Source organism: Bradyrhizobium sp. SSBR45G, assembly GCF_030159255.1.
Taxonomy (GTDB): Bacteria; Pseudomonadota; Alphaproteobacteria; order Rhizobiales; family Xanthobacteraceae; genus Bradyrhizobium.
In genome coordinates, this window is record NZ_BSCT01000011.1 from 56,747 (window position 1) to 172,089 (window position 115,343).

Here is a 115,343-nt window from a genome sequence, read left to right on the forward strand (position 1 = left end):
GCGGCGGCGCTCAAACTTTGGGCATGCGCCGCCGCTGCGGGTCGGGCTTAATCGCAGCCGATCGCCTGATACGCGGGATGAGAAAGGAGGTGTGCATGCGCAGACTGGTGCCGGCCGCTCTCATGATCGGCGCGTTGGCCTCCGCAACCGCCGCGTTGGCCATCGACAACGGCCAGTTCGACAACGTTCCGCCCGACATCCGCGCCTGGTTCAAGAGCGTGATCGCACCGAACGGCGTCCCCTGCTGCGACGTCTCCGACGGCCATCGGACCAGCTACGACGTGCGGGACGGCACCTATTGGGTGCCGATCGAGGGACGCTGGATGGCGGTGCCGGAACGCGCCATCATCCGCGACCGCGGCAATCCGGTCGGCGAGGCCGTGGTGTGGTACGTCCATCACCGCGGCGACATCATCATCAGCTGCTTCGTGCCCGCCGATGCCGTATGACACGAGCCTCGTGAGGTCGGCCCCTGGTCCCAGGCCATGACAGCTGTGCTGAGCGACGACAAATCGCGCGCGGTGATGCGCTGGCTGATGGCAGCGTTCTATGCGGTTGCGGGGATCGCTCATCTGCTCGTCCCCGATCCTTTCCTGCGCATCACACCGTCCTTCGTCCCGTTCGCCCCGCAGGTCATTCTGCTCACCGGCCTGTGCGAGCTCGCCGGCTCAGTCGCGCTGGTGACGAAGCCCATGCGCCGCTGGGCGGGGATCGGGCTTGCGGCCTATGCCGTCTGCGTCTGGCCCGCGAATTTCAAGCATGCGATCGACGCGATCGACCTGCCTGTTCTCGGCAGCAGCTGGCTGTACCATGGACCGCGCCTGGCGTTTCAGCCCGTGCTTGTCTGGTGGGCGCTCTACAGCGCCGGACTCATCGACTGGCCCTGGCTTCGGAAGGCCTAGCCATGCCGCGGCCCGACACCAGAATGTCAGCCGAATCCGTGGTCGCGAACCGTCGTTCGTCGTATGACGTCGAAGGACGCTCTCGAGGAGGACAACCATGACCGACTCTTCCTCAACCGATCTCGATGCGATCTATCCGAAGCCGAATGCGCGCGTGATTGCCAAGGTCCGCCCCGCGCTCGACGTTCACAGCCGGAAGTTCATCGCGATGTCGCCGTTCTGCGTCATGGCGACGTCAGGCCGGGACGGCAGCGTCGATGCCTCGCCGCGTGGCGGTCATCCGGGGTTCGTCCACATCGACGGCGATCACCGGCTGCTGCTGCCGGACCGCCCCGGCAACAACAGGCTCGACAGTCTCCGCAACGTGTCGGACGGCTCGGCGCTGGTGCAGCTGATCTTCTTCGTGCCGGGCATCAACGAGAGCTTGCGCGTCGGCGGCACGGCATCGCTGTCCACCGATCCCGACCTGCTCGCGCGCATGGAGGAGTTCGGCAAGCCGCCGCGCGTCGTGATCAGCATCGGCGTGCAGGAGGTCTATTTTCATTGCGGCAAGGCGATCATGCGGTCGAAACTGTGGTCGCAGGAGGCACAGATGCCACGTTCGGCCATGCCGAGCATCGGTGAGATCATTCACGATCAGACCAGTCTCGGCGCGCCCGAGCCCCAGGATGTCACCGACGCGCGCTGGCGCGAGCAGCTCTGAGAATGCCAACCATTCGCACAACGCCGTCAGCTTGGAGTCATCTTCGATCGTCCATTGCTCAACCCGCTCGACTCCGCGAGCACGCGTTTTGATGCAGGTCAGTCGTCGTGGAAGCGGCAAGAGCTAGCTATTGATGTGCCCGTTGGAAGCTGAAAGCGATCTCATCCGATGCCCGCGCCCTCCCATGCTGCCCGTCATTGGTCGCCTCGCCGCTTGGTGAGTGCGCTACTCCTTGCGGCCCTGTGCGCGCCGCCCTGTGCGGCGTCCGCCGATGATGTGAAGCTTACGCCGGCCCAGGCGCAGAACCTCGGTATCCGCATCACGCACCCGATCTCGAGCCGTAACGACCGGACGCTGCCCTATCCCGCGCAGATCGTGATTCCGACGCCGCAATTGTGGGTCGTCAGCGCTCCCGTTTCCGGCATGGTCACCAATCTGGCCGTGGCGAGGGGCGACCGCGTGACGGCCGGCCAGCCGCTGCTGACGCTGGAGAGTCCGAGCTACGTGTCGCTGCAGCGCGAGTATCTGCATGCCCTCGCACAGGAGGTGCTGGCCGTCCAGCAGCTGAAGCGCAACGCGGACCTGTTCGAGGGCAAGGCGATCCCACAGCGCGTGCTGGAATCGAGCCAGGCCGAGGCGCGCCAGGCCAGCATCGTGGTCGCCGAGCGGCGGCAGATGCTGCATCTCAGCGGCCTCTCCGACGAGGCCATCGCGCGCCTGACCAACGAGGCCGCCATCAGCGCGACGCTGACCGTCAACGCGCCACAGGCGGCCTCCGTCGTCGATATCGTGGTGTCGCCGGGCCAGCGGATGGAACAGGCGGCCCCGCTGGTGAAGCTCGCACGGCTGTCGCAGCTGTGGGCGGAGATCGCGATTCCGGCCACCGAGATCGGCGGCATCAAGACCGGCGCGCGCGTCGACATCGACGGCTACGCGACGCCGGGTCACGTCATCCTGGTGTCCGAGACCACCGACGCCGCGACCCAGACGATCCTCGTGCGCGCCGAGATCCCTAACAATGGCGAATTGCATTCCGGGCAGACCGCAGCCGCGCGCATCGGCTTCATCTCCGCGGGCGAGAGCGCCTGGGAGATTCCGTACAGCGGCCTCGTCCGGCGCGGCGAGCAGGCCTCGATCTTCGTCGCGATCGAGGGCGGCTTCCGTCAGGTCGCGGTGACGCTGCTCGCGGAGGACCAGGACCACGTCGTGGTGTCCGGCCCTGTCTCCGACAAGGACGAGGTCGCGATCGGCGGCATCTCGGCGCTGCGCGGCATTCTCTCGCGGGTGGGCCAGTGATGCTACAGCGACTGGTCGCCTTCGCGCTGTCGCAGCGGCTGTTCGTCGTGCTCGGCGTGCTGCTGCTGATCGGCGCGGCCGCCGTCTTCCTGCCGAGCCTGCCGATCGACGCCTTTCCAGACGTCTCGCCAGTCCAGGTCAAGATCATCATGAAGGCGCCCGGCCTCACGCCCGAGGAGGTCGAGCAGCGCATCACCGTGCCGATCGAGCTGGAGCTGCTCGGTCTTCCGAACAAGAAGATCCTGCGCTCCACCACCAAATATGCGCTCGCCGACATCACCGTCGATTTCGAGGACGGCACCGATATCTACTGGGCACGCAACCAGGTCTCGGAGCGGCTGTCCAACCTCTCGCGCGACTTTCCCGACGGCGTGAGCGGCGGGCTGGCGCCGATCACGAGCCCGCTCGGCGAGATGTTCATGTTCACGATCGACAGCCCCGAGCTGTCGCTCGCCGAGCGCCGCAGCCTGCTCGACTGGGTGATCCGCCCGGCGCTGCGCACCGTGCCGGGCGTGGCCGATGTCAATGCGCTCGGCGGTCATGTCCGCGCCTTCGAGATCGTTCCGCGCAACGATGCACTGGCCGCCCGCGGCATCTCCTATGAGCTGTTTCGCAAGGCGATCGAGGCCAACAGCCGCAATGACGGCGCCGGCCGCGTCAACCAGGGCGAGGACAGCGCCCTGGTGCGGATCGAGGGCAGCATCCGCGGCATCGACGACATCAAGGCCATCGTCGTCGAGACCCGCGACGGCGTCCCCATCCGGGTCAGCGACGTGGCAAGGGTGAGAATCGGCGCGCTGACCCGCTATGGCGCGGTCACGGCCGACGGCAAGGGCGAGACGGTCGAGGGGCTCGTGCTCGGCCTGCGCGGCGCCAATGCCGGTCAGCTGGTGCGCGACGTGCGCACACGGTTGGACGAATTGAAGCCCTCTTTGCCCGGCAGCGTCACCCTCAACGTGTTCTACGATCGCAGCCGGCTGGTGAATCGCGCCGTCGGCACCGTCGTGCGGGCACTCGGCGAGGCCACGGTGCTCGTCGTGGTGCTCCTGCTGCTGTTCCTCGGCAACTGGCGCGCCTCGCTGGTCATCGCGCTCAGCCTGCCGCTGGCGATCGTGATGGCGCTGCTGGTGATGCGCGCCGTCGGCATGTCGGCCAACCTGATGAGCCTCGGCGGACTGGCGATCGCGATCGGCATGCTGATCGATGCGCTCGTGGTCGTGGTCGAGAACATCGTCGGCAATCTCGGCAAGCATGATTTCACCAGGACGACGCCCCTGATCCACATCGTGTTCCGGTCGGTCTGCGAGGTGCTGCAGCCGGTCGCCTCCGGTGTGCTGATCATCATCATCGTCTTCGTGCCGCTCCTGACGCTCCAGGGATTGGAGGGCAAGCTCTTCATTCCGGTTGCACTCGCCATCATCTTTGCGCTGGCCGCCTCGCTGCTGCTGGCGCTGACCGTGATTCCGGTGGCGACGTCGTTCGCCCTCAAATCCGCTTCCCACGAGGATCCGCTGCTGATCCGCGCCGCGCAGCGTCTCTACGCACCCGCGCTCGCCTGGGCGCTCGGAAACGAGCGCAAGGTCATGTTCGCCGCCGTCCTGAGCCTGATCGCAGCCGGCTATGGCTACACCCAGCTCGGCAAGACGTTCATGCCGACGATGGACGAAGGCGACATCATCGTGAGCGTCGAGACGCTTCCCTCCGTCAATCTCGCCGAATCCCTCGCCATCAATGCGCGGCTGCAGGCCGCCTTGATAAAGGTGCCGGATGTCGCGGGCATCATCGCGCGCACCGGCTCGGACGAGTTGGGTCTCGATCCCATGGGTCCCAACCAGACCGATACGTTTCTGGTGCTCAAGCCGCTGGATCAGCGGCAGAGCAAAAATCGCGACGTCCTGCTGCAGAAGCTGCGCGACGTGCTGACCGACTTTCCCGGCATCTCGCTGAGCTTCACCCAACCCATCGACATGCGCGTGCAGGAGATGATCAGCGGCGTTCGCGGCGACGTCGCCGTGAAGATCTTCGGCCCCGATATCGCGACGCTCAACGATGTCGCTGCAAAGCTGTCGGCGATTCTGTCGAGCGTCGAGGGCTCCGAGGACGTCTACACGACGCTGAACGAGGGCGCACAATACTACACGGTCACGGTCAACCGGCTGGAAGCAGGCCGCCTCGGTCTCACCGTCGATTCCGTTGCGGCCTCGTTGCGGACCCAGATCGAAGGCCGGACGATCGGTACCGCACTCGAGAACGGACGACGGACGCCGATCCTGGTGCGGGGCAGCGAGACCACGCGCGAAGCGCCGACCCTGCTCGCGATGCTGCCGCTGACGCTCGCGGCCGGACAGCACGTGGCCTTGTCGCAGATCGCCCGCATTCAGCGCGTCGACGGCCCGGTCAAGATCGACCGGGAGGACGGCAACCGCATGAGCGTGGTGCGCAGCAATGTCCGCGGCCGCGACATGGTGGGCTTCGTTCAGGCGGCCCAGCAGAAGGTCGCGGCCGAGCTGCCGCTGCCGGCCGGCTATCGGCTGACCTGGGGCGGACAGTTCGAGAACCAGCAGCGCGCGGCCGCGCGCCTCTCGGTCGTCGTGCCGGTCGCCATCGGTCTCATCTTCGTGCTGCTGTTCACCACGTTCGGCTCCGTCCGCCAGGCCCTGCTGGTGCTCGTCAACATTCCCTTTGCGTTGATCGGCGGTGTGTTCGCGCTGGTCTCGACCGGCGAATATCTGTCGGTCCCGGCTTCCGTCGGCTTCATCGCCCTGCTCGGCATCGCGGTCCTCAACGGCGTCGTGCTGGTGTCGCATTTCAACCAGCTCCGCGCTCACGGGCTCTCCGAGCAGCGCATCGTCGTCGAGGGCGCCAAGCGCCGGCTGCGTCCGGTGCTGATGACGGCCAGCATCACGGCGCTGGGGCTGATCCCGCTTTTGTTCGCGTCCGGTCCGGGATCGGAGGTCCAGCGTCCCCTGGCCATCGTCGTGATCGGCGGCCTGCTGTCATCCACCCTGCTGACGCTGATCCTGCTGCCGATCCTCTACCGTCGCTATGGCGCGGCTACGAAGGAAGCAACATGACGAGCCCGGCGGCATGCCTGACGCTGATCGCGCCGCGGGCGCTGCGCGAGGAGCTGTTCGACTACATCAGCGAGCAGTCGGATCTGGTCACGGGGTTCACTGCCTCGGACGCCGCCGGATACGGCATGCGCGTTCGGTTGGGCACGGCTGCAGAGCAGGTCAAGGGCCATGCCGACGAAGTCGCGGTCCGGATCGTGCTGCAGGAGGCCGACGTCGAGCGGCTGCTGGAGCGGCTCCGCACAACGTTCACAGGAACAAAACTCGTCTATTGGGTCGTCCCCGTCACGACGTTCGGCATCATCGACTGATCACGGCCGGACGTCCGGGGACTGCTTGGGGCGGTCGAACGGGACGGTCGATTCAAGACCTGCAGCATCAGGCTTGAATCGAGCCGTTCCGACAGAAATGCCGCCCTGGCGCCGGCGTCAGTGCTCGCTCTCGAGCCCGCCGACGTGCTTCTGAGTGTAGAGTTCGAGACCGATACGGCCGATCAGATCGAGCTGGGTTTCGAGGAAGTCGATGTGATGCTCCTCGTCCTTCATCAGTCGCTCGAACAGATCCCGCGACACGTAGTCCTTGACGCCGTGGCAGTAGGTTGCGGCCTCTTGATACAGCGTCCGCGCCGCGATCTCGGCAGCGAGATCGCACTCGATGATCTCCTTGACGTTCTGGCCGATGCGCAAGGGATCGAGCACCTGCATGTTCGGGAAGCCGTCGAGGAACAGGATGCGATCGGTGAACTTGTCGGCGTGCTCCATCTCCTCGATGGATTCCTTGCGCCAGACCTTGGCCATCTCCAGAAGGCCCCAGTTGTTCAACAGGCGATAGTGCAGCCAATATTGGTTGATGGCAGTCAGCTCGCTGCGCAATCCCTTGTTGAGATATTCGATGACCTTGGGGTCGCCCTGCATAGATAAGCTCCGAAAAAGTTAGAGGCCGCAGGCGCTCAATAACAGGTTCGAAGTGCGGAGACGACCCCGTTCATGTGCATTTTTGGGGCGGAAACAGGCGAGATTGGAGGCAAACGCTGTTCAGCAGGCCGCCAGCGCAAACCGGCTTTGCAGGTCATCCTCGACCGCCTGGACGGACGCGTGACCATGGGCATGGGCGTGCTTGCAGCCAGCCTGGCACGCACGCGCGCAGGGGCCCAGCGCCTCGTCGATGATGGTCTTGATGGTGCGCGCGCAGCGACCGCATTCCGCGCTGCAACCGAGGCAGCCGTAGACCTGCTTGGGGCTCCGCGGCAATTCGTCCGCAGATGTCACCGCCTTGCGGATGTCGTGATCACTGATGACGTTGCAGGAACAAACAATCATAAGAAACCGGCCAATCGTCCTTGGTCCGCTATCGATAGTCATCCGCCCCTGCCCGCGCAAAGGGAAAACCGGGCTTTTGAAGCTATTCCAATCTCGTAGCTTGACTAGAACGGATCTAACTACGTGACCTTGCTGCAAATCAAACTGGCCGGCCGACCGGCTCACTCAATCGCCGCCGCCTCCATCGCCACCGCCGCCATCCCCGCCACTGTCGCCTCCGCCGTCGATCGGGTTTCCCATGACGTCGGTTGTGGTATTTGAAAACCAACTCGCGAGATTGAATCCGTGGCTGCCGCTCGAGGAACCGCCAGCGTCGATGCCATTGCCATCTGATGACCAGCGGCGGGCACCCGGCCGGCGGTCATTCAGCACCAGCAACACATAGCTCACGGCTGAGGTCAGCCCGATCGCCACGGCAATGGTCATCGTTGTGATCATGAAACCGGCCCGATTTTTGTGCAACGCAGCATTGAACGCATCCTGCAGATGGGCCGTCCAATGGAGCGCGCCCGTTCATTGATCATTCAAGCGGGATATGGGAACCTGTGGCATCGACCGATGCGCCATCTGCCGACCTGAACTGAGAAAGGTGAGGTCATGAAGAAGACTGTTGCGGCCCTGGCCGCCCTCGCGACCCTCTCGACCGCCGCGCTGGCCCCTGCTCCGGCGGAAGCGCGCAATGGTCGTGTTGCCGCAGGTGTCGCGGCCGGACTGCTCGGCGGCGCGCTCATTGGCGGCGCCATCGCCGCGGGCAGCAATCCCTATTACTACGGTCCCGGCTACTCCTACTCGCCCGGATACGCCTATGGACCCGGCTATTCCTATTATGGTGGGCCGGCCTATGTCTCCGATCCCGGCTACGCCTGCTATTGGCAGCGCCAGCGCTTCTGGGACGGTTATGGCTGGCGGATTCGCCGCGTGCGCGTCTGCGAGTGATCGTTCACCTTCATTAAATCCATGACCTTGCACCGGAATGTCGGATTGGGCGGCTGACCTGGCCAGAAAAAGCCGCTTTTCGGTCGCATGGGGTCTTGGAGGGTTTACGAAGGGTTGACGGATTGTCGTGTTTTCTAAGCGACGCTGACACCCCTTAATCGAGCGTAAAACAATCACCCACCCGGCGCCTCCAGGGGCGCTTCTCCAGGAGATCTTGGAACATGAAGAAGATCCTGACCGCGGTGCTTGCGGTTGCGACAATCGCCGGTTCGCTGAGCGTGACCGCACCGGCCGCAAAGGCCGGCGACGTTGGCGCCGGTGTGGCTGCCGGCCTGATCGGCGGCGCCCTGATCGGCGGCGCGATCGCGTCGAGCCGTCCCGCCTATGGCGGCCCGGTCTATGTCGAAGCCCCCCCGCCGGGCCCGCCGCCGTGCGTGTGGCGCCGTGAGCGCTATTGGGACGGCTATGGCTGGGTGTCCCGCCCGGTTCGCGTCTGCTACTGATCCCGACCACGCATCTCGATGCGGCAAGCCCGGCCTTATGGCCGGGCTTTTTGCTGTCGTCGTGCTCTCGACGGGATCGCCGCCTCAGCGCGCGGCATTGATCGCCTGCAGCACGGCCTCGCTGGGCCAGCAGTCGACCTTCAAGCCAGCCTTCTTCTGGAACACGCCAAGCGCGGCGCGGGTCTGCATGCCGGCCTTGCCGTCCAGCTTGTCGCCGTACAGACCCAGCCGCGTCAGGCCCTTCTGCATCGCCTCGACGTCTTTGCTCCGGAGCTGCCTCGACGCCGACCATGGCGTCGCGAACGAGGCCGGGCTGGTCATGCGGTCCGCAAGGTGACCGACGAACAGCACATAGAGGTCGGAGAAATTGTATTCCTTGATCACGAAGTAGTTCGCCGTCGTCAGGAACGCCGGGCCGTAGATGCCTTCCGGCTGCAGCAGGGAGGCCTGTTGCTGCTGCTCGGCTGCGCTGAGCCGCAGGCCCCGCACCGGGACGAAGCCGGCGCGCAGCCATTCGCCGATCGGCTTCTTGACCTCGGGAACGCCCAGCGCGCAGTCGACATTGGCCGGCGGCTTGACCTCATAGGCCCAGCGCACGCCGCGCTGCCATCCCTTGTTGGCGAGCTGCTGCGCGGCCGAGCCCAGCGCATCCGGCACCGAACGCCAGAGATCGACCTTGCCGTCGCCATCAAGGTCGACACCGTGCTTGTAGTATTCCGACGGCAGGAACTGGGTCAGGCCGACCGCGCCGCCCCAGGACGCCCGAAGGTCGCGGCGCGCCACGACGCCGTCGCTCAGCATCTTCAGCGCCATGATGAACTCGGTGCGGTACTGGTCCTTGCGCCGCCCGACATAGGCCTGCGTCGCCAGCACGCGCAGCGCGTCATAGGGCAGCGCGTAGCGGCCGAAATCGGTCTCACGGCCCCAGATAGCGAGCACGACCGGGCCGGGAACGCCGAAGCGGCGTTCGATCTCGGCGAGCGCTGGACGATATTGCTGGATCAGCTTCTGGCCGTGAGCGGCCAGCCTCGCGATCGAGGCTTCCTTGATGTAGTCGGCCGGCACCTGCACGAACTCGGCCTGGGCGGGGGCGCCTGTTGCAGGACGGCCAGGCAACAGGAGGTCGGGGAGCTTGTAGTCGGGCTCCAGCCCGCGCGTCTCGGTCTCGAACGTTGCGCGGGAGACACCCTGCTCCTTGGCTTCAGGCCAGAGCGAGGCGACGAACTGGGTAAAGGCGGCGTCGGCGGCGACCGCTGGGCCTGCATGACAGAGGACAGTGAACAGGCACACGAAGAGACAATGACGGAGCAGACGCGGCACCGTGTCAGGCATCCTGAAGGCCAAGACGCCGTTCGATATGCTCGATCCTCATGTCCATCCGGTCCAGCCGATTGGACATGCTGGCGTACTGGTTCTCAAGGTTCCCAATCCGCTGCTTCAACTCGCGAATATCATCGCGCACATGGTCGAGAGCGCCGCGGATGTGGCGCAAATGCTCCAGCACGAGGTTCTCGACGTCTGTCATCCCTTGAGCCTAGCACGTCCGGCGATCCATGTGAACGCCGGGTCGATAGCCCCTTTCGCTCAATGTCCCGATGCCTGCTTCGCGTCCTCGATCGCGGCATTCGACAGTTTGTCGACCATGGCAATGCCGATCGCCGACAGGATGAACACCGTGTGGATGATCGTCTGCCACATCACACCGGTCTCGGTGTAGGTCGACTTGCCCGATGAGAGCGCGCCGGCCTCGATGAAGGTGCGCAGCAGATGGATCGAGGAGATGCCGATGATGGCCATCGCCAGCTTGATCTTCAGCACGCTGGCATTGACGTGGCTCAGCCATTCGGGCTCGTCGGGATGGCCCTGCAGGTTGAGCCGCGACACGAAGGTCTCATAGCCGCCCACGATCACCATCACCAGCAGGTTCGAGATCATGACGACGTCGATCAGGCCGAGCACGGCCAGCATGATCTGCTGCTCGGAGAAGTCGAAGGCGTGCGCGAACAGGTGCCAGAGCTCCTTGAGGAACAGCACGACATAGACGCCCTGCGCGATGATCAGCCCGACATAGAGCGGCAGCTGCAGCCAGCGCGAGCCAAAGATCAGCATCGGAATGGGGCGCAGCGCTGCACCCTTCGAGGACAGGGTTGCGTCGGGAGATGACATGATGGGATTCTCGTGACCGGATTCGATTGCGGAACCCACCATCTACGCAATCATGTCGCACATGGAAGCGACAACTGGCCGCAGCCAGGGCGCGGCGCTTTGTCCCGCAAGGGAGACCGCGCCGCGCAAGGCCGCGTCCGTCAGCGCGTCAGCTTCTTGTACTTGACCCGGTGCGGGATCACGCTGTCCTGGCCGAGCCGGCGCATCTTGTCCTTCTCGTAGTCCTGGAAGTTGCCTTCGAACCATTCGACATGGCTGTCGCCCTCGAAAGCTAGCATGTGGGTCGCGATACGATCGAGGAACCAGCGATCATGGCTGATGATGACGGCGCAGCCCGCGAAATCCTCCAGCGCCTCTTCGAGCGCACGCAGCGTGTCGACGTCGAGATCGTTGGTCGGCTCGTCGAGCAGCAGCACGTTGGAGCCGGACTTCAGCATCTTGGCAAGATGGACGCGGTTGCGCTCACCGCCGGAGAGCGCGCCGACCTTCTTCTGCTGATCCGCGCCCTTGAAGTTGAACGACGAGCAGTAGCCGCGCGAGTTCACTTCCTTCTTGCCGAGCAAAATCAGCTCGTTACCGCCGGAGATCTCCTCCCACACGGTCTTGTTGCCGTCCAGCGCATCGCGCGACTGATCGACATAGCCGAGATGCACGGTCTCGCCGACGGTGATGGTGCCGGCGTCCGGCTTCTCCTGGCCGGTGATCATGCGGAACAGCGTGGTCTTGCCGGCGCCGTTCGGACCGATCACGCCGACGATGCCGCCCGGGGGCAGCTTGAAAGTGAGGTTGTCGATCAGCAGGCGATCGCCGAAGCTCTTCGACAGACCTTCGAAATCGACGACGTTCTGCCCCAGGCGCTCGGCGACCGGGATGATGATCTGCGCGGTCTGGGTCTGCTTCTCGCTCGCCTTTTTGAGCAGTTCCTCATAGCGCTGGTAGCGCGCCTTGGACTTGGCCTGGCGGGCCTTCGGCGAGGCCGCGATCCATTCCTGCTCGCGCGACAGCGTGCGCTGATGCGCGGCGTCCTCGCGGCCTTCCTGCTCCAGCCGCTTCTGCTTCTGCTGCAACCAGGACGAATAGTTGCCCTCGTAAGGGATGCCGCGGCCGCGATCGAGCTCCAGGATCCAGCTGGTGACGTTGTCGAGGAAGTAGCGGTCATGGGTGACGATCAGGATCGCGCCGGGATAGTTGCGCAGATGGCCTTCGAGCCAGGACACCGACTCGGCGTCGAGATGGTTGGTCGGCTCGTCCAGCAGCAGCAGCTCGGGCTGGTCGAGCAGCAGCTTGCACAGCGCGACACGGCGGCGTTCGCCGCCGGAGAGCTTGGCAACGTCGGCATCGTCGGGCGGACAGCGCAGCGCATCCATCGCCTGGTCGACCTTGCTGTCGAGATCCCACAGGCCCTGCGCCTCGATCTCGTCCTGCAGCTTGGTCATCTCGTCGGCGGTTTCCTCGGAATAGTTCATCGCCAGTTCGTTGTAGCGATCGAGGATCGCCTTCTGCTTGGCGACGCCGAGCATGACGTTCTCGCGCACCGTGAGCTTGGGATCGAGCTGCGGCTCCTGCTCGAGATAGCCGACGCGGGCGCCCTCGGCGACCCAGGCCTCGCCGGTGTAGTCCCTGTCGAGGCCTGCCATGATCTTGAGCAGGGTCGACTTGCCCGAGCCGTTGACGCCGAGCACGCCGATCTTGGCGTCCGGGTAGAACGACAGATGAATGTTATCGAGCACCTTGCGGGTCGGATAGGTCTTGGACAGACCCTGCATGAAGTAGACGAACTGGCGCGCCATCGCGTGTCCCTCGAAACCTGCCGGAATTTTTCGGAAAATGGTTGCCGCTGATGTAGCGGCGCGGTCACCAAAGGGCAACCGGCGAGCCCGTCCCGGCTGGAACAAATGCCGGGAGAAGCCCGGTCGCGCCGTCCAAGCCCGGTCGGCCCACCTTACGGACGATTACGGATCGCGCACGATGTGTGCGGCCGATCACGACAATTGCAACCATCTTTTAATTAATTCGGCGGGACACTCGGTTTCGGCGCGCAAGAACCGCGCGCCCAAGCGGCGAAAAGCCGAGACGACAACAGCGAGAGCCCGTCATGGCAACCCTCACGTCAGCCTCCCCGTCCGCCGCAGCGGCAGAACGCCCGAATCGATCCGGTCTCCTCGACGAGGTCAGGAGCTTCTGGCGCGAATTCGTCACGCAGGCCTTCAACCCCTACCGGCCGGAACTGCACTACATGCGCGGCCCGGGACCGGCCTGGCGGGCCAAATACGGCAGCGACGCCGCGTTCCGTCTCAGGGCCGACCTCGACTGAACTTGAGGCTGAACTTGGGCCCTGGCCCGCTTGCGCCGCTGGCGCTTTGTGCGCAACGATGACATCCATTCGCTGAAGGCGACCTCGCGCGTCGCCATGGCCGCCCCGAATGGATCCGCCCCATGACGCAGCTGCGCTGTGCAATTCTCGACGACTATTACGACACGGCCCTCTCCCTGGCCGATTGGCCCCGACTGGCCGACAAGGTCGATGTCACGGCCTTCACCCATCCATTCGACGGCGAGGAAGCGGCCGCGAGCGCGCTGGCCGACATGGACATCATCTGCGCGATGCGTGAGCGGACACCGTTCCCACGCGCACTGATCGAACGGCTGCCAAGGCTCAAGCTGCTGATCACTTCCGGGATGCGCAACGCCGCCATCGACACGGAGGCCGCCAAGGCGCGCGGCATCATCGTCTGCGGCACGCAATACGGCCGTGATCCCACGGCGCCGCTGACCATGGGACTGATCCTGGAGCTGACCCGCAGGATCGGACAGGAAAATGCCCGCATGCACGCGGGGGCACCGTGGCAGGCGCTGGGCGGCGTGGAGATCGAGGGCCGGACGCTGGGCGTCATCGGCCTTGGCAAGCTCGGCACCAAGGTCGCAGGGCTCGCCAAGGCGTTCGGGATGAACGTCATCGCCTGGAGCCCCAACCTGACACCGGAGCGCTGCAAGGAAGCGGGCGTCGGCTACGCGACCAAGGACGAGTTGTTCGCGACCGCAGACATCATCACGGTCCATGTCGTGCTCAGCGACCGCTCGCGCGGCCTGGTCGGTGCCGCCGAGCTCGCCCGGATGAAACCGACCGCCTACCTCGTCAATACCTCGCGGGCACCGATCGTGGATGAGCCGGCGCTGCTGCAGGCTCTGCGTGAGAGGCGCATCGCCGGCGCCGGGCTCGACGTGTTTGCCGTCGAGCCGCTGCCGGTCGCGCATCCGCTGCGCGGGCTCGACAACGTCGTACTCACGCCGCATCTCGGCTACGTCACCGAGGAGAGCTTTCGCGCCCATTACGGCCAGATGGTGGACTGCATCGCCGCCTGGCTCGGCGGCGCCGAGTTGCCGCGGCGGCTGGCCTGAACGCAACGGCGGGCAAATCTCCAAAGCAAAACACCCTCCGCAGGGAGGGTGTTTCGCAATCGATCGAAGATGTTCAGCGAATGGTCACCGGCGGCGGCAGTGGCTGCATCGTGGTCGGCTGGCCGCCCGGCACAGTGGCCTGGGCCTGAACCGGAGCCTGCGACGGTGGCGCTGAGCCAGCCGCGGCGGCCATGTTCTTGGCCGAGCCCGGAGGCGCCCCGCCCGGCATCACGACCACGCGGGTGCCGACCTTGACGCGATCGAACAGGTCGGACACGTCGTCATTGAGCATGCCGATGCAGCCGGAAGAGACGAACTTGCCGATCGTCGACGGCTGGTTGGTGCCGTGGATGCGGTACACGGTCGAGCCGAGATACATGGCGCGGGCGCCGAGCGGATTGCCCGGGCCGCCGGCCATGAAGCGCGGCAGATAGGGCTGACGCTCGATCATCTCGCTCGGCGGATACCAGTCCGGCCACTCGGTCTTCTTGGTGATCTTCTGTACGCCGGTCCAGGTGAAGCCTTCGCGGCCGACACGGACGCCGTAGCGCATCGCCCGGCCGTTCCCGAGCACCAGGTAGAGATAGGTGTTGGGCGTGTCGACGACGATCGTTCCCGCCGGCTCCTTGGTGACGAAGTCGACTTCCTGGCGGCGCAGATTGGCTGGGAGCGGCGCCGGCGCAGCGTCCGGCTGCTCTTCCGGCGGCAGCGCGGCGACCGTCATCGGGCGGTCACCTGCGGGGGCCTGCGCGGTGCCCGGCACGGAGGACGCGCCCCCCACGACGCCGGGCGGACGCGGCGCGCCGGCATCGCCACCGGGCGCGGCATTGCCGTAGGTGGTGCCATAAGGCTGCTGCCTCGCGTCGGGGCGATCGGCATAGATCACGGCGGGCGGACCGGCCGGGCGGCCGTAACGCGGATCGTCCGGCGACATCACGGGGCCAGCGCCGTAGACCGGGGCGCCGGTCGGGCGGCCATAGCGCGGATCATCCGGAGACATCACCGGACCGGGCGGCGGCAGCGCAGCCGAGTTGCCCGGCGCATCCTCGTCGTCGAGCGCGTCGAAATCCGGCCCCTGGCCGCGCGGGTCAGCGGGGTAAGGCGTGGCCTGGGGCGAATACGCACCAGGCGCCGTCTGATAGACCTGCTGTGCCTCGGCAAAGGAGGTCGCCGCCACGCCCGCTGCCGCGACCGCGCAAACCGTCAGGATTTGTCTGATCATCATCGCCCTTGCAGTATCCCCAAGCCGCCGATTGGGACCTTTGCGTTGCCAGATGGCCGAAGATAGCGGCGCATTCAAGACAAATCGGGCCAGTGCGGTCCCATTTCGGCAATTTGTGATCATGTCTCCGTCGTTGCACGGAAGTCTCACGCTCCCGAAAAAGTGCAACACAGCCGCCGCAAGCCGCATCAATGCCGCGATTTGCCGAGCGAGCCGGAACGCTTGCGGTATTCTGACTTCAGCCTGATTCGTGATGCGCGGCAGAAGCCGGCTCCGTCGCGAACGCGGCCATTCCCTGTGATCACCGCGTTCCCTAATGGCTCGAAGGTCTCGGCAGTCCCGCTGCCGAGGCGAGAGTTCCCGTCAATGCTTCCCGGCTTTCGTTTTCTGGTCGCCGCGATCGTCTGTTCAATCTCTCTCACCATCTTCGGCATGGGCGCTGCTGCCCTGTTGCGCGCCGCCCATGAGCAGTTCGCCAGCAACTCGTCGTGGCGCTCGACTCAGGCCTCGGGATTCACGACGTTTCTGCCTCCGGCCGAACCGGCGCCGGTTCTGGCCGTGCTGCGGGTCGAGCCGAGTCCGCCCCCGCCGCTGACGCCGCCGGTCGTTGCCGATGTCACCGCGGCCGCGCCCGTCGACCAGCCCAGCGCGCCGCCGGCCGCGGCACCGGCGCCTGAGACGATTGACGCCACGCCGGTCGCCGAGGCGCCTGCATTGCCGACCCCGTCGCTGCCCGCGGAAACGGTCGATACCACCAAGATCCCCGCGCTGCCGAGCATGGTCGCCGTGAGCGATGATCGCGGCGAAAACGCAAAGCTGGAGCGTGGGATTGCGGACCCGGTTGCTGCGGCCATTGCCCCCCTCGACAAGGCGGCCGACAAGCCGACAGTGGACACCCCTTCGAGCGCTGCCGCGAGCCCCACCATGTCGCCAGCCCCGAGCGCAACGATCGTGGCCGCCGCGCCGCCGCCCGCCCCTCAAATCCTGGCCAGCGCAGATCCGACGATGGCGACGGCGACGCCGCCGTCATCCCCCCCGGCGCCTTCGGCAGCCGTGCTCGATCCCATCGCCGCCAAGCTCGCGGCCCTGGCTGAACAGCCGCTCCATCAGGACCGGCCCGCCGCCAGCGAGCATCGCGCCTCGGTGAAGGTGGCGAGCGTGCAGCTGCGCCGGAGCGTCCTGAAGAAGCGTCAGGCTCGCGAGAAGCAGCTCGCGGCGAAGCGCGCGAAGCAGCGGCGCTACGCACAGCGGGCGCGGGCCGCACGCCAGGCTGCGAGCGAGCAACAGCAACCGCAGGCCTTCCCCGATCCATTCGGACAGCAGCCATTTGGTCAGCCCCAGGCCGTGGGCCAGCAGGCGGCCGGGCCGCGCACGCGGTAGGAGAAGGCGCGGATCAGGCCGGCCCGGTCGCAACCGGCGGGCCGTTCTCGACACCCCATTCCGACCAGGAGCCGTCATAGAGCGCGGTGTCGCGGGTGCCGAGGCGATACAGCGCCAGCGTCAAGACGGCCGCCGATACGCCGGAGCCGCAGGAGGTCACGATCGGCTTCGCGAGATCAACTCCGGCCGCGCTGAATGCCTTGCGCAGATCCTCGAGCGGCTTCATCACGCCGGTCGCGGCGTCGAACAGCTCCGCATAAGGCAGATTGCGGCTGCCGGGAATGTGGCCGGACCGCAGGCCGGGCCTGGGCTCGGCCACCTCGCCTGCGAAACGCGGCGCCTGGCGGGCATCGATCACCTGCTCGGCGCCGCCAACGAGATTGGCAACCATCTGCTCGATCTTGCGCACCCGCGCGGCGTCGAATCGCGCGCTGAAGCTGCCTGGCGCCGGCGTCACCTGGCCGCTGTCGACCGGGCGTCCCTCGGCGATCCACTTCTTCAGACCACCGTCAAGAACGCGCACGTCGGCGTGGCCGAACGACAGGAACATCCACCACGCGCGCGGGGCTGCGATCCAGCCACCGGAATCATAGACCACCACCGTATCGCCGTTGCTGACGCCGAGCCGGCCTGCATCGCGGCCGAACTGCTCCGCGCTCGGATACATGTGCGGCAGCGGGTTGGAGTGGTCCGAGACCTCATCGACATCGAAAAACGCTGCGCCGGGAATGTGCGCCTTGAGATAGTCGTCCTTCGGCAGCGGCAGCACGCCGGGCATCTTGAAGGTCGCGTCGAGCACCCTGACCTTGGGATCGCCGAGATGAGCGGCGAGCCAGTCGGTGGAGACGAGCGGGTCGTCAGCGTTGGTCATCTGCGAAAACTCCAAGCATCACATTCAGGCGTCATCGCCGGACCTGATCCGGCGATCCACCTTGTCGAAGCGATGGACACGCGGGTCAAGCCCGCCTGTGACGAACAAGTCTCAATCCTTCTTCTTCGGCGCCCACGCCTCGACCGGGCCGCCGGCCTCGCGCCACGCCGCGAAGCCGCCGCCGATATGGGCCACCGGCTTCAGGCCCATGTCCTGCGCGGTCTTGGCCGCCAGCGCCGAGCGCAGGCCGCCGGCGCAGTGGAAGATGAAGGTCTTGTCCTGCTGAAAGACCGGCTTGGCGTAAGGGCTCTGCGGATCGATCCAGAACTCCAGCATGCCGCGGGTGCAGGAGAACGCGCCGGGGATCCTGCCCTCGCGCTCGATCTCGCGCGGATCGCGGATATCTACGATCACGACGTCGTCACGCTTGGCCGCCTCGATCGCGTCGGCCGCGGACAGCGTCTCGATTTCGGCATTGGCCTCGTCGATCAGCGCCTTGATGCCGCGGGTGATGGTCTGGGGCATGTCCTCGTCCTCGGTGTCGTTGTGCGGTCATTCCGGGGCAGCTTGCAGACCCAGCGAAAGGACGCGCGCGCCTTACCTCACCAGCTCCTTCATCGCCGCTTCCAGCCCCTCGATCGTGATCGGATACATGCGCTCGGAGAAGATGCGGCGGATCAGGGTGGTGGACTCGGAATAATCCCAGTGCTTCTGCGCCACCGGATTGAGCCACACCGCATGCGGATAGGTGCGGATGACGCGGTCGAGCCAGACCGATCCCGGCTCCTCGTTGACGTGCTCGACCGAGCCGCCGGGCACCATGATCTCGTAAGGCGACATCGAGGCGTCACCGACGAACACGACCTTGTAGTCGTGCGGATATTTGTGCAGCACGTCCCAGGTCGGCGTGCGGTCGGAAAAGCGCCGCTTGTTCTGCTTCCACACGCCCTCATAGAGGCAGTTGTGGAAGTAGAAATATTCCATGTGCTTGAATTCGCTTTTCGCGGCGGAGAATAGCTCCTCGACCTGGGCGACATGGGAATCCATCGAGCCGCCGATGTCGAAGAACACCAGCACCTTCACCGCATTGCGTCGCTCGGGCCGCATGTGGACGTCGAGATAGCCGTGGTTCGCGGTCTCGCGGATGGTGGTGTCGAGATCGAGTTCGTCAGGCGCGCCGGTACGGGCGAATTTGCGCAGGCGGCGCAGCGCCACCTTGATGTTGCGGATGCCGAGCTCGACATTGCCGTCGAGATCCTTGAACTCGCGGCGGTCCCACACCTTCACGGCGCGATTGTTGCGGTTCTTGTCCTGGCCGATCCGGACGCCTTCCGGGTTATAGCCATAGGCGCCGAACGGCGAGGTGCCGGCCGTGCCGATCCATTTGCTGCCACCCTGATGTCGCCCCTTCTGCTCCTCCAGGCGCTTCTTCAAGGTCTCCATGAGCTTGTCCCAGCCCATGGCCTCGATCTCTTTCTTTTCCTCCTCCGTGAGGTATTTCTCGGCCAGCTTCTTCAGCCATTCCTCGGGGATCTCGGCCTTCTCCATCGCGTCGAGTAGGTTCTCCAGCCCCTTGAACACGGTGCCAAACACCCGATCGAACTTGTCGAGATTGCGCTCGTCCTTCACCAGCGCCGTCCGCGACAGATAGTAGAAGTTCTCGACCGAATGCTCGGCGAGATCGGCGTCAACGGCCTCCATCAGCGTGAGATATTCACGTAAGGAGACCGGGACCTGCGCGTCGCGCAGTGCTGTGAAGAATTGCAGGAACATGCCCATTAGATCGCGCGGCCGGGAGGGCGCGTCAAGGGCCGCGCCCCGCGCGGCGGCCTGGACCGGCCGGCTTTTTGCTCTACAATCCCCGGGAACAACAGTGGAATGGGGGCTTTCATGGGTATCATTGCGGCACTGATCATCGGCGCGATCGCCGGATGGCTGGCCGGGCTGATCGTGCGCGGCGCCGGTTTTGGCCTGATCGGCAACATGGTCATTGGCATCATCGGCGCGCTGGTCGCGAGCTACGTGCTGCCGGCGCTGCACATTGCGCTCGCCAGCGGCACCTTAGGGGCCATCCTGGACGCCACGGTCGGCGCCGTCATCGTGCTCGTGATCCTTTCGCTGATCCGGCGCGCTTGATTATTTCTCCTTCCAATGGCAGCCATCATATCAAAGCCGCAACGGCCATTGCCGCTGCGTAGCCACTCAACACAAGTTCGACCGACAAGCGAGGCGCGATGAAATTTACCGGCACCCAGGACTACGTCGCCACCGACGACCTCAAAGTGGCCGTCAACGCGGCGATCGTGCTCGAGCGCCCGCTGCTGGTGAAGGGCGAGCCCGGCACCGGCAAGACCGTGCTGGCCGAAGAAGTCGCGAAAGCTGTCAACGCGCCGCTGCTTACCTGGCACATCAAGTCGACCACCAAGGCGCAGCAGGGCCTCTATGAATACGACGCCGTGTCGCGGCTGCGCGACAGCCAGCTCGGCGACAGCAGGGTCTCCGACATCAAGAACTACATCAAGCGCGGCAAGCTGTGGGAGGCCTTCACCGCGCCGCAGCGCCCGGTGCTGCTGATCGACGAGATCGACAAGGCCGACATCGAATTCCCGAACGACCTCCTGCTGGAGCTCGACCGGATGGAATTCCACGTCTACGAGACCAACGAGACCATCAAGGCCGCGCTGCGTCCGATCGTCATCATCACCTCCAACAACGAGAAGGAACTGCCGGATGCCTTCCTGCGCCGCTGCTTCTTCCACTACATCAAGTTCCCCGATGCCGACACGATGGGCCGCATCGTCGACGTCCACTTCCCGAACATCAAGAAGCGGATGGTCGAGGAGGCGCTGCGCATCTTCTTCGAGGTCCGCGACGTGCCCGGCCTGAAGAAGAAGCCCTCGACCTCGGAGCTGCTCGATTGGCTCAAGCTGCTGCTCAACGAGGACATCGGCCCCGAGCAGTTGCGCGAGCGCGATCCGCGCAAACTGATTCCGCCGCTGCATGGCGCGCTCTTGAAGAACGAGCAGGACGTGCACCTGTTCGAGCGGCTCGCCTTCCTCAGCCGGCGAGAAGTGTGAGTCCTCAGCCTCTCGTCTGGCGGGACTAGGCCGCGGGCGAGTCATTGTCTCGCCCCGGTCTCGACCATGCGTCCGAGCACGCCGATGATGCCTTCGACCGCGATCGGCTTCTCGCAGCGGAGGATGTTCGAGAACCGCCCGGGAATGATGGATTCGTCGTAGCCCGTGGTGAAGACGAAGGGGACGCCGCGTTCGATCAGCAGGTCAGCCACCGGGAACGCCATCTCGCCGCGCAGATTGACGTCGAGCACGGCGCCCTCGATCAGCCCCTCGCGCTCGATCAGCACGAGGGCATCCGCAACGGTTCCGACCGGTCCCAGAACCGTTGCGCCGGCCTCGCCGAGTTCGCAGCGCAGCTCATCGGCCAGCATGTATTCGTCCTCGATGATGAGGATATGACGATCACGCAGCGGGCGTTCAGGCATGGCCCTCGAGCTCCAGTGTGGCGAGTGAAACGGGGATCGAAATCGTGCAGCTGACACCGCCGGGGGCGAACTTATAGGAGGTCCTGGCGCTGAGCTGATAGGGCAAGGCCAGCTCGATCAGCTCGCGTCCCTGCCCCGTGCCGCCGGGCACGACGCCGGGAGGCGGCATGTCGACGCCGCTCTCGCGCCATTCGATGTGCAGCCAGGGTCTCTGGCCCGCGCCGGCGCGCTCGAGCGACCAGACCACTGCGAGCCGGCCCGAGGGCTGCGCCAGCGCGCCATATTTCACGGCGTTGGTGGCGAGCTCATGGATTGCCATTGCAAGCATCTGCACGGTCGACGACCGCAGCCTCACCCCCGCTGGACCGCCGAGCCTGACGCGCTCGGACGTTCCGGCAACCGCGGACAGTTCGCTGCGGATCAGATCGTCGAACGTGACCCGGTCGTGCTCCTTGAGGCGCGACAGCAGGCCCTGCACACGCGACAGCGTATCGAGCCGGTCACGAAAGCGGGCGCGGAAGTCGGTGAGATCGGCGCTCGCGCGGGCCGTCTTGTCGGCCATCGAACGAACGACGCCCAACAGGTTGCGGGTGCGATGCTGCAGCTCGGCCACCAGCACCGTCTGCCGCTCCTCCCACTCGCGCCGCTCGGTGACGTCGATCATCGCGCCCGTCATGCGGGTCGCCCGCCCGGCCTCGTCGTAGAAGAAGCGGCCGCGGCCATACAGCCAGCGCACGCTGCGATTAGGATGGATGACGCGAAACTCGCGCGCATAGTCCTCGCGCAGATCCATCGCCCGCCGCAGCGCCGCCTCGGTTTCGGCCCGGTCCTCTGGGTGAAGACGCGCCGTCCAGGCTTCGTAGCTCGGGGCCACTTCTCCAACGTCATAGCCTTCCATGCGGAAATGCTCGTCCGACCAATAGACCTCGCCGGTTGTGACGTTCCAGTCCCATAGACCCAGCCGCCCGACCTCGACCGCGCTGCGCAGCCGCTCCTCGCTCTTGCGCAATGCCTGTTCAGCCAGCTTCTGCTCGGTGATGTCGCGCGCTGCGCCGAACCATTCGAGGACGGTGCCATCGCCAGCCAGCATGGGAACGGCGCGCGAATGCGCCCAGCCAAGCGTGCCGTCGACCCTGATGACGCGGTGCTCCAACTCGAACACGCTCTTCGCCGCAATGGCCCTGCTGACGGCCGCCAGCACCTGCGGCTGGTCGTCGGGAGGGACGTACTTCGTTAGCCAGCGCTGGCTCGGGGTCATCGTATCAGCGATGAAATCCTTGCCCTGGAGATAGCGCATCTCGCTCCAGTCCGGGCTCATGCAATAGACGACGTCGAAGCTCGCGGTCACGAAGGCGCGGAAACGCTCCTCGCTGGCGCGCAGACGCTCCATCGCGTCGGCGCCCTGCAGGACGTCGGCCCGGGGCTCGAGCATCTGCGTGTCCGCGCGGACGGCGTCCGAATGCTCATTCACTCGCTGCCCCTTTTTTTGCATCGTATCGTCAAACGTAAGGTTGCGCCAAGCACCGCGACTTCCTTGTCGACAAGCGGCTTCGGTGGAACCGGCGGCAGTCTCGAAGTTCCATATTGCGGGAAATCATCCACAGCCGATCCTGAACACGGGACAAACGGGCAGGAATGCTCGACGCGACGGCCTCGGCTTGTTAAGCGGCCGGCTCTGCGACAGGCGCGTATGAGTCGGGGCACATGACGGTTGCAATCGAGATGGGGCAGACGGCGGCGGGATCGCCTGCGGCCCTGGACCTCGAAGAACTCCTGGCGACCCGCCTCCTCGTGCAGGGCAATTCCGGCTCCGGCAAATCGCATCTGCTGCGCCGGCTGCTGGAGCAGAGCGCGCCCTGGGTGCAGCAGACGATCATCGATCCCGAGGGCGATTTCGTCACCTTGGCGGAGCGATTCGGCCATCTCGTCATCGCGGCCGAGGACCACACCGAGCGCGCACTGCAGGTCGCCGGCGAGCGGGCGCGGATCCATCGCGTCTCCACGGTGCTCAACCTCGAGGGCCTCGACGCCGAGAACCAGATGCGGCGCGCGGCCGCCTTCCTCAACGGCCTGTTCGAAATCTCGCGCGACCACTGGTATCCGATGCTGGTCGTGGTCGACGAAGCCCAGCTGTTCGCTCCCGCCGTGGCCGGCGAAGTGTCCGACGAGGCGCGCAAGGCCTCGCTCGGTGCGATGACCAACCTGATGTGCCGCGGCCGCAAACGCGGGCTGGCGGGGGTGATCGCGACGCAGCGGCTGGCGAAGCTTGCCAAGAACGTCGCGGCCGAGGCCTCGAACTTTCTCATGGGCCGCACCTTCCTCGACATCGACATGGCCCGCGCCGCCGACCTGCTCGGCATGGAGCGACGCCAGGCCGAGGCGTTTCGCGACCTCGAGCGCGGCCAGTTCATGGCGCTCGGACCGGCGCTGTCGCGCCGGCCGCTCGGCTTGCGCATCGGCCCGACCGACACCAAGCCGCGCAATGCGACGCCGCGGCTGACGCCGCTGCCGGAGGCCTCGCTCGAGGACGCCCGCGCGGTGATCCTCGCCGCGCCGCCGCCCGAGACCACCGCGCGGCCGCAGCGCAAGCCGCAGCCCGAGCTGCTCGACCAGCTGATCGCGGCGAAATCCGCCGCGCTCGAGCTGCGCCCCGAGCCGCCGCCTCCGGAGGTCAGCGAGGAGGAACTCGCCGAGCGCCGCGCCCGCGTCGAGCGGGTGCTGCGCGCGGTGCTGGCCGAGCCCGACGCCGGCTTCCGCGCCGTCGGCGTGCTCTACCAGGAGTTCGTCGTCCGCTGCCGCATCGAGGGGCTCGGCACGGCCGTACCCGATCTCAACGACTTCCGCCGCATGCTGACCCGCGCCCGCGCCGGCCTCGGCGGCGACGCAGCCTCCGACGACGCCGGCTGGCAGGACGTCAGCTTGCGCGCCTCGCTGCTGCCGGAGGACATGCAGGGCGTGTTCATGATGATCGCCCGCGCCGCCAAGGATGGCCGTCCCTGCCCGAGCGATGCCGCCATCGCCCGCGCCTATGGCTCGCATTCGCTGCGCCGGGCGCAGCGGCTGCTGACCTATATCGAGGACCAGGGGCTGATCGTCTGCCAGCTCGACGGCACCGGGCGACGCATCATCACCCTGGTCGAGCTCGCCTGGGCCACCGCCCCCGGCGATCCCAATGCGGATGACACGTCGAACGAACAAGGTCTCGTTGCATCCTCGTCGTAAGGATGCGCCCGGATCGCTCCGGACGCATCGTGTTTTTGTCCGCGATCAGGTCGCGGCAATCCTGCCCATCGCCGGATCGCTGATGCTCGGCCGGCCGTTCTCGACATGGCCTGCGAACTGCCAGTTGAAGCCGGCATCGGTATCAGCGGTCACGGCGAGGTCGTACCAGCCGTGGGTCTGCTGCAGACGGGCCTGTGTCTCCAGCCGCTGGCCACGCTGCAGGCGATGCCGCTCGCTGCGTCCCGTATAGTTGTCGGTCAGCGTCACGATGCAGGTCGCACCCTTGTTGGTCAGCGCGATCGCGAGGCTGCGCGTGTCGTCGCCGCCGTCCCAATCGCAGACGTGGACGGTATCGACGTCGATCAGCGCGGCTGTCGTGGCGACGCCGCCCTTGAAGTGGCGGAAGAAGCCGTTCGGCCCGTACACCGACAGATCATACTGGCCGGCGCTGGCGGCGAGGTCCCACACGCCGGTCAGCGACTTGCCGGCCTCGACCGTGTAGCTCCACGGGCCGGTCGCGGTGTTGCCGGAGCGAACGTGGAAGCAGACGCCGGCCCGGCCAGGATTCACGAAGCGGATCGAGAACGTCTTCTGCGCCGCGTCGGCATCGCCATCGACCCGGAGATCGTAGGGCAGCGCGCGCGCCGGACGGATGCCCGGCTCCTGCGGCGGCAGGACCTGCTTGGCCGGCGGCACCGGGTGATAGTCGTCGAAGCGGGCGCCGGAGGTGATGTCCGCCACCGGCGGCTTGTAGCCGACCGTGCTCGGGAGCGGCGCCATGCCTTCGTTGGGCGATGCAAAGTTGAACGCCGAGGTGAGATCGCCGCACACCGCGCGCCGCCACGCCGGGATGTTGGTCTCGAACAGATCGGGCGCCTTGTGATGGAAGCGCCGCTCGATGAAGCGGATCACCGAGGTGTGGTCGAAGACCTCAGAGCAGACGTAGCCGCCGCGCGACCATGGCGACACCACCATCATCGGCACGCGCACGCCGAGCCCATAGGGACCGGCGAGATGATTCGCGTCACCGGCGAACAAATCGGTGCTGACATCGACGGTCGACTGTCCCCAAGACTGCGACATCGCCGGATACGGACCGACGACGTGATCGAAGAAGCCGCCGCCCTCGTCGTAGTTGATGAGCAGCGCCGTCTTGCTCCACAGCTCCGGATTCGACGTCAGGATGTCGAGCACCTTGGAGATGTACCAGGCGCCTGGCCCCGGCAGCCAGTTCGGATGCTCGCTGAACGCTTCCGGAGCTGCGATCCACGACACCTGCGGCAGCGTGCCGTTGCGGACGTCGTTGCGCAGCCCGTCGAACAGGTTCTCGAATGTGCCGCCATTGGCGATGTTGCTGCCGCGCAGCGCCTTTTCATACAGCGGGCTGCCGGCTTGCGCATTCTGGTACTGGTGAAAGTACAGCAGCGAGTTGTCGCCGTAATTGCCGATCCAGGGATTTTCGGTCCACCCCCAGAAGCCGGCCGCGGTCAGTCCGACGCCGATGTCCTGATAGACCTTCCAGGAGATGCCGGCCTTCTCCAGCCGCTCCGGGAACGTGGTCCAATCGTAGCCGGCCTCGGCATTGGTGATGACCGGGCCGCCGTTCTTGCCGTCATTGCCGTCCCAGCCGGTCCACAGATAATAGCGGTTGGGATCGGTCGGTCCCATCACCGAGCAGAAATACTGATCGCACACCGTGAACGCATCAGCCAGCGCGTAGTGCCAGGGCAGATCCTGCCGGTTCATGCAGGTCATCGTCGTGGTGCCCTTGTTGGCGATCCACTTGTCGTAATGGCCGTTGTTCCAGGCCTTCTGGCCATCGTTCCAGCCATGGGCTACGTCCTCGACATAGACCGAGCCGGCATTGTCGACGCGGAACGGCATCACCGAGCCCGTGCCGCTCGGCTGCTGCCATACCGGATTGCCGTTCGGCAGCTTGACGGCGCGCGGATCGTTGAAGCCGCGCACGCCGCGCATGGCGCCGAAATAATGATCGAAGGCGCGGTTCTCCTGCATCAGCACCACGATGTGCTTGACGTCCTCGATGCTGCCGTGGCGGTTGAACGCCGGAATCGCATGCGCGCGCTCGATGCTCTGGCCCAGCGCCGCAGTGGCCGCCGAGGCTCCGAGCAGCCGCAGGAACTCGCGCCGGTTGTGCGCGATCGGGTTCGACATCTCGTTCACTCCCCTGGTGATGACGATGTCGAGCGGCTTAGGTGGCAGCGTTAACAGCCGCGTGACCGGGCGGTTAAGGATGTGTGGCAAGGCTTTGACAACGGTCCTGGGAGCGGCCTTCGCTGGAAGAGCCATGGCCCTTGCGCCAGGGGCGAAAAGCTGAATGATCCTTTTGTTTTGAGGCGACGAGAGGCCGGGCTGGCCCCGGGGTCGGTGCGTTGCGTTGTTGAGGATGGTTTGCAAATGCCGACGTTGACGGTGCAAGCGGCGGGCCTGCCGGAGACGCCGGGTTGGTTCTGGCTGTATGCCGTGTCCAACGCACTCATCGCCTGCGCCTTCTTCACGATCTCCGCCGTCATCGCTCTGTACCTGTGGCGACGCTGGAGGGACGTCATGTTCCGCGGCGCCCTGGCCGCCCTCGGGGTCTTCGTGGCGCTGTTCGGCCTCACGCGTCTGCTCTCGATCCTCGATCCCGGGCTTTTGGACGCCAGGACGGAGAGCCTCGTCTATGCCCTGCTCGCCTTGATCTCGGTCGTGGTCATCGCGGCCATGATCAGGATGCTGCGCCAGATCCTGGTGCTGCCGACCCGGATCGTGCTGCAGAAGGCGTATGCGCAGCTCGAGGAGGAAATCCGGCAGCGCCGCGCCGCCGAGGCCATGGTCCAGCGATTCCAGGAGATCGAGGCCAACGAGGCGCAGGTCCGCCAGGCGCAGAAGATGGAGGCGATCGGGCAGTTGACCGGCGGCGTCGCGCACGACTTCAACAACATCCTGACCGTCATCACCGGGACGATCGAGATCCTCGCCGACGCGGTCAAGGACAAGCCGCAGCTCGCCGGCATCGCCAGCATGATCAGCGCCGCCGCCGAGCGCGGCGCCGACCTGACGCGGCACCTGCTCGCCTTCTCCCGCCGCCAGCCGCTGCAGCCGCGCGCGACCGACGTCAATGCTCTCGTCGTCGACGCCGGCCGCCTGCTGCGCCCGACGCTCGGCGAGCAGATCGAGATCGAATCGATGCTCGCTTACGACAGCGCGCCGGCGCTGATCGATCCGAGCCAGCTCTCGACCGCAATCCTCAATTTGGCACTCAACGCGCGCGATGCGATGCCCGACGGCGGCAAGCTCACGCTGGAGACCAAGAACGTCACGCTCGACGAGGACTATGCGCGGCTCAACCGCGAGGCCAAGCCGGGCAACTATGTCATGATCGCGGTGAGCGACACCGGCCAAGGCATTGCAGCCCAGTTGATCGACAAGGTGTTCGAGCCGTTCTTCACCACCAAGGACGTCGGCAAGGGCTCGGGCCTCGGGCTCAGCATGGTCTACGGCTTCGTCAAGCAGTCCAATGGCCACGTCAAGATCTACAGCGAGGAAGGCCACGGCACGACCGTGAAGCTCTATCTGCCGCGGGCCGCGAGCGCGCCGCAGCTGCCGGCCGCCGAGACCAGCCGCCCGGCCGTGGCGCGGGGCGACGAGACCATCCTGATCGTCGAGGACGATGCGCTGGTGCGCGACTACGTCGTCGCCCAGGTCCGCCGGCTCGGCTATCGCACCCTTGCCGCGAGCAATGCCGCCGAGGGCCTCGCACTGATCGACAGCCCCGAGCGCATCGACCTGCTGTTCACCGACGTCATCATCCCCGGCGGCAAGAACGGCCGCCAGCTCGCCATCGAGGCCGAGAAGCGCCGCCCCGGGCTGAAGGTGCTCTATACGTCGGGCTACACGGAGAACGCGATCGTGCATCACGGCCGTCTCGATGCCGACGTTCTGCTGCTCGCCAAGCCGTATGTCAGCGCGGATCTCGCGCGCATGATCCGGACCGCGCTGGAGGCGTGAGGCGGGCTGCGGCGCTCCGTGATTTGCCACGATGCGCGCCCCATTCTCACTGTCGTCCCGGCCTTGAGCCGGGACCCATACGCCGCGGCGGATGTGGCCGGGCGAGATGGATCGGCCATCGTGCCCCACACTGCTCCCTGGGGTTATGGGTCCCGGCTCAAGGCCGGGACGACACCGGAGGGTTCGGCTCGCACCTTCCATCCCGCCGCTCGATACAAATCATCGCCTTCCCGCGGCACATCGTGCCCGAGTGATACAGCGATCATGTCCCTCCTGAATCACGAGAGGGCGCGGGGAAGGCCGGGAGCCTGCCGCCCCCATGGCCCGCCTGCAGAAGAAAAATGCAGGCGGCAGTCACCACAGGTTCGGCCAGAACATCCCGGCCTTCCCCGCGCGATGGTGCTACGGTGTCCTTCGTGCTCTCCCTGGGGATCGGCGTTCTTGCCCCCATCGCCCGCGCGAGCCGTCACAGCTTCACTCGCGAACTTGACCTCAGCGTCGAGAGGCCAGGACCACACGACTTCGCCGTCCGCAACGCCTGCGCTCGTCTGGCACAGCCGTCACGTCCATCGCAGCCCGCCTCCACGTTCGTGACGACGCGTACGTCCCTCTGCACGAGGCGGGTTGCGCAGAGATAAGCACGAATTCCGAAAAACAGCAAGATCATTCTTTTTGCACGCAGAGGCACCGGTGACGCCCCGGCGCGCGAGCGGTGTCACCCCGCGAGGCGCTGCGGCTCCTCGGCGCCGTCGGGCCTGTATTCGAGGATGTCGCCCGGCTGGCAGCGCAGCACGTCGCAGATCTTCTCCAGCGTATCGAAGCGGACGCCGCGCACCTTGCCCGACTTCAGCAGCGAGACGTTCTGCTCGGTGATGCCGATGCGCTCGGCGAGCTCCCTGGAGCGCATCTTGCGCCGGGCCAGCATGATGTCGAGATTGACGATGATCGGCATGGGTCAAACGATCTTCTCAAACGATCTTCTCAAACGAACTTCTCAAACGATCCTGGCGTGGTCGTCGGCGAGCTCGGCTGCGGCCTTGAAGATCAGCGCGAGCGCGGTGACGAACAGGGAGAACAGGATGCGCAGCAGATCGCCGGGCACAATGGTCTGAAAGGTCAGCAAGGTCGAGAGCGGCAGCTGCACGTGGCTCGTCAGCACGAACAGGCCGATTTTCCGCACCATGACGTCGGCTGCGACCGCGGCCAGCCCGCTGACACCGACGCGACGCATCCAGATCGCCGCATCAGCCGCGAAGATCCGCCCCTGCAAATAGGTGCCGAACAGGCGCCAGATGCAAAAACCGACCGCGAGATCGGGAATCCAGACCACCAAGGTCAGAGCCAGAAACCATTCGACCTGCGTCGCCGACAGGCCGGACATGTCGGTCTTCAACGCGTAGCCGAGCGGGCCGATCAGGCCGGCGGGATCGATCGGCAGCCAACGCCACAGGAATGAACCAGGGACCCATACGCTCCAAACCGCCGCAGCGAGCTGGATCGACCGGCACAACCACTTGATCCGGCTGCGCAGCGCCGTCTGCGCAGCAGGGACGTCGTCGAAGGCGGCCTCCGCCGACATCGCGCTCATTGTGGGCTCCCGGTCACAGACCCGCGCCGAACGCGGCCGGCACGCTAGGCTTGCTTTACATTTTTATCGTAAAACGATAAGTTAATCCCGTCAATGAAGGAGCCACAGTTTGCACCAGCGCGCAAAAAAGCCACCAGCGCGGCGCAAGTTGCTACCTTCCGGCCTCGTGAGCGATGTCCTGCGTGAATCCATGTCGAAGCGTCCCATCACGGAGCCCGCTGCGGTGACCGACTGCAGCTTTCGTGGCCCCCGAACGGCGTACACGCCCTCGCCCCGCATGCGGTCCCGCACGATGAGCCACGCTGCGCTCGCCCTGTGTGTCATGCTGGCCGCCGGCGCGATGATGCCGTCGCCCGCCGCCGCGCAGAGCTTCACCTACAACACGCGCCCGCCGAAGGCGCCGTCGCCGCGCGTCGCCAACGACAACCAGATGCTGGTCCAGGCGACCACCGTCGAATACGACACCAACAATTCGCGCGTGTCGGCGGTCGGCAACGTGCAACTGTTCTACAACGGCACCTCGGTCGAGGCCGACCGGGTGATCTACGACCAGAAGACCAAGCGGCTGCATGCGGAAGGCAACATCCGCATGACCGATGCCGACGGCAAGATCACCTATGCCAACAGCCTCGACCTGGCGGACGACTATCGCGACGGCTTCGTCGATTCGCTGCGGGTCGAGACCGAGGACCAGACGCGGATGGCGGCAACCCGCGCCGACCGTTCCAAGGGCAACACCACGGTGTTCGAGAACGGCGTCTACACCGCCTGCGCGCCGTGCCGGGACGATCCGAAGAAGCCGCCGCTGTGGCAGGTCAAGGGTGCGCGCATCATCCACGACCAGACCGAGAAGATGCTGTATTTCGAGAACGCCCAGCTCGAAATGTTCGGCGTCCCGCTCGCCTACATCCCGTATTTCTCGACGCCCGATCCGACGGTCAAGCGCAAGAGCGGCTTCCTGATGCCGGGCTTCAGCCAGGCGACCGGCTACGGCGTCGGCGTCGACATTCCCTACTACTGGGCGATCGACGGGAGTTACGACGCGACCTTCACGCCGCGCCTCACCTCCAAACAGGGCGTGCTGCTGCAGACCGAGTTCCGCCAGCGCCTGGACGGTGGCAGCTATCAGGTGCGCCTGTACGGCATCGACCAGCTCGATCGCAACGCCTTCGCCGGCCAGCCCGGCGATCGCGAGCTCCGCGGCGGCATCGATACCAAGGGCCAGTTCGCGCTGTCGGACAAATGGACGTTCGGCTGGGACGGCGTCCTGCTGTCCGACTACACGTTCCTGTCGGACTACCGGCTCGCCCAGTACCGCGATCCGTACAACGCGTTCATGACCCTGCCGACGGAGGCGATCTCGCAGCTGTATCTGACCGGGGTCGGCAGCCGCAGCTTCTTCGACCTCCGGGCGATGCACTATCTGAGCTTCTCGGGCAACCAGCAGACGGTGCCGGTCGTCTATCCGGTGCTCGATTATTCGAACGTGCTCGACACCGCCGTGCTCGGCGGCGAGTTCAGCTATAAGACGAATTTCGTCAATCTGAGCCGCGAGCAGGCGGCGTTCGATCCGATCACCACGACGGCCAGCACCACCGGCCTGTGCACCGCCCTGTCGGCCGATCCGGCGGCGCGTCTGCCGGCGCAGTGCCTGCTGCGCGCCACACCCGGCACCTACACGCGCCTGAGTGCGCAAGCGGAGTGGCGGCGCTCATACACCGATCCCCTGGGCCAGATCTGGACGCCGTTCGCGATCCTGCGTGCGGACGCGATCAACGCCAACGTGACGGCGCAGCCCGGCGTCGGCAACTTCCTGCCGACCGGCGACACCCAGGCGCTGCGGCTGATGCCCACCCTGGGCCTCGAATATCGCTACCCGTTCATCAACGTGCAGTCGTGGGGAACGACGACAATCGAACCGATCGCGCAGGTCATGGTGCGGCCGAACGAGGCCTCGGCCGGCCGGCTGCCGAACGAGGACGCCCAGAGCCTGGTGTTCGACGCCAGCAACCTGTTCAGCGTCGACAAGTTCTCCGGCTATGGCCGCGTCGAGGGCGGCGGCCGCGCCAATGTCGGCGTCCAGGCGAGCACGCAGTTCGACCGCGGCGGTACCGTCAGCGGGCTGTTCGGCCAGTCCACCCAGCTGTTCGGGCTGAACTCGTACGGCGTGCAGGACAGCAACAACACCGGCATCGGCTCCGGCCTCGACAAGACCGTCTCCGACTACGTGACGCGGGTAGATTACTCGCCGAACCGCACCTATACGCTCAGCATGCGCAGCCGGCTCGATCAGCAGAGCCTCAACGTCCAGCGCTTCGAAGCCGAGGGCAAGGTCAATTTCGACCGCTGGTCTGCCGCGCTGACCTACGGCAACTACGCCGCCCAGCCGGCGATCGGATATCTCGACCGGCGCGAGGGCCTGCTCGGCAACGGCTCGGTCAAGGTGGCGCAGAACTGGGTGGTGTCCGGCGGCGCGCGGTGGGATCTGGTGGCCAACAAGATGAACCAGTATCTCGTCGGCGCCGGCTATGTCGACGATTGCTTCACCCTGGCCGCGAGCTACGTCACCTCGTCCAACTACGCGGTTGCGGGTGCCGCGCCGCAGATCAACCAGACGGTCATGCTGACCCTGGGGCTGCGCACCATCGGCAACGTCTCGCTGCCCGTGCCGGTCAATTAGCGATCTCGGTGCCGCGTCGCATCCCACGCGACCGGCAGATTGAGCAGGCCGCGGAAGGCCCAGCCACCGATGCGGACCGGCGAGTCTTGCCGGAGCCGCAGACCCTGCAGCCGGGCGAACAGCGTCGGCAGCGCGACGTCGGCGATCATCGCGCGCGACGCCCAGGCGCCGGCGCAGAAATGCGGGCCGGCGCCGAAGGCGATGCTCTTTCCGACGTCGCGGCGGATGTCGAAGCGGTCGGGATCGGGGAAGTGGCTCTCGTCGCGATTGGCCGAGCCGAACATCAGGAACACCCGCTCCTCCGGCTCGAAGGCGACATCGCGGATGCTCCAGGGTTTTGCGATGCGCCGCGGCGACATGCCGATCGGCGAGATCCAGCGCGCATATTCCTCGAACACCTGCAGCCAGCGCACCTCGCCATTCATGGCGACGGCGAGTTGCTCCGGATGCGTCAGCAGCGCCCACACCGTGCCGGCGATCGCGTCGCGCGGCTCGTTCTGGCCGCCTGAAATGGCGAGCTTGATGTTGGCGCGGATGCTCTCCATCGGCATGCCCGAAGCGAGCATGACGCCGAGCAGGCTCTGATTGGGGGTCTTCTCCAGCACCGGCAGCATGTCGTCGATCGCGGCATCGATGCCCGATGTGGCGGCGTTGCAGCGCGCCTCGACCGCGGGGTCACCAGTGTAGTTGGCGATGCCGTCGATCATCGCCTGCGACCACGCGTTCATGTCCTCGAAGCGCATGCTGGTGAGGCCGGTGATCAGCTTCAGGCACTCGGCCGAGAACGGCAGCGCGAAGTCGCGGACGAGATCGACCTCGGCCGTGGGATCGAGCGCGTCGATCAGCCGGTCGGCATGGGACTGGAACTGCGCCAGCCAATTCAACCGCACGGCCCGCGGCGACACCGCGGGCGCGATCGCCTGACGCTCGGCCAGATGCGCCGCGCCGTCCTTGCGCATCATGTTGTGGCCCATCAGCCGGTTCATCAGCCCCTGCGGCTGATGCGAGCTGAACACCTCGATCTGCTTCTCGGACACGAAGATGTCGTCGCGCCGGCACAGCAAGGTGCTGCCGAGCTGCGGCACGAAGGCGATCGGCGCCTCTTTCCGCATCTGCGCCAGCGCCGGATAGGGATCGGCCCAGAACGCGGCCGTGTCGATGTCGAAATGCGGTGCGGTGCTCACGTCTGCTCCTCCCGAACGGGAGCGCAGCATAGGCCGGAGATGCCGAGACCGTCTGTCCCGGTGATGGGTGACAGACGGGATGCCGGCATCAGTTCAGCGGCTGCGGCGCCGTCATCAGCCGCAAGGCAATCGCGAAAAGCTCGTTCTGCGAGGCGATGCCGAGCTTCTCATAGGCGCGCTTGCGATAGGTGAACACGGAGTTCAAGGCAATGCCGAGATCGCCCGCGATCGCCTCCGAGCTGAAGCCTTCGAGGATGCGGCGGCAGACGTCCTTCTCGCGCGCGGTCAGCACCGACAGCGGGCCGCCGGCTGCGAACAGCACTGCGAGCTTGTCGGCCGGATCGATCGCCGCGCCACGCTCCTGGCCATGGCGCGCGACGATGGCGCCGATCAGCGGCGCCGCAGCCGTGATGCGCTGCCGCTCGTCCGGCGCAAAGCCGCCTTGAGCGGCCGTGCGATAGAAGTTCACATAGGTGCAGTGATCGCCGACCCAGATCGCGGTGGCCGCCTTGTCGACGATCGCCGAATCCTCGAAGAACAGCTTGCGATAGCCCTTCGGATACATGCGGCGCGCGAAGTTCGGCAGCAGGATGGGTCGCGCCTCCGCGCGCTGGCGGAAGATCATGTCCCGGTTCGGATCGGCGCTGTAAAAATGCTCCGAATAGGCGGCGCCGAGGTCAGGCCCGATCGCGATGTTGCCGGCGCTGAGCAGGCAGCGCGCCGAGCGCTGGCTTTCGAAGGTGAACACCATGCAATGGCCGACATCGGCGACCGTGCGTAACGTGTCGATCAGAACGTCGGGAAACGATGGCCGGCCGATAGCCAGCACCAAGGCGCTCACGGCGCCCGACGCATCGACACCGGGCCCGATGGCCGCCATGGTGGTCCTCCCCGGATGTTCTGTTTGTTCGAGCCTAGCAGCAACCCGCCCGGCCTGGAAGCGCCGCACGGCGTCACCAACCACGGGGACAGACGGGCGGCCGCGGCGCGGCTAACCTCCGCGGGTCGAAGTTCGGCCAGCCATGTGCCGGACACGCTGAATGGGGAGGAACCGCGATGAGAGCCGCGCTCACTGCGCTCGGGATGGCTGCCATGCTGGCGCTGGGCACGGCCGCCCAGGCCGACATCAAGGTCGGTATCGTGGTGTCGGCGACCGGGCCGGGCTCGGCGCTCGGGCAGCCGCAGATCAAGGCGGTCGCCGCGCTGCCGAAGGAGATCGGCGGCGAGAAGATCGTCTACATCGCGCTTGATGACGAATCCGACAGCGTCAAGGGGCTGCAGAATGCGCGACGCCTCGTCATCCAGGACGGCGTCGACGTCATCATCGGCTCGTCGCTGACGCCGGTGACCATGCCGATGCTCGACGTCGCGCTGGAAAGCCGGACGCCGCTGCTGTCGCTGGCGGCGTCGACCGCGATCGTGCAGCCGATGGACGACAAGCGCAAATGGGCGTTCAAGGTGGTGCCCAATGACGACATCATGGCCGCGGCGATGCTCAAATACATCTCCAAGACGGGCGTGAAGACGCTCGGCTTCATCGGCGTCTCCGACGGCTATGGCGAGGGCTACTATCAGGAGGTGACGAAGCTGGCGCCGAAACTTGGCATCACCGTCACCACCCACGAGGTCTATGCGCGCGGCGACACCAGCGTCACCGGCCAGGCGCTGAAGGTGATCGCGACCAATCCGGATGCGGTGTTCATCGCCTCGGCCGGCACGCCGGCGGTGCTGCCGCAGCAGGCGCTGCGCGAGCGCGGCTATGCCGGCAAGATCTTCCAGACTCATGGCGTGGCGACGCAGGAGTTCATCAAGCTCGGCAAGGAGAATGTCGAGGGCGCCATCTTCGCCGGCGAGGCCTTCTCGATCGCCGACGATCTCGCGCCCGAGGATCCATTCCGCCGCGCCAACGATGCCTTCGTGTCGGCCTACCAGGCCGCCAATGGCGACAAGCCGAACATTTTTGCCGCGCATCTCTGGGACACGGTGACGCTATTGAGAGGCGCGATCCCCGGCGCGCTGAAGGCGGCCAAGCCCGGCACGCCGGAGTTTCGCGCCGCGCTGCGCGACGAACTCGAGCGCGGCAAGGACGTCTATCTCAACAACGGCCTCTCCACCATGAGCCCGACCGACCACAACGGCTACGACGAGCGCTCGGCGTTTTTGATCAAGGTCGAGGGCGGGAGATTCCGGCTGGTGAAGTAGTCAGGCTCTTGATCGGAAGTGCAGCCGCTGTCTGCCACACCGGCGGTGAGCTCCCCTCCCCCTTGCGGGGAGGGGTCGGGGGTGGGGGTCCACGAATCCGACTTTCAATGATGTGCGATCGCGTGCGCGCGAGACATTCAACTCCTCGATGGACGACTCGATGCCCAAGCACCAAATCAAATCTGCCAAGCGCCGGTTTACAACTTAGGTCAGCGCCCGGAGACCCTCACCCCCGACCCCTCCCCGCAAGGGGGAGGGGAGCTCACCGTCAACGCGGCGGGAGCTCGACTCCAAAGGACTTAGTGTTGGGACGTCCCCCGCCCTACGCCGACAGGCTCTCCGCTACTGCCGCCTTGCCCAGGATCATATCTGCCGCCTTGTCGCCGATCATCAGCGTCGCCGCGTTGAGGTTCGCCGAGATCATGCGCGGCATGATCGAGGCGTCGGCGACGCGCAGGCCTTGCAGGCCGTGGACGCGGAGCTGATCGTCGACCGTGGCCCAGGTGGACTCCGCCGGGCCCATGCGGCATGAGCAGCCGGGGTGGAAGGTGGTCGTGGCGCGTTGGACCGCGGCGGCCAGCAACTCGTCGTCGCTGTTCACCTTGGGACCGGGGAAGTCCTCATAGGCATAGTATGGCGCGAGCGGGGCCGACGCCAGCAGGCGCCGCGCCAGCTTCATGCCGGCGACGATGACGCGGCGGTCGAGCTCGGCGGTGAGATAGTTGGTCTGGATCAGCGGCTGATCGAACGGATCAGCGGAGCGGATGCGGACATAGCCGCGGCTCTCCGGGCGCTGCTGCCACGAGGCCACCGTCATGCCCGGCTGGTCCTCGAGCTGGCCCTGCACGCCCTCCTTGTAGCTCGCCGGCGTGAAGGTGAGCTGCAGGTCGGAGCTCTCGGCGGTCTCGCCGGAATGCCAGAAGCAGTACACCATGGTCGGCGACAGCGACAGGATGCCCTTCCGTGTCACCGCCCATTTCAGCGCTTCGCCCCACAGATTGAGGCCGCGCGCGAGCTCGTTGATGGTCTTGATGTTCTTGACGCGCGCCACGGTGCGCGGCGCGTAATGGTCCTGCAGGCCCTCGCCGACGCTGGGCAGCGCGTGGCGCACCTCGATGCCGTGCTCCTGCAACAGCGCGGGCGCGCCGATGCCGGAGAGCTGCAGCAGCTGCGGCGAGTTGTAGGTGCCGCCCGACAGGATGACTTCCTTGCGCGCGCGCACCTCGACCGGCACGCCGCCGCGCCCGCCGCGATGATAACGCACGCCGACCGCGCGCTTGCCGTCGAACACGACACCGGTGGCATGCGCATGGGTGCGCACCTCGACGTTCGGCCGATTGGCGGCCGGGCGCAGGAACGCGGTCGCCGCCGAGACGCGGCGGCCCTTGTGGATGGTGCGCTGGGCGTAGGACACGCCCTCCTGGATCGCGCCATTGTAGTCGGGATTGCGCGGAATGCCGAGGCTGACTGCGCCCTCCATGAAGGCCTCGCACAGCGTGTCCTGCCACTCCATCGTCGTGACCTGCAGCTTGCCGTCGCGGCCGCGATACTGGTCGTCGCCGGCGCCGATCCGCTTCTCCATGCGCTTGAAGTGCGGCAGCACGTCGGAATAGCTCCAGCCGCGATTGCCCATCTGCGCCCAGGTGTCGAAATCCTGGTGCTGGCCGCGATTGTAGATGTGGCCATTGATCGAGGACGAGCCGCCGAGCGTCTTGCCGCGCGGCGCATAGATGCTGCGCCCATTGGTGTAGGGGCCCGGCTCCTGCTGGTATCCCCAGTTGATGCTCTTCATGTAGAAGGTCTTGATGAAGCCGGCCGGCATATGGATGTAGGGATGCCAGTCGCGCGGACCGGCCTCCAGCACGCAGACCGTGACCGAGGGATCCTCGCTGAGGCGGCTGGCGATCACGCAGCCGGCGGAGCCGGCGCCCACGATCACATAGTCGAAAATATCCATCTCGTCTGTCGTCCCGGTCTCATCATCCTGGCCGCTTCGCGCAGCAAGGGCCCATAGCGCGATCAGCGCGGCTTGTCATTCAATTGGTAGTCGAGATGCGCCCTCACGGTCGGCCATTCCGCCGCGGTGATGCTGTAGACGACGGTATCCCGCAGCGTGCCATTGGGCGCAATCTGGTGGCTGCGCAGAATGCCGTCCTGCTTGGCGCCGAGCCGCTCGATGGCGCGCCGGCTCTGGTGGTTGAAGAAATGGGTGCGGAATTCGACCGCGATGCAGTCCATCGCCTCGAAGGCGTGCGCCAGCAGCAGCCGCTTGCACTGGGTGTTGAGCGCGCTGCGCTGCACCCGCTTCGCATACCAGGTCGAGCCGATCTCGACGCGGCGGTTGGCGGCATCGACGTTCATGTAGGTGGTCATGCCGGCGACCTTGCCGTCGGCGTCGAGCACCGTGAACGGCAGCATGCTCCCCGCGGCGAGCAGGCCGAGCCTGCGCTCGATCTCCCTGGCCATGGTCTCGGGTTTCGGAACTGCCGTGTACCACAGGTTCCACAATTCGCCGTCGCGGACGGCCTCGACCAGCGCGTCGTGATGGTCCGGTGACAGCGGCGCAAGGCTGGCATGCGGGCCACTGAGGGTGACTGGTTCGAGAAAGGGCATCTGACACTCCTTCCCCTCATCCTGAGGAGCAGCGCGCAAGCGCTGCGTCTCGAAGGATGAGGCCGTAACCGGGGCCTCATGGTTCGAGACGCGCCTGCGGCGCTCCTCACCATGAGGAGCAATTGCGAGAACGGTCTACGTTGGTCGTTATCATCCGCGCCGCGTTATGACGATGCCCAGCTGTCCCTACTTGTTCAGAAAATTCAGCGGCAGGCCGGGCCGCGGCCAGTCCATGGCGACCAGCTCGCCCTTCCCCGACAGCGTGATGTAGGCCGTCTTCAGCTCGGGGCCGCCGAAGGCTATGTTCGTCGTGACGCGGTCGCCGGTCGGCACCTGCTCGACCAGCGTGCCATCCGGCGCGATGACGCTGATGCAGCCGGAGACCAGCGTCGCGACGCAGACATTGCCGTTGGCCTCCACCGCCAGCGAATCGAACATCTGGTAGCCGCCGAGGCCTGCAATGGGGCGGCCGCGCTCGCCACGATAGATCACCTCGCGCGGCTTCACCGTGCCCGGCTCGGAGAGATCATAGGCCCACAGGCGTGCGGTCGGCGTCTCCGCGATGTAGACGGTCTTTTCGTCAGGTGACAGGCCGATGCCGTTGGCCGGCAGGATGCCGTGGACGGCCTCGACGATCTCGCCCATGCCGGGCTTGAGGTAATAGAACGCGCCGACATCCATGTCGCGGGCGCGGCGCTTGCCGAGGTCGGAGAACCACAGGCCGCCGTGACGGTCGAACACGAGGTCGTTCGGCCCGCGCAGCGCATGCTCGCCGCAGCGCGTCACGACGGTCTCGACCGCGCCGCTCTGCAGATCGACGCGCTGGATCGAGCCGCCCTGATAATCCTCGGGCTGCGGCCCGGGCATGATCATCTTGCCGGCCGGAATCCAGGAGAAGCCGCCATTGTTGCAGATGTAGATCTTGCCGTCGGGCCCGAGGGCGGCGCCATTGGGACCACCGGGAATCTGCGCCACGATCTCCTTGCGGCCGTCGGGAAACACCCGCGTCAGGCGCTTGCCGCGGATCTCGACCAGCACCACCGAGCCGTCGGGCATCACCACCGGCCCTTCCGGAAATTCCAGATCGGTGGCGAGCACACGCATGTTGGACATCGGACGACCTCCCGCTTGTCACGCCGCACCGCAGCGGCTTGTTGTTATGCTTGAGGTTATCGCAAAGCCGGTACGGCTTGCCAAGCAAGCAGCCGACCGCGGCACCGCAGAGCAGCCCTGCTACGGCAGGCGCCTGCAGCGTCTCGACGCAAGTCGGTGCCGCGCGCGACGTTCAGCGGATCACCGGCAGCCAGATTTCCAAACCGCCATTGCCGGTCACCGGATCGAACCGCTGATCATAGCGCTCGAAGTTCGGCGCGTCGGCGACCGTGCAGCCCGACTGCGGCAGCCAGCGATTCCAGATCGTATGGACTGTGCGGCGGATCGACGAGATGTGGCCGGAGTGGGTGAACACCGCGAAGGTCGCCGCCGGAACCCGCACGCGGCTGAAGGTCCGCGGCAGGTCGGAAAAATCGGTCACCTCCACGCCCGCGATGTAGTCGAAATTGCCGGCATCGTCACCATTGCAGCACACGCCATAGGCCACCACGCCGCGACGCGCCGGAACCTCGTGCACGATCTCGTTGAAGCGCCGCCACAAGGCCGGGATGCCGGCGCCGTTGTCGACGCTGACGCGGTCGCCGAGTCCGGCGACGAGCAGCGGCTCCGACGTGACGAAGCGCGGGGCGGCGAGATCATCGAGCGGAGTCTGGTCCATGAGAATCGGCTCCTGCAGTGCGAGTCCTTCAAGGCGCGCAGCGGCGCGGACCGCTTCCGGCGTGACGCCGAACTGATCACGGAACGCCCGCGTGAACGCTTCGTGAGAGCCGTAGTCCGCCTCCAGCGCCAGACTGAGAATGTCCGGCGCACCGCCGGCCAGGGCACGCGCCGCCTCGCTGAGACGGCGCAGCCGGACATAGCGCATCACCGAGACGCCGGTCGCCGCGGCGAACGCGCGCACGATGTGGAAGCGCGATACGCCGGCGATCGCAGCGATGTCGTCGAGCGACAACGGCGCCGACAGATGGCTCTCGATATACCAGAGCGCCTTCTGTGCCGGGTTGGTGAACACGGACCTCTCCTGACGACGCCCAAGATCATGCGCATTTCGAGCCGCGCAAGCTTGATAATTATTGCTGTCTCTTCGCCCCCTTATTTGCTGGCGGGCTTCGCAGGCGTCGCGTCCTTCGGCGGCGCATCGGCCTTCTTCTTCAGCTCGTCGGCGAGCTTCGCCTGCGATGCCTTCAGCTCATCGATCGCGCCCTGCTGCGAGATCAAGGCGGCCTTCAGCGCCTGGATCTGCCGATTCGCGGCATCGAGCTTCTGCTGCTGATCGAGTGACTGCTTGGTCATCGTCTTCTGCAGGAAATCGATGTTGCTCTGCAGGCATGATGTCCGGCGGTCCATCGCCTTTTCTGCAGTGCAGATCTCGATGCCAGGAATATCCTGCGCACGGACAGAGCTCACACACATTGCGAGCACACTCACGGCAACGAATATTCTCATCACAATTTTCTCATTGGCTTGCCCAACACATGATTTTGCATGGAACTGACGGGGTTTCCTGATTGATACCATACTGAGACCTCAATCGCGCATTGAAGTTCCGGGCTGGGACCCGTTTTTAGGGAGATGGACAGAATGGCTACGCGCGAAAAACGGCTGGCGCAATTCGACGGCAGCGGTGAGCCGCCGCCCGGACAGACGGTCGAGGTGCTGTGCGAAGATCACAGCGGCACCTATCAGCTGCCGTTCCCCTGCTTCTATGTTGACGGCAAATGGCACAACAAGGAATCCGGCGGTGCGCTCGAAGCCACCGTCATCGGCTGGCGCTTCCCGCGCGCGCGCTATGACGAGCGCAGTGGACGCCGTCCGCAGCCGAGCTTCGTTGCCGATCGCGCTTCGTCTTATTGATCACACCGGGCCCTGGGTTCTGCTCAGGGCCGGTCTTGCCGCAGATTTCGTTTCGAACAAATTGATCACACGGCGGGACAGGCGACCGGCAGAATGCCGGCGACAACCCAAATACGGATCTGCCGGCACCAGCACGTCAGACCCCGATCGCCACAGAGACGAATCACCGGGACCACGAAAATCTCGCCGTCGCGAGCGTCGAGAGGAACGATTCGCTACGACGCGGGAATGATCGGTGCTGCACGGCGCGCGCCTCGATGATCGTCGCGGCGGCACAGCGGAGCCTCCGCAGGCATCGTTCACCACCGATGATGCGAGCAGGCCTGTTTCAGTTTGTGACGCCGCAAGCGAGGAGCTTAACCTTCGGAACGCGACTGGAACGAATCGCGCCCGAATCGGCGGCAGCGCCAGGTCCGACGCCTGTTCACGGCTAGATGTGAGCCTCTGGCGGCACGACCCACCAGATCGTGACGGCTCCTCGCGCAGCGGCGCAACGAACCGACATCAAAGCTTAATGGCGGCATCGCCGGCCGTGACTAGGCGCCTGCAGGCGGCAGAATCGTGGCCAGGGCCTCGTCGAGCGCCGACCCAGCAGCCGCCTGTTTCAAAACGCGACGCAGATCATGGACGCGCTTAATATTCGGAACGCGTCTGGAACGAATCGCGGCCGAATCAGCGGCGGCGCAAGGTCCGACGCCTGTTCACGGCTAGATCTCGGCTTCAATCGCCACGACCCACCAGATCATGTCGTCGCTATCACGCCGGGGCCCGTCCGCGGAGATGCAGCCGGGCCCCGGTGGTTAACAGATGCGTCGCGGGATTCGCTGCAGATCAGCTCCAGGGCGTCACCGGCGGCACATTGTCGGTGGCCGGCGGCATCTCGACGGTCTTGAAGTCCGCCGGGCTGACGATCTCCATATATTCCATGTCAGGGGAATAATCGTACAGGTAGTGCGTAATGCCAGGGCGCTGATGCACGACGTCGCCGGCCTTCACCAAGGTCGGCTTGTCCTCGTACATGAAGCGTGCCCAGCCCTTCATCATGATGACGATCTGGAAGTCGCAGTCATGCCGGTGCCAGCCGGTGCCGTCGACCGGCGGACAATCCGGGTTGGCCTTGACGAGATGGCAGATGACCTGGCCGCCGGTGGCGTCGGCGATGCCGAGATCGCGGTAGAGGAAGAAGTCACGCAAGCCACCGCCCTTGTAGTCGGTGTCTTCGGGCTTCACGTGCGAGAACTTGGTCACCACTGCATGCTGGTTCATGACGGCCTCCACCGGTTGATCGCGGCATCGGCAACCCTTGCGGCCCATCGATCGGCCACGCTGGCCACCACGCCCGAAAGCCCATTGTGCTATGCGAAAACCGCGCCATGCCCTGCTCGCAGCGCAAGCATTGCCGGATCGAGCGCCCGGCGCCGATCCGAACTGATTGTTAACAACAGGCTTTTGCTGACGCGATGCATGCGCTCGCAAGATGGCCAAGCGTCCTGCCATGTGCGCCGGATGCGCCCATTCGGCTTCAAATTGGGCAGCATCTGCCCGAGCGATGAGCCGCTTCACGCTCCTTCGGCGACATCGAACGCGGCCATCGGCGCCAGCCGCGGGCCGCGTGACGGCTAGTACTCGACCTCGAGCTCCTCGATCTCCTCGGGCTCGGCCCTGGCCGCCTCGATCCATTGGTGGATTTCCGGCATCGCCATGATCAGGTCGGCATAGGCCTTGAGCTGCGGCTCGAGCTTCACGTCATAGGTCACGAAGCGCGTCACGACAGGCGCATACATGGCGTCCGCCATGCCGCGCTGCTGGCCGAACAAAAACGGGCCGCCCGACTTGTCCAGGCAGTCGCGCCAGATCGCCCAGATGCGGTCGATGTCGGCCTGCGCCCGGGTCCAGACCTTGAATCCTGGGAAATGGCCTTTGAGATTGACCGGCAGCGAGGCCCGCAACGTGGTGAAGCCGGAATGGATTTCGCCTGAAATCGAGCGGCAATGCGCACGCTGGATGCGGTCGGGCGGCAGCAGACCGGCATCAGGAAACACCTCGTTGAGATACTCCCCGATCGCCAGCGTATCCCAGATCGTGGCGCCCTCGTGCCGCAGGCACGGTACCAGGATCGAGGACGACAGCAGCAGGATCTCGGCACGCGCCGACGCGTCGTCCGGACCGACGACCACCTCGTCGAAATCGAGCCCGGCAAACTTGGCGAGCAGCCAGCCGCGCAGCGACCATGACGAGTAATTCTTGCTGCTGATCGTCAACGTCGCTTTGGCCATGTCGCCCTGCCCTCTTGTCGTTTGTCGTTCGGCCGCCATCCGTGCCGGCGTCCCTTACCGGCTCAGGATCAGCTCCGGAGCCGGATACTCCAGTGATTTCACGCAGCAAGCGACATGCCAGTTTTTGAGGCAAGACTCTCCGCCTCTGGCTCCGATATTGCATATGTCAAGTTAGAGTGACGGACGGGACCACATGGCGCTGCTGTACCAAACCTACCAGAATCACATGGACCTGACCGAGCCGTGGCGCCAGGGCGCAGCGGCGGCGCTCCGCTATCTCAATCTGATCCCATCGGGTCTCTCCAGCCGCGCCATGCGCCGGCTGTCGGCGGCGCTCGAGCTGATCTCGCGCTCGGCGCTGACCTATGCCCGCCCGGCCTATGGCATCGACAGCGTGATGGTCGGCAATCGCGAGATCGCGGTCACCGAGGAGGTCACGTTCAAGACGCCGTTCGGCTCGCTGCTGCATTTCAAGAAGGATGGCGCGCCGGATCAGCCCAAGGTGTTGCTGGTTGCGCCGATGTCCGGCCACTTCGCCACGCTGCTGCGCGGCACGGTGAAGACGCTGCTGCAGGACCACGACGTCTACATCACCGACTGGCACAATCCGCGCGACATTCCGCGCAATCATGGCCGCTTCGGACTGGAAGATTACACCGATCATCTGATCACCTTCCTCAGCCAGCTCGGGCCGCGGCCGCACATGGTCGCGATCTGCCAGCCGTCGGTCTCGGCGCTGGCGGCAACCGCCGTGATGTGCGAGGGCAACCACCCGTCACGGCCGGCGACCTTGACCCTGATGGCGGGGCCGATCGATACGCGGGTCCAGCCGACCAAGGTCAACGATTTCGCCAAGAGCAAGCCGATCGACTGGTTCGAGAACAACCTGATCCACTACGTGCCCTTCCAATGCGGCGGCGCGTTCCGCAAGGTGTATCCGGGCTTCGTGCAGCTGACAGCCTTCGTGTCGATGAACCTCGAACGCCACGTCAAGCAGCACATGGATCTCGCCGACCATCTCGCCAAGGGCGAGATCGAGAAGGCCGAAACCATCAAGACCTTCTACGACGAATATTTCGCCGTGATGGATCTGCCGGCGGAGTTCTACATCGAGACCGTCCGTGACGTCTTCCAGGAGCATCTGCTGCCGCAGGGCAAGCTCATGCATCGCGGCAATCCGGTCGATCCCAAGGCTGTCAGGCGCATCGGCCTGATGACCGTCGAAGGCGAGCGCGACGACATCTGCTCGATCGGCCAGACGCTGTCGGCACAGGACATCTGCACCAATGTGCGCGCCTATCGCCGCGTGCATCACATGCAGGCCGGCGTCGGTCACTACGGCGTGTTCAGCGGCAAGAAGTGGAATAACGAAATCTATCCGCTGCTGCGCGACTTCGTGCACGTCAATTCGTGAGCCGGCCGTGGCCGCGCTGCACGCGTTGCAAGGTCGCTGACGGCGTCTCGCCGAACTTGCCGCGATAGGCGCCCGCCATTCGACCGAGATGGCTAAAGCCGAGCTCGAAGGCGAGATCGATGATCCGCGCCTCCGGCGCGGCCGTCATCAGCTGCGCATTCAGCCGGGCCAGCCGGATGTCGAGCAGCATGTCGGAGATCGACATGCCGAAATGCCGGCGGAAGCCGGCCTGCAGCGCACGGATGCCAACCCCGGCGGCGGCGGCAAGCTGCGCCAAATCGAGCGGTTCGGCAGCCTGTGCGGCGAGACGATCGCGGGCGCTGCGCACGGCCTGCGGCAGCGCCTCGCTCCGGCCGGAATAGAGCCTGATCGCCTCCGACAAACCATCGCTCGGCTGCTCGAACAGGATGTCCAGCAGGGTTTCGCGCCAGTTTGCAGCCGCAATGGATGAGAGACGGCGCCCGCCGCCGAGACGTTCGGCAAGGCCCGTGAGCTCGAGCATGTGAGCCCGGAGCCGCGCGCCATGCTGCCCCGACAGCACGACCGCGGGATCAAACTCGATCGGCTGCACCGTTCGACCGGACAACGCCGCGGCGCGCTGCTCGACCAGGCGTCGGTCGAGCAGCAGGATGAGCTGTGCGCAATCGTGCCACACCATGCGCGTCGGCCTCGTCGGCGACAACAAGGAGGCCGCGCCATCCGGAGCGGTTGCGACCTCCCGTCCGCAGGTCTGGACGCTGGCTGTTCCTGCGAAGGGAAGCTGAACGAGGAAGAAGCGATCGAGGCAGCCGGGATCAATGGTGACCACGCCACCATAGGCGACGTAGTTGATCGAGAAGCCGTCGAATGCCGCACAATTATGCAATGCGAGGAAATCCCGCGCAGTATCTGCCTTCGGCTGCAGCCCGTGCGGACAGAAGATGCGGCCTATTTGTTCAGCCGCCTCATCGACATCGTGCGTTGCAACACGGCAAAAGGCCGAGAGCCGCGGCGATGCGGCCTCTTTCCAACTACGACCAGCGGCTGCACCTGCAGTCATGGCTCACATCGTCCGTCGAAATCATTTGAAACCTATAATAATTAGCATCTGGCGTCGAGGGATTCGTTTTCCGGATAGACTCGGCGCCGCGGCGGCTCGATCCTCACCTGCGTGTGCAGCAAGGAGATCCGCCATGACCACACTCGAAAAAGGCATCACGCCCGCCGGCACCGGCTATGCCGGCAAGACCTGGAACATCCTCGGTCAGCTCTACTTCCCCAAAGCCGTCACCGACTCCACCTTCGCGTTCGAGACCAACAGCGAGCCCGGGCAGTTCGTGCCGGTGCACATCCATCCCACCCAGGACGAGTTCATCCTGGTGCAGGAGGGCGTGCTCGACCTCAAGCTCGACGGCGTCTGGGTCAAGGCGCAGGCCGGCGATCTCGTGCGGTTGCCGCGCGGCATTCCGCACGGCTACTTCAACAAATCCGACAAGCCGGCGCGTGCGCTGTTCTGGGTGTCGCCAATGCAGAAGCTGGAAGCGCTGTTCAACATGCTCGACAATCTCGCCGATCCAGCCGAGATCGTGCGGATCTCGGCGCAGCATGAGGTCGACTTCCTGCCGCCCGAAGCCAATGACTGATCGGCGGCACCGTCCGCCGTCGGGCGCACCTCTCATCGCTGCAGTGCGGCGCGCGATGAGCGCGATCAGTTCTGAACGCCCTGCAGCATGAGCAGGTGCATCCCCTGAACGGCTTCTGCTCGGCGGGGCCATCCTCGCCATGATGTGACACTGGCCGCTCCGCCGGCGTCGCATGCTTCGGTCGCGCCGGGCGACCTTCCTCATCGTCAATTTCTTCAGCGAGCTCCAGCAGCGCGGCCGGCGACGGCTGTCCGGACGCGGCTGCGCGCTCGACAACAGGAGGTCCCATGATCACTCGAAAGAACGTCTGCGTGATCGGTGCCGGCGTATCCGGCCTCGCCGCCGCCAAGGCATTCACGGCGCGCGGCCACAACGTCACCATCGTCGAACGCAGCGCCGATCTCGGCGGCGTCTGGGAGCCGGCGCGCTCCTATCCCGACGTGCAGACCCAAAGCCCGAAGGAGCTCTATCGCTACACCGACAAGGCGATGCCCGACAGCTATCCGGAATGGCCGAAGGGGCCGCAGGTCTACGCCTACCTGGCGGACTACGCGAGAAGCCACGACCTCACGCGGCTGATGCGGCTCAACACCACCGTTCTGTCGATGCAGCGGCGCGCGGACGGCAGGCCCGGCTGGACGCTCGATCTCAAGACCGGGGATCTCGCGAGCCGCGAGGAGTTCGATTTCGTGGCCGTGTGCACCGGACAGTTCAACGAGCCGCAGACGCTCTCTCTTCCAGGCGAGGATCAGTTCAAGGCCGCCGGCGGCGAGATCATGCACTCGTCCAAATACAACGACGCCGGCATCGCTCGGGGGCGCAACGTCGTCGTGCTCGGCGGCTCGAAATCGGCGACCGACATCGCGGTCAACGCTGTCCGCGCGGGCGCGCGCTCGGTGACGATCGTGTTTCGCGAGCCGGTGTGGCGCATCCCCTACTTCATCGGCGGCCTGATCAACTTCAAGCACATCCTCTACATCCGCGCCCAGGAGCAGATGTTCGCGAGCTGGGGGATCGGCCCGCTCTCGCGCCTCGCGCATGTTCTGGCCAAGCCGCTGGTTTGGGCGAACTGGCGCGGCCTCGAAAGCCTGCTCAAGGCGCAGCTCAAGCTCGCCAAATGCAAAATGGTGCCGAAGGAGCGGATCGAGGACGGCGTCAACTGCTCGGTGCCGATCGCGACGCCCGACTTCTTCCCGATGGTCGCCGATGGCCGCATCAAGGCGGTGCTCGGCACCTTCGATCACTACGAGCCGAACACGATCGTGGCAAAAGGCGGCGAGCGAATTGCGGCCGATGTCGCGGTGCTGGCGATCGGCTACAAGCTCGGCGTTCCCTTCCTGTCGGAGGCTGACCGCACCAAGCTGGTGGATCCCGACGGGCAATACCGGCTGTACCGGCTGATCGCCAGTCCCGACCTGCCCGACATGGGGTTTGTCGGTTTCAACTCCAGCTTCTGCACCGTGCTCTGCGCCGACATGGCCGCGCATTGGCTGGTCCGTTACGCCGACAAGCAATTGGCGCAGCAGCCGAGCGAGCGCGAGATGCGCGACAACATCGAGATGATGCTCCACTTCAAGCGGGTCGAACGTCCGGCAGCGGGAGTCTATGGCGGACTATGCGTCGCCCCCTATCACTTCAAGCATTTTGACGAGCTGCTGGCCGATATCGGCGCAACGCGAACGAAGCGAAACCCGCTGGCCGAGATGTTCACACCGCCCGATGCCGACGCCTATGGCGACTTCCTGGCGTCGGCGCCGGCCTATCAGGCCGGCTGAGCTGCGGGGGCCGCGATTGCGGTTCGCCGCATTGCAAACACGGCAGCGCCGCAAGCGAGGCTGCCGGCATCGCGATCGCCAACTCTGCATTGACCCGCATCCGGCTCTCGTGCCGGATGCGTGACTGGGCCCAGGCTGGCCTTCGCGGCGCGGCCGGGCTATCCAGGCGCTCTCCAGCCGTCTGCCCCGGAGCCTGCCATGACCTTCCCGATCCGCCTCCGTACCCTCGGCCTCGCCGTCTCGGCCGCCCTTGTCCTGTCCACAGCGGCCCAGGCCGCAGAGATCAACGTGATGATCTCCGGCGGCATGACCGCTGCGTTCAAATCCCTGGTACCGGAGTTCGAGCGGCGCTCTGGCCACAAGGTCACGATTGCCTACGGCCCCTCGATGGGAACGACGACGAATGCGATTCCGATGCGGCTCGAGCGCGGCGAGCCGGCCGACGTCCTGATCATGGTCGGCTATGCGCTGAGTGATCTCACCACCAAGGGCAAGGTGATGCCCGACAGCCATGTCGATCTTGCCAATTCCCCGATCGGCGTCGCCGTGAAATCGGGGACGCCGCATCCCGACATCTCGAACGCCGACGCCGTCAAGCGCATGCTGATCGCCGCCAAGACCATCGCCTATTCGGACAGTGCCAGCGGCGTGTATGTCTCGACCGAGATGTTCGACAAGCTCGGCATCAAGGAGGAGATGAAGGGCAAGGCGCGGATGATCCCGGCCACGCCGGTCGGCGAGATCGTGGCGCAGGGCGAAGCGGAGATCGGCTTCCAGCAGATCAGCGAGCTGAAGCCGGTGCATGGCATCGACATCGTCGGAGCGCTGCCGGCCGGGCTGCAGAAGATCACCGTGTTCTCCGCCGGCATCGCAACGGCTGCGAAGGAGCCGGAGGCCGGCAAGGCGCTGATCAAGTTCCTAACATCACCGGATGCGCGCAAGACGATCGTGGAGAGCGGGCTCGAGCCGATCGTGAAGAAGTCGCCGAACTGATCCGATCGGATCGAAACCAAAACGACGATCTCTCCCCGGCTCTCGGCCTGGGGAGAGTGCCATGAACGCCGTTGCCGGCCAGGCGGAAGCGCTCACTGGGTGAACAACGTCGACTCGCTCAGATTATTGGCGCCATAGGCCTTCTTGAGGAGGCCGTTCGTCTTCGCCTCGGTCATGAACTTGGTGACGAAGGCCAGCGCCTGCGGGCGCTTCTGCGGCACCGCCACCGCCGTGTCGGTCTTCTTGAAGGTCTCGCTCAGCACCTTGGTGCCGGGGATCTGCTTGGCCAGCAGGGTCAATTGATCACGCGCGAGCGCCAGCGCATCGATCTCGCCCGCGCTCAAGAGCGCATAGACTTCCTCATAGGATTTGAAGCCGGTAACGGTCGCCTTCTTGAGGTAGGCCTTTGCGCCCCGCAGCACGGTCGTGTCGTTGATGGCCGCGATCTCGTGTCCGGCCTGGTCGAGTGATGCGATGTTGGCGACGTCGAGACCGGCGCGGATGATGAACGTCGTTTCGACCGAGTCGTACACGGGACCGAACGAGACCTTGGTCTCGCGATCGGCGTCCTTCGGCATGAACGCCACATCCCAGGTGCCCTTGCCGGCCTCATCCGTGATCGCGTTGGAGTTCGGATGTTCGACGAACTCGACGGGGACACCGACCTGGGCGGCCATGGCTTTGCCGAGCTCAACAGGAACGCCCGAGAACCCGCTGTCGGACTTGACGCACCAGAACGCACCACCGGCCGGGCCAACCGCAATGGCGACCCGGAGCTTGCCCGTTGGCGCGATTTCTTCCTTCAAGCCGGCCGCGGATGCAGTGTTGCCGACAACCGTGACTACCGCAGCTGCCAGGGCTGCACCACGCAGCCAGCGCCAGAACGCCATGGCCCTCTCCCATCAAATTGCAAGTTGGATACAAATCGCACCTTGCCGGGAGCACCGTTAAATACAGCTTACCTTGCCTGCGCAAAGCGGAATGCGACGCGCAAAACTTACGCGTCGCAATTACCATTTCGAATAACTCGATACCGAAAACCGATTAAGCTCGCCTTAAACGCAGCGCCGGACCCAGACACCATTGACCAGAACGGTCCGGCACGCCGCGGTCGCGGCAGCCACCGGCGGCCTGCGCACGACGACGGCGCCGGCCGCGCCGGCACAGCCGGCGCGGACGACACCGCGCGCGCAGACCACGGCGTTGGCGTCGGATACCGCGATGAACGGCATCAGAGCGAGGCCGAACAGCCCGCACAAGGTCGAGATAATCATACGTGAGAAAATGCTGCGCATATCGAACTCCCGATGGTGATCATTGATTAGTGAAATATCCACCCTGTCTGAAATTTGCCGCGGTCCCCGCGGCCTGACAACTGTGACAATTTGGGTGGATCGAAAGTTGAGCGCCGACGTGAAGCGATCGATGAGGGCCGCGTCACTAGTTCGCGGCAAACGAGGCGAGCATGCTCTTGCAGGCCGTGGACAGTGAGCCGGCATTGGCGGCGAGGCATTGCGCAACCCGGCCGCCGCCCGGCTCGACGCTGCTGCAGAACGCACGCGCATCGGGCCCGCAGGCGGCCCTGACGATGCGCAACTCCTCCAGGGGCCGCAGCGGACGCAGCACCATGGCGGGAGCGGCCGGAGGACTCGCGGCCGCTGTCGCCGGCACGGCAGCCGTCGTTGCGGGGGTCGATGGCGCGGCGGCCACAGCCGCGCCGTCACCGCTCGCAGCCGCGATCGCCTTGGCGCAGGATGCAGACACCTTCGTCTTGTTCTGCTCCAGGCATTGCAGCGCCGCCGCGCCGCCCGGCGGCACACTGCTGCACACCTTGCGATAGTCGGAGCCGCACGCGCTCCGGATCGCGGCCACCTCCGCTTCGCTCGGCTTGGCGGCCGGCTTTGCCGCGGACGATGCCGGCGGCTTCACCGGCTCAGTCTTGGCGGCGGCCTGCGGCGGCGCAGCAGGCGCCACCGGCTGCGCTGCAGCCTTCGGCGCCTCGACGGCGGGCTTGGGGGCCTCGGCGGCTGCCGGCGGAGCGGGCGCTGCCGGCGGCTTGGCGGCGACCGCCGGCGCGGAAGCCGGCTTGGTCTCAGCCGCGGGCTTTGGGTCCGCCGCAGGCTCGAGCGCCCTCACCGCCGTCTGACAGGACGACGAGAGGCTCGCCATGTTCTTCTGCAGGCACTGGAACGCCGGTGCACCGCCCGGTGGGACGCTCGAACATTTCGACATGTAGTCCGACCGGCAGGCCGACTTGATCGCATTGCGCTGCGCATCGGTCTGCGCCGGCGCCTGCGTTGCGGCGAAGCCGGTCCCGGCAGCCACGAGCAAAAGAGTGCGTAGGTAGCGATTGATCATGGTCGATCCTCAATGATGTTGAATCTCAATCTGTTGTCGCCACGCAGCAAGCCGCGGCGACCGACAAGGGCTTGTCAGTATAAGCGCGAACGATTCAGCGCTCCTGGTCGAGCAAAGCTCATCCAGCAGCGCCTGCGCAGAAATGTCGCGCAGGCTGCGACGCCGGCCCTCGCCTGGCAAGTGGGAATTTTTGGGTGCATCTGCGTAAACCGCAGATTTCTTCATGCCGAACCGGCGCATTCGTGTTCCTCCGCCGCACGATTGTTGTTATTGAGATGCCGTCGTTTTTGTTTGTTGTTCGCTACTGTCATTGTCCCGGTAGTCATTGCATACGGAAAGCGGAATGGTGCCGACCTGCTCACCCCGACAGCCGCGCTCGGGATCCTTGCCGTCGACGTCGTGCTCTGCCCCCTCACGGCGGCACGGATCCGCAGCAATACTCGCCGGGACCACGGCTGTTCTGCTCGCGAGCTGCGAACAGAACAGCTACCAGCCACCGCCTCCACCGAAGGTCGAGGTCGTCCAGCCGCTGCAGCGCGCGGTGACGCGCTATCTGGAAGCCACCGGCAATACCGCGCCGGTGAAGAGCGTCGATCTCGTGGCGCGTGTGCAGGGCTTCCTGCAGTCGATCGACTACAAGGACGGTGACACGGTCAAGGAAGGCGCGACCCTGTTCACAATCGAGCCCGAGACCTATCGGCTGAAGCTCGAGCAGGCGCAGGCCGCCGAGACCGGCGCTCAGGCCTCGTTGAAGCAGGCCGAGGCCGACTACAAGCGGCAGTCCGACCTGGTCGCGCGCCAGGCCGCCTCGCAGGTCGCGCTCGACAATGCGGGCACGACCCGCGACAACGCCCAGGCCAATCTGCAGCAGGCGCAGGTCAACACCAGGATCGCCAAGGTCAACTACGGCTACACCAAAGTCACGGCGCCGTTCGACGGCGTGGTCAGCGCCCACCAGGTCTCGGTCGGCGAACTCGTCGGCGTGGCGTCGCCGACCCAGCTCGCGATGATCGTGGCGCTCGATCCGGTCTACGTCAATTTCACCGTCAACGAGCAGGACGTGCTGCGCATCCGCGCCGAGGCGCGGCGGCGCGGCATGACGTCGTCCGACCTCAAGCAGTTTCCGATCGAGATCGGACTGCAGACCGAGGAGGGCTATCCGCATCAGGGCAAGCTCGACTACGCCGCGCCGACCGTCAACGCGTCGACTGGCACGCTCGCCGTACGCGGGCTCGTGCCGAACAGTGATCATATGCTGCTGCCCGGCTATTTCGCGCGCATCCGCATACCCGTTGACCGCACGGAAGCCGCACTGCTGTTGCCGGACACCGCGCTCGGCAGCGACCAGAGCGGGCGCTACGTGCTGGTTGTCGGCGGCGACAATTTGGTCGAGCAGCGCAAGGTCAAGGTCGGGCCGATCGACGGTGGCCTGCGCGTGATCGACGGCGGCCTGAAAGCGGATGATCGTGTCGTCGTGGCGGGCCTGCTGCGCGCCATCCCCGGGCAGAAGGTCGATCCGCAGCTCAAGACGATCGAGCCGCCAGCGTCCGCCAGCAAATAGGAGCGGATGATGATTTCCAAATTCTTCATCGAGCGGCCCGTCCTCTCCAACGTCATCGCGATCCTGATGATGCTGATCGGTGCGGTCGCGCTGGTCAATCTCGCCATCGCGCAATATCCCGACGTGGTGCCGCCGACCGTCCAGGTGACCACGCGCTATCCCGGCGCCAGCGCCAAGACGGTCATCGACACCGTCGCGCTGCCGATCGAGCAGCAGGTCAACGGCGTCGAGGGCATGCTGTACATGCAGTCCTACAGCGGCGCCGACGGCAGCTATTCGCTGACGGTGACGTTCAAGATCGGTACCGATCTGAACTTCGCGCAGGTGCTGGTGCAGAACCGCGTCTCCAGCGCGCTGGCCCAGCTGCCGCAGGCGGTGCAGAACCAGGGCGTCACGGTGCAGAAGCGCTCGACATCGATCCTGCTGTTCGTGACCCTGACCTCGCCCGACGCCAAATATGACAGCCTGTATCTCAGCAATTTCGCGACGATCAACCTGAAGGATGAGTTGGCGCGGCTGCCGGGCGTCGGCAACGTCACTGTGTTCGGCGCCGGTCAATATTCGATGCGGATCTGGCTTGATCCGAGCAAGCTGCAGGTGCGCAATCTGGTGCCGCAGGACGTCATCCAGGCGATCCAGCAACAGAGCCAGCAGGTCGCCGCCGGACAGATCGGCGCGCCACCGACGCCAGCGGGCCAGGCGTTTCAATACACCTTGAACGTCGCCGGCCGGCTCGACGACACCAGGCAATTCGAGGACATCATCGTCAAGACCGGCAGCAATGGCGAAGTCACCCGCGTCCGCGACGTCGGCTCGGTCGAGCTCGGCGCGCAGACCTATGGCCAAATGTTCTCGCTGAACGGCCAGCCCGCCGTCGGCATCGGCGTGTTCCAGTCGCCAGGCGCGAACGCGCTGGAGGTCGAGCAGGCCGTCGAGAAGAAGATGGCGCAGCTGGCCAAGAGCTTTCCGCAGGGCATCCAATACGACACGCCGTTCGACACCACCAAGTTCGTCAACGCCTCGATCCACGAGGTCTACAAGACCCTGATCGAGGCCGGCGTGCTGGTGCTGGTCGTGATCCTGATCTTCCTGCAGGACTGGCGCGCGATGCTGGTGCCGACCACGACGGTGCCGGTGACGATCATCGGCGCCTTCGCGGCGATGGCGGCGCTCGGCTTCACCATCAACCTGTCGACCCTGTTCGCGATCGTGCTGGCGATCGGCATCGTGGTCGACGACGCCATCGTGGTGGTCGAGGGCGCCGCGCACAACATCGAGCGCGGCATGACCGGCCATGACGCGGCGATCCGCGCCATGGACCAGCTGTTCGCACCGATCGTCGGCATCACCCTGGTGCTGATCGCCGTGTTCCTGCCCGCCGCCTTCCTGCCCGGGCTCACGGGACGCATCTACGCCCAGTTCGCGCTGGTCATCGCCGCGACCGCCCTGCTCTCGGCGGTCAACGCAGCGACCTTGAAGCCGACCCAATGCGCATTGTGGCTGCGGCCGCCGGTGCCACTAGAGCAACGGAACGTCATCTACCGCATCTTCAACAATCTCTACGCACGGCTGGAGCGGCGCTACGCCGCGCTGATCGGCCGGCTCGTCCGGCACAGCACCGCCTCGGTGATGGTCGCGCTTGTCCTGATTGCGGTCGGCGGCTACGGACTGTCGCGGGTGCCGACCGGCTTCCTGCCGATCGAGGATCAGGGCTACCTGATCGCGGCCGTGCAACTGCCCGACGGCGCCGCGCTCGAACGCACCCAGAAGGCGCTCGACAAGGTCGGCGACATCGCCAAGGCCACGCGAGGCGTTGCCCAGGTCATCACCATCGCCGGCATCTCCGCACTCGACAACAGCGCCAGCCTCGCCAATGCCGGCGTCGCCTACATCATCCTCAAGGACTGGGACTCCCGCGGCAAAGGCGAGGATCTGCGCTCGCTGGTCTACGGGCTCAACGACAAGATGGCGGCCGTCATGGAGGCGCGCACATTGGTGCTGCCGCCGCCGCCGATCCAGGGCATCGGCAATGCCGCGGGCTTTGCGATGCAGATCGAGCTGCGCGACGGCAACAGCGACTACGCCAAGCTGCAGGCGATGACATCGGCGGTCGTGGCCGGCGCGCAGAGCCAGAGCGCGCTGCAGCGGGTGTCGTCGCCGTTCCGGGCGATGGTGCCGCAATTCGACGTCGAGATCGACCGCGTCAAGACGCAGACCTTGCACGTCACGACCGACCAGGTGTTCGCGGCGCTGTCGTCCTACCTCGGCGCCTCCTACGTCAACCAGTTCAACAAGTTCGGCCGCGTGTTCCAGGTCTATGTCCAGGCCGATGCGAGTGCCCGGCTGACCGCGCGGCAGATCGAGAGCCTGATGGTGCGCAACCAGAGCGGCGACATGATCCCGCTCGGCACGGTCGCGACGGTCAAGCCCTCGGTCGGGCCGTCGCTGATCAGTCTCTACAACCTCTACCCCTCCGCCACGATCGTCGGCCTGCCGGCGCAGGGCTATTCCTCCGGCCAGTCGCTGAAGCTGATGGAGGAGATCGCGCAAGCGACCTTGCCGCCCGGCGCGGGCTACGAATGGACGGCGATGTCGTATCAGGAGAAGGTGGTCTCCAATCAGATCTATCTCACTTTCGGTCTTGCGCTACTGCTCGTCTACCTCGTGCTCGCCGGCCAGTATGAGAGCTGGTACGCGCCGATCTCGGTCATCCTCGCCGTTCCCTTGTCGTTGCTCGGGCCGATGGCTGTGCTCACCGCGCTCAAGATCGACAACAATCTGTATGTCCAGATCGGGCTGATCCTCCTCATCGCGCTATCTGCCAAGAACGCGATCCTGATCGTCGAGGTCGGGCTCGAGCTGCATGGCCGCGACGGCAGGCCGCTGCTCGAATCCGCGATCGAAGCGGCGCGGTCGCGGTTCCGGCCGATCCTGATGACGTCGTTCGCCTTCATCCTCGGCGTCGTGCCGCTGGTGCTGGCGACCGGCGCTGGCGCCAGCGCGCGCAAGTCGATCGGCATCACCGTGTTCTCCGGCATGCTGGCCTCGACCTGCCTCGCCGTGCTGTTCGTGCCGGCGTTCTTCGTCGTCGTGCAGCGGTTCGAGAATTGGCGCGCGGCACGCAAAGGCAAGGCGATCGTTGCCCAGCCAGCCGAATGATCTACGGGGTCCGTAGCGGGGTCTCCTTCAGTCCGTTGTCGTCATAGGCCTTGCGCAGCAGGCCGTTGCTGGCGGCCTCGGTCATGAACGCGGTGACGAAGGCCAGCGCCTGCGGGTGGCCGAGCGGCACCGCGACTGCCGTCACCGTCTTCTTGAAGGTCTCGTCGAGCACCCGCGTGCCCGGCAGCTTCTTCGCCATCGCATTGAGCTGGTCGCGCGACAGCGCGAAGGCGTCGATCTCACCCCGCTGCAGCAGGCCGAAGATCTCGTCATAGGTCTGATAGCCAGTCACAGTGGCATTCTTCAGATGCGCGATCGCGCCGCGCATGGTCGTGGTGTTGTTGACGGCCGCGATCTTGACGCCGGCCTGATCGAGCGCAGCGAAGCTGGTCACGGTCGAGCCTGCCTTGACAATGTAGGTTGCGTCCGCAACCTCGTAGATCGGGCCAAACGCCATCTTCGCCTCACGCTCGGGATCTCTGGGCAGGAAGGTGACGTCCCAGGTGCCCTTGGCGGCGGCGTCGGTGATCTGGCCGGAGTTCTGGTGCACGACGTAGTCGACGGGCACGCCGAGCTTGTCGGCCATCGCACGGCCGAGATCGACGGGAACGCCGGCATAGCCGCTCTCGGTCCTGATCGACCAGAACGCTCCGCCCGCCGGGCTGATCGCGATTGCGACACGCAGCCTGCCGGTGGGGGCGATCTCGTCCTTCAACTCGGCGGCACTGAGGCCCGATGCTGCGATCATGGTTCCCACGACGGCCAGCGCCGCCGCCCGCAGCCTGCGCCACTGGCCCATCGTCCCCTCCCCGTTGCGTTGGCGGACATCATGGCGCGCACGCCGGCCGATGCAAGGGCGCAGCCGCGCTGCAGAGCAGCACGCCTGCCCGCCGCCGATGTCGTATCACGCCGCGACGACGCAACATGCCTCCTCACTCCGCCGGCGCCTCCCGCAACACGGGCCGCAGCGCCGGCAGCTCCGGCGGCAGGATCAGCGCGGCGATGATCGCGACCAAAGCGAGCGCAGCGAAGGCCTGCAGCATGGTCGCGAAGCCGCCGCGCTCATACAGCCAGGCGACCAGGCCGACCGAGGCGCCGGCCGCGGTGAAGCCGACGAAATAGCGCACCGCGTAAGCGCGCGAGCGCCACTCCTCCGCGGTGTATTTGCCGACCATGGCGTCGTTGACCGTCACCTGCCCGAACGCGCCCATCACGATGCCGATCGACGCCAGGATCAGCGCCCAGTCGCTTGCGTCGGCGGCGAGGTACAGCAGCGGCGCCAGCACCAGCGACAGCGGCAGCGCCACGGCCTTCAGCGTGTGGCGATCCAGCAATCGCCCGATCGTGTACTGCGTCATCGCGCCGAACGCGTAGACGCCCGCGGCGATCACGCCGAGCAGCGCCGGGCTCTGCGTCAGCCCCGCCAGCCGCTCCGCGAACAGCTTCGGCAGCGCCACGGTGATCGCGTTGAACGTGGTGGAGATCGCGATCACCACCAGCACCAGCGCCAGCACCACGCGCCACATCTGGTCGCGCGCGACGCGGGCCTGCGCCGCCGCCTGCTTCGATCCGCGGCGGTCCTCATGCACCACGGCCAGCGCGAACACCACGCCGATGCCGAGCGTGACCACGCCCGGCACGATGAAGGCGAAGCGCCAGCCGAGATATTGCCCGACCACGCCGGTGACCAGCGCCGAGGAGGCGACGCCGAGATTGCCGAACACGCCGTTCAGCCCCATGTCGCGGCCGAGCCGGTCGGCATAGGACACCAGCATCGCCGTCCCCACCGGGTGATAGATCGAGGCGAACAGGCCGATCGACAGCAGCGCCGCGCCGAGCTGCCACGGCGTCTGCACGAAGCCGACCGAGATCATCGACAGGCCGATACCGAGGTAGAAGATCAGCATCATGTGCCGCCGGCTCCAGCGGTCGCCGAGCCAGCCGGTCGCGAGCGAGCCGGCGCCGAAGGCGATGAAGCCCGGCGTGGCATAGGGCAGCAGGTCCGCATAGGCCATGCCGAGCGCCGGCCCCATGATGATGACCGCGGCCGCGAAGATCAGCATCGCATAATGGTCGATGAAGTGGGCGGCGTTGACGAAGCCGATCACGCGGCGGGGGCTGTTCATGAGCACTCCTGGATTCCCGGACAAATCGGTTATACTGGCTTGCCCTGACGAGAAGGCGCCAATGACCATCGTGGACACGCCATTGAAGGCGCTTGGCGCCGACCGCGTGACGGCCGAGCCCGGCGTGCATCTGATCGCGCGCACCTATCACAAGGGCGCCCGGCTCGATCCGCACATGCACCGCGAGTCGCAGCTGATCTACGCCTCCGCCGGCACGATGCAGGTGACGACGCCCCGCGGCCGCTGGCTGGTGCCGCCGGATCGCGCCGTCTGGGTTCCGGCGCGCCACGGCCATGCCATCGACATGCTGGCCGACAGCCAGATGCGCACGCTGTATTTCGAGCTCGACTGGCTGACGCGGGAGACGCGCGGACTTCGGCTCGACCGCGAGTTCGTGGTGCAGGTGTCGCCGCTGCTGCATCAGGCGATCCTGGCGCTGTTCGCAGCCGATCGTGGCGCGGAACGCACCGCGCTGCTGATCCGGCTGGCGCTGCTGGAGCTGCGCCGGGCCGAGGATTCCTCGACCTTCATCCCGCTGCCGCAGGACCCGCGCGCACGCCGCGCGGCCCAGCTCGTCCTCGCCTCTCCCGCGAGCGAGCAGGATCTGGCGACCCTGGCGGGCAAGGTCGGCAGCTCTGCCCGCACTTTGTCGCGGCTGTTTGCCGCGGAAACGCGGCTCAGCTTCAAGGCGTGGTGCCAGCGCGCCCGCATCGCCGCCGCGATCGAGCGGCTGTCCACCGACCGTCAGCTCTCGGTCAAGCAGCTCGCCGCCGATCTCGGCTATGCCAGCGTGCCGGCGTTCTCGCATGCGTTCCGCCAGGTCACCGGCCGGACACCGACGGACTTCGCCGAGCAGACCGTCGCCTGACGCCGGATCACCTTGGGCGCATGCGCGCCGCGACGGCGGCGTTGACGATTTGTTATGGTCGAATGTGGCCACCTTTGCCATAAATCCATGTAACATCGCCACCAATATGCCCCTTCCGGATTCGACTGACAGCAGATGGCCAACGCCTTTTTCACCGACCTGATCACGACGATTTCCGAGCGCGGCCGAACGCTGCTGCGCGGCGGTGGCGCGCCTGTCGACAAGCATGATGCGACGAGTCTGACGGCGCTGTGCGAGGCGCTGGTCTCCGGCGCCGGCGAGGCCTCTGGCACGGCGATGGCCCGCGACGTGCTCGACGGCTATCACGATCTCGATGCCGAGGGCCGCAAGGCGTTCTTCACCGCGCTGGTGCATGATTTCGGACCCGACAAGGCCAGGCTCGCCAAGGCGATCGAGGACTGGCGCGCAGCGCCGTCGGACGAAGGCGCGAGCGCGCTGCATTTCGCCTCCGAGCCGCGGCGGCAGGAGCTGATCCGCCGCCTCAACCGGGCGCCCGGCGGCACGCCCGAGCTGGTCGCGATGCGCACCGACCTCCAGGATCTCCTGAAGGCGAATCCGGAACTCGCAGCGCTCGATCGCGACGTCGTGCATCTCTTGAGTTCGTGGTTCAACAGGGGGTTTCTCGTGCTGCGCAAGATCGACTGGTCGACGCCGGCCAACATCCTTGAGCAGATCATCCGCTACGAGGCGGTGCACGAGATCCATGACTGGGACGATCTGCGCCGCCGCATCGATCCGGTCGACCGCCGCTGCTACGCGTTCTTCCATCCGGCGATGCCCGATGCGCCGCTGATCTTCGTCGAGATCGCGCTGACCGAGACGATCCCCGGCGCGATCGCGCCGCTGCTCGCCGTCGACCGCCCGCCGGTGCCGGCCGACCGCGCCCGCACCGCCGTGTTCTATTCGATCTCCAACACCCAGCGTGGCCTCGGCGGCATCTCGTTCGGCAACTTCCTGATCAAGCAGGTGGTCGAGGAGCTCCGCCGCGAGCTGCCGAAGCTCGACACCTTCGTCACCTTGTCGCCAGTGCCGGGCTTCATGAACTGGTTGAAGTCCACGCCTGACGCGACCGAGGACGATCGCAACGTGCTCAAGCTTCTGAACGAGCCGCGCTGGATCGAAGATGCAACGATCACGGCCGACCTGCGCGCCGTGATCGAGCCGCTCGCCGCGCACTACTTCCTGAAGGCCCGCACGCCCAAGGGCAAGCTGATCGACCCCGTCGCCCGCTTCCATCTCGGCAACGGCGCAAGGCTCGAGCGCATCAACTGGCTCGGCGATCTCTCGTCCAAGGGCCAGCGCGAATCCGCCACCGTGATGGTGAACTACTTGTATCGCCTCGAGGACATCGAGAAGAATCACGAGGCCTACGCCAATGACGGCGAGGTCGTCGCCTCGAGCGCGGTGAAGAAGCTGCTGCGCGGCGAGGGCCGAAGGCTGCTGGATATGAGGTTGTCGTCGTAGGGTTTGCGGCAGACTGCAGCACTGTCTCACATCCACCTCGCGCCGTTGTTGGGGCACACCGCCCACTCCAACTCCGTCATTGCGAGGAGCGAAGCGACGAAGCAATCCAGACTGTCTCCGCAGAAAGATCCTGGATTGCTTCGCTTCGCTCGCAATGACGCCGGTGATGCAGTGTGCGCCCACCACAACCACCGCCGTCATCCCGGCGAACGCCGGGATCCATAACCACAGGCGTCGCTTGGGGCAGGCGCGTCGCTAGACCCCGCCAAGCCACATCCGCCGCGGAGTATGGGTCCCGGATCGGCGCCGCGACGCGCCTGCGCGTCACGGCTTGTCCGGGACGACAGCGGAGCAAAGCGGCCGCGTCGGTGGACGACGTGAGGATGAATCGATTTCACATCTCAAACAGCTGGGGACATGCGGCCGCAACCTCGCGGCGCCTGACGCCCGAGTGCTGAGAACCACGTCACCCTCATCAAAACAGAGGGCGCAGGGAAGACCGGGTGCTGGCCGCAACCCATGGCCCCCGTGCGGGAGAAAGTGCACGGGGCAGGAACCACAGGTACGACCGGTGCATTCCGGTCTTCCCTGCGCGATGGTTGGAACGGTGTCCTTCGTGCTCTCCCCGGGGATCGGCGTTCTTGCCCCCGTCATCCGCGCGTGCCGTCAAGCAACGACCACGAACTTGACCTCAGCGTCGAGAGGCCAGGACCACACGACTTCTCCGTCCGTGCCGACGCCGGTCGTCTACCGACCCCGCCACGGCCACCGCATCCCTGCCCCGACGTTCGTGACGACGCGTACGCCCCTCTGCGAAAAGGACAGGATGCATGCATAATTGCTGATTTTCGGAATTTGTCAAGCGGAAGATTCAGGCCCCGCTTGCGGCGCCTGCCGGGCTTCGGCCCCCGCCGTCACGACGCCTTCTTCGCCTGCACATGCCGGGCAAAGCTGTCGAGAATCGCCTGCCAGCCGCCCTGCTGCTGCTCGACCGAATGGGTCGTTTCCGCATCGAACACCACGCGCACGACGACGCCGTTCGGGCCGGGCTCGAAGTGGACCTCGGCCTTGCGGTCGCCGAAGGCGTATTCGATCAGCTGATGTTCGACGATCTTCGTGTAGGTGCCGGCGAAGTCGAAGCCCATGCTGCCGTCCTTGGCCTCCATCCGCGACGAGAACGCCCCGCCCTCGCGCAGGTCGACCGTGGCCTTGGTCGTATGCCAGTCGTCCGACGCGGCGTTCCATGCCACGATGTCGGCAGGCGTCGTATAGGCGCGCCAGACCTGATCGATCGGGGCTGCGACGGTGGTTTCGACGGTGATCCGCATGGATATTGCTCCTGGCTTGATTGGACGGCTCGCTGCACGTGCAGCAGGTGTGCTCGAAGGACGATGCAGGCTGGCCGGTCCCGACAGTTGGTGAGATACTTTTGCTCCGGTGCTGCTGCAAGGATTGTCGGTGGGAACAGCGATGCGAGCGTCATTCATTGCCGTCGCAGCCCTGGTGGGCGGCGCGCTTGGCGCGGCCATTCTCGGCTACGCAGCGCTGGCGCTCGGCTTCTTCGCCCTCAGTTTCGCGCGAGGCGGCATTCACAACGACTGGAGCATCCTGGCGCTCCTGGGCGTTCTGGTCGGCGTCGGCCTCGGCGGCCTTCTGGGGATATGGGCGGGCGTAGAATTCGCGAAAGTTCTGCTGAGGGGGCCGCAAGATAAGGTCACGAATGAATCAGCCAAGAGAGATGCATGACCCCCTCACAGGAGATATCGAAACGCATTTCCGAGTCGCTCTCCGAGGATGGCTTTCGGCAGCCCTCTCGCGGGATCCATGTCAAATCGTGGAGCGACGCTTGGCGAGGATGGATCGGCATCGACTCTGGACGGTATAGCCTGGGTCCGGTCGTCGGCCTGTTCAACGACGAATTCTTGAAGACCAGCAGCGAAGCGCTGAAACGATTGGGGGCTCCATGGCGATACGGCAAGAGCGGGCCACCACTGATCATGATCAACCTGCAGCAGTTGGCCGAACAGGATGCGGACAGTCGGGAAAGGATTTCGTGGACTTATCGCGGCGAGGCGTTGGAGCCAAGCGTTGCGGACGACATCGTTCACTGCATCCGCACGTGCGGATATCCTTACATCCAGGCGCACACCAACATCGAGGCTCTGTGGCACGCAGCCGTCGAGGAAAAAAGGGCATCCCATGCATTCATCATGTATCTGCCGATTCTCCTGATCAGACTCGGCCGATTGGACGCACTCCGCCAAGTTGTAGACGTCCATCGTGAGCGCCCAGTCAGCGCGGACCTTTCAATCAGCTACAAGCACTACGTCGATGCGCTGCTGTCACTTCATGATGGCGGCCTAACGTGATTATTCATTGCGCTCCGACACATCACATCCCCGGCTTGTCGTCCCCGCGCCGCCAGCGCCTCGATCAGATGCGGCCGGCGCTCGTCGATCCATTCGACGCACTCCTCGGGAATGGCACGAATGCCCTCGTCGACCATCGGCGTCAGCGGACGGGGGACCCACGCGAGGACATAGCTGGTGGTCGGCGCTTGGCGGATCAGACGACGCGGCGTGGAGCGTCGCGCATCCGATAGATGGTGAGCGATCTCCGTGACGCTGCAGAGCTTGGCCACAAGGCCTCCAGCTTTTCGACGATGGGGGTCGTGTAGGCCCAATCCTGCGACCGCACAGCAACTTTCCCTCCTCACCCTGAGGAGCCCACCACAAGCGGGCGTCTCGAAGGGCGAGGCCTAGCTGGGGCCCCATGGTTCGAGACGCGCCGCGAGCGACGACCTTACCTTGAATTGGCAGAGTTGGCGCGTCGCTCCTCACCATGAGGGTGGGGTTCCGAGACAGTCGCTGCAGGTTGGTCATCAGCAACGTGCTCATGGAGAGGGTCGAGAGCCGAGGCGGCACTGCACACCGGACCATGAACACGCCAAGAGGCGCGTTCATGGAGAGGGTTATGCGCAGAGGGAGCGTTGCGCGTCGGCAAGGCGAGCTTTCGGGTGGAGAGGCATGCGCGCGGAAATCGGAGCTTCGCTGTGCCGTCGCATCACCCCATCGCGCCCTGCGGCCGCAACCGCAGCACCGCCGCCGGCAGATTGGCCGTCAGCCACTCCGCAATCACCTTCTGCTTCCGGTGATACGCCAGCCCCACCCCGACCACCCCTACTCCGATCAGCGACAGTGCGAAGGGGAACAGCAGCGAGTCCTTGAAGACGACGTCGGCGAGGTGGCCGAGATACATGGTGATGCCGATGGTGCCGAACACGGCGTAGGCGCGGCGGACGATGAGGACGGCGATCAGCAGCAGGCCGACGTTGAGCAGGCAGTAGATCGCTTTGCCCAGCTCGGTCGCGCCGTCGGTGGCCGTGATGCCGCCCCAGAAGGCCATGAGGCCGAACAGGTGCAGCCAGAAGCCGAGGTCGCGGCGGTCGCTGGTGGTGTCGACGATCCAGGCGAGGCTGAGGATGCCGAGGCCGAACCAGATCGACACCACGCGGCGCATCTCCCAGTCGATGTGGCTGACGTTGAAGATCCAGGGCGTCAGGTCCATCGACATGAACCACAGCGCGACCGAGATGATCGCGACGATGAACGGCACGCGATAGAAGCGCAGCGCGACGCTGCCTGCCGCGATCGTGGCAATCTCCATGAACAGCCAGCTGCCCTTGATCCAGACGTAGAAGTCATGGACCGTGCCGGGCTTGCCGAACTTGCCCCACCAGCCGAGCTCGTCCTGGACGCCGTAGACGGCGAGCGGCGCCATCGAGACGGCGATCGCGATCAGCAGGCCGCCGGGGACGCGGAGGTCACGGCGCCAGAGATGGTTGCCGGCGAGGCCGAACGCCAGGGCATAGGCGAGCGCGCACGCGGTCAGCGCGCGGCCGCCCATCTGCGAGAACGCCACCGTCGAGAACAGGCCCATGGCGCCGATCACGATCAAGGCGCCCGCGTACCAGAGCAGATGCGCGGCATCGAACTTCGCGCGCGGCGCGGCGCCGGATGCGGCGCGCTGGTGGAGATAGGCCAGCAGCCGCTGGAGGTCGTCTGGACCGATGGCGCCGGCCCCGGCGGCGGCGCGGAGGTCGTGGTCGGAATAGGACATGGTGGTCACCCTCTGTGATCCGCGGCGGCGACGGCATGCACAGGCTGATCGCGCGAACGCCTACCGGCGTCACGCGTCGGGAGCGGTGCCGACGGGGCGGATATGGGTGAGTGTAGCTGAATTTGAGCAACGTTCAATAAATAATTTGAGCAACGCTCAATTTTAACCTGGACTGAGCCTAACGTTGCGCTCACGCGAGCGTCCATTCGCTCCGGTGTCGTCCCGGGCAGGCCGTGACGCGCTTAGCGCGGCGCGGACCCGGGACCCATACGCCGCAGCGGATGTGGCTTGGCGAGCTCCAACTGCGAGCCTGCCCCGAACGTCTCCCTGTGGTTATGGATCCCCCGCGTTCGCCGGGATGACGGCGGTGGGTGTGGTGTACCGCGCGCCGCGCCCTCAATCCTTGAAATACGGCTCCACCGGGCCGTGCACCTTGATGGTCAGCGGGTTGCCGTGGCGGTCCTTGGCGGTGCCGGCGGTGACGCGGATCCAGCCTTCGCTGATGCAATATTCTTCGACATTGGTCTTCTCGGCGCCCTTGAAGCGGATGCCGACGTCGCGCGACAGGATCGCCTCGTTGTAATAGGGGCTCTTCGGATCGACCGACAGGCGGTCCGGGAATGCAGGGGTATCGTTGTCGCTCACAGCAGTGCCTCGATCTCTTTGCGCAAAGCCTCGGGCGTGGTGGTCGGCGCATGGCGCGACACCACGTTCCCATCGCGATCGACCAGGAATTTGGTGAAATTCCATTTGATCGCCGAGCCCAGCAGGCCCGTCTTCTCGCCCTTCAGGAACTTGTACAGCGGATGCGCGTCCGCGCCGTTGACGTCGATCTTCGCGAACAGCGGGAAGGTGACATCGTACTTCGTGGAGCAGAACGCGCCGATCTCCTCCGCCGTGCCGGGCTCCTGGGCGCCGAACTGGTTACAGGGAAATCCGAGCACGGCAAAGCCCCGCGACGCGAACTCGCGTTGCAGGGCCTCCAGGCCCCGGTATTGCGGCGTGAACCCGCAGGCACTGGCGGTATTGACGATCAGCAGCACCTGCCCCGCGTACCGCTTCAGCGACACCTCCTCGCCGGTCAGCGAGGTCGCGGCGAAATCGTAGATGCTGGCCATGCTCACTCCCGAACCGGATCGATCGGCGACGGCGGCGTGCCGCCGGCCTCGATCGCCTCGCCGGCGGCGAGGCACAAATCCTCGCGAAACCGCTGGCCGACCAGCTGGACGCCGACGGGCACGCGGCCGACCATGCCGGTCGAGACCACAAGACCCGGCAGGCCGAAGAACGGGATCGCGATCTGCGTCAGTTGGGCGTGCCAGACCTGCTGGAAGGACTCCTCGTCCTTGCGGTCGAGCTGGTCGGCGAACGGCAGCATGCCGGAGACCGGCAGCAGCAGCAGCGGATGCTGCTCCATGAACAGCAGCCACTGCCGGGTCAGCGCGGCGCGGCGCGCCAGCGTCGCCGAGAGGTCGAACGGGTGCACCTTGTCGCGGACGCCGCGCAGGCAGGCGAGCGCGCCGGGATCGCCCTCCTTCTCCGCCGCCGCAAGCTGGGCCTCGTAGCCATCGCCAAGCCACAGCCGCGTCTGCAGCAGCGCGGCCTCCTGCAGCGGCGGCGTGTCGGTGATTTCTTCGACCGTCCAGCCGGCGGCTTCGAGGCGCCTGGCGGCATCGCGCAGCGCGGCGACGACCTCCGGCACCGGGTTCAGGCCATCCGGGTTGACGCACAGCGTGACGCGCTTCGGCAGCTCCGGGCCTTCGAGCGGCACCGGCATCCACCAGACGTCACGGACGTCGCGCGCCGACATCGCGGCGAGCGCGATCCTGACGTCGTTGATGGTGCGGGCGAGCGGGCCCGAGACGGCGCTGATCTGCGGGCCGATCGGGCGCTCGGGGAGACAGGTGTTGAAGGCGGGGATGCGGCCGACCGTCGGGCGCAGGCCGTGGATGCCGCAGGCATAGGCCGGGTAGCGCACGGAGCCGGCGATATCGGTGCCGTGGCCGATATGGCCGATGCCGGCGGCGGTCGCCGCGCCAGCGCCGCCGGAGGAGCCGCCGGGCGTGATGCCGGGGTCGCGCGGGTTCCTGGTATGGCCGTGGATGAGGTTGCTGGTGAACCAGCGATACGACACCGCCGGGGTGTTGGTGCGGCCGAGCAGCACCGCGCCGGCCTTGACGAAGTTGTTCACCACCGGATTGTGCGCCGAGGCGATGGCGTCCTTCTGCAGGTTCAGCCCGTTGGTGGTGGCGAAGCCCGTCTGGTCGACATTGACCTTGATGGTGACGGGCACGCCAGCCAGCGGCCCGGGGTCCTCCCCGCGCGCCAACGCCGCGTCGATCGCGTCCGCCTGCTTGAGCACGTCCTCGGGACGATGGTCGATCACCGCATTGATCGCGGGATTGACCGCATCGAGCCGGCCCAGCGCCGCCTTGGCGGCGTCGCGGGCGGAGACCTGTTTCGACTTGATGAGGGCAGCGAGGTCGGCAGCCGGCAGGCGCCAGAGATCGGTCATGGAGAGCTCCGTGGTGGCACCGCGTTCTTAGCGCGGTGGGCGGCATCGAGAAAGCCGTGCAAAACGAGGTGCCCCATGCAGCGTCGCGTTGCAGCGCGGCATTTGCCTCAGAACCCCACGCGACGCCGATCAATACCCGTCCTGCATCGATCGATCCGGAATCAGGCTTGGTCAAGCTTCACAATCGACTTTAAGACCTGCAGCAAGCAGATCAAAAAAGGAGGAAACCAGATGATCAGATCGGGCACCACCATGGCCGCAACACTCGTCTTCGCCGCGGTCGCGGCAACGCTGGCGCCGCGCGCGGGCCTTGCAGAGACCTACGCCTATGTCGGCAATGCCGACAGCAACGACATCAGCGTTTTTAAGTTCGATGCGGCGACCGGCGACATGACCCCGGTGCAGACCGCGGCCTTCGTCGGCGTCGAGAAGCCGGGCTCGTCGACCCCGCTCGCGGTCAGCCCGGACAAGAAGGTTCTGATCGCCGGCGTGCGCTCGCAGCCGTTCCAGGCGGAGAGCTTCGCGATCGATGCCAAGACCGGCCAGCTCACGCATGCCGGCAACGGCCCGCTCGCCGACAGCATGGCCAACATCGCCTTCGACCGCACCGGCAAGGTGCTGTTCAGCGCCTCCTATGGCGGCAACAAGGTGGCGGTGAATCCGGTCCAGGCCAATGGCGTGGTCGGCGCGCCGGGCCAGGTCATCCCGACCGGGCTGAACGCCCATGCCTTCCTGCCCGCGCCCGACAACCGCTTCGTGTTCGCGACCAATCTCGGCTCCGACCAGGTGCTCGGCTTCGCCTTCGATGCCGCCACGGGCACGCTGACCGCCAAGGACGCGCTGACGGTGAAGACGCCGGAGAAGTCAGGTCCGCGCCACTTCATCTTCCACCCGAACGGCAAGTTCATCTATCTCCTGCACGAGCTCAACGCCGATCTCGCGGTCTACGCCTATGACGCCGACAAGGGCACATGGACCGAGCAGCAGCGCACCACCACCCTGCCCGCAGGATTCAGCGGCAAGCCCTGGGCGGCCGATATTCATGCCACGCCGGATGGCCAGTTCCTGTACGCCTCCGAGCGCGGCTCGCACACGATTGCGGCCTTCAAGGTCGATGCGGCCAGCGGACGCCTGACCCTGATCGGCAGCGTGCCGACCGAGACGCAGCCGCGCGGCTTCAACATCGATCCCACAGGGCGCTATCTCGCCGCCGTGGGCGAGGTGTCGAACGGCATGACGGTGTATCGCATCGATGCGGCCAGCGGCGCGCTGGAGAAGCTGAAGTCCACCACGGTCGGCAAGAAGCCGAACTGGGTGGAGTTCGTCAGCCTGCCGTGAATGGCAGGTTTTGTGGGGCGGCACTGCCGATGCGGCGAGCCGCCCGCCTCTGGCGGGCACCTCAGGATGAGGACGGGAGGCGCAGCGCATTTTCATCAGCGCTGCGCGTGCCTATATACACTGCCATGAACAGCCCTGCCGCTCAGCCCAACCGCCATCCGCTTGCGGTTCAACATCCGGACCTCGACGACGCCGCCATTCGCCGGCTGGTCGAAACCTTCTACGGCCGCGCCCGCGAGGACGATCTGATCGGGCCGATCTTCAACCGCACCGTCGACGACTGGGACGAGCACATCGAACGGATCAGCGATTTCTGGTCGTCGATGTTGCTGAAGACGGGCCGCTATGGCGGGGCGCCGATGCGCCCGCATCTTCTGCTCGGGCTCGAGGGCGCGCATTTCGATCGCTGGCTGCAGCTGCTCGAGGCCACGGCGCGCGATCTGTTCCCCGAGGGGCTCGCCGCGCTCTTCATCGTCCGCGCCCGGCGGATCGCCGACAGTTTCGAGATGGGACTCGCCAGCACGCGGGGCGACATCGTCCGCCCCCGTCATTCGCTCTGACCTGCGCGCCACAGCAGGGCCAACCCAGCGCCGGCGTTCGCCGAGCGGCGCCCCGGCTCAGTGCCGCGTCATCGACTGCGCGTGCATCGTGAAGATCGCCTCCGAGAACGGGAACTCGAGCACGATCTCGCCCTCCTCGTCGGTGACCTCGATGACCGCCGTCATCAGCGCCGCATTGCCACCTTCCGTGCGCAGCAATTCCTTGATCATGTCGCGCGCCACTTCCCAGGCGCGATCAGGGTTGCGCAGCACTTCGCCGTCGGTGTCGGAGACCAGTTCTTCGCCGATCCGTGTGTTGAAGAAATATCTAGGCATCGTCAGTTTCCAATGGGGTCACACGCTGGGATTTGGAAGTCTCGAACGTCTCACAACTGCTTTATCCAACCCGTCTCGCCTGAAGCTATGGGCGGAACAGGACAGCGTTGCGAAGCCATCGATCACGAATCCGTTGTTTTCGCGGCTCAATCCGTCGAAAACTGCAGCAATTCGCGCCTGCGACTTCGCATTGCAATAAGCAGGCCTGAGAAGCTCAAACAAAAAGATTCCACTGGCGAACTTTTCGTAGCACGGTAGTTTAATGGTGAGGACGATAACCGTCCCGTTTCGAAGGAGAGGACAATGGCCTGGAAAGCACCCAAGATTGTTGAAGTGCCGGTTGGCATGGAAATCAACATGTACGCCTGCGCGGCCCGCAAATAATTCGCGGGTGTGACGTCCAGGTCCCGCCCGATCCGGACGTCGAGGCTTGAGGGTGGGCGCCAGCGATCGCGTATGCCAGCCCGTGCGCAGGTCCGATGTCCCACCCTCGTCACCTTCTGACCTGCCGGTCGTCCTGACCGCCGGTCATTCCTGCCGTCGGTAATCGCGTGCGCCATCACAGCTGACTTCCAGGAGACGGCTCATGCTTCGCATCGTCGTCCTGGGCGCCGCCGCGGGCGGTGGAGTTCCGCAGTGGAATTGCGGCTGTGCCGTCTGTCGTGCCGCCCGCACGGATCATCCGGACATCTGCAACAGCCAGGCCTCGGTCGCCGTCAGCGCCGATGGCGCCAACTGGTTCCTGATCAACGCGTCGCCCGACCTGCGGCAGCAGGTTGTCAGCACGCCGCAGCTGCATCCGAAGCCCGGCGCCTTGCGCCACAGTCCGATCGCCGGCGTGATCCTGACCAATGGCGAGATCGATGCGATCACCGGGCTATTGTCGATGCGCGAGAGTTCGCCCTTTTCGATCTACGCCCACCCCAAAGTGCTTGCGATCCTGCGGTCGAACAACATCTTCGATGTGCTGAAGGACGAGACCGTCAAGCGCCTGCCGATCGAGATCGATGCGCCGTTCCGGCCGCAGCTGCAGGACGGCCGGCCTTCGGGCCTGGAGATCACGGCCTTCGCGGTGTCCGGCACCAGCGCCTGGTATCTGCGCGACAAGCAGCATCCCGGTGGCAGCTCGTCGACCGGCGATACGCTGGGGCTGAAGATTACCGATCTCGAAGGCGGCCAATATGGCTACGTCATCGCCGCCTGTGCCGGCGTCGACGACGCCTTGAGAACGAGATTGAAAGGCGCGCCGCTGGTGCTGTTCGACGGCACGGTGTGGCGCGACGACGAGATGATCCAGGCCGGACTCGGCAACAAGACCGGGCAGAGCATGGGACATATCGCGATGTCCGGAGAAAGCGGCGCGATCAAGCGGCTGGCGGACCTCGGGATCGGCAGGAAGATTTTCCTGCACATCAACAACTCCAATCCGGCGTGGCTGCACGCCTCACCCGAGCGGCAAACGTTGGAACGCGAGGGATGGGAAATCCCCGCTGAAGGGATGGAGATCGTACTGTGAGTGAGGTCAATCTGAGCGGAATGACGGCGCTGTCGATCGGACGCGGCGTGACGCTGAACAATGCGAGCGAATTGGAAGCAGCGCTGCGCCATATTGGGGCTACGCGCTATCACAACCACCACCCGTTCCATAAGCTGCTGCACAGCGGAAAGCTGAACAAGGGCCAGGTGCAGGCCTGGGCGCTGAACCGCTACTACTACCAGTCGACGATCCCGCTGAAGGACGCCATGGTGATGACGCGCTTCCGCGATCGCGCCACGCGGCTGGAATGGCGGCATCGCATCGAGGATCATGACGGCGACGTCGGCAGCGAGGGCGGCATCGAGCGCTGGCTGAAGCTGACCGAAGGCCTCGGCCTCGACACGGCTTACGTCGAATCCACCGAAGGCATCCTGCCGGCGACGCGCTTCGCGGTGGAAGCCTATGTGCATTTCTGCCGCGACCGCTCGCCGCTGGAGGCGATCGCGTCGTCATTGACGGAGCTGTTCGCGCCGAGCATTCACGAGGAGCGGATCTCGGGCATGCTCGAGCACTACAATTTCGTCAACAACGACACGATGAGCTACTTCAAGCGCCGTCTCACCCAGGCGCCGCGCGATGCCAATTTCGCCCTGCACTACGTCAAGGAGCACGCCACGACGCCCGAGCAGCGCGCCGCGGTCTGCAACGCGCTGATCTTCAAGACCAACGTGCTGTGGGTGCAGCTCGACGCGCTGTATCACGCGTATGTGGAAGGCCACATCCCGCCCGGCGCGTTCGTGCCGAAGGAGGGATGATGGTGTCCCGTTTGAACCACCGCTCTCGTAGCACGGACGGTGCACTCCCTCCCCCCTTGTGGGGGAGGGTCGGGGTGGGGGGTCCACACGGGAAGTCTTTTCTGGGACCCCCACCCCCGACCCCTCCCCGCAAGGGGGAGGGGAGCCGCACCGCACTTGGCGCGGCCATCCAATTTCACAACTCCACGCGCTAGAGACCCCGCCATGGCCCCGCGTCACATCCAAGTTGCCGAGACCAGCCGCGTGGTGCTGCCGCGGCACACCAAGCTGAAGTTCGACGAGACCCGGCAGGTCTGGGTGATCCTGGCGCCGGAGCGGGTGCTGGCGCCGGATGAGATCGCGGTCGAGGTGCTCAAGCTGTGCGACGGCGCGCGCAGCGTCGCCGGCATCATCGACGAGCTCGCGGTGAAATATGCCGCGCCGCGCGACGTGATCGCGACCGACGTCGTTGCGATGCTGCAGGATCTCGCCGACAAGGGCTTTCTGACCGAGGTTCGGGAGACGACCTCATGACCGAGCTGACCGACACCACGCCGCAGATCGACGCGAATGACGGGCTCGCCGTGCTGGAGCGGCGCGGATCCGTGGCCGAGAGCTACGGCATTCCGCTCGCCGTGCTGCTCGAGCTCACCCATCGCTGCCCGCTGCAATGCCCCTATTGCTCCAACCCGCTGGAGCTCGACCGGTCCGGCCAGGAGCTGACCACCGCCGAGTGGAAGAAGGTGCTCTCGGAGCTCGCCGAGATCGGTGTGCTGCAGGTGCATTTCTCCGGCGGCGAGCCGACCGCGCGCAAGGACATCGTCGAGCTGGTGCAGCACGCCAACGATGTCGGCCTCTACACCAACCTGATCACCTCGGCGGTGCTGCTGACGCGCGAGCGGCTGAAGGAGCTGGCGGATGCCGGGCTCTGTCACGTCCAGATCAGCTTCCAGGGCAACGAGCCTGTCGTGGCCGACCGCGTCGGCGGCTACAAGGGCGGTCATGCCAAGAAGCTCGAGGTCGCCAAATGGACGCGCGAGCTCGACCTGCCGCTGACCGTGAACGCCGTGATGCATCGGCAGAACCTGCATCAGCTGCCGGACATCATTCAGATGGCGGTCGATCTCGATGCCGACCGGCTCGAGGTCGCCAACGTGCAATATTACGGCTGGGCCCTGAAGAACCGCGCCAGCCTGATGCCGACCTATGCGCAACTCGAAGAGACCGATCGCCTCGTCGAGGAGGCGCGCGAGCGGCTGAAGGGCACGCTGACCATCGACTACGTCGTCCCGGACTACTACGCGCTGCGGCCGAAGAAATGCATGGGCGGCTGGGGCCGGCAGTTCTTCAACATCTCGCCCTCGGGCAAGGTCCTGCCCTGCCACGCCGCCGAGAGCATCACCGGGCTCGACTTCATGTCGGTACGCTCGAACAACTCCATCGCCTGGATCTGGCAGAACTCCGAGGCCTTCAACCGCTATCGCGGCACCGGCTGGATGAAGGAGCCATGCAAATCCTGCGAATTCCGCGAGATTGATTTCGGCGGCTGCCGCTGCCAGGCGTTTGCGCTGACCGGCGACGCCGGCAACACCGATCCGGCCTGCACCCTGTCGCCGCTGCACGAGAGCATCTTCAAGCAGGCCGAGCGCGATGCGGCCTCGGGCCAGGACCGCTTCCTGTATCGCAACTTTGCCGGCGGCACGCCGGAGAACGGCACCGATGCCTGACGCCGAAGCCGGCCGCGCCTCCGCGCGCCGCAGCGATCCCTTCGCGCCGCTGACGTCGGAATGGCTCGACGTCTCCGGCGGCCACCAGATCTATGTCGAGAGCTCTGGCCACATCGGCGGCATCCCCGCCGTCTATCTGCATGGCGGCCCCGGCTCCGGTTGCCAGCCGGATCATCGCCGGCTGTTCGATCCCGAGCGCTTCCACGCCGTGCTGTTCGACCAGCGCGGTGCCGGCCGCTCGCGCCCCGCGCGCAGCCGCGACAACAACACCCTGCCCGACCTGATCGCCGACATGGAGGCGATCCGCGAGCGCTTCGGCTTCGAATGCTGGATCGTCGCCGGCGGCTCGTGGGGGGCGACGCTCGCGCTCGCCTATGCGCAGGCGCATCCGACGCGCGTGACGGGCCTGGTGCTCCGCGCAACCTTCCTCGGCACCCGTGCAGAGGTCGAGACCGCGTTCGGCGAAACGCTGGCGCGCTTCCATCCCGCATTGTATCGCGACTTCCTGGACCTGCTGCCGGAGGCCGAGCGGGGCAATCCGTGCGCGTCCTATTTCCGGCGCATCCTCGATCCCGACCCGGCCGTTCACGGCCCCGCGGCGCGCGCCTGGCACGACGTCGAGCGGGCGCTGTCGGAGGTGAAGCCGTCGCGCACCCAGCTCGATCGCCTCGCCATCCGCTCCGGCAGCGCGCTGCCCGCGACGCCGTTCATGGAGGCGCACTATTTCTCCCAGGACAGCTTCATGGCGCCGGACCAGCTGCTGCGGGACGCGACCAGGCTGGCCGGCATTCCCGGCATCATCGTGCAGGGCCGCTACGACCTGCTCTGCCCGCCCCAGACCTCGGCACGGCTGGCGGAGGTGTGGCGCGACGCCGAAATCCGTGTCGTCGAAGCCGCAGGTCACAATCTTTATGACCCCGGCATCCGCGACGCGGTCATGAAAGCCATCTGCGACATGGCGAAGCGCACGACTGCGCCTTAAACAAATGATCGTCTCTCCTCATCCTGGGGAGCCATGCGCAGCATGGCGTCTCGAAGGATGAGGCTCAGACATCCCCGGGCCTCATGGTTCACCAGGCAATGCGAAAGCATTGTCCGGGAGACGCGCCAAGGGGCGCTCCTCACAATGAGGAATTGGCCGCCAAACAAGGACATCTGCAATGCCCATCGCCGGGAAAGGCATGCTTTTGACATCGATGAACATCGATGCCGAGCATGAAGCTGATTTCAACCACTGGTACGACAGCGAGCATCTCGAAGAGCGCGTGGCGATCCCCGGCTTCATCGAGGCGCGACGCTATGTCGCCGAGCAGGGCAGTCCGAAATATCTCTGCCTGTATTCGACCGAGAGCATCGACGTGCTCGACAGCGCAGCCTATCGCGCGCGGCTCGACGCACCGACGGAATGGTCGAAGACGGTCATGGCGCGGTTCAAGAACATGATCCGCAGCGTTGCGCGCATCACGATCTCGAGAGGCTCCGGCCGCGGCGCCGTGCTCGGCATCATCCGCCTGCGTGCGAAGCCGGGACAGGACAAGGCCTTGCGGGACGCACTGCAGATCGAGCTCGACCCGCGCGAGCTCAAGGGCATCATCTCGATGCACCTGCTCGAAGGCGATGCCGATCTCTCCGGCCCTGCTGCCGGCGTCCCCGCGAGCTCACGTGATGCCGACTGGTTCGTCCTGATCGACGGCACCGATAGCCACGCGATTGCCACGCTGATGACGACGCGCTTCGCCGCGATCGACGGGCCATTGGCGACACAGATCTCGGCCGGGATTTACAGGCTGATGTGGGACCTCAGCCGCGCCGACATCGCTGCACATTAGTAGTCCGTCTCTCTCCACCTTCATGGCCGGGCTTGTCCCGGCCATCCACGTCGTTCGGCGTCCTTGGAAAGACGTGGATGCCCGGGCCTTCGCCGCGGCGAAGCGGCTTCGGCCGCGCAGGCGGGACAAGCCCGGGCATGACGACTGAGTGCGTGGCAGCTTGCGTGACCCACAATTTCTGCACTCTCGAGTTCCCGTCGTCGACCCCACATGCCGCATCGCAACACGTGGCAGCACCGCGCCTGCAATGCGGCGGCGCACCACTGTGCATGGACAGCAGCCTTGCAAATTTGCCTTTGTGTGCGCCTTGGAATGGCTCTAGTCTGATAAGACTATTCAATTGAGCCATTCCAAAAACAGAAGGGCGACGAACAGGGCCTGCTCCGGACCACATCCGATCCATTGTAGATCCTGAAAAAACAGTCGCCCTCACGTCAGGAAGGCCGCGCGCTCGTGGTTCACCGCGCGGACAGGGTAGGAATGAGAGCGACTGATATTTCGGCCCCCGACTACTTTCACAAAGTCGTCGATTGCCAATGGGCTTGTCCCGCACACACCCCCGTCCCGGAATACATCCGTCTGATCGCCGAGGGTCGCTACAGCGACGCCTACATGATCAATTGGAAATCGAATGTATTCCCGGGCATCCTCGGACGCACCTGCGATCGTCCCTGTGAGCCCGCGTGCCGACGGGGGCGTGTCGAGGAGAGCCCGGTGGCGATCTGCCGCCTGAAGCGCGTCGCCGCGGACTTCAAGGACGACGTGAGCCAGCGCATGCCGCGCCCCGGCCCGCGCAACGGCTGGCGCATCGCCCTGGTCGGCGGCGGCCCGGCGTCGCTGACCGTCGCGCGCGATCTCGCGCCGCTCGGCTATCACTGCACCGTGTTCGACGGAGATGCGAAGCCCGGCGGCATGGTGCGCTCGCAGATCCCAAAATTCCGCCTGCCCGACAGCGTGATCGACGAGGAGACGGGCTACGTGCTCAGCCTCGGCGTCGAGTTCAAGGCCGGTCATCGCATCGACAGCCTCAAGAAGCTGCTCGCCGAGAACTATGATGCCGTCTTCATCGGCTCCGGCGCGCCGCGCGGGCGCGAGCTGAACATTCCAGGCCGCAAGGAAGCGACCGGCAACATCCATCTCGGCATCGACTGGCTGTCGAGCGTCTCGTTCGGCCACACCGACAAGATCGGCAAGCGCGTGATCGTGCTCGGCGGCGGCAACACCGCGATGGATTGCTGCCGTACCGCGCGACGGCTGGGCGGCGAGGACGTCAAGGTCATCGTGCGCTCCGGCTTCGAGGAGATGAAGGCCTCGCCCTGGGAGAAGGAAGACGCGCTGCATGAGGACATTCCGATCCTCAACTATCTCGTCCCCGTTGCCTTCAATCACGACAATGGCAAGCTGACCGGCGTCACCTTCCAGAAGGTGAAGCCCGAGTATGATGCCGATGGCCAGCGCTCGCTGGTGCCGTCGGGCGAGCCGGACGAGACCTATCCGTGCGACGACGTGCTGGTGGCGGTCGGCCAGGAGAATGCGTTTCCGTGGATCGAGGCCGATTGCGGCGTCGATTTCGACAAGCGGCACATGCCCAAGGTCGATCCGACCACCTTCGCGTCGACCAATCCGAAAGTGTTCTTCGGCGGCGACGCGGCGTTTGGTCCGAAGAACATCATCTGGGCGGTCGCGCAGGGCCATGAAGCGGCGCTGTCGATCCATCGCCTGCTGTCGGGCGAGGACATCACCGAGCGGCCGCTGCCGGAGGTCCACGTCTCCTCGCAGAAGATGGGCATCCACGAATGGAGCTATGACAACGACATCTCGGCGGAGAAGCGCTTCAAGGTGCCACACCGCGACAAGGTCGTGGCGCTGAAGGACATCCGCACCGAGGTCGAGCTCGGCTACGACGTCAAGCTCGCGCTCGGCGAGGCGCATCGCTGCCTGAATTGCGATGTGCAGACGGTGTTCTCCAACACGCTGTGCATCGAATGCGACGCCTGTGCCGACATCTGCCCGATGGACTGCATCACCTTCACCGAGAACGGCGAAGAGGCCGACCTGCGGTCACGGCTGAAGGCGCCGTCTGTTCACCCCGACCAGGACCTCTACGTCTCGTCGGATCTCAAGACCGGACGCGTGATGGTGAAGGACGAGGACGTCTGCCTCCATTGCGGCCTGTGCGCCGAACGCTGCCCCACCGGTGCGTGGGACATGCAGAAGTATTTCATCGAGACGACTCACGCAGGTAACGCATGTCCCAGCAAGCGCCGCTCAGCAGCGTAAACGACTTCGTCGTCCGCTTCGCCAACGTCAACGGCTCGGGCTCGGCCAGCGCCAACGAATTGTTCGCGCGCGCGGTGCTCCGCCACGGCGTGCCGGTGTCCCCGCGCAACATCTTCCCGTCCAACATCCAGGGCCTGCCGACCTGGTACGAGGTGCGCGTCACCGAAGCCGGCCATCTCGGCGCGCGCGGCGGCGGCACCGATCTGATGGTGGCGATGAACCCGCAGACCTGGGACAAGGACGTCGCCGGCATCGTGCCCGGCGGCTATCTGTTCTACGATTCGACCAAGCCGATGCCGTCGACCAAGTTCCGCGACGACATCAACGTCATCGGCGTGCCGCTGACCGCGATTACCAACTCGACTTACACTGATCCGCGCCAGCGCCAGCTGTTCAAGAACATCATCTATCTCGGCGTGCTTTCCGCCCTGCTGGACATGGACCCGAAGCTGATCGAGCAATTGATCGGCGAGCAGTACAAGGGCAAGGAAAAGCTGCTGTCCTCCAACGTCCATGCGCTGCATCTCGGCCGAGACTGGGCGCTGCAGAACCTGAAATGTCCGATCGGACTGCGCATCCGAAAGGCGGACAAGGTCGGCGACCGCATCTTCATCGAAGGCAACAATGCCGCCGCACTCGGCGCCGTCTATGGCGGCGCCACCGTGTGCGCCTGGTACCCGATCACGCCGTCGTCCTCGGTGGCCGAGGCCTTCACCAATCACTGCAAGAAGCTGCGGCACGATAAGGAAACGGGCCAGGCCAAATATGCGATCGTGCAGGCCGAGGACGAGCTTGCCTCGATCGGCATGGTGGTCGGCGCGTCCTGGAACGGCGCCCGCGCCTTCACCACCACGTCCGGCCCTGGCGTCTCGCTGATGACCGAGTTCATCGGTCTGTCGTACTTCGCCGAGATCCCGGCCGTGATCATCAACGTGCAGCGCGCCGGCCCCTCCACGGGCATGCCGACACGCACGCAGCAGTGCGACCTGATCGCCTGCGGCTATGCCTCGCACGGTGATACCAAGCACGTGATGCTCTTCCCCGAGGATCCGGCAGAGGCGTTCGAATTCGCCGCCGCTGCGTTCGATCTCGCCGAGCGGCTGCAGACCACCGTCTTCCTGATGCTCGATCTCGACATCGGCATGAACCAGCGGCTGTGCCGTCCGCTGAAATGGGACGATTCCAGACAATATGACCGCGGCAAGGTGATGACCGCCGAGATGCTGGACGAAGGCCGCGACTTCGGCCGCTACCTCGACGTCGATGGCGACGGCATTCCGTTCCGCACCCTCCCCGGCACCCATCCGACCAAGGGCTCCTACTTCACCCGCGGCACCTCGCGGGACCGCTACGCGCGCTACTCCGAGGAAGGCGCCGTCTATGCCGACAACGTGCAGCGCCTGCTGCGCAAGTTCCAGACCGCGCAGGACATGGTGCCACGTCCCTTGCAGGCCAATGCCGTCAAGCCGACCAAATACGGCGTGATCTATTTCGGCTCGACCGCGCCGGCGATGGACGAGGCGACCGAACTCCTGGAGGCGCGCGGTCATCAGCTCGACCGCCTGCGCATCCGCGCCTTCCCGTTCCACTCGAGCGTGGCGAGCTTCATCGCCGAGCACGACTTCGTCTACGTGGTCGAGCAGAACCGCGACGCCCAGCTGCGCCAGCTGATCGTCACCGAGAACGGCATCGACCCGGTCCGCCTGGTGCCGATCCTGCACTATGACGGCACGCCGATCACGGCGCGCTACATCGCGGACTCCATCGGCACCCATCAGGACCAGATCAAGGTCACCCCGCTCCGCAAGGCCGTGTCATGATGTTGCCCCTACTCTCTCCACCGTCATGCCCGGGCTTGACCCGGGCATCCATCTCTTTCGTCTACTCGGCTACCACGTGGATGGCCGGGTCAAGCCCGGCCATGACGATGGCGGGTGATGCGAGGCGCTCATGACCTACATCGCAAAGCCGAAATTCCAGCATCCCGGCATCAAGAAGAATGCGCTGGGCTACAGCCATCGTGACTACGAGGGCAAGATCTCGACGCTGTGCGCCGGCTGCGGCCACGATTCGATCACGGCCTCGATCATCGAGGCCTGCTTCGAGCTGTCGATCGAGCCGCATCGGGTGGCCAAGATCTCCGGCATCGGCTGCTCGTCGAAGACGCCGGACTACTTCCTCGGGAACTCCCACGGCTTCAACACCGTGCATGGCCGCATGCCGTCGGTGCTGACCGGCGCCAATCTCGCCAACCGCGAGCTGATCTATCTCGGCGTCTCCGGCGACGGCGACTCCGCCTCGATCGGATTCGGCCAGTTCGCGCATGCGATCCGGCGCGGCGTCAACATGACCTACATCGTCGAGAACAACGGCGTCTACGGCCTGACCAAGGGCCAGTTCTCCGCGACCGCCGACCGCGGCTCAAAGTCGAAGAAGGGCGTCACCAACACCGACAATCCGATCGACCTCGTCGGCATCGCGCTGCAGCTGGGTGCAACCTATGTCGCGCGCTCGTTCTCCGGCGACAAGAAGCAGCTGGTGCCGATCATCGAAGGCGCCATCCGGCACAAGGGCGCGGCCTTCATCGACGTGATCAGCCCGTGCATCGCCTTCAACAATCACGCCGGCTCGACCAAGAGCTTCGACTACGTCCGCGAGCACAATGATGCCGTGAACCGGCTGGACGTGCTGACCGGGCGCGATCCGATCGAGATCGACCAGGATCCGGGCACGGTGCAGATCGTCGAGCAGCACGATGGCTCGCGGCTGGCGCTGCGCAAGCTCGACGCCGACTACGATCCGCACGACCGCCTGGGCGCGATGACCTTCCTGCAGAAGCATGCGGCGCAGGGCCAGATCGTGACCGGGCTGCTGTATGTCGATCCGGAGGCCGATGATCTGCACAGCCATCTCAACACGGTGGAGCGGCCGTTGAACCGGCTGGAGGCCGCCGATCTGTGCCCGGGCCAGTCCGTGCTCGACAGGATCAACGCGAGCCTGCGCTAACGGGGCCAAGCTCAGCGAGCGTGGATCGCGCATGGCTGCTGACCGTTCGTGAGGACGATCCTCATGGGCAAATTGCAGCGCCGTCCTCGGTGCCAACCCTCACGGTGAGGAGCGTCGCCCTTGCGACGCGTCTCGAACCGCGAGGCCCGAGCGGCGGCCTCGCCCTTCGAGACGCTCGCTTGCGGCGGGCTCCTCAGGGTGAGGGTGGAGAGCTTTCGCTGTGGCAACAGAGGTAAGTCGGCTGATCAAGTGGCGCAGATCCTTTTCTCACAAGCTGCCGCCCATGATTAACTAGACTGCGCCCGCAATGCGCTTGCCCAGACACGTTCGAGCTGCGCGATGGCTTCCGGCAGCGGCAGCGCCGACAGCGCCTCATCGTCGCCGCTCACCAGCCCGAACTCACGCAGCCTGATCAGGGCCTCGTCGATATTGAACGCGCGGCCCAGCCCGAACATCTGCTGCAACAATTCCTCGACGTGACTGCCCAGTGCGGCGCGGCTGAGCGGCACCGACGCCAGCAGCAGGCCGCCATAGGCCAGCACCGCCTCCTTCCAGTCCTGGTCCTCGGCCTCGCCGATCAGGTAGTTGAAGATGCCGGAATTGTTGTTGACGTTGCGGAAGTAGATGTTGTCGGTGACCTGCTTCTGATGGATCAGCGACTGGCGGTGGAAATTGCCCCATTGCCGCAGGATGAAGGCGCCGAGCGCGAACAGGCCGGACAACGCGGCCAGCGCCTGCTCGGTGTCGTTGTCGTGCACGGTGCCGCTGAGGCCGAGATAGAAGCCGGCGACAATGAACAGCACCGTCAGGGTCGAGGCCAGCTTGAGCAGGATCGGCACCCCGCCGAGCAGCGCCGGCACGCCCAGGGTCAACTGCTCGCGCAGGCCCATGACGACGCGCACGTTCGGCAGCAGCGCCTCGAGGTCGAAGCGCGCGATGTGGCGGAAATATTTGAACAGCACGGCGCCGCCGCGGATCTTGTTGCGGCCGCGCCAGGCGGCGGTCTTGCGCTTCGTCTTCGTCGGCTCGTCAGGCTTGGTCGCGACCATCAGGATGATGTCGTCATAGACCTCCACCTCCTGCGACCGGCGCCGCAGGCCATACAGCATCGGGACCTCGATCGTCTCCTGATGCTGGCCGCGCCGGAACATGCGGACACTGCGATAGTCCGAGATCGGCGCCTTCAGCTTGACGCGCACCAGCGCATGCTCGGCAAAGGCGCGCTCGATCTCGTCATGGCTGATCTCGACGAAATTGGCCTCGCCGAGCACCCGCACGAATTCGTCGGTAAGGTTGCGATAGGCGGCCTCGCTCTCGACTGACGAGCGATGGCGACCGAGGGGGACCTCGGGATCGAAGTCGAAATAGGCATCGCGCAGCCGGTCGAGTTCGTCGAAATATTCGTGGTGAAGGATGGCGCCGAGCATGCGGGCCAGCTCGCGCAGATCGCTCGACTGGACCTCATCCAGGCCGCCGTGAGAGATCACGGCGTCGAGAATGTCGGACTTGCGCACTGGAATGAACCGGTCCCGCCGATCCACCGCCACCGTCTCTCCTGGTCCGACCACGCGTCTCACGCCCAAGCTTCGACTGCCCTCGCGCCGGCGAGCGCTCCAGCACCGGCCGACGGCGCGCACCATAGCGGGCTGATCGCACGAGCGCCACTTGGCGTGATCCGCTCTCAGATGTGAAGCTGGACGCTCGCCGCGCGGACGGTGAGCTCCCCTCCCCCACTTGCGGGGAGGGGTCGGGGGTGGGGGTCCCCGAATCCCGCTCGATCTGACGCGGTATGAGCTTTTGATGCAATCGCGGGCGGCCAGCCTCGCGCAAGGCCCTTGCCAAATGAACAGCGGCGATTTGGCTCTCTGACGCGGACCCAAGTGAGTTCAGCGCCCGCGGACCCCCACCCCCAACCCCTCCCCGCAAGAGGGCGAGGGGAGCCGACCGTCCGTGCGGTGAGGAGGTCGACCTAAAACATCTAGGGCTTGGCGGCCGCGCTAAGCGGCCGCCGGTTGTATCCGGGGATTGAGCACGTACTCCTTCAGCACCTTGTCGGTGGCGGCATCGACCTCGACCAGCGACACGTCGTAGCTCCAGAGATCGGCGAGATGCTGCAGCACGCGCTTGGTGTCGGTCTCGCTGAGCTGGGCGCCCTTCACCACCGTATGCCGCAGCATCAGGCGGCGGTCGCCGGCGAGATCGACATCGACCACCTCGATGTTGGGGTCGATGTAGCCGACATCATACTGCTTCGACAGCTCTCGGCGGATGCGGCGGTAGCCGCGCTCGTCGTGGATGGCGTCGACCAGGATGCCGGTGCGATCCGCCGGATCGTCATGCAGATGGAACAGCCGCAGGTGCCGGATCAGGGCCGGGCTCAGGAACTGGGTGATGAAGCTCTCGTCGCGGTAATTGGCCCAGACGTCGCGCAGCACCGCCATCTCGTCGCCGGTGCCGGCGATGTCCGGGAACCACTCGCGGTCCTCCTCGGTCGGGTCCTTCACGATGCGCTCGATGTCCTGCATGATCGCGAAGCCGAGCGCATAAGGATTGAAGCCGGAGAAGCGCGGATCGTCGAACTCCGGCTGGAACACGACGTTGGTGTGCGACTGCAGGAACTCCAGGAAGTTGCCGTCGGTAAGACGGCCCTCCTGGTGCAGGCGGTTCATGATGCGGTAGTGCACGTAGGTCGCTGTGCCCTCGTTCATGACCTTGGTCTGGCCCTGCGGATAGAAATACTGCGCGATGTGGCGGACGATGCGCAGCAATTCGCGCTGCCAGGGCGCCAGCCGCGGCGCGGTCTTCTCCAGGAAATAGAGCAGGTTCTCCTGCGGCAAGCCGAGCAGCGTGCGGCGCCGCTCGACGTTCAGCACGGCGCTGGTCTTGACCGGACCGGTCGGCACCGTGCGCCAGAGATCGTTGAACGTGCCCTCCTCGTAGAGCCTGCGCTTGCCGGCCCGCTTTTCCTCCTCGCGGAAGTCGAGCTTCTTCTTGCCGGGATAGCGATCGACACCATGCGACATCAGCGCATGCGCCGCGTCCAGCGTGTGCTCGACGGCGAGACGGCCATAGCGATCCTCGCATTGGCCGATGTAGCCGCGGGCGAAGTCGAGATAGTCGAGGATGCCGTCGGCATCGGTCCACTGCTTGAACAGATAATTGTTCTTGAAGAAGTGGTTATGGCCGAACGCGGCATGCGCGATGACCAGGGTCTGCATCGTCGCCGTGTTCTCCTCCATCAGGTAGGAGATGCAGGGCGAGGAGTTGATCACGATCTCATAGGCGAGGCCCATCAGGCCCTTGCGGTACGAGGCCTCGTGATAGGCGAAATGCTTGCCGAACGACCAGTGCTTGTAGAACAGCGGCATGCCGACCGAGGAATAGGCGTCGAGCATCTGCTCGGCCGTGATCACCTCGATCTGGTTGGGATAGGTGTCGAGCCCGAGCTCCTTGTGCGCCACCGTCTCGCAGGCATCGTGGATGCGCTGCAGGGTGAGGAAGTTCCAATCCGCGCCGTCGAACAGCAGCCCGCTCATGACGCCGCCCTCTCCTGCGACGTCCCGCGACGCTGGAACAGGTCGTGGAAGACAGGGAAGATCTCGCTGCGGTCGCGGACCTTGCGCATCGACAGCGGCTCGCCGTTGGCGCGCAGCCGCTCATACAGCGACCACAGCGCGGAGTCCGGCATTTCGAACGAGTAGGTACCGGACTCGCCGACCTCGAGATAGGCGAAGAACTGCGACACCGGCAGGATGTTGTCGGTCAGGAGCCGCGCGACGTTCTCGGAATCCGATGTGGCGTTGTCGCCGTCGGACGCCTGCGCGGCATAGATGTTCCAGTCCGACGGGCGGAAGCGCGAGCGGACGATGTCATGCATGCATTGCAGGGCGCTCGACACCAGGGTGCCGCCGGAAGCCGGGCCGTAGAAGAAGGTCTGCTCGTCAACCTCCTCGGCGCGATCGGTGTGACGGATGAACACGATCTCGACGTGGCGGTAGCGCCGCGTCAGGAAGACGTAGAGCAGCATGTAGAACCGCTTGGCGAGGTCCTTCATGTGCTCGGACATCGAGCCCGAGACGTCCATCAGGCAGAACATCACCGCCTGCGCGATCGGCTTCGGCACCGCTTCGAAGCGGCGGTAGCGGATGTCGATCGGATCGATGAAGGGGATACGCTTGGCTTTCGCCTTCAAGGCTTCGAGCTCGGCCACCAGAGCGGCTCGCTTGTCGTCGTCGGTCTCCTGCTCGATCCTGGCTTCGAGCTCGGCGATCGCCTCCGGCCGCGGCCGGCGCAAGGCAACGCGACGAGCCATCGCGCGCGCGACGGTCCGGCTGATGGAGATGTTGGCCGGCGAGCCCGAGGTCGAATAGCCGGCGCGCACCAGCCCTTCACTCTCGGCCTCGGCGAATTTGCGCTTGGCGAGATCGGGCAGTTCGAGATCGTCGAGGAAGAGGTTGACGAATTCTTCCTTGCTCAGCACGAAGCGGAACGCATCCTCGCTGTCGCCCTGCCCCGGCCCCGACTTGCGGCCGCTGCCGTCGCCCGAGCGCGGCAGGATGTCGCCTTCGATGAACTTCTTGTTGCCGGGCAGCACCATGTCACGGGTACCACCTTCGCGGCGGAAGCGCGGCTCGTCCATGCCGTCGAGCGGGATCGAAACCTCGCCGCCCTCCAGCACGTCCTTGATGTCGCGGTCCTGCGAGGTCTTCTTGACCGCTCCCTGAACCAAGGCCTTGGCTCGGCGCAAAAATCGCTGACGATTTTCGAGACTTTTACCGCCCGGATTCAGGCGCCGATCAATGATGTGCATGACCACGTTCCAAACGCCTCCTGCTGCAGCGGCTTCGACTCCTGCTCTCCCCCGCCGCGATGCTGCGGTGCAGTGTCAGGTCCGACACCGCACCTGCATCATTCCTGTCCGACGCTCTGCGTCGAACGCTCCGCATAAGATCATAGCCCAGGCGCCGACATCCACCGTTGGCCTGTCACACACGCAGTGAACACCGGCGCCGGACCACGATCAACCCGCCTGCTTCACCCGCATGTACCACTCGACCAGCCGGCGGACCTGCCGCTCGGTATAGCCGCGCTCGACCATGCGCGCGACGAAGTCGTCGTGCTTCTTCTCGGTCTCGCCGTCCTTCTTCGAGCCGAACGAGATGACCGGAAGCAGATCTTCAACCTGCGAGAATATCCTCTTTTCGATGACTTCGCGGATCTTTTCGTAGGAGGTCCAGGACGGATTTTTTCCGCCGTTCTGGGCCCGCGACCGCAGGGAGAACTTGACAACCTCGTTGCGGAAGTCCTTCGGGTTGGCAATTCCCGCCGGCTTTTCGATCTTGGTCAGCTCCTGGTTCAACAGCTCGCGGTTCAGAAGCTGTCCCGTATCGGGATCCTTGAAGTCCTGATCCTCGATCCAGGCGTCGGCATAGTCGACGTAGCGGTCGAACAGGTTCTGGCCGTAATCGGAGTAGGATTCGAGATAGGCCTTCTGGATCTCGTGGCCGATGAACTCGGCATAGCGCGGCGCCAGGTCGGCCTTGATGAATTCGAGATAGCGCTTCTCGATCTCCTCCGGCAGTTGCTCGCGCCGGATCGACTGCTCCAGCACGTACATCAGATGAACCGCGTCGGCGGAAACCTCCGACGTGTCGTGGTTGTAGGTCGCGGCCAGCACCTTGAAGGCAAAACGGGTGGAGATGCCGTCCATGCCCTCGTCGACGCCGGCGGCGTCACGATATTCTTGCACGCTGCGCGCCTTCGGATCCGACTCCTTGAGGCTTTCGCCGTCATAGATCCGCATCTTGGCATACAGCGTCGAGTTCTCGTGCTTGCGCAAGCGCGACATCACCGAGAAGCGGGCCAGCGTCTCCAGGGTCGCCGGCGCGCAGGGCGCTGCGGAGAGCTCGGAGCCCTGGATCAGCTTTTCGTAGATCTTGCGTTCTTCGGTGACCCGCAGGCAGTACGGCACCTTGATGACGCAGATACGGTCGATGAAGGCCTCGTTGTTCTTGTTGGTCTTGAAGCTCTGCCACTCCGACTCGTTGGAGTGGGCGAGGATCACGCCATTGTAGGGGATCGCGCCAATGTTCTCGGTGCCGATATAGTTGCCTTCCTGCGTCGCCGTCAGCAGCGGATGCAGCATCTTGATCGGCGCCTTGAACATCTCGACGAATTCGAGGATGCCCTGATTGGCCCGGTTGAGGCCGCCCGAATAGCTGTAGGCGTCGGGATCGTTCTGCGCGTAGGTCTCGAGCTTGCGGATGTCGACCTTGCCGACCAGCGAGGAGATGTCCTGGTTGTTCTCGTCGCCCGGCTCGGTCTTGGCGATGCCGATCTGGCGCAGCCGCGACGGCTGGATCTTGGCGACGCGGAACTGCGAGATGTCGCCGCCGAAGGCTTCGAGCCGCTTGTAGCACCACGGGCTCATCAGACCGGTGAGGCGACGGCGCGGCACGCCGTATTTCTCTTCCAGCATCGGGCCCAGCGTTTCGGGATCGAACAGGCTGAGCGGCGATTCGAACACCGGGCTCAATTCATCGCCGGCCTTGAGCACGTAGATCGGATGAACCTCCATCAGCTGCTTCAGGCGCTCGGACAGCGACGACTTGCCGCCGCCGACCGGGCCGAGCAGATAGAGGATCTGCTTGCGCTCTTCGAGCCCCTGCGCGGCATGCCGGAAGAAGCCGACGATACGCTCGATCGTGTCCTCCATGCCGTAGAAGCCGGCGAAGGCAGGATACAGCCGAACCGTACGGTTCAAAAAAATACGGCCAAGGCGTGGGTCCTTGGCCGTGTCGATCATCTGAGGCTCACCGATCGCAGCTAGTAGTCGCTCAGCGGCGTTCGCGTATCGCATGGGGTCGGTTCGACACGACTCCAGATATTCCTGCATCGACATGTCGGTCTGGCTTCGGGCCTCGAACGACCTCGCGAACGCGTTGAACAACGAATCGTTGTACATGATCCCTCTCCACGTAGGTTCCGCCGCACTGCTGCAACAGATCGAGATCCAAGTACGTTCCTACTGATCTCGAACCGACTCAGAGTGAAGCGCGCTAGCCCCTATTGGGCACCGTCTTGGTCCTCTTCCGCAACGCAAAGTGCATGCAGCATATGCCCTATGAACATGCACTTCGCTCAATAGTTCGGCAAAACCACGCCAATCGCCCCTATTTGTATCCTATTGTCTCTGCTTCGCAACATCCGCAATACCCCGGCACCGTAGTCTCCCTGCGCCGCACAAGGTGTTGTGAAGCCACGTGAACTTGCGGCGCTGCGCGTCGCGAAACAGTGTCTCTCCTCCGAGTGAACCACGCGTGAACACACATCCTCTCCGCAGCCGCGCGCCTCTGGAATGATTCACCTGCGACGGCCGATCGCCGAACGTTACGCGCTGGCTCCGCGCCGGCCTGCGTCTGCAGCGTGACAGCATGCGTCGTCGTGACGACCTCACCCAAATGCGACGCACCGAGGCGAGGGAGTTGAACACATGCGCTCAGCGACCGACCGCGCGGGGCCGATCTCCACGCACATGTCGTGACGTAACGGATCGTCGAGGGCAGCCGGATCACTGCAGACCGAACATTGCCGTGATGAGATTGCGACTCATCGGCGACGAAGCTCCTCAGCCGGAGAGCATGATGGGCTGTTTGCTCGCGCGGGGGACTCGCAGACCTCGCGGCTGACGCAAGCAGCTCGCCATGATCATTTGCGAACGACACCATCACCTGGAACACATGTGGCAGCTTTCCAGCTTTGCAAGAAGCAGGCTCGCTCATTGGCACGATTTGCGGAGGTCTCTTCTTTCACTTCTCTCATCGTGTCGCCTGCTGGCGCCAACCGCCCGCCTCACCGCGGGCGTCCGCAGACCGCCTGGGCCGGCAGAGCGTGAGCGCGGCGGCTCCTGGCGGCCCGCGACGACCATCGCGGAAACGTCTCCAGGGCGATGCCGCCCCGACCGCATCCGCGTCACGCAGCCCCCGCGAATCTCTTGGGATTTTCTCTTGTCTCTCGGGATTTTCTCTTGGGATTTCATTGGGATTTCATAGGGATCAATCCATTATGAATGGCGTTCTCCCATCGGCTGGCGCATAGTTGTTCATACGAGGTCCATGTCGGTCCGGCAGGATGCCGGAACGGGAACCCAAAAAAGCAAGCCGACGCACATAGATAGGCATCATGAATCCGGTCAAAGCTCTTGAAGAACACGGCCAGGCGGTCTGGCTCGATTTCCTCGCACGCGGCTTCGTCGCCAAGGGCGACCTCAAGCGGCTGATCGACGTCGACGGCGTCAAGGGCGTCACGTCGAACCCCGCCATCTTCGAGAAGGCGATCGGCAGCTCGGATGAATATGACGCGCCGATCGCGAAGGCGCTGAAGAGCGGCGACCGCTCGCCGACGCAGCTGTTCGAGACCGTTGCGGTCGAGGACATCCAGAACGCCGCCGACGTGCTGCGCCCGGTCTATGACCATTTCGACGGCAATGACGGCTTCGTCAGCCTCGAAGTCTCGCCCTATCTGGCGATGGACGCCAAGGGGACCATCGCCGAGGCCGAGCAGCTCTGGAAGGCGGTCGGCCGCAAGAATCTGATGATCAAGGTGCCGGCGACCGATGCCTGTCTCCCGGCCATCCAGCACCTGATCTCCAAGGGCATCAGCGTCAACATCACGCTGCTGTTTGCGCAAGGGGTCTACCGGCAGGTCGCCGAAGCCTACCTCGCCGGCCTCGAGGCCTATGTCGCCGACGGCGGCGATCCCCAGCATGTGGCGAGCGTGGCCTCGTTCTTCGTCAGCCGCATCGACAGCGTCGTCGACAAGCAGCTGGACGAAAAAATCGCCCAGGCCAACGACCCCTCGGAGAAGGAGCGCCTCGCGGCGCTCAAGGGCAAGATCGCGATCGCCAACGCCAAGATGGCCTATCAGGACTACAAGCAGCTGTTCGCGGGCGAGCGCTGGGAGCGGCTGGCTTCCAAGGGCGCCAAGCCGCAGCGGCTGCTGTGGGCCTCCACCGGCACCAAGAACAAGGACTACAGCGACGTCCTCTATGTCGAGGAGCTGATCGGACCCAACACCGTCAACACCGTGCCGCCGGCGACGCTGGACGCCTTCCGCGACCATGGCAAGGTGCGCGACAGCCTCGAAGAAGACGTCGAGGCGGCCCAGACGGCGCTCGACGATCTGGCGAAGACCGGGATCTCGCTCGCCGACATCACCGCTGACCTCGTGATCGACGGCGTCAAGCAGTTCGCCGACGCCGCCGACAAGCTGTATGGCGCGGTCGCGCACAAGCGCGCCGTCGTGCTCGGCGAGGGACTTGGGCAGCAGTCGATCGCGGTTGCTGCTGATCTCGAGAAGAAGGTCCAGGCCGCCACCGAGGACTGGCGCAAGTCCGCCAAGATCCGCCGGCTCTGGCACAAGGATGCGACGGTGTGGACCGGCGCCGACGAGCACAAATGGCTGGGCTGGCTGACCAGCGCCGAGAAGGCCGACCTCGCGGACTATGAGGACTACGCCCAGCGTGTGAAGGGCCAGAAGTTCTCCGACGCCGTCGTGCTCGGCATGGGCGGCTCCAGCCTCGGACCGGAGGTGCTCGCCAAGACCTTCCCGCGCAAGGCTGGCTTCCCCAGGCTGCACGTCCTCGATTCCACCGATCCGGCGCAGGTGCGCGCTATGGAAAAGGCGATCGACATTGCGAAGACGGTATTCATCGTATCCTCGAAATCGGGCGGCACCACCGAGCCGAACGCGATGAAGGACTATTTCTTCGCCCGCGTCAGCGACGCAATCGGCGCCAAGAAGGCCGGTCACCGCTTCATTGCCGTGACCGATCCCGGCTCGTCGCTGGAGAAGGCCGCCAAGGCACAAGGCTTCGCCCGCATCTTCCATGGCGAGCCGACCATCGGCGGCCGCTACTCGGTGCTGTCGCCGTTCGGCCTGGTGCCAGCAGCGACGGCCGGCATCGACGTGCGCAAGCTGGTCACGCAGGCATTGTCGATGGTGCGCTCCTGCGGTCCCGACGTGCCGCCGCTGCAGAATCCCGGCGTGCAGCTCGGCCTCGCGATGGGGCTCGCTGGTCTCGACGGCCGCGACAAGGTGACGATTTTCGCCTCGCCCAAGGTTGCCGATTTCGGTGCCTGGGCCGAGCAGCTGATCGCCGAATCCACCGGCAAGGAAGGCAAGGGCCTGATCCCGATCGACGGCGAGCCGATTGCATCGGCTGAGCTCTATGGCAGCGACCGCTTCTTCATCGACATCAAGGTCGATGGCGATGAGGATCGCGATCACGACGCCAAGCTCGCAGCGCTCGAAGCGGCCGGCCATCCCGTCGTCCGCATCGTGATGAGCTCGATCGACCAGCTCGGACAGGAGTTCTTCCGCTTCGAGATCGCCACCGCGGTGGCCGGCGCCGTGCTGGGCATCAACCCGTTTGACCAGCCCGACGTCGAATCCGCCAAGATCAAGACTCGTGAGCTTACCGCGGCGTTCGAGCAGAGCGGCGCGCTTCCCCCGGAAGAACCCGTCATCGCCATCAAAGGCTGCGAGCTCTACACCGACGCGCACAATGCCGAGAGCCTGCGCGAGCATGGCGCTGACGGCACCCTCGCCTCCTGGCTGAAGGCGCATCTCGACCGGGCCGGCGCAGGCGACTACATCGCGCTGCTCGGCTATATCGAGCACAACGGTGCCAACACCGACGCCTTGCAGCGCATGCGCCTCAGGCTGCGGGAGACCAAGCATCTCGCCACCTGCGCCGAGTTCGGCCCGCGCTTCCTGCACTCCACCGGCCAGGCCTACAAGGGCGGACCGGACAGCGGCGTGTTTCTGCAGATCACCGCCGATGATGCGCAGGATCTGCCGATCCCCGGCCAGAAGGCCAGCTTCGGCGTAATCAAGGCGGCGCAGGCGCGCGGCGATTTCGACGTGCTCACCGAGCGCGGCCGTCGCGCGTTGCGGGTGCACATCAAGGGCAATCTGAAGTCGGGCCTGAAGATGCTCGACAGCGCGATGTCAGAAGCGCTGAGTTAGGAAGGGCCTCGCAGATGCAGTTGGGAATGATCGGTCTCGGGCGGATGGGCGGCAACATCGTGCGCCGCCTGATGCGCGCGGGGCACTCATGCGTGGTCTATGATCGCGACGCGAAGGCGGTCGCGGCCCTGGTTGCCGAGGGCGCGACCGGCGCCGCGAGCCTGGAGGAGTTCGTCGGCAAGCTCGCGACGCCGCGACATGCCTGGATCATGCTGCCGGCCGGCAAGATCACCGAGGCGACGGTCGAGCAGTTGACCAAGCTGATGAGTGCGGATGATGTCATCATCGACGGCGGCAATAGTTTTTGGCAGGATGACGTCCGTCGCGGCAAGGCTTTGCAAGAGCGCGGCCTGCACTATGTCGATGTCGGCACGTCAGGCGGCGTCTGGGGGCTCGACCGCGGCTACTGCATGATGATCGGCGGCGACAAGCCGGTCGTCGACCGGCTCGATCCGATCTTTGCGACGCTCGCTCCCGGGATCGGTGACATCCCGCGCACGCCGGGCCGTGACGGCCGCGACCCGCGCGTCGAGCAGGGCTATATCCACGCCGGCCCGACCGGCGCCGGCCATTTCGTCAAGATGATCCACAATGGCATCGAGTACGGCCTGATGCAGGCCTATGCCGAAGGCTTCGACATCCTGCGGCACGCCAACAGCGAAGCGCTGCCGGAGGCGCATCGCTTCGACTTCGATCTCGCCGATGTCGCCGAGGTCTGGCGGCGTGGCAGCGTCATTCCGTCCTGGCTGCTCGACCTCACCGCAAGCGCGCTGGCGCGCCAGCCGGGGCTGGAAAAATATTCCGGCTATGTCGAGGATTCCGGCGAGGGCCGCTGGACCGTCAATGCCGCGATCGACGAGGCCGTGCCGGCCGAGGTGCTGACGGCGGCTTTGTTCGCCCGCTTCCGCTCGCGCCAGGAGCACACCTTCGCCGAGAAGATCCTCTCGGCCATGCGCGAGGGTTTTGGCGGCCACAAGGAGCCTGAGCAGCATCCTGATCCGGCGCGCCAGAGCGCGCCTGAGATCGTCAAGCCGAAGGCCGACCGCGCGTGACCCCTCTGCATCCTCACCAGCCGCCGCACCAGAAGCCCGACGCCTGTGCCTTCGTCATCTTCGGCGTGACAGGAGACCTCACGCACCGGCTCGTGCTGCCGTCGCTGTACAATCTTGCGGCCGGCAATCTGCTGCCGGATCGCTTCTGCATCGTCGGCATTGCCCGCAAGGGCATGTCGAGCGAGCAGCTGCGCGTCAATCTGATGGAGGGTCTGCGCAAATACGCGACCCGCCCGGTCGAGGACGAGATCGCGCAGCGCCTGCTGCAATGCGTGACCGCGATCGAGGCCGATCCGAAGGAGCCGGACAGTTTCGATCAGCTGAAGGACAGGCTGGAAAAGCTCGAGGCCGCGCGGGAGACCCACGGCAACCGGCTGTTCTATCTGGCCACGCCGCCCGGCGCCTTCGCCCCGATCGCCCAGCAGCTCGGACGCGTCGGACTGCTGAAAGAGGATGGCAAGGCCTGGCGCCGGCTGGTGGTTGAAAAGCCGTTCGGCACGGATTTGGCGTCCGCCAAGAAGCTGAACGACCAGTTGCTGGAGCTCGTGACCGAGCACCAGATCTACCGGATCGATCATTATCTCGGCAAGGAGACGGTGCAGAACATCCTGGTGCTGCGCTTTGCCAACGGCATGTTCGAGCCGATCTGGAACCGGCATCACATCGATCACGTGCAAATCACCGTCGAGGAGAAGCTCGGCGTCGGCACGCGCGGCAGCTTCTATGACGCCACCGGCGCGCTGCGCGACATGGTGCCGAACCATCTGTTCCAGTTGCTGTCGCTGGTCGCGATGGAGCCGCCGGCCCGGTTCGATGCGCACACGGTGCGCTCCGAGAAGGCCGAGGTACTCTCGGCGATCCAGCCGCTCACCGAACGGGAAGCGCTGGCGAATTCGGTGCGCGGCCAGTACACCGCCGGCGTGATCGGCGACACCGATCTCGCGGACTATCGCAAGACCAAGGATGTACGCGCCGACAGCGCCACCGAGACCTACGCCGCCCTCAAGCTCACCATCGACAATTGGCGCTGGGCCGGGGTGCCGTTCTATCTGCGCACCGGCAAGGCACTCGGCGCCAAACGCACCGAGGTCGCGATCAAGTTCCGCCAGGCGCCGTTCGCGATGTTCAGCTGCACGCCGATCGATACGTTGGCGGAGAATTATCTCGTAATCGGCATCGAGCCGACCCAAAGCATCACCCTGCAGTTCAACACCAAGGTGCCCGGCCCGACCATCCGCACCGACGGCGTGCAGATGACGTTCAACTACAAGGACTATTTCCAGGCCGAGCCGGCCACCGGCTATGAGACGCTGATCTATGACTGCATGATCGGCGACAACATCCTGTTCCAGCGCGCCGACAGCGTCGAGGCCGGCTGGAAGGCGGTGGAGCCGTTCATCGAAGCCTGGAAGAAGGCCGGCCGCGACGGCTTGCATCACTATTCCGCGGGAAGCGAAGGTCCGGAGGCCGCCGCCGATCTGCTGGCGCGCGACGGCCGCAGCTGGCGCAAGCTGGCCTGAGCGATGGGCAGAGCGTCTCCCGAGCTGGTGCGCGTCGCCGACAAGGCGGCGATGGCGCAAGCCGCCGCCGATCTCCTGCTCGCGCGGATCGCAGCCAATTCCGGCCGGATTGCCATCTGTCTCACCGGCGGCTCCAGCCCGAAGCAGCTCTACGAGCTGCTGGCGACGGATGCCTGGCGTGAGCGCATTCCGTGGCCGCGCGTGCACTGGTTCATCGGCGACGAGCGCTTCGTTCCGGCAGGCGATCCCCTGCACAACATGACGATGGCGCGCCACGCCTTTCTCGATGCCTGCGCGCCGGCGGCCAACATCCATCCGATCCCCACGGACACGACCAATCCGGACCGCAGCGCGCGCGCCTATGAGCAGGAGCTGAAGGCATTTTATGGCGCTGACCAGCTCGATCCGGCACGGCCGCTGTTCGATCTCGTGCTGCTCGGCATCGGCCCTGACGGTCATATCGCCTCGCTGTTTCCGGGCTTTCCGGCCGTCGAGGTCAGGGATCGCTGGGTGGTGGGCGTCGACAAGGCCAACGTTGCGCCGTTGGTGCCGCGGGTCAGCCTGACGCTGCCGGCGCTGGCGTCATGCCGCGCCATGCTGTTCGCCGTGGCGGGCGCCGACAAAAGCCCTATCCTGACGCGCGTGCTGGCGGGCGAGGAGCTGCCGGCCAACCGCGCCCGCTCGAACGGCACAACGACGTTTCTGATCGATGCAGCGGCATGGCCATCCGCGCCGGAAGCGCCGCATGCCTTGATCATCATGGGCGTCTCGAGCTCGGGCAAGAGCACGGTCGGCGAAGCGCTGGGCCGGCGGCTCGGATGGCGGTTCGAGGATGGCGACAGCTTTCATCCGCCGGCCAACGTCGCCAAGATGAGTGCGGGCCACCCGCTCACAGACGCCGATCGCTGGCCCTGGCTGCAAGCGATCGCCGACGAGATCGCGCGCTGCCGCGCCAAGGGCGAGCCCATCATCATCGCCTGCTCGGCGCTCAAGAAGGCGTATCGCAAGGTTCTTGTCGGCGACCGCGAAGACGTTCGCCTCGTCTATCTTAAGGGAGGCCGGGAGCTGATCGGCGACCGGATGGGTCACCGATCGGGGCACTTCATGCCGACGGGCCTGCTCGACAGCCAGTTTGCCACCCTGGAACCACCCAGTGCTGACGAGCATCCCATCACGGTCTCGGTCGATGCGCCGGTCGCGGCCATCATCGACGCCATCCTGCAACAGCTTCAGATTGGTCAGGCCCGCGCCTGACTGCGAAGGGAAGGGCCTCATGACCCGCATCGCTCTCGTCGTGTCCGACGTCGACGGCACGCTCCTGACCAAGGACAAGGTTCTGACCGAACGCGCGGCCAAGGCCGCTCGCCAGCTGCGGGAGTCCGGGATCGCCTTCACCATCACCTCAAGCCGCCCGGCGATCGGCATGGGCTTTCTGATCGCACCGCTGCAGATCGACCTGCCGGTCGGCCCTTTCAATGGCAGCTCGATCATCGGTCCCGACATGCGCCCGCTCGAGCAGAGCCTGATTCCGACCGGGGCGGCCGAGCGCTGCGTCGATCTCCTCCACCAGCGCGGCGTCGACATCTGGGTGTTCACGAGCGACGCCTGGCTGACACGCAATCCCGATGGCGACTACGTGCCGAACGAGCAGCGGGCGATCCGCGCCGACCCGACCATCGTTGGCGACTTTGCGCCCTATCTCTCCGGCGCCTGCAAGATCGTCGGCGCCAGCCGTGACTTCGAATTGCTGGCCCGGTGTGAAGGCGAGATGCGCGAGCTCCTGGGGGCGGAGGCGACCGCCGTCCGTTCGCAGAGCTATTACCTCGACATCACCCCGCCCGGCCGCAACAAGGGCACCTTCGTCACCGCGATGGCAGATCGCCTCGGCATTCCGCTCGACCAGGTCGCGACCATCGGCGACATGCACAATGATGTCGCGATGTTCGATGTCAGCGGGCTGTCGATCGCGATGGGCAATGCCAGCGACGATGTGAAGAGCCACGCCAGGCGCGTGACCACGTCCAACCAGGACGAAGGCTTTGCCAACGCCATGGAGATGATCCTGGCCGAAAACGCGCAAGGCTAGACGGCGAGAGCGGGCACGCGAAGCTAGGAGTCCGAGCGCTGCTTGGCCGGCTTGTCGGCGGCCATCCTGGCGCTGCTGAGATTCTGCGCCGTATTGATCAGCGCGATATGCGTCAGCGCCTGCGGAAAATTGCCGGTCTGCCGGCGCGCTTCGGTGTCGTATTCTTCCGCCAGCAGGCCGACATCATTGGCGATGCCGACGACGCGCTGGAACAGCGTCTCGGCCTTGGCGATGTCGCCCGCGAGCACATGCGCATCGGCGAGCCACAGCGTGCAGGCCAGGAAAGCGCCCTCGATCGGCTGCTGCTCGTCCGGCGACAGCTCGCGCGGGTCATGCCGCAGCACGAAGCCGTTGCGCAGCAGATGCTGCTCGATCGCCGCGATGGTGCCGCGGATGCGCGGATCGGAGCTCGGCAGAAAGCCGACGGCGGGCAGCAGCAGCAGGCTCGCATCGAGCAGCCGCGAGCCATAGGAATCGACGAAGCTGCCGAGACCGGAATCGTAGCCCTGCTCGCAGACGTCGCGATGAATGGTGTCGCGCAGCCGACGCCAGCGGTCGAGCGGCGCCTCCAGGCCAAACCGCTCGGCGCTCTTGATCGCCCGGTCGAACGCAACCCAGGTCATGACCTTGGAGAACACGTAGTGGCGGCCGTCGCCGCGGCGCTCCCAGATGCCGTGATCGGGCTGGTCCCAGACATCGGTGAGATGGTCGAGAACCGCGCATTCGAGCGCCCAGGTGCCGTCATCGAGCTTGAGCCTGCTCATCCGCGCCTGGTGGAAGGCGTCGATCAGCTCGCCATAGACGTCGAGCTGCAGCTGCGCATGCGCGGCGTTGCCGATCCGCACCGGCTGCGCGCCTTCGTAGCCGGAAAGCCATTCGGCCTCCCACTCCGTGAGCCGGCGCTGCCCCATGATGCCGTACATGATCTGCATGCAGGCGGGAGCGCCGGCCGCGGCACGCAGCAGCCAGTTGTGCCACGCCAGCGCTTCCTCGGTATAGCCGGAGTTCATCAGCGCCAGCAGCGTGAAGGTCGCATCGCGCAGCCAGCAGAACCGGTAGTCCCAGTTGCGGCGGCCGCCGAGCTTCTCCGGCAGCGACGTCGTCGGCGCCGCCACGATGCCGCCGGTCGGACCATAGGTGAGCGCCTTCAGCGTGACGAGCGAGCGCATCACGAGGTCACGATGCGCTCCCGTGTAGGTGCAGCGGCGCGACCAGTCCGACCAGAACGCCTCTGTGTCGCGCAGCGCCTGCTCCGGATCGATCGCCTTGGGCACCGGAAGATGCGAGGGACCATAGGTCAGCACGAACGGCACGGTCTCGCCTTCCGTGACTTCGAACTCGGCGACGGTGGTCATATCCTCGCCGCGCGTCGGGACCGGCGTATGCAGCACCGCCATGTCCGGGCCGCAGATGGCGAGCAGCGCGGAGCGGTCGTCGGATTGCCTGACCCAGGGAATCTCGATGCCGAAGCCGAAGCGGATGATCAGATCCATGCGCATCGCCACCCGGCCGGAGACGCCGCGCACCAGTCGGACGACGTCGGAGGCGCTGCCGCGCGGCGGCATGAAGTCCATCAGTTCGACCGTCCCCGTCGCTGTCTCGAACCGGGTTTCGAGGATCAGCGTGTCGCCGCGATAGCGGCGTGTCACGGCACTCGCCGCGTCCCGCGGCGCGATCAGCCACCGACCATTGTTGTGATCACCGAGCAGCGCCGCGAAGCAGGCATCCGAATCGAACGCCGGCCAGCACAGCCAGTCGATCGATCCGGTCCGGCTGACGAGCGCGGCCGTCTCGCAGTCGCCGATCAGGGCATAGTCTTCGATCTTGCAGGGCATTGCACATCCGATTGTCTTGCCCCCGCAAAACCATCGCTGCTCACGCGCTCGCCGGACTGATCCGGTCGGCGGTGACGGCCTTCAGCGCCTCGACATTGGTCGCCGCGGCGACGTCCTCGAGATCGAGCGGCATCCTGCGGCGCCAGTTCGGATGCTCGTCGATCGTGCCGGGAATGTTCGGCTGATCAACCACGCCGAGCAGATCCTCCAGCGAGATCGCCAGCAGCCGCGAACGCGTCCGCGACAGGAAGCTGATGGCTGACAGCACATCATGATCCTGGATGCCGTTATGGCGCAGCACCTCGTCCCACAGCCCGAGCGCGCGCCAGCGCTCCTCGTCGGTCTCGCCCGGATCGATGTCCAGTCCGCGCTTGGTCTTGAGGTCGCCGAACGTGCGCCAGCCGGCATAGGTCGACAGATCATGCGTATTCAGCGTGACCAGAGCGTTCGGCGGATAGGCGTCGACGTCGCGGAAGCGGCCGTTCTCGTCGCGCTCGAAGATCATCACCTTGTAGGACCACAGGCCCCAATCGGCCATCTGCTCGCGAAACCCCTCCGGCACGGTGCCGAGATCCTCGCCGATCACGATGCAATTGTTGGCGTCGCTCTCGATGGCGGTCGCCGCCAGCAGCGCATCGAACGGCATCTGGACATAGGCGCCCTGCTTGGCGGGAAAGCCGTGCGGCACCAGATAGAGCCGCTTCAGGCCGAGCACATGGTCGAGCCGGATCGCGCCGGCATGGCGCATCGACGCCCTGATCATCTCGCGGAACGGCTCGAAATTCTTCAACGCCAGTCCCGGCGCATTGAAGCCGGCCAGGCCCCAATTCTGTCCGACCGTGTTCAACGGATCGGGCGGCGCACCGACCGACAGCGTCCGCGAAATGGCGCCCTGCTCGTTCCAGGCGTCGAACCCGTCGGACTGTACGCCGACCGCGACATCGAGATAGAGACCGACCTTCATGCCCAGCCGATGGGCCAGGTCCTTGCTGTGGCGTAGCTGCCGTTCGGCGAGCCACTGCACATAGGCGATGAAATCGGCCTCGCGGCGGTCCGGACCATTCAGCAGCGCCGCGCAGCGGGCCGCGTCGGGCTGCCGCCACTCCTCGGGCCAATCCCACCAGGGCTGCTGGAAGCGATGCCGCAGCACCTCGAAGCAGGTGAAGCGCGCGAGCAGCTCACCGCGCTCGGCGCGATAGGTCTTGAACTCCGCCGCCTCGGCGCTGTCGGGCGTCATCATGAAGGCGTCGAAGGCGGCCCGCAACGCCGGCCATTTCAACGCCGCCACGCCCTCGTAGTCGACCAGCTCGGCCTGCCGCAGCGGCTCCAGCAGCTTGGCATCCGGCCCCTTCTTGAAACCCGGCGCCTGCTCGACATCGACATAGAGCGCGTTGAGAAACAGCCGGCTGTTCGGCGCATAGGGACTGAAATCGCCCGGACGATCATCGAACAGCGCGTGCAACGGATTGAGGCCGACACCATCGGCGCCGAGCTTGGCGCAGAGATCGATGAGATTGGCGAGATCGGTGAAATCGCCCATGCCCCAGTTGCGACGCGAGCGGATGCCGTAGAGCTGCACCGCGAGCAACCAGACACGGTCGAAATCGCCCGAAAACGCCTTCTCTGGCGTCACCAGCAGCGGCAGCTCCTCGCGGCATGACGACGCATCCGACAGATCCAGGCGATAGCTCCCCACCGGCAGATCGGCCGGCCAGTCGACCAGCGCCTCGCTCGCTTCGCCGCGCGCGATCTCCGCATCGCCCTGCTTGATTGTCCATGTCACCGGCAGCTTGGCCGCGTCGCTGAGGCGGCTGCGGGCCGGCTGTCCGGACCGAATCACGATCGCGCCACTGAGGAGCTTTTGCGGCGTTGGCCTGGGAAAGGCCTCCACGATGATTTTGAGCGCCGCTTCGTCGGTGACGCGGCGCTGGCCCTGACCATCGTAGAATTCTGTCAGGATTCCGAGACTATGAGCTTCGCTGAAGAGATCCATTGGCACGCGATCTTGGACGTGGCAGGACGCACGTCGTGAAATTGTTGTTGAACAGCAAGAGGATAGACCTCTAACGCGCCGCACTTGCGAGCGTTCCCTCTGGGAACAAAAGCGAGCCCTGCGGCTTGGTATGGGGTCGTCTCGGGTCCTAGCGAACCGGGACACCGATTTCTTGTCAATGGCATCACAGTGAACAAATTTCAGCACACGTTCGAGAGCGTCGCCCTGCGGGACGCTTTCTCCCCTATTCTGCCCTCTTTTGAGGAGAGCCGCATCTGTCGGGTCCGAGACGCCTGTCCAGGCGCCTGCGGTCGCAGCCGATTCCTTCTCCTCGCCGGTGTGAGGGCTTCATGAACGTGATGTCATCCCTGGACTCCCCGAACCTGCAGACCGAAGCCGATGGCGACGGTCTCTGGTACAAGGACGCGATCATCTACCAGCTGCACGTCAAGGCGTTTGCCGACAGCAACCATGACGGCATCGGCGACTTTGCCGGCCTGACCGACAAGCTGGATTATCTGCAGGATCTTGGCGTCACCGCGCTGTGGCTGCTGCCGTTCTATCCATCCCCCGGGCGCGACGACGGCTACGACATCGCCGATTACGGCAGCATCAATCCCGATTTCGGGACGATGAAGGAGTTCAAGCGCTTCATCCAGGAAGCGCAGCGCCGCGGCTTGCGCGTCATCACCGAGCTCGTCGTCAACCACACCTCCGACCAGCACCATTGGTTCAAGCGTGCCCGGCGCAGCGCGCCCGGATCGAGCGCGCGCGACTGGTACGTCTGGAGCGACACCGACCAGAAATATCAGGGCACCCGAATCATCTTCACGGACACCGAGAAGTCGAACTGGACCTGGGATCCCGAGGCCGGCCAGTTCTATTGGCACCGCTTCTTCTCGCACCAGCCGGACCTCAACTTCGACAATCCGCGGGTGGTCAACGCCATCATCCAGGTGATGAAGCGCTGGCTCGACGCCGGCGTCGACGGCTTCCGCCTCGATGCGATCCCCTATCTGTGCGAGCGCGACGGCACCAACAACGAGAACCTCCCCGAGACGCACGCGATCATCAAGCGGCTGCGGCTCGAGCTCGACAATTACGCCAAGGACAAGCTGCTGCTGGCCGAGGCCAATCAATGGCCGGAGGACGTGCAGGAATATTTCGGCCAGGGCGACGAGTGCCATATGGCCTATCACTTCCCGCTGATGCCGCGCTTCTACATGGCGATCGCCCAGGAGGACCGCTTTCCGATCACCGACATCCTGCGGCAGACGCCGGACATTCCATCGACCTGTCAATGGGCGCTGTTCCTGCGCAACCATGACGAGCTGACCCTGGAGATGGTGACCGACGTCGAGCGCGATTATTTGTGGTCGACCTATGCCAACGATCCGCGCGCCCGCATCAATGTCGGCATCCGCCGGCGCCTCGCGCCGCTGATGGACAATGACCGGCGCAAGATAGAGCTGATGAACTCGCTTCTGATGTCGTTCCCGGGCACGCCGATCATCTATTATGGCGACGAGATCGGGATGGGCGACAACATCTATCTCGGCGACCGCAACGGCGTGCGCACACCGATGCAGTGGACGCCGGACCGCAATGGCGGCTTCTCGCGCGCCGACCCGGCGCGGCTGTACGCGCCGATGATCATGGACCCGGTCTATGGCTACGAGGCCGTCAACGTCGAGGCGCAGTCGCGCAGCCTGTCGTCGCTCCTGAACGCAACCAAGAAGCTGATCTCGGTCCGCAAGTCGACGCTCGCCTTCGGCCGGGGAACGATGAGCTTCATCCGGCCCGCCAACCGCTCCGTGCTGGCCTATGTCCGCCAGTACAAGGACGAGGTCATTCTCTGCGTCGCCAACCTGTCGCGCTCGGCGCAGGCGACCGAGCTCGACCTTTCCGCCTTCAAGGACCGCGTGCCGGTCGAGATGCTGGGGCGCTCGCGCTTTCCCGCGATCGGCGCGCTGCCCTACATGATCACGCTCGCGCCCTACGGCTTCTACTGGTTCCAGCTCAAGGAGCGTGACAAGTCGGAGCCGGTAATCCAGCGCGCGGTGCCGGAATTCGAGACGCTGGTGGTGCCGCTCGGCTCGACCTGGGTGACGCTGGCGCGCACGCGCGGCGTGTTCGAGCGCGACGTGCTCCCCGATCATCTCGCCCGCACGCGCTGGTATTCGGAGCGCAATCCGGAGGAGATTCATCCGACGCTGACGTCCGCGATCCCGTTCTGCGACATCGGCGACAACCGCCCCTGGCTGATCTTCTTCAAGGCGGCCGAGCGCAAGGAGACGCAGCGCTATCTCCTGCCGATGCAGATCGAATGGGTGCGCTTCGATCGCGACCGCTACAATCCCCAGGCCTTTGCCGCGGTCCGCCAGGGCGCGCGCGAGGGCACATTGCTCGACGCCGCCACCAGCCCCATCTTCCTCGCGTTGCTGCTGCATAACCTGCAGCAATCGCTGACCGTGGAGGAGAACGGCATCAGGCTCGAATTCCGGCCGACATCCCGGTTTCCCGACAAGCCGGTGCGCGAGTCCGAGCACGTGCGCATCATCGAAACCGACCGCTGCAGCAGCAAGGCCGTGGTCAACAACGAGTTCTTCATCAAGATTCGCCGCGAGCTCGAGGCCGGACCGCATCCGGAGATCGACATCGGCCGCTTCCTGACGGAGACGGTCGGCTTCGCCAACGTCCCGCCGCTGCTTGGCAGCGTCGAGGTGATCCAGGAGGGCGAGCGGCAGACCGTCGGCTGCGTCCATGGCTTCGTCGAGAACCAGGGCGACGGCTGGACCGTCACGGCCGCCTATCTCGACCGCTACATCGATGATCAGCGCGTCTTCACCGCCAACGGTGACGAGCGCCAGAGCGACGAGCTGTCACCCTATCTGCGCTACGTGACGCAGGCCGGCCGGCGCTGTGGCGAACTGCATGCCGCGCTGGCCTCGCGCAGCGATCTCCCCGATTTCGCGCCGGAGCCGACCTCCGCCGACAGTCTCGATCATTGGATCGACCGGCTTCGCGCCCAGGCCGGCCGAATTTTCGCCAGTCTGAGCGAGCGCCGCGACCACCTCAAGGATCCGGACCGCGGGCTGGTCGATCAGGTGCTCGCCCAGCGCGGCGAACTGTCGGAGCGTCTCGGCGCGCTGATCCCGCAGCATCTCGGCGGCTATGACATCCGCGCCCATGGCGACTTCCATCTTGGCCAGATCCTGATCGTCAAGGACGACATCTTCATCATCGACTTCGACGGTGACGAGGAGCAGCCGCTCGCCGAGCGCCGGCGCAAGGCGCCGCCCGCCCGCGACATCGCCGGCTTCCTGCGCTCGATCGACTGCTCGGTCCGCATCGCGCATGAGCGCGCTTTGCGCGCCGGTCCCGACGATCACGGCCGGATTGCCGCCGCCCTGTCGGACTGGCGCGACCGCACCACGGCGGCTTTTTTGGCCGGCTATCGCGAGATCAAGGCCCATCAGCACCTCTGGCCGGACGATCCGCGCAGCGCGGAGGCGCTCCTTAACTTTTTCATGCTGGAAAAAGCACTCGGGGCGCTCGAATATGACCTCGCTCACCGGCCGGACTGGCTACGCGTCGCGCTGGGCCACCTGCTTCGCGTTCTGTCCGTGCCAGCACCTGCCAGCGAGTCCTCATGACCCATCTTTCTCCCGAGGCGTTTGCGATCATCGAAGGTCGGCATGCCGACCCGTTTCGCTATCTCGGTCAGCACAATGCCGACGGCAGGACCGTCGTGCGCGCCTTCCTGCCCGAGGCCTCCCGGGTCGAGGCCGTCGGCGAGCATGGCGAAGTCGCGCCGCTGGCGCGCATCCATGATGCCGGCCTGTTCACCGGGACGATGTCGTCGCCGCAGCGCTATCGCCTGCGGGCGACATTCGGCGATGCCGTCACCGACCTCGAGGACCCCTACCGCTTCTTGCCGATCCTGAGCGAATTCGATCTGCATCTGCTCGGCGAGGGCAACCACGAGCGGCTGTACGACAAGCTCGGCGCCCATCCGATGGCGCTCGACGGTGTCGACGGCGTCGGCTTCGTCGTGCTCGCGCCCAATGCACGGCGCGTCAGCGTGGTCGGCGACTTCAACTTCTGGAACGCGCGGCGCCACCCGATGCGGGTGCGCGGCAACGGCTATTGGGAGCTGTTCATTCCGCGCGCCCGGGCCGGCGACCACTACAAGTTCGACATCATCGGCCCGCAGGGCGAGCACCTGCCGCTGAAATCGGACCCGATGGCCTTCGCAGCCGAGATGCGTCCCAAGACCGCGTCGATCGTGGTCGACGAAACGCATCTGCCGCGCCCGCGGCCGGCGCCGCATGACGTCAACAGGCTGAATCGGCCGGTGTCGATCTACGAGGTGCATCTCGGATCCTGGCGGCGCAAGGATAACAACCAGTGGCTGACCTATCGCGAGCTGGCTGAGCAGCTGCCGGCCTATGTCCGCGACCTCGGCTTCACCCATGTCGAATTCCTCCCGGTCAGCGAACACCCGTTCGACGGCTCCTGGGGCTACCAGCCGACCGGCCTGTTCGCGCCGACCAGCCGGTTCGGCAGCCCGGAGGATTTCTGCGCGCTGGTCGATGCCTGCCATCGCGAGGGCCTCGCGGTCTGGCTCGACTGGGTGCCGGGGCATTTCCCCGACGATCCCCACGGGCTCGGCCGTTTCGACGGCACCGCGCTGTATGAGCATGCCAATCCGATGCAGGGCCGGCATCTCGACTGGGGCACCCTGATCTACAATTTCGGCCGCACCGAAGTCGCCAATTTCCTGCGCGCCAATGCGCTGTTCTGGCTGGAGCGCTACGGCATCGACGGCCTGCGCGTCGATGCCGTCGCCTCGATGCTCTATCTCGACTACAGCCGCCCCTCGGGAGGGTGGATTCCGAACAAATATGGCGGCCGGGAGAACCTCGAAGCCATCGAATTCCTGCGCCGGGTCAATATCGAGCTGTTCGGACATTTTCCCCAGGCGACCACGGCCGCCGAGGAATCCACCGCTTGGCCGCAGGTCTCGCGCCCGGTCGACATGGGCGGGCTCGGCTTCGGCTACAAGTGGAATATGGGCTGGATGCACGACACCTTGCGCTACATCGGCAAGGACCCGATCCACCGCAAATATCACCACGGCGATATCCTGTTCGGGCTGCACTACGCCTTTTCTGAGAACTTCATCCTGCCGCTGTCCCATGACGAGGTCGTGCACGGCAAACGCTCGATCCTGGGCCGGATGCCGGGCGACGACTGGCAGCGCTTTGCGAATCTGCGCGCCTATTACAGCTTCATGTACGGGCATCCTGGCAAGAAGCTGCTGTTCATGGGCTGCGAGATCGCCCAGGAGCGGGAATGGAATCACGACATTGCGCTCGACTGGCACCTGCTCGGCGATGCCAAACATGCCGGCATCCAGGCCCTGATCCGCGACCTCAACCATCTCTACCGCAACGTGCCGGCGCTGCACGAGCGGGACTGCGAGCCGGACGGCTTCGAATGGCTGATCACCGACGATGCCGACCGCAACGTCTTTGCCTGGGTCCGAAAAGGCTTCGACGACCGCGCCCGCTGCGTCGTGGTCGTGAACTTTTCGCCCAACGTGTATTACAATTACCGGGTCCGCGTGCCGTTCGGCGGCATATGGAGGGAAGCTTTCAATTCCGACTCCCTGCATTATGGCGGCAGCAATGTCGGCAATGTCGGCCAGGTCCATGCCTCTGAAGATCACCAACTCGACCTCATCCTCCCGCCCATGGCAGCGGTATTTCTCGTCCCGGAAGCCTGACGCGATGCGTCTGGCTGCTGGAAGTCCCGCACGTCTCGGAGCAACCTGGGACGGACGAGGGACCAATTTTGCGCTGTTTTCCGCCAATGCCGAAAAGGTCGAGCTCTGCCTGTTCGACAGCCAGGGCCGCCGCGAGATCGAACGGATCGAGCTGCCGGAGCGGACGGAGGACGTCTGGCACGTCTACCTCAACGACGTCTCGCCCGGACAGCTCTATGGCTACCGCGTCTACGGACCGTACGAGCCGGAGCGTGGCCATCGCTTCAACGCCAACAAGCTGGTGCTCGACCCCTACGCCAAGCGGCTGGCCGGGCGGCTGGTCTGGAGCGACGCCCATTTCGCCTACCGCGCCGGCTCGCCGCGCGAGGATCTCTCGTTCGACCGGCGCGACAACGCCCGCGGCATGCCGAAAGGCGTGGTCATCGACGAGACCTTCAACTGGGGCCGGCGCGAGATGCGCCCGCAGATCCCCTGGGAGGACACGATCATCTACGAGGCCCACGTCAAGGGCCTGACCAACCGGCGCGATGACGTCCCGCCCAATCTGCGCGGCACCTATGGCGGCCTGTCGTCGCCGGCGATGATCAAGCACCTCAAGCGGCTCGGCGTCACCACTGTCGAGCTGCTTCCGATCCACGCCTTCATCGACGACCGCATGCTGGTCGAGAAGAAGCTGGTCAACTACTGGGGCTACAACACGATCTCGTTCTTCGCGCCGGAGCAGCGCTATGCGCAGGACAATCCGCTCGATGCGTTCAGGACGACGGTGGCACGGCTGCACGATGCCGGCATCGAGGTGATGCTCGACGTCGTCTACAACCACACCGCCGAGGGCAACCACCTCGGGCCGACGCTGTGTTATCGCGGCATCGACAACGCCTCCTACTACTGGCTGCAACCGGACAATCCGCGATTCTATGACGACTTCACCGGCTGCGGCTCGTCGGTGAACCTCACCCATCCGCGCGTGCTGCAGATGGTGATGGATTCGCTGCGCTACTGGGTCGAGGTCTGCCATGTCGACGGCTTCCGCTTCGATCTCGCCACCACGCTGGCCCGCGAGAAGCACGGCTTCGACCGGCGCACCGGCTTCCTCACCGCGATCCGCCAGGACCCGGTGCTGGCGAGCGTCAAGCTGGTTGCCGAGCCCTGGGACGTCGGTCTCGGCGGCTACCAGGTCGGCGCGTTCCCGTCGCAATGGTCGGAATGGAACGATCGCTATCGCAGCGCCATGCGCCGCTATTGGAGCGGCGAAGGCAGCCTGATCGGCGAGGTCTCGAGCCGCATGACCGGCTCGTCCGACATCTTCAACCACGACGGCCGCACCCAGCGCGCCAGCGTCAACCATGTCACCGTGCATGACGGTTTCACGCTGGCCGATCTGTTCAGCTACAACAGCAAGCACAACGAGGCCAACGGCGAGGACAATCGCGACGGCTCCAACGACAACCACAGCAACAATTTCGGGCACGAGGGCCCGACCGACGACGTCATGATCAACGCGCTGCGCCGGCAGTCGCGCAAGAACCAGCTCGCCTGCCTGTTCCTCGCGCAGGGCCTGCCGCTGCTGCTGGCCGGCGACGAGGTCGGCAACTCGCAAGCCGGCAACAACAACGCCTATTGCCAGGACAACGAGGTCGGCTGGGTCGACTGGAGCGGCATGGGCCGCGAGGGCTGCGACCTGATCGACTTCATCGCGCACATGACCGATCTGCGCCGCCGCTTCGGCCAGATCCGCGCCCGCCGCTGGCTCGACGGCCGCCGTCCCGACGGCAGTTTCGGCGTGCTGTGGCTGACGCCCTCGGCGGAGGAAATGACGCAAACGGACTGGACCTTTCCCGACGGTCGATTTCTCGCCTATGTGCTCGCACCGGTGGAACCTGAGCAGGCTCCGATCTTTATTGTCCTGAATGCGGCCCCTGAAGACATCGGATTCAAATTGCCCAGGCTCGACGAATACAAGAATTGGCAACAGGTTCTCGACACCACCCAAGCCCAGCAGAAGCCGATCGACTTCGCGTCCGGCGCGGAGCTCAAGGCCCCGCCCCGCTCCGTGCTGGCATATGCGGGCCTGTCATGAGCGGGCGCCAGTTCGGGCCTGAGATCACCAGGGATGGCGTCACATTCCGGCTGTGGGCGCCTGCCGCCAAGCGCGTCGATCTGGTGCTCGACGGCAGGCACGAAATGCAGCGCCGCGATGGCGGGTGGTACACGCTCGACGTCGCGGGAGCGGGCGCCGGCACGCGCTACAAATTCCGCATCGACGACGAGCTCGACGTGCCCGATCCCGGTTCGGACTTCCAGCCAGAGGACGTGTTCGGCCCCAGCGAAGTGATCGACCACCGCGCTTACGCCTGGCGTTCCGAGAATTGGCGCGGGCGCCCCTGGCAGGACGCGGTGTTCCTCGAGAGCCATGTCGGCACCTTCACGCCCGAAGGCACCTATCGCGCGATGATCGACAAGCTCGATCATCTCGTCGAGACCGGCATCACCGCGCTCGAACTGATGCCGCTGGCGGACTTTGCCGGCCGGCGCAACTGGGGCTATGACGGCGTGCTGCTCTATGCGCCGGACAGCGTCTATGGCAGGCCCGACGACCTGCGCGCGCTGATCGACGAAGCGCATCTGCGTGGCCTGATGGTGTTCCTCGACGTCGTCTATAATCATTTCGGCCCGGAAGGGAACTACATCGGGCTGTATGCACCGACCTTCTTCACCGACGCGCACACGCCCTGGGGCAGCGCGATCGACTACCGGCGCCCAGAGGTGCGGAATTTCGCCATCGAGAACGCGCTGCACTGGCTGACCGACTACCGCTTCGACGGGCTGCGCTTCGACGCCGTCAACCACATCATCGCCAACGAGGGCGAGATCCCGATGCTGCACGAGCTGAGTGCGGCGGTCGGGAAGCTCGTCGAGGCCAGCGGACGCCACATCCATCTCGTGCTCGAGAACGGCGACAACCGCGCCAGCATGCTGGACGCCGCGGAGGAGCCGCCGCGCGGCAAATTCCGCGCGCAATGGAACGACGACTATCATCACGCCTGGCATGTGCTGCTGACCGGCGAAAGCGGCGGCTACTATGGCGACTATCAGCAATCGCCGCGCCGCGACCTCGCCCGTGCGCTGGCGTCCGGCTTCATCTACCAGGGCGAACAGGCGGCGTTCTGGGGCGGCATCCCGCGGGGTGAGCCGAGCGGTCATCTGTCCCCCGGCGCGTTCGTCAATTTTCTGCAGAACCACGACCAGATCGGCAACCGCGTGTTCGGCGACCGGCTGGAAGCCCTCGCGCCGCCCGACGGCATCGCCGCCGCGCTCGCGGTCACCTTGCTCGCGCCGACCGTCCCGATGCTGTACATGGGCGAGGAATGGGGCTCGAAGCAGCCGTTCCCGTTCTTCTGCGACTTCCAGGGCGATCTCGCCGATGCCGTGCGCAAGGGACGGCGCCGGGAGTACGAATGGGCATACGCCAGATATGGCGACGAGGTGCCGGATCCGCTCGATGTCGAAACGTTCAAGTCAGCGATCATCGACTGGGACGCCCGCAATGAGCAGCCGGGCCGCGAACGGCTGGCGTTGGTGCGCAGGCTGCTTGCCGTGCGGCACAAGGTGGTGGCCCCGCTGCTGCCGGGCGCGACATTCGGTGAAGCCGATGTGACCGATGAGAGATGCCTGAGCGCCCATTGGGTGATGGGCGACGGCAGCAGGCTGCGGCTGCTCGCTAATGTGTCGGACAAGGCGATCGCAAGCCCATCAACTGAATTCCGGGGCACCTCGATCTGGGGCGGTGCACCGGCCGACCGTCTGCCGCCCTGGTCCGTGTTCTGGAGCATCGGAGGATAAGCATGCCTCCGGCCATTCCGCTCGCGACCTATCGCCTGCAGCTTACTGCCGACTTCAACTTCGAAGCCGCAGCGCGCGTCGCGCCGTATCTGAAGGCGCTCGGCATCAGCCATGTCTACGCCTCGCCGTTCATGAAGGCGCGGAAGGGCTCGACGCATGGCTATGACATCACCGATCATTCCAAGCTCAATCCCGAGCTCGGCGGCGAGGACGGTTTTGCGACACTCAGCGCGGCGCTGAAGGCGCACGATCTCGGCCTCATCCTCGACTTCGTGCCGAACCATGTCGGCGTGCATTTCGATGATAACCCGTGGTGGCTCGACGTGCTCGAATGGGGTCCGGCCTCGCCGCACGCGGCTTCCTTCGACATCGACTGGGACCAGCTGCCCTACCGCGCGCGCGGCGGCGTCCTGCTGCCCATCATCGGCACCTCCTACGGCGAAGCGCTGGAGCACGGCGACATCGTGCTGCGCTACGACCCGGACGAGGGTAGCTTTTCCTGCTGGTACTTCGAACACCGCCTGCCGATCGCGCCCGAGCGCTACGGCGAGATGCTGCGCATCATCGTCAAGGAAGCCGGCGCGGAGCACAGCGAGGGTGGCCGGCAGATTCTCGACCTGGCCTCGCACCATCGCGGCCTGCGCCAACCCAATCGCAAGGAAGCGCCGGCCTTCAAGGCCGCGCTCAAGGCCATTCCGGGCGCTGCTGAGATCATCGCCCGCGGACTTCAGGCCTATCAGGCGGGTCCCGAGCGGCCCGCGCAGACGCTGGCCCTGCATCACCTGCTGGACCGGCAGCACTACAAGCTCGGCCACTGGCGGTTGGCGTCGAGCGACATCAACTATCGCCGCTTCTTCGACGTCAATACGCTGGCGGGCCTGCGGATCGAAGATGCCGGCACCTTCGAGGCCATCCACCGCCTGGTGAAGAAGCTGATCGCCGACGGCCAGTTGCAGGGATTGCGGCTCGACCACATCGACGGCCTGCGCGACCCCGCGCAATATTTCCAGCGCCTGCGCCGCCTGGTCCGCGATGCCCGCGGTGCTGCTGCGGGGCCGTTCTATGTCGTGATCGAAAAGATCCTGTGCGAGCACGAGAAGCTGCCGAGCTTCGCCGGCGTGCACGGCACCACCGGCTATGAGTGGATGAACGTCATCACCCAGCTCCTGATCGACGGCCGGGGCCTGGAGCCGCTCGACGAGATCTGGCGCCAGATCAGCAACACCCCGCCGAAGCTGGCGCCGGTCATCAAGGCGGCGAAGCGGCGCGTGCTGGAGACGCTGCTGACCAGCGAGTTCACCGTGCTGACGCGGCTGCTGGCGCGCATCGCCAACGGCCACTACTCCACCCGCGACTATTCGGAAGACAGCCTGCGCCGGGCGCTCGAGCTCTATGTGGTGCACTTCCCGGTCTACCGCACCTATCTCACGACAAGTGGGCCGACCGACGCCGATCGCGAGCTGATCGATCATGCGAGCGCCCGGGCGCGCGCCGAATGGTTCGCCTCGGACGGCTCCATCTTCGACTTCCTGCGCGATGCGCTGACCATGGACCTGATCAAGCGCGACCGCAAAACCAACCACAGCGTTCCACGCGTCCGCCGCTTCGCGCTCAAGGTCCAGCAGCTCACCGGGCCGATGATGGCAAAGTCGCTGGAGGATACTGCCTTCTATCGTTTCCACCGGCTGCTCGCGCTGAACGAGGTCGGCGGTGATCCGGCGGCGCAGGGTCTGGCCATTGCGGATTTTCATGACCTCATGCGGCAGCGCGCCAGGCACTGGCCGCACGGCATGACGGCGACGGCGACCCATGACACCAAGCGCGGCGAGGATGCCCGGACCCGCCTCGCCGCCATCACCGAGTTGCCCAACGACTGGACGTCTGCGGTCGCGCGCTGGAAGACCTTGAACGCCCCGAACGTCGTGACCGAAGGCCACATGCGGGCGCCGTCCGCGGCCTTCGAGTACATGCTGTACCAGACCCTCGTCGGCATCTGGTCGGCGGCCGGTGATGACGACAGCCTGATCGAGCGCCTGCAGGCCTATGCGATGAAGGCCGCGCGGGAGGGCAAGGAGGAGACCAGCTGGCTCAATCCGAACGAGGCCTATGAGAACGGCCTGCGCACCTTCATCACGCGTATTCTGGACCGTGAACACTCGGCGGAGTTCCTGCAGTCGCTGGAGACTTTGGCCAAGCGCTTTGCCCTGCTCGGCGCGCTGAACTCGCTCACGCAGCTCACGCTGAAGGCCACAATGCCCGGCGTGCCGGATTTCTATCAGGGCACCGAGTTCTGGGATCTGTCGATGGTCGATCCCGACAATCGCCGCCCGGTCGACTTTGCCGCGCGCGAACATGCGCTGCAGGACTGCGAGAGCCCGGACTGGGAGCAGTTGGCAGGGCATTGGCCCGACGGGCGCATCAAGCTCGCCTGGACGCGGCACCTGCTCAAGCTCCGCAATGAACGGCCGTCCGTGTTCACCGACGGGTCCTACGAGCCGCTCGACGTCACCGGGCGTGATGCCGGGCACATCATTGCCTTCGCACGGCGCGATCGACGGGACGCGGTGATCGTGGTCGTCGCCCGCCACTTTTCGTCGTTGACGGACGGCGGTCGGGTCTGGCCGCGAGCGGATGCATTCGAGGCGATCGTGCATGTTCCCGGCTATGCGGCCTCTCACATTCAGGACGGCACGCTCCCTGTTTCCTCCATCTTCACGCATCTGCCGACCGCTGTGATCCCCGCCCGTCTCGACGCGACCTTCGATCACCGGATCAGGCGCTCGTCCACATCGGCACCGCCGGCCTGATCAGCTCTTCTTCGTCAGCAGCAGCTGGCCGCGGCTGCGAATGGCCGACTGTGCCGCCTCGGCAAAGCGCTGCAAAAGCCAGGGCAGCGTGACCTCCACCCGCACATGATCCTCGGCGACGTCGACATGGCCGGATGCCGCCTGCCCGAGCGCGCGGACGCGAAAGATCATCTTGTCGCCGTCCCAGCGTTCCTCGTCGACGCTGAGGACGGGAAGGCTGCGCGCCGCGCGGCCAAGGCCGGCCTGGAGCCGCCGCACGGCCTCGTCCTTGCCGAGGCGATGCGGAATGGAAACGACAAGCGGTCTTGACATCGCGATCTCCTGACTAACAACGCATCTCATGTAGTCATCAGCGAAGGGACCGCAAAGACACATGCTCCATTTTACCTGGACCCCAACCGGAACTTTCGAAGTTCCGACCAGTTTCCTCGTCGAAGGCAGAGTGACGCACCGCCCCGCTGCCGGGCACTGGAGGGAACTACATGTCCATCGGAACGATCATCCTCATCATTCTCATCATCGCGCTGCTCGGGGGCTTCTCCGGCATCGGCGGTGGTCCGTTCTACGGCACTGGCTACTATGGCGGCGGCGGCCTTGGTCTCATCATCGTCATCGTGCTGATCCTCGTTCTGCTCGGACGGATCTGATTCACCTGTGATAACGCGCCGGCTCGGACAGATGTGGTGCATGGCCATGTCTGCCCGAGCCCATGACCAACTACATGCCTCCTTCTCAGACCTTGCTCGCGAGCATCCTGATCGCAGCCTTGATCGACCCGGCCGCGTCCTCATAGCCATCCCACGCCTTGGTCTTGGCCAGCAGGGCCGGCACGGTGCGGATGGTATGGCGCTTCGGATCGAGGCCATTCTTCACCTGGGCCCAGGTCAGCGGCATCGAGACGGTCGCACCTTCGCGCGCCCGCGGCGACAGCACCGCGACCGCCGTGGCCATCCGATCGTTGCGCAGATAGTCGAGGAAGATCTTTCCCTTGCGCAGCTTCTTCGACATGTTCAGGAGATACTGCTCGGGACTGTCATTGGCCATCCACTGGCAGACGCCCTGCGCAAACGCCTTCGCCTCCGGCCACGCGACCGCGTCGCGCGAGCCGTGCCGCAGCGGTGCGACGACGTGCAGGCCCTTGCCGCCGGTCGTCTTGCAGAAGCTCTCCAGGCCAAGGCTCTTCAATCTCTCCCGCATCTCCTTGGCCGCGACGATCACCTCCTCGAAGGCGACGTTCGGCGCCGGATCGAGGTCAAACACCAGTCGCCCCGGCACGTCATAGGCGTCAGGCGCGCAGTTCCACGGATGCAGCTCGACCGCCGCGACCTGCGCCACGGCGATCAATCCCTCGACGCGATCGATCTGCAGATAGGGCTTGCGATCGCCTGAGACTTTGACCAGTTCGAGCCGATCGGACATGCCCTGCATGCCGTGCCGCTGAAAGAACGTCTCGCCACCGATGCCGTCGGGGGCGCGCACGATCGAGCACGGCCGTCCCTTCAGATGCGCGATCATCCAGTCGCCGACAGCTTCCAGATAGGTCGCAAGGTCGAGCTTGGTGACCGGCTCGCCGTCGCCGGCATCCGGCCACAGCGCCTTGTCGGGCTTGGAGATCGCAACGCCCATCACCATGGCCGAGCTCTTCGTCCGCGACGGCGTCTTGTGCACGATGGTGCCGCCGGTCGCAGCCGTCGCCGCCGCCCGCGCCATCGGCTTCGCAACGCTCGTCGTCACGACCGGCTCCTCGGCGACCACCTCGCCCGCCGGCTTGTCCTCACGCAGGCCCTTGAACGAGGCCTGCCTGACATTGCCGTCATCGGTCCAGCCTGCGAACTCGATCTCGGCCACCAGCTCCGGTTTCAGCCAATGCACGTCGCGGGTCTTGCGCGGCGCGTTCTTGCCGCTGAATGGACTCGTGCCGGCCGCCGCCGCCTTCAGCGCCGGCATGATCTCCTTGACCGTGTCCTGGCCGAAGCCGGTGCCGACGATGCCGACATAAGCGAGGTGATCGTCCTTGTTGACGCCGACCATCAGCGAGCGGAATTTGCCGTTGG

97 protein-coding genes (1 of these 97 cut by a window edge) are annotated in these 115,343 nt (G+C 65.5%); 51 read left to right on the forward strand and 46 right to left on the reverse strand.

Going from position 1 to position 115,343, the window contains the following annotated elements; translation table 11 throughout:
* Positions 1–95: 95 nt before the first annotated feature.
* From QQL87_RS15600 to QQL87_RS15625, 6 genes are all read left to right on the forward strand, one after another.
* Positions 96–449 (forward strand): hypothetical protein, encoded by a 354-nt coding sequence (locus QQL87_RS15600; RefSeq protein ID WP_284419829.1) that lies wholly within the window; start codon positions 96–98, stop codon positions 447–449.
* Between the two features lie 36 nt (positions 450–485).
* Positions 486–902, forward strand: a complete 417-nt coding sequence (locus QQL87_RS15605; RefSeq protein WP_284419828.1) for a DoxX family protein — start codon at positions 486–488, stop codon at positions 900–902.
* A gap of 97 nt (positions 903–999) precedes the next feature.
* Positions 1,000–1,605: a pyridoxamine 5'-phosphate oxidase family protein gene (locus QQL87_RS15610; protein WP_284419827.1), complete on the forward strand. Its 606-nt coding sequence runs from the start codon at positions 1,000–1,002 to the stop codon at positions 1,603–1,605.
* Positions 1,606–1,773: 168 nt separating this feature from the next.
* Positions 1,774–2,901: an efflux RND transporter periplasmic adaptor subunit gene (locus QQL87_RS15615; RefSeq protein WP_284419826.1), complete on the forward strand. Its 1,128-nt coding sequence runs from the start codon at positions 1,774–1,776 to the stop codon at positions 2,899–2,901.
* Complete coding sequence (locus QQL87_RS15620) at positions 2,901–5,975, forward strand: efflux RND transporter permease subunit (protein WP_284419825.1); 3,075 nt, start codon at positions 2,901–2,903, stop codon at positions 5,973–5,975. The genes QQL87_RS15615 and QQL87_RS15620 overlap by 1 nt, the downstream gene beginning before the upstream one ends.
* A complete protein-coding gene (locus QQL87_RS15625) occupies positions 5,972–6,283 on the forward strand; it encodes a DUF3240 family protein (RefSeq protein WP_284419824.1) in 312 nt (103 codons plus the stop codon). Before QQL87_RS15620 ends, QQL87_RS15625 begins: the two co-directional genes overlap by 4 nt.
* A 117-nt stretch (positions 6,284–6,400) precedes the next feature.
* On the opposite strand, the gene bfr is transcribed toward QQL87_RS15625, so the two are convergent.
* From bfr to QQL87_RS15640, 3 genes are all read right to left on the reverse strand, one after another.
* Positions 6,401–6,886: a bacterioferritin gene (gene bfr, locus QQL87_RS15630; protein ID WP_284419823.1), complete on the reverse strand. Its 486-nt coding sequence runs from the start codon at positions 6,884–6,886 to the stop codon at positions 6,401–6,403.
* Between the two features lie 120 nt (positions 6,887–7,006).
* The gene (locus tag QQL87_RS15635; protein ID WP_284419889.1) at positions 7,007–7,291 is read right to left on the reverse strand and encodes a (2Fe-2S)-binding protein; all 285 of its coding nucleotides are present in this window, start codon (positions 7,289–7,291) and stop codon (positions 7,007–7,009) included.
* A 165-nt stretch (positions 7,292–7,456) separates the two neighbouring features.
* The gene (locus tag QQL87_RS15640) at positions 7,457–7,717 is read right to left on the reverse strand and encodes a hypothetical protein (RefSeq protein WP_502871175.1); all 261 of its coding nucleotides are present in this window, start codon (positions 7,715–7,717) and stop codon (positions 7,457–7,459) included.
* Positions 7,718–7,888: 171 nt separating this feature from the next.
* On the opposite strand from QQL87_RS15640, the gene QQL87_RS15645 reads away from it, so the two are divergent.
* Both QQL87_RS15645 and QQL87_RS15650 read left to right on the forward strand, forming a co-directional pair.
* Positions 7,889–8,227 (forward strand): hypothetical protein, encoded by a 339-nt coding sequence (locus QQL87_RS15645; protein ID WP_284419821.1) that lies wholly within the window; start codon positions 7,889–7,891, stop codon positions 8,225–8,227.
* Positions 8,228–8,448: 221 nt separating this feature from the next.
* The gene (locus QQL87_RS15650) at positions 8,449–8,730 is read left to right on the forward strand and encodes a hypothetical protein (RefSeq protein WP_008964967.1); all 282 of its coding nucleotides are present in this window, start codon (positions 8,449–8,451) and stop codon (positions 8,728–8,730) included.
* Between the two features lie 84 nt (positions 8,731–8,814).
* Here the strand turns inward: QQL87_RS15650 and QQL87_RS15655 are convergent, their stop codons facing one another.
* From QQL87_RS15655 to ettA, 4 genes are all read right to left on the reverse strand, one after another.
* The gene (locus QQL87_RS15655; RefSeq protein WP_502871179.1) at positions 8,815–10,041 is read right to left on the reverse strand and encodes a lytic murein transglycosylase; all 1,227 of its coding nucleotides are present in this window, start codon (positions 10,039–10,041) and stop codon (positions 8,815–8,817) included.
* 13 nt (positions 10,042–10,054) lie between these two features.
* Positions 10,055–10,255, reverse strand: coding sequence for a hypothetical protein (locus QQL87_RS15660; protein ID WP_284419819.1), 201 nt, complete (start codon positions 10,253–10,255; stop codon positions 10,055–10,057).
* Between the two features lie 59 nt (positions 10,256–10,314).
* A complete protein-coding gene (locus QQL87_RS15665) occupies positions 10,315–10,896 on the reverse strand; it encodes a TIGR00645 family protein (protein WP_284419818.1) in 582 nt (193 codons plus the stop codon).
* Between the two features lie 140 nt (positions 10,897–11,036).
* Positions 11,037–12,686 (reverse strand): energy-dependent translational throttle protein EttA, encoded by a 1,650-nt coding sequence (gene ettA, locus QQL87_RS15670; RefSeq protein ID WP_284419816.1) that lies wholly within the window; start codon positions 12,684–12,686, stop codon positions 11,037–11,039.
* A gap of 305 nt (positions 12,687–12,991) precedes the next feature.
* Here ettA and QQL87_RS15675 point away from each other — a divergent pair, with 305 nt between their 5' ends.
* Positions 12,992–13,210, forward strand: coding sequence for a hypothetical protein (locus QQL87_RS15675; RefSeq protein ID WP_284419815.1), 219 nt, complete (start codon positions 12,992–12,994; stop codon positions 13,208–13,210).
* A gap of 122 nt (positions 13,211–13,332) precedes the next feature.
* Positions 13,333–14,295 (forward strand): D-2-hydroxyacid dehydrogenase family protein, encoded by a 963-nt coding sequence (locus tag QQL87_RS15680; protein ID WP_284419813.1) that lies wholly within the window; start codon positions 13,333–13,335, stop codon positions 14,293–14,295.
* A gap of 73 nt (positions 14,296–14,368) precedes the next feature.
* On the opposite strand, the gene QQL87_RS15685 is transcribed toward QQL87_RS15680, so the two are convergent.
* Positions 14,369–15,520: a L,D-transpeptidase gene (locus QQL87_RS15685; RefSeq protein ID WP_284419811.1), complete on the reverse strand. Its 1,152-nt coding sequence runs from the start codon at positions 15,518–15,520 to the stop codon at positions 14,369–14,371.
* Between the two features lie 363 nt (positions 15,521–15,883).
* Between QQL87_RS15685 and QQL87_RS15690 the strand changes: the two genes are divergently transcribed.
* On the forward strand, positions 15,884–16,897 hold the full coding sequence (locus QQL87_RS15690) for a hypothetical protein (RefSeq protein WP_284419810.1): 1,014 nt from the start codon (positions 15,884–15,886) through the stop codon (positions 16,895–16,897).
* 13 nt (positions 16,898–16,910) lie between these two features.
* Here the strand turns inward: QQL87_RS15690 and sseA are convergent, their stop codons facing one another.
* The 3 genes from sseA to QQL87_RS15705 form a co-directional block, all read right to left on the reverse strand.
* Complete coding sequence (sseA, locus tag QQL87_RS15695) at positions 16,911–17,768, reverse strand: 3-mercaptopyruvate sulfurtransferase (protein ID WP_284419809.1); 858 nt, start codon at positions 17,766–17,768, stop codon at positions 16,911–16,913.
* Positions 17,769–17,879: 111 nt separating this feature from the next.
* Complete coding sequence (locus QQL87_RS15700; RefSeq protein ID WP_284419807.1) at positions 17,880–18,293, reverse strand: rhodanese-like domain-containing protein; 414 nt, start codon at positions 18,291–18,293, stop codon at positions 17,880–17,882.
* A gap of 72 nt (positions 18,294–18,365) precedes the next feature.
* On the reverse strand, positions 18,366–19,541 hold the full coding sequence (locus QQL87_RS15705) for a vWA domain-containing protein (RefSeq protein WP_284419805.1): 1,176 nt from the start codon (positions 19,539–19,541) through the stop codon (positions 18,366–18,368).
* A gap of 117 nt (positions 19,542–19,658) precedes the next feature.
* On the opposite strand from QQL87_RS15705, the gene QQL87_RS15710 reads away from it, so the two are divergent.
* A complete protein-coding gene (locus QQL87_RS15710; protein WP_284419803.1) occupies positions 19,659–19,904 on the forward strand; it encodes a GlsB/YeaQ/YmgE family stress response membrane protein in 246 nt (81 codons plus the stop codon).
* A 98-nt stretch (positions 19,905–20,002) separates the two neighbouring features.
* Positions 20,003–20,845 carry an AAA family ATPase gene (locus tag QQL87_RS15715; protein ID WP_284419802.1) on the forward strand — a complete coding sequence of 281 codons (843 nt, stop codon included), beginning with the start codon at positions 20,003–20,005 and terminating at the stop codon, positions 20,843–20,845.
* 41 nt (positions 20,846–20,886) lie between these two features.
* Here the strand turns inward: QQL87_RS15715 and QQL87_RS15720 are convergent, their stop codons facing one another.
* Entirely contained in the window at positions 20,887–21,270 is a 384-nt protein-coding gene (locus QQL87_RS15720) for a response regulator (RefSeq protein WP_284419801.1), read from the reverse strand.
* Positions 21,263–22,702 carry a sensor histidine kinase gene (locus QQL87_RS15725; RefSeq protein WP_284419799.1) on the reverse strand — a complete coding sequence of 480 codons (1,440 nt, stop codon included), beginning with the start codon at positions 22,700–22,702 and terminating at the stop codon, positions 21,263–21,265. Before QQL87_RS15725 ends, QQL87_RS15720 begins: the two co-directional genes overlap by 8 nt.
* A 272-nt stretch (positions 22,703–22,974) precedes the next feature.
* Between QQL87_RS15725 and QQL87_RS15730 the strand changes: the two genes are divergently transcribed.
* Positions 22,975–24,492 carry a helicase HerA domain-containing protein gene (locus tag QQL87_RS15730; RefSeq protein ID WP_284419798.1) on the forward strand — a complete coding sequence of 506 codons (1,518 nt, stop codon included), beginning with the start codon at positions 22,975–22,977 and terminating at the stop codon, positions 24,490–24,492.
* A gap of 45 nt (positions 24,493–24,537) precedes the next feature.
* On the opposite strand, the gene QQL87_RS15735 is transcribed toward QQL87_RS15730, so the two are convergent.
* On the reverse strand, positions 24,538–26,667 hold the full coding sequence (locus QQL87_RS15735) for a phosphocholine-specific phospholipase C (RefSeq protein ID WP_284419797.1): 2,130 nt from the start codon (positions 26,665–26,667) through the stop codon (positions 24,538–24,540).
* Positions 26,668–26,910: 243 nt separating this feature from the next.
* Between QQL87_RS15735 and QQL87_RS15740 the strand changes: the two genes are divergently transcribed.
* Positions 26,911–28,503, forward strand: coding sequence for an ATP-binding protein (locus tag QQL87_RS15740; protein WP_502871176.1), 1,593 nt, complete (start codon positions 26,911–26,913; stop codon positions 28,501–28,503).
* Between the two features lie 715 nt (positions 28,504–29,218).
* Here the strand turns inward: QQL87_RS15740 and QQL87_RS15745 are convergent.
* Positions 29,219–29,455: a helix-turn-helix domain-containing protein gene (locus QQL87_RS15745; RefSeq protein ID WP_284419795.1), complete on the reverse strand. Its 237-nt coding sequence runs from the start codon at positions 29,453–29,455 to the stop codon at positions 29,219–29,221.
* Between the two features lie 42 nt (positions 29,456–29,497).
* A complete protein-coding gene (locus QQL87_RS15750) occupies positions 29,498–30,091 on the reverse strand; it encodes a DUF2975 domain-containing protein (protein WP_284419794.1) in 594 nt (197 codons plus the stop codon).
* Positions 30,092–30,413: 322 nt separating this feature from the next.
* On the opposite strand from QQL87_RS15750, the gene QQL87_RS15755 reads away from it, so the two are divergent.
* A complete protein-coding gene (locus tag QQL87_RS15755; protein WP_502871180.1) occupies positions 30,414–32,771 on the forward strand; it encodes an LPS-assembly protein LptD in 2,358 nt (785 codons plus the stop codon).
* Here QQL87_RS15755 and QQL87_RS15760 read toward each other — a convergent pair.
* Positions 32,768–33,955 (reverse strand): cytochrome P450, encoded by a 1,188-nt coding sequence (locus QQL87_RS15760; protein ID WP_284419792.1) that lies wholly within the window; start codon positions 33,953–33,955, stop codon positions 32,768–32,770. The genes QQL87_RS15755 and QQL87_RS15760 overlap by 4 nt on opposite strands.
* An 88-nt stretch (positions 33,956–34,043) precedes the next feature.
* Positions 34,044–34,835, reverse strand: a complete 792-nt coding sequence (locus QQL87_RS15765; RefSeq protein ID WP_284419791.1) for a helix-turn-helix transcriptional regulator — start codon at positions 34,833–34,835, stop codon at positions 34,044–34,046.
* A 176-nt stretch (positions 34,836–35,011) separates the two neighbouring features.
* On the opposite strand from QQL87_RS15765, the gene QQL87_RS15770 reads away from it, so the two are divergent.
* A complete protein-coding gene (locus QQL87_RS15770; protein ID WP_284419790.1) occupies positions 35,012–36,157 on the forward strand; it encodes an ABC transporter substrate-binding protein in 1,146 nt (381 codons plus the stop codon).
* A 322-nt stretch (positions 36,158–36,479) separates the two neighbouring features.
* Here QQL87_RS15770 and QQL87_RS15775 read toward each other — a convergent pair whose 3' ends face one another.
* From QQL87_RS15775 to QQL87_RS15795, 5 genes are all read right to left on the reverse strand, one after another.
* On the reverse strand, positions 36,480–38,114 hold the full coding sequence (locus QQL87_RS15775; RefSeq protein ID WP_284419789.1) for a GMC family oxidoreductase: 1,635 nt from the start codon (positions 38,112–38,114) through the stop codon (positions 36,480–36,482).
* Positions 38,115–38,176: 62 nt separating this feature from the next.
* Positions 38,177–38,770: a GNAT family N-acetyltransferase gene (locus tag QQL87_RS15780; protein WP_284419788.1), complete on the reverse strand. Its 594-nt coding sequence runs from the start codon at positions 38,768–38,770 to the stop codon at positions 38,177–38,179.
* A gap of 186 nt (positions 38,771–38,956) precedes the next feature.
* Positions 38,957–39,883, reverse strand: coding sequence for an SMP-30/gluconolactonase/LRE family protein (locus tag QQL87_RS15785; RefSeq protein WP_284419787.1), 927 nt, complete (start codon positions 39,881–39,883; stop codon positions 38,957–38,959).
* A 172-nt stretch (positions 39,884–40,055) separates the two neighbouring features.
* A complete protein-coding gene (locus QQL87_RS15790) occupies positions 40,056–40,895 on the reverse strand; it encodes an AraC family transcriptional regulator (protein ID WP_284419786.1) in 840 nt (279 codons plus the stop codon).
* Between the two features lie 80 nt (positions 40,896–40,975).
* The gene (locus tag QQL87_RS15795) at positions 40,976–41,329 is read right to left on the reverse strand and encodes a hypothetical protein (protein WP_284419887.1); all 354 of its coding nucleotides are present in this window, start codon (positions 41,327–41,329) and stop codon (positions 40,976–40,978) included.
* Positions 41,330–41,464: 135 nt separating this feature from the next.
* Here QQL87_RS15795 and QQL87_RS15800 point away from each other — a divergent pair, with 135 nt between their 5' ends.
* Positions 41,465–41,737 (forward strand): hypothetical protein, encoded by a 273-nt coding sequence (locus QQL87_RS15800; RefSeq protein ID WP_284419785.1) that lies wholly within the window; start codon positions 41,465–41,467, stop codon positions 41,735–41,737.
* 831 nt (positions 41,738–42,568) lie between these two features.
* On the opposite strand, the gene QQL87_RS15805 is transcribed toward QQL87_RS15800, so the two are convergent.
* Together QQL87_RS15805 and QQL87_RS15810 are read right to left on the reverse strand one after the other, a co-directional pair.
* The gene (locus QQL87_RS15805; RefSeq protein WP_284419784.1) at positions 42,569–43,003 is read right to left on the reverse strand and encodes a cupin domain-containing protein; all 435 of its coding nucleotides are present in this window, start codon (positions 43,001–43,003) and stop codon (positions 42,569–42,571) included.
* Positions 43,004–43,356: 353 nt separating this feature from the next.
* Positions 43,357–44,013: a glutathione S-transferase family protein gene (locus tag QQL87_RS15810; RefSeq protein WP_284419783.1), complete on the reverse strand. Its 657-nt coding sequence runs from the start codon at positions 44,011–44,013 to the stop codon at positions 43,357–43,359.
* A gap of 193 nt (positions 44,014–44,206) precedes the next feature.
* Between QQL87_RS15810 and QQL87_RS15815 the strand changes: the two genes are divergently transcribed.
* On the forward strand, positions 44,207–45,427 hold the full coding sequence (locus QQL87_RS15815) for a polyhydroxyalkanoate depolymerase (protein ID WP_284419782.1): 1,221 nt from the start codon (positions 44,207–44,209) through the stop codon (positions 45,425–45,427).
* Here QQL87_RS15815 and QQL87_RS15820 read toward each other — a convergent pair.
* On the reverse strand, positions 45,417–46,466 hold the full coding sequence (locus tag QQL87_RS15820; RefSeq protein WP_284419781.1) for an AraC family transcriptional regulator: 1,050 nt from the start codon (positions 46,464–46,466) through the stop codon (positions 45,417–45,419). The genes QQL87_RS15815 and QQL87_RS15820 overlap by 11 nt on opposite strands.
* Before the next feature lie 133 nt (positions 46,467–46,599).
* Between QQL87_RS15820 and QQL87_RS15825 the strand changes: the two genes are divergently transcribed.
* From QQL87_RS15825 to QQL87_RS15835, 3 genes are all read left to right on the forward strand, one after another.
* Positions 46,600–47,049: a cupin domain-containing protein gene (locus QQL87_RS15825; RefSeq protein ID WP_284419780.1), complete on the forward strand. Its 450-nt coding sequence runs from the start codon at positions 46,600–46,602 to the stop codon at positions 47,047–47,049.
* A 287-nt stretch (positions 47,050–47,336) separates the two neighbouring features.
* Positions 47,337–48,824, forward strand: coding sequence for a flavin-containing monooxygenase (locus QQL87_RS15830; RefSeq protein ID WP_284419779.1), 1,488 nt, complete (start codon positions 47,337–47,339; stop codon positions 48,822–48,824).
* Positions 48,825–49,022: 198 nt separating this feature from the next.
* Positions 49,023–49,817, forward strand: a complete 795-nt coding sequence (locus QQL87_RS15835; RefSeq protein ID WP_284419778.1) for an extracellular solute-binding protein — start codon at positions 49,023–49,025, stop codon at positions 49,815–49,817.
* Positions 49,818–49,909: 92 nt separating this feature from the next.
* Here the strand turns inward: QQL87_RS15835 and QQL87_RS15840 are convergent, their stop codons facing one another.
* The 3 genes from QQL87_RS15840 to QQL87_RS15850 form a co-directional block, all read right to left on the reverse strand.
* A complete protein-coding gene (locus tag QQL87_RS15840; protein WP_284419777.1) occupies positions 49,910–50,707 on the reverse strand; it encodes a transporter substrate-binding domain-containing protein in 798 nt (265 codons plus the stop codon).
* A gap of 165 nt (positions 50,708–50,872) precedes the next feature.
* Positions 50,873–51,112: a hypothetical protein gene (locus tag QQL87_RS15845; RefSeq protein WP_284419776.1), complete on the reverse strand. Its 240-nt coding sequence runs from the start codon at positions 51,110–51,112 to the stop codon at positions 50,873–50,875.
* A 145-nt stretch (positions 51,113–51,257) separates the two neighbouring features.
* Positions 51,258–52,175 (reverse strand): cysteine rich repeat-containing protein, encoded by a 918-nt coding sequence (locus tag QQL87_RS15850; RefSeq protein ID WP_284419775.1) that lies wholly within the window; start codon positions 52,173–52,175, stop codon positions 51,258–51,260.
* A 343-nt stretch (positions 52,176–52,518) separates the two neighbouring features.
* Between QQL87_RS15850 and QQL87_RS15855 the strand changes: the two genes are divergently transcribed.
* Together QQL87_RS15855 and QQL87_RS15860 are read left to right on the forward strand one after the other, a co-directional pair.
* Complete coding sequence (locus QQL87_RS15855) at positions 52,519–53,736, forward strand: efflux RND transporter periplasmic adaptor subunit (protein ID WP_284419774.1); 1,218 nt, start codon at positions 52,519–52,521, stop codon at positions 53,734–53,736.
* A gap of 9 nt (positions 53,737–53,745) precedes the next feature.
* Positions 53,746–56,895 (forward strand): efflux RND transporter permease subunit, encoded by a 3,150-nt coding sequence (locus QQL87_RS15860; RefSeq protein WP_284419773.1) that lies wholly within the window; start codon positions 53,746–53,748, stop codon positions 56,893–56,895.
* Position 56,896: 1 nt separating this feature from the next.
* On the opposite strand, the gene QQL87_RS15865 is transcribed toward QQL87_RS15860, so the two are convergent.
* Both QQL87_RS15865 and QQL87_RS15870 read right to left on the reverse strand, forming a co-directional pair.
* On the reverse strand, positions 56,897–57,694 hold the full coding sequence (locus QQL87_RS15865; protein ID WP_284419772.1) for a transporter substrate-binding domain-containing protein: 798 nt from the start codon (positions 57,692–57,694) through the stop codon (positions 56,897–56,899).
* Between the two features lie 133 nt (positions 57,695–57,827).
* Positions 57,828–59,021 carry an MFS transporter gene (locus tag QQL87_RS15870; RefSeq protein ID WP_284419771.1) on the reverse strand — a complete coding sequence of 398 codons (1,194 nt, stop codon included), beginning with the start codon at positions 59,019–59,021 and terminating at the stop codon, positions 57,828–57,830.
* A gap of 61 nt (positions 59,022–59,082) precedes the next feature.
* Here QQL87_RS15870 and QQL87_RS15875 point away from each other — a divergent pair, with 61 nt between their 5' ends.
* Both QQL87_RS15875 and QQL87_RS15880 read left to right on the forward strand, forming a co-directional pair.
* Positions 59,083–59,889, forward strand: coding sequence for an AraC family transcriptional regulator (locus QQL87_RS15875; protein ID WP_284419769.1), 807 nt, complete (start codon positions 59,083–59,085; stop codon positions 59,887–59,889).
* Positions 59,890–60,024: 135 nt separating this feature from the next.
* The gene (locus QQL87_RS15880) at positions 60,025–61,374 is read left to right on the forward strand and encodes a malonyl-CoA decarboxylase (RefSeq protein ID WP_284419768.1); all 1,350 of its coding nucleotides are present in this window, start codon (positions 60,025–60,027) and stop codon (positions 61,372–61,374) included.
* 914 nt (positions 61,375–62,288) lie between these two features.
* Here the strand turns inward: QQL87_RS15880 and QQL87_RS15885 are convergent.
* Positions 62,289–62,702, reverse strand: coding sequence for an SRPBCC family protein (locus QQL87_RS15885; RefSeq protein ID WP_284419766.1), 414 nt, complete (start codon positions 62,700–62,702; stop codon positions 62,289–62,291).
* Between the two features lie 109 nt (positions 62,703–62,811).
* On the opposite strand from QQL87_RS15885, the gene QQL87_RS15890 reads away from it, so the two are divergent.
* Together QQL87_RS15890 and QQL87_RS15895 are read left to right on the forward strand one after the other, a co-directional pair.
* Positions 62,812–63,120, forward strand: coding sequence for a hypothetical protein (locus tag QQL87_RS15890; protein WP_284419765.1), 309 nt, complete (start codon positions 62,812–62,814; stop codon positions 63,118–63,120).
* Positions 63,117–63,743, forward strand: a complete 627-nt coding sequence (locus QQL87_RS15895; protein WP_284419764.1) for a hypothetical protein — start codon at positions 63,117–63,119, stop codon at positions 63,741–63,743. The genes QQL87_RS15890 and QQL87_RS15895 overlap by 4 nt, the downstream gene beginning before the upstream one ends.
* Here QQL87_RS15895 and QQL87_RS15900 read toward each other — a convergent pair.
* From QQL87_RS15900 to QQL87_RS15920, 5 genes are all read right to left on the reverse strand, one after another.
* Positions 63,722–64,015 (reverse strand): hypothetical protein, encoded by a 294-nt coding sequence (locus QQL87_RS15900; RefSeq protein WP_284419763.1) that lies wholly within the window; start codon positions 64,013–64,015, stop codon positions 63,722–63,724. The genes QQL87_RS15895 and QQL87_RS15900 overlap by 22 nt on opposite strands.
* Positions 64,016–64,437: 422 nt before the next feature.
* Complete coding sequence (locus QQL87_RS15905) at positions 64,438–65,493, reverse strand: hypothetical protein (protein WP_284419762.1); 1,056 nt, start codon at positions 65,491–65,493, stop codon at positions 64,438–64,440.
* Positions 65,494–65,889: 396 nt separating this feature from the next.
* Positions 65,890–66,138 (reverse strand): DUF3297 family protein, encoded by a 249-nt coding sequence (locus tag QQL87_RS15910; RefSeq protein ID WP_284419761.1) that lies wholly within the window; start codon positions 66,136–66,138, stop codon positions 65,890–65,892.
* Positions 66,135–66,611, reverse strand: coding sequence for a glutathione peroxidase (locus tag QQL87_RS15915; RefSeq protein ID WP_284419759.1), 477 nt, complete (start codon positions 66,609–66,611; stop codon positions 66,135–66,137). The genes QQL87_RS15910 and QQL87_RS15915 overlap by 4 nt, the downstream gene beginning before the upstream one ends.
* A gap of 2 nt (positions 66,612–66,613) precedes the next feature.
* Positions 66,614–68,008, reverse strand: a complete 1,395-nt coding sequence (locus QQL87_RS15920; RefSeq protein WP_284419757.1) for an amidase family protein — start codon at positions 68,006–68,008, stop codon at positions 66,614–66,616.
* Positions 68,009–68,239: 231 nt separating this feature from the next.
* Between QQL87_RS15920 and QQL87_RS15925 the strand changes: the two genes are divergently transcribed.
* The gene (locus QQL87_RS15925) at positions 68,240–69,346 is read left to right on the forward strand and encodes a lactonase family protein (protein ID WP_284419755.1); all 1,107 of its coding nucleotides are present in this window, start codon (positions 68,240–68,242) and stop codon (positions 69,344–69,346) included.
* 125 nt (positions 69,347–69,471) lie between these two features.
* Positions 69,472–69,906, forward strand: a complete 435-nt coding sequence (locus tag QQL87_RS15930) for a group III truncated hemoglobin (protein WP_284419885.1) — start codon at positions 69,472–69,474, stop codon at positions 69,904–69,906.
* 57 nt (positions 69,907–69,963) lie between these two features.
* Here the strand turns inward: QQL87_RS15930 and QQL87_RS15935 are convergent, their stop codons facing one another.
* A complete protein-coding gene (locus tag QQL87_RS15935; protein WP_284419754.1) occupies positions 69,964–70,221 on the reverse strand; it encodes a DUF6894 family protein in 258 nt (85 codons plus the stop codon).
* Positions 70,222–70,524: 303 nt separating this feature from the next.
* Between QQL87_RS15935 and pqqA the strand changes: the two genes are divergently transcribed.
* The 10 genes from pqqA to QQL87_RS15985 all read left to right on the forward strand — a co-directional run bounded on the left by pqqA (position 70,525) and on the right by QQL87_RS15985 (position 81,334).
* Positions 70,525–70,605, forward strand: coding sequence for a pyrroloquinoline quinone precursor peptide PqqA (pqqA, locus tag QQL87_RS15940; RefSeq protein ID WP_012029362.1), 81 nt, complete (start codon positions 70,525–70,527; stop codon positions 70,603–70,605).
* A 202-nt stretch (positions 70,606–70,807) separates the two neighbouring features.
* On the forward strand, positions 70,808–71,737 hold the full coding sequence (gene pqqB, locus QQL87_RS15945; RefSeq protein ID WP_284419753.1) for a pyrroloquinoline quinone biosynthesis protein PqqB: 930 nt from the start codon (positions 70,808–70,810) through the stop codon (positions 71,735–71,737).
* A gap of 20 nt (positions 71,738–71,757) precedes the next feature.
* On the forward strand, positions 71,758–72,513 hold the full coding sequence (pqqC, locus tag QQL87_RS15950; RefSeq protein ID WP_502871181.1) for a pyrroloquinoline-quinone synthase PqqC: 756 nt from the start codon (positions 71,758–71,760) through the stop codon (positions 72,511–72,513).
* Positions 72,514–72,717: 204 nt separating this feature from the next.
* Entirely contained in the window at positions 72,718–73,026 is a 309-nt protein-coding gene (pqqD, locus tag QQL87_RS15955; RefSeq protein WP_284419751.1) for a pyrroloquinoline quinone biosynthesis peptide chaperone PqqD, read from the forward strand.
* A complete protein-coding gene (pqqE, locus tag QQL87_RS15960; RefSeq protein ID WP_284419750.1) occupies positions 73,023–74,219 on the forward strand; it encodes a pyrroloquinoline quinone biosynthesis protein PqqE in 1,197 nt (398 codons plus the stop codon). Before pqqD ends, pqqE begins: the two co-directional genes overlap by 4 nt.
* Complete coding sequence (gene pip, locus QQL87_RS15965; RefSeq protein ID WP_284419749.1) at positions 74,212–75,201, forward strand: prolyl aminopeptidase; 990 nt, start codon at positions 74,212–74,214, stop codon at positions 75,199–75,201. The genes pqqE and pip overlap by 8 nt, the downstream gene beginning before the upstream one ends.
* A 178-nt stretch (positions 75,202–75,379) precedes the next feature.
* A complete protein-coding gene (locus QQL87_RS15970; RefSeq protein WP_284419748.1) occupies positions 75,380–76,048 on the forward strand; it encodes a DUF4286 family protein in 669 nt (222 codons plus the stop codon).
* 480 nt (positions 76,049–76,528) lie between these two features.
* Positions 76,529–78,328: an FAD-dependent oxidoreductase gene (locus QQL87_RS15975; protein ID WP_284419747.1), complete on the forward strand. Its 1,800-nt coding sequence runs from the start codon at positions 76,529–76,531 to the stop codon at positions 78,326–78,328.
* On the forward strand, positions 78,298–80,148 hold the full coding sequence (locus QQL87_RS15980) for a 2-oxoacid:acceptor oxidoreductase subunit alpha (protein ID WP_284419745.1): 1,851 nt from the start codon (positions 78,298–78,300) through the stop codon (positions 80,146–80,148). Before QQL87_RS15975 ends, QQL87_RS15980 begins: the two co-directional genes overlap by 31 nt.
* Positions 80,149–80,278: 130 nt before the next feature.
* Positions 80,279–81,334, forward strand: coding sequence for a 2-oxoacid:ferredoxin oxidoreductase subunit beta (locus tag QQL87_RS15985; protein ID WP_284419744.1), 1,056 nt, complete (start codon positions 80,279–80,281; stop codon positions 81,332–81,334).
* Positions 81,335–81,621: 287 nt separating this feature from the next.
* Here QQL87_RS15985 and QQL87_RS15990 read toward each other — a convergent pair whose 3' ends face one another.
* From QQL87_RS15990 to QQL87_RS16005, 4 genes are all read right to left on the reverse strand, one after another.
* Positions 81,622–82,881, reverse strand: a complete 1,260-nt coding sequence (locus QQL87_RS15990; RefSeq protein WP_284419743.1) for a TMEM143 family protein — start codon at positions 82,879–82,881, stop codon at positions 81,622–81,624.
* A gap of 450 nt (positions 82,882–83,331) precedes the next feature.
* Complete coding sequence (locus tag QQL87_RS15995; RefSeq protein ID WP_284419741.1) at positions 83,332–84,870, reverse strand: SpoVR family protein; 1,539 nt, start codon at positions 84,868–84,870, stop codon at positions 83,332–83,334.
* Complete coding sequence (locus QQL87_RS16000; RefSeq protein WP_284419740.1) at positions 84,867–86,144, reverse strand: YeaH/YhbH family protein; 1,278 nt, start codon at positions 86,142–86,144, stop codon at positions 84,867–84,869. The genes QQL87_RS15995 and QQL87_RS16000 overlap by 4 nt, the downstream gene beginning before the upstream one ends.
* Positions 86,145–86,354: 210 nt before the next feature.
* Positions 86,355–88,298 (reverse strand): PrkA family serine protein kinase, encoded by a 1,944-nt coding sequence (locus tag QQL87_RS16005; protein WP_284419739.1) that lies wholly within the window; start codon positions 88,296–88,298, stop codon positions 86,355–86,357.
* Between the two features lie 1,217 nt (positions 88,299–89,515).
* On the opposite strand from QQL87_RS16005, the gene QQL87_RS16010 reads away from it, so the two are divergent.
* From QQL87_RS16010 to QQL87_RS16030, 5 genes are read left to right on the forward strand one after another with little or no spacing between them, the layout of a single operon-like run.
* A complete protein-coding gene (locus QQL87_RS16010; protein WP_284419738.1) occupies positions 89,516–92,362 on the forward strand; it encodes a bifunctional transaldolase/phosoglucose isomerase in 2,847 nt (948 codons plus the stop codon).
* A gap of 14 nt (positions 92,363–92,376) precedes the next feature.
* A complete protein-coding gene (gnd, locus tag QQL87_RS16015; RefSeq protein WP_284419737.1) occupies positions 92,377–93,414 on the forward strand; it encodes a phosphogluconate dehydrogenase (NAD(+)-dependent, decarboxylating) in 1,038 nt (345 codons plus the stop codon).
* Positions 93,411–94,934, forward strand: a complete 1,524-nt coding sequence (gene zwf / locus QQL87_RS16020) for a glucose-6-phosphate dehydrogenase (protein WP_284419735.1) — start codon at positions 93,411–93,413, stop codon at positions 94,932–94,934. Before gnd ends, zwf begins: the two co-directional genes overlap by 4 nt.
* A 3-nt stretch (positions 94,935–94,937) precedes the next feature.
* Entirely contained in the window at positions 94,938–96,188 is a 1,251-nt protein-coding gene (gene pgl / locus QQL87_RS16025; RefSeq protein ID WP_284419734.1) for a 6-phosphogluconolactonase, read from the forward strand.
* A 19-nt stretch (positions 96,189–96,207) separates the two neighbouring features.
* Positions 96,208–97,020, forward strand: coding sequence for a Cof-type HAD-IIB family hydrolase (locus tag QQL87_RS16030; protein ID WP_284419733.1), 813 nt, complete (start codon positions 96,208–96,210; stop codon positions 97,018–97,020).
* Positions 97,021–97,043: 23 nt separating this feature from the next.
* Here QQL87_RS16030 and QQL87_RS16035 read toward each other — a convergent pair whose 3' ends face one another.
* Positions 97,044–98,855 (reverse strand): glycoside hydrolase family 15 protein, encoded by a 1,812-nt coding sequence (locus QQL87_RS16035; RefSeq protein WP_284419732.1) that lies wholly within the window; start codon positions 98,853–98,855, stop codon positions 97,044–97,046.
* Positions 98,856–98,895: 40 nt separating this feature from the next.
* Positions 98,896–100,848: a 4-alpha-glucanotransferase gene (gene malQ / locus QQL87_RS16040; protein ID WP_284419731.1), complete on the reverse strand. Its 1,953-nt coding sequence runs from the start codon at positions 100,846–100,848 to the stop codon at positions 98,896–98,898.
* Positions 100,849–101,198: 350 nt separating this feature from the next.
* Here malQ and treS point away from each other — a divergent pair, with 350 nt between their 5' ends.
* Genes treS through treY form a run of 5 tightly spaced genes read left to right on the forward strand, consistent with a single transcriptional unit; the run spans position 101,199 to position 113,289 of the window.
* The gene (treS, locus tag QQL87_RS16045; protein WP_284419730.1) at positions 101,199–104,504 is read left to right on the forward strand and encodes a maltose alpha-D-glucosyltransferase; all 3,306 of its coding nucleotides are present in this window, start codon (positions 101,199–101,201) and stop codon (positions 104,502–104,504) included.
* On the forward strand, positions 104,501–106,639 hold the full coding sequence (gene glgB / locus QQL87_RS16050) for a 1,4-alpha-glucan branching protein GlgB (RefSeq protein WP_284419728.1): 2,139 nt from the start codon (positions 104,501–104,503) through the stop codon (positions 106,637–106,639). Before treS ends, glgB begins: the two co-directional genes overlap by 4 nt.
* Positions 106,640–106,643: 4 nt before the next feature.
* Positions 106,644–108,719: a glycogen debranching protein GlgX gene (gene glgX, locus QQL87_RS16055; protein ID WP_284419727.1), complete on the forward strand. Its 2,076-nt coding sequence runs from the start codon at positions 106,644–106,646 to the stop codon at positions 108,717–108,719.
* Positions 108,716–110,482 carry a malto-oligosyltrehalose trehalohydrolase gene (treZ, locus tag QQL87_RS16060; RefSeq protein ID WP_284419726.1) on the forward strand — a complete coding sequence of 589 codons (1,767 nt, stop codon included), beginning with the start codon at positions 108,716–108,718 and terminating at the stop codon, positions 110,480–110,482. Before glgX ends, treZ begins: the two co-directional genes overlap by 4 nt.
* 2 nt (positions 110,483–110,484) lie before the next feature.
* Positions 110,485–113,289, forward strand: a complete 2,805-nt coding sequence (gene treY / locus QQL87_RS16065) for a malto-oligosyltrehalose synthase (RefSeq protein ID WP_284419725.1) — start codon at positions 110,485–110,487, stop codon at positions 113,287–113,289.
* On the opposite strand, the gene QQL87_RS16070 is transcribed toward treY, so the two are convergent.
* Complete coding sequence (locus QQL87_RS16070; RefSeq protein ID WP_284419724.1) at positions 113,290–113,601, reverse strand: polyhydroxyalkanoic acid system family protein; 312 nt, start codon at positions 113,599–113,601, stop codon at positions 113,290–113,292.
* Between the two features lie 170 nt (positions 113,602–113,771).
* On the opposite strand from QQL87_RS16070, the gene QQL87_RS16075 reads away from it, so the two are divergent.
* Positions 113,772–113,936, forward strand: a complete 165-nt coding sequence (locus QQL87_RS16075; protein ID WP_006614022.1) for a DUF3309 family protein — start codon at positions 113,772–113,774, stop codon at positions 113,934–113,936.
* An 85-nt stretch (positions 113,937–114,021) separates the two neighbouring features.
* On the opposite strand, the gene ligD is transcribed toward QQL87_RS16075, so the two are convergent.
* On the reverse strand, positions 114,022–115,343 hold the 3' end of the coding sequence (gene ligD, locus QQL87_RS16080; protein ID WP_284419723.1) for a DNA ligase D. Its footprint extends 1,411 nt past the window's final position; only the last 1,322 of its 2,733 coding nucleotides appear in the window; its start codon lies off the right edge, out of view — the gene reads right to left on this strand; its stop codon occupies positions 114,022–114,024.

Coding starts and splice junctions, on each gene's coding strand:
- pqqB (WP_284419753.1), top strand. CDS start 70,808: ATGCTTCGCATCGTCGTCCTGGGCGCCGCCGCGGGCGGTGGAGTTCCG.
- QQL87_RS15625 (WP_284419824.1), top strand. CDS start 5,972: ATGACGAGCCCGGCGGCATGCCTGACGCTGATCGCGCCGCGGGCGCTG.
- QQL87_RS16030 (WP_284419733.1), top strand. CDS start 96,208: ATGACCCGCATCGCTCTCGTCGTGTCCGACGTCGACGGCACGCTCCTG.
- QQL87_RS15855 (WP_284419774.1), top strand. CDS start 52,519: ATGGTGCCGACCTGCTCACCCCGACAGCCGCGCTCGGGATCCTTGCCG.
- QQL87_RS15680 (WP_284419813.1), top strand. CDS start 13,333: ATGACGCAGCTGCGCTGTGCAATTCTCGACGACTATTACGACACGGCC.
- QQL87_RS15610 (WP_284419827.1), top strand. CDS start 1,000: ATGACCGACTCTTCCTCAACCGATCTCGATGCGATCTATCCGAAGCCG.
- QQL87_RS15785 (WP_284419787.1), bottom strand. CDS start 39,883: ATGTCCAACATGCGTGTGCTCGCCACCGATCTGGAATTTCCGGAAGGG.
- QQL87_RS16075 (WP_006614022.1), top strand. CDS start 113,772: ATGTCCATCGGAACGATCATCCTCATCATTCTCATCATCGCGCTGCTC.
- QQL87_RS15935 (WP_284419754.1), bottom strand. CDS start 70,221: ATGCCTAGATATTTCTTCAACACACGGATCGGCGAAGAACTGGTCTCC.
- pqqA (WP_012029362.1), top strand. CDS start 70,525: ATGGCCTGGAAAGCACCCAAGATTGTTGAAGTGCCGGTTGGCATGGAA.
- QQL87_RS15600 (WP_284419829.1), top strand. CDS start 96: ATGCGCAGACTGGTGCCGGCCGCTCTCATGATCGGCGCGTTGGCCTCC.
- QQL87_RS15605 (WP_284419828.1), top strand. CDS start 486: ATGACAGCTGTGCTGAGCGACGACAAATCGCGCGCGGTGATGCGCTGG.
- gnd (WP_284419737.1), top strand. CDS start 92,377: ATGCAGTTGGGAATGATCGGTCTCGGGCGGATGGGCGGCAACATCGTG.
- QQL87_RS15835 (WP_284419778.1), top strand. CDS start 49,023: ATGACCTTCCCGATCCGCCTCCGTACCCTCGGCCTCGCCGTCTCGGCC.
- QQL87_RS15715 (WP_284419802.1), top strand. CDS start 20,003: ATGAAATTTACCGGCACCCAGGACTACGTCGCCACCGACGACCTCAAA.
- QQL87_RS15860 (WP_284419773.1), top strand. CDS start 53,746: ATGATTTCCAAATTCTTCATCGAGCGGCCCGTCCTCTCCAACGTCATC.
- malQ (WP_284419731.1), bottom strand. CDS start 100,848: ATGGATCTCTTCAGCGAAGCTCATAGTCTCGGAATCCTGACAGAATTC.
- QQL87_RS15710 (WP_284419803.1), top strand. CDS start 19,659: ATGGGTATCATTGCGGCACTGATCATCGGCGCGATCGCCGGATGGCTG.
- QQL87_RS15640 (WP_502871175.1), bottom strand. CDS start 7,717: ATGACCATTGCCGTGGCGATCGGGCTGACCTCAGCCGTGAGCTATGTG.
- QQL87_RS16010 (WP_284419738.1), top strand. CDS start 89,516: ATGAATCCGGTCAAAGCTCTTGAAGAACACGGCCAGGCGGTCTGGCTC.
- QQL87_RS15750 (WP_284419794.1), bottom strand. CDS start 30,091: ATGAGCGCGATGTCGGCGGAGGCCGCCTTCGACGACGTCCCTGCTGCG.
- pip (WP_284419749.1), top strand. CDS start 74,212: ATGCCTGACGCCGAAGCCGGCCGCGCCTCCGCGCGCCGCAGCGATCCC.
- ettA (WP_284419816.1), bottom strand. CDS start 12,686: ATGGCGCGCCAGTTCGTCTACTTCATGCAGGGTCTGTCCAAGACCTAT.
- QQL87_RS15650 (WP_008964967.1), top strand. CDS start 8,449: ATGAAGAAGATCCTGACCGCGGTGCTTGCGGTTGCGACAATCGCCGGT.
- glgX (WP_284419727.1), top strand. CDS start 106,644: ATGCGTCTGGCTGCTGGAAGTCCCGCACGTCTCGGAGCAACCTGGGAC.
- QQL87_RS15985 (WP_284419744.1), top strand. CDS start 80,279: ATGACCTACATCGCAAAGCCGAAATTCCAGCATCCCGGCATCAAGAAG.
- QQL87_RS15915 (WP_284419759.1), bottom strand. CDS start 66,611: ATGGCCAGCATCTACGATTTCGCCGCGACCTCGCTGACCGGCGAGGAG.
- QQL87_RS15925 (WP_284419755.1), top strand. CDS start 68,240: ATGATCAGATCGGGCACCACCATGGCCGCAACACTCGTCTTCGCCGCG.
- treZ (WP_284419726.1), top strand. CDS start 108,716: ATGAGCGGGCGCCAGTTCGGGCCTGAGATCACCAGGGATGGCGTCACA.
- treY (WP_284419725.1), top strand. CDS start 110,485: ATGCCTCCGGCCATTCCGCTCGCGACCTATCGCCTGCAGCTTACTGCC.
- QQL87_RS15880 (WP_284419768.1), top strand. CDS start 60,025: ATGGCCAACGCCTTTTTCACCGACCTGATCACGACGATTTCCGAGCGC.
- QQL87_RS15720 (WP_284419801.1), bottom strand. CDS start 21,270: ATGCCTGAACGCCCGCTGCGTGATCGTCATATCCTCATCATCGAGGAC.
- QQL87_RS15775 (WP_284419789.1), bottom strand. CDS start 38,114: ATGGATATTTTCGACTATGTGATCGTGGGCGCCGGCTCCGCCGGCTGC.
- QQL87_RS16000 (WP_284419740.1), bottom strand. CDS start 86,144: ATGCACATCATTGATCGGCGCCTGAATCCGGGCGGTAAAAGTCTCGAA.
- QQL87_RS15770 (WP_284419790.1), top strand. CDS start 35,012: ATGAGAGCCGCGCTCACTGCGCTCGGGATGGCTGCCATGCTGGCGCTG.
- QQL87_RS15730 (WP_284419798.1), top strand. CDS start 22,975: ATGACGGTTGCAATCGAGATGGGGCAGACGGCGGCGGGATCGCCTGCG.
- QQL87_RS15865 (WP_284419772.1), bottom strand. CDS start 57,694: ATGGGCCAGTGGCGCAGGCTGCGGGCGGCGGCGCTGGCCGTCGTGGGA.
- QQL87_RS16035 (WP_284419732.1), bottom strand. CDS start 98,855: ATGCCCTGCAAGATCGAAGACTATGCCCTGATCGGCGACTGCGAGACG.
- QQL87_RS15995 (WP_284419741.1), bottom strand. CDS start 84,870: ATGAGCGGGCTGCTGTTCGACGGCGCGGATTGGAACTTCCTCACCCTG.
- QQL87_RS15795 (WP_284419887.1), bottom strand. CDS start 41,329: ATGAGAATATTCGTTGCCGTGAGTGTGCTCGCAATGTGTGTGAGCTCT.
- QQL87_RS15615 (WP_284419826.1), top strand. CDS start 1,774: ATGCCCGCGCCCTCCCATGCTGCCCGTCATTGGTCGCCTCGCCGCTTG.
- pqqC (WP_502871181.1), top strand. CDS start 71,758: ATGACGGCGCTGTCGATCGGACGCGGCGTGACGCTGAACAATGCGAGC.
- QQL87_RS15725 (WP_284419799.1), bottom strand. CDS start 22,702: ATGCTCGAGCCCCGGGCCGACGTCCTGCAGGGCGCCGACGCGATGGAG.
- QQL87_RS15980 (WP_284419745.1), top strand. CDS start 78,298: ATGTCCCAGCAAGCGCCGCTCAGCAGCGTAAACGACTTCGTCGTCCGC.
- QQL87_RS15920 (WP_284419757.1), bottom strand. CDS start 68,008: ATGACCGATCTCTGGCGCCTGCCGGCTGCCGACCTCGCTGCCCTCATC.
- QQL87_RS15735 (WP_284419797.1), bottom strand. CDS start 26,667: ATGTCGAACCCGATCGCGCACAACCGGCGCGAGTTCCTGCGGCTGCTC.
- QQL87_RS15805 (WP_284419784.1), bottom strand. CDS start 43,003: ATGAACCAGCATGCAGTGGTGACCAAGTTCTCGCACGTGAAGCCCGAA.
- QQL87_RS15740 (WP_502871176.1), top strand. CDS start 26,911: ATGCCGACGTTGACGGTGCAAGCGGCGGGCCTGCCGGAGACGCCGGGT.
- QQL87_RS15850 (WP_284419775.1), bottom strand. CDS start 52,175: ATGATCAATCGCTACCTACGCACTCTTTTGCTCGTGGCTGCCGGGACC.
- QQL87_RS15705 (WP_284419805.1), bottom strand. CDS start 19,541: ATGTTCCTGCAATTCTTCACAGCACTGCGCGACGCGCAGGTCCCGGTC.
- QQL87_RS15690 (WP_284419810.1), top strand. CDS start 15,884: ATGCTTCCCGGCTTTCGTTTTCTGGTCGCCGCGATCGTCTGTTCAATC.
- QQL87_RS16070 (WP_284419724.1), bottom strand. CDS start 113,601: ATGTCAAGACCGCTTGTCGTTTCCATTCCGCATCGCCTCGGCAAGGAC.
- QQL87_RS15845 (WP_284419776.1), bottom strand. CDS start 51,112: ATGCGCAGCATTTTCTCACGTATGATTATCTCGACCTTGTGCGGGCTG.
- QQL87_RS15930 (WP_284419885.1), top strand. CDS start 69,472: ATGAACAGCCCTGCCGCTCAGCCCAACCGCCATCCGCTTGCGGTTCAA.
- pqqE (WP_284419750.1), top strand. CDS start 73,023: ATGACCGAGCTGACCGACACCACGCCGCAGATCGACGCGAATGACGGG.
- QQL87_RS15875 (WP_284419769.1), top strand. CDS start 59,083: ATGACCATCGTGGACACGCCATTGAAGGCGCTTGGCGCCGACCGCGTG.
- pgl (WP_284419734.1), top strand. CDS start 94,938: ATGGGCAGAGCGTCTCCCGAGCTGGTGCGCGTCGCCGACAAGGCGGCG.
- QQL87_RS15840 (WP_284419777.1), bottom strand. CDS start 50,707: ATGGCGTTCTGGCGCTGGCTGCGTGGTGCAGCCCTGGCAGCTGCGGTA.
- bfr (WP_284419823.1), bottom strand. CDS start 6,886: ATGCAGGGCGACCCCAAGGTCATCGAATATCTCAACAAGGGATTGCGC.
- QQL87_RS15885 (WP_284419766.1), bottom strand. CDS start 62,702: ATGCGGATCACCGTCGAAACCACCGTCGCAGCCCCGATCGATCAGGTC.
- QQL87_RS15645 (WP_284419821.1), top strand. CDS start 7,889: ATGAAGAAGACTGTTGCGGCCCTGGCCGCCCTCGCGACCCTCTCGACC.
- QQL87_RS15830 (WP_284419779.1), top strand. CDS start 47,337: ATGATCACTCGAAAGAACGTCTGCGTGATCGGTGCCGGCGTATCCGGC.
- QQL87_RS15700 (WP_284419807.1), bottom strand. CDS start 18,293: ATGCCCCAGACCATCACCCGCGGCATCAAGGCGCTGATCGACGAGGCC.
- QQL87_RS15825 (WP_284419780.1), top strand. CDS start 46,600: ATGACCACACTCGAAAAAGGCATCACGCCCGCCGGCACCGGCTATGCC.
- QQL87_RS15660 (WP_284419819.1), bottom strand. CDS start 10,255: ATGACAGACGTCGAGAACCTCGTGCTGGAGCATTTGCGCCACATCCGC.
- QQL87_RS15755 (WP_502871180.1), top strand. CDS start 30,414: ATGCTGGCCGCCGGCGCGATGATGCCGTCGCCCGCCGCCGCGCAGAGC.
- pqqD (WP_284419751.1), top strand. CDS start 72,718: ATGGCCCCGCGTCACATCCAAGTTGCCGAGACCAGCCGCGTGGTGCTG.
- QQL87_RS15665 (WP_284419818.1), bottom strand. CDS start 10,896: ATGTCATCTCCCGACGCAACCCTGTCCTCGAAGGGTGCAGCGCTGCGC.
- QQL87_RS15905 (WP_284419762.1), bottom strand. CDS start 65,493: ATGTCCTATTCCGACCACGACCTCCGCGCCGCCGCCGGGGCCGGCGCC.
- QQL87_RS15820 (WP_284419781.1), bottom strand. CDS start 46,466: ATGACTGCAGGTGCAGCCGCTGGTCGTAGTTGGAAAGAGGCCGCATCG.
- QQL87_RS15810 (WP_284419783.1), bottom strand. CDS start 44,013: ATGGCCAAAGCGACGTTGACGATCAGCAGCAAGAATTACTCGTCATGG.
- QQL87_RS15685 (WP_284419811.1), bottom strand. CDS start 15,520: ATGATGATCAGACAAATCCTGACGGTTTGCGCGGTCGCGGCAGCGGGC.
- QQL87_RS15815 (WP_284419782.1), top strand. CDS start 44,207: ATGGCGCTGCTGTACCAAACCTACCAGAATCACATGGACCTGACCGAG.
- glgB (WP_284419728.1), top strand. CDS start 104,501: ATGACCCATCTTTCTCCCGAGGCGTTTGCGATCATCGAAGGTCGGCAT.
- treS (WP_284419730.1), top strand. CDS start 101,199: ATGAACGTGATGTCATCCCTGGACTCCCCGAACCTGCAGACCGAAGCC.
- QQL87_RS15675 (WP_284419815.1), top strand. CDS start 12,992: ATGGCAACCCTCACGTCAGCCTCCCCGTCCGCCGCAGCGGCAGAACGC.
- QQL87_RS15800 (WP_284419785.1), top strand. CDS start 41,465: ATGGCTACGCGCGAAAAACGGCTGGCGCAATTCGACGGCAGCGGTGAG.
- QQL87_RS15970 (WP_284419748.1), top strand. CDS start 75,380: ATGCCCATCGCCGGGAAAGGCATGCTTTTGACATCGATGAACATCGAT.
- QQL87_RS15780 (WP_284419788.1), bottom strand. CDS start 38,770: ATGCCCTTTCTCGAACCAGTCACCCTCAGTGGCCCGCATGCCAGCCTT.
- QQL87_RS15745 (WP_284419795.1), bottom strand. CDS start 29,455: ATGCCGATCATCGTCAATCTCGACATCATGCTGGCCCGGCGCAAGATG.
- QQL87_RS15975 (WP_284419747.1), top strand. CDS start 76,529: ATGAGAGCGACTGATATTTCGGCCCCCGACTACTTTCACAAAGTCGTC.
- QQL87_RS15620 (WP_284419825.1), top strand. CDS start 2,901: ATGCTACAGCGACTGGTCGCCTTCGCGCTGTCGCAGCGGCTGTTCGTC.
- QQL87_RS15765 (WP_284419791.1), bottom strand. CDS start 34,835: ATGGCGGCCATCGGGCCCGGTGTCGATGCGTCGGGCGCCGTGAGCGCC.
- QQL87_RS15895 (WP_284419764.1), top strand. CDS start 63,117: ATGACCCCCTCACAGGAGATATCGAAACGCATTTCCGAGTCGCTCTCC.
- QQL87_RS15870 (WP_284419771.1), bottom strand. CDS start 59,021: ATGAACAGCCCCCGCCGCGTGATCGGCTTCGTCAACGCCGCCCACTTC.
- QQL87_RS15635 (WP_284419889.1), bottom strand. CDS start 7,291: ATGATTGTTTGTTCCTGCAACGTCATCAGTGATCACGACATCCGCAAG.
- sseA (WP_284419809.1), bottom strand. CDS start 17,768: ATGACCAACGCTGACGACCCGCTCGTCTCCACCGACTGGCTCGCCGCT.
- QQL87_RS16005 (WP_284419739.1), bottom strand. CDS start 88,298: ATGTACAACGATTCGTTGTTCAACGCGTTCGCGAGGTCGTTCGAGGCC.